Source organism: Alloyangia mangrovi, assembly GCF_002300555.2.
Taxonomy (GTDB): domain Bacteria; phylum Pseudomonadota; class Alphaproteobacteria; order Rhodobacterales; family Rhodobacteraceae; genus Salipiger; species Salipiger mangrovi.
Genome location: NZ_NTHN02000017.1, coordinates 1 through 94,388 on the forward strand (window position 1 = coordinate 1; position 94,388 = coordinate 94,388).

82 protein-coding genes and 8 pseudogenes are annotated in these 94,388 nt (G+C 64.1%); 58 read left to right on the top strand and 32 right to left on the bottom strand.

What is annotated here, in order from left to right; translation table 11 throughout:
* Positions 1 to 107 precede the first annotated feature (107 nt).
* Both CLG85_RS10930 and CLG85_RS10935 read right to left on the bottom strand, forming a co-directional pair.
* Positions 108 to 1,007, bottom strand: a complete 900-nt coding sequence (locus CLG85_RS10930; protein ID WP_260348879.1) for a LysR family transcriptional regulator — start codon at positions 1,005 to 1,007, stop codon at positions 108 to 110.
* A gap of 148 nt (positions 1,008 to 1,155) precedes the next feature.
* The gene (locus CLG85_RS10935; protein ID WP_095881286.1) at positions 1,156 to 3,648 is read right to left on the bottom strand and encodes a membrane-bound PQQ-dependent dehydrogenase, glucose/quinate/shikimate family; all 2,493 of its coding nucleotides are present in this window, start codon (positions 3,646 to 3,648) and stop codon (positions 1,156 to 1,158) included.
* 422 nt (positions 3,649 to 4,070) lie between these two features.
* Here CLG85_RS10935 and CLG85_RS10940 point away from each other — a divergent pair, with 422 nt between their 5' ends.
* The 4 genes from CLG85_RS10940 to CLG85_RS10955 all read left to right on the top strand — a co-directional run bounded on the left by CLG85_RS10940 (position 4,071) and on the right by CLG85_RS10955 (position 7,858).
* A complete protein-coding gene (locus tag CLG85_RS10940) occupies positions 4,071 to 5,300 on the top strand; it encodes an MFS transporter (RefSeq protein WP_095881287.1) in 1,230 nt (409 codons plus the stop codon).
* Positions 5,301 to 5,370: 70 nt separating this feature from the next.
* Positions 5,371 to 6,480, top strand: coding sequence for an oxidoreductase (locus CLG85_RS10945; protein WP_095881288.1), 1,110 nt, complete (start codon positions 5,371 to 5,373; stop codon positions 6,478 to 6,480).
* Between the two features lie 311 nt (positions 6,481 to 6,791).
* On the top strand, positions 6,792 to 7,196 hold the full coding sequence (locus tag CLG85_RS10950; protein WP_095881289.1) for a DoxX family protein: 405 nt from the start codon (positions 6,792 to 6,794) through the stop codon (positions 7,194 to 7,196).
* Between the two features lie 17 nt (positions 7,197 to 7,213).
* A complete protein-coding gene (locus tag CLG85_RS10955) occupies positions 7,214 to 7,858 on the top strand; it encodes a TetR/AcrR family transcriptional regulator (protein ID WP_095881290.1) in 645 nt (214 codons plus the stop codon).
* Between the two features lie 46 nt (positions 7,859 to 7,904).
* Here CLG85_RS10955 and CLG85_RS10960 read toward each other — a convergent pair whose 3' ends face one another.
* Positions 7,905 to 8,486 carry an NADPH-dependent F420 reductase gene (locus CLG85_RS10960; RefSeq protein ID WP_260348881.1) on the bottom strand — a complete coding sequence of 194 codons (582 nt, stop codon included), beginning with the start codon at positions 8,484 to 8,486 and terminating at the stop codon, positions 7,905 to 7,907.
* A gap of 150 nt (positions 8,487 to 8,636) precedes the next feature.
* Here CLG85_RS10960 and CLG85_RS10965 point away from each other — a divergent pair, with 150 nt between their 5' ends.
* Positions 8,637 to 9,536, top strand: a complete 900-nt coding sequence (locus CLG85_RS10965; RefSeq protein WP_095881291.1) for a LysR family transcriptional regulator — start codon at positions 8,637 to 8,639, stop codon at positions 9,534 to 9,536.
* A 504-nt stretch (positions 9,537 to 10,040) separates the two neighbouring features.
* On the opposite strand, the pseudogene CLG85_RS27725 reads toward CLG85_RS10965, so the two are convergent.
* Positions 10,041 to 10,127: pseudogene (locus tag CLG85_RS27725) on the bottom strand (hypothetical protein); the annotation flags it as partial.
* Between the two features lie 67 nt (positions 10,128 to 10,194).
* Positions 10,195 to 11,013 carry an IS21-like element helper ATPase IstB gene (istB, locus tag CLG85_RS10970; RefSeq protein ID WP_311734987.1) on the bottom strand — a complete coding sequence of 273 codons (819 nt, stop codon included), beginning with the start codon at positions 11,011 to 11,013 and terminating at the stop codon, positions 10,195 to 10,197.
* 614 nt (positions 11,014 to 11,627) lie between these two features.
* On the opposite strand from istB, the gene CLG85_RS10975 reads away from it, so the two are divergent.
* The 3 genes from CLG85_RS10975 to CLG85_RS10985 all read left to right on the top strand — a co-directional run bounded on the left by CLG85_RS10975 (position 11,628) and on the right by CLG85_RS10985 (position 16,687).
* The gene (locus tag CLG85_RS10975) at positions 11,628 to 12,566 is read left to right on the top strand and encodes a cucumopine synthase-related protein (protein WP_260348882.1); all 939 of its coding nucleotides are present in this window, start codon (positions 11,628 to 11,630) and stop codon (positions 12,564 to 12,566) included.
* Positions 12,567 to 12,641: 75 nt separating this feature from the next.
* Entirely contained in the window at positions 12,642 to 14,690 is a 2,049-nt protein-coding gene (locus CLG85_RS10980; protein ID WP_260348883.1) for a hydantoinase/oxoprolinase family protein, read from the top strand.
* 5 nt (positions 14,691 to 14,695) lie between these two features.
* Positions 14,696 to 16,687 (top strand): hydantoinase B/oxoprolinase family protein, encoded by a 1,992-nt coding sequence (locus CLG85_RS10985; protein ID WP_260348884.1) that lies wholly within the window; start codon positions 14,696 to 14,698, stop codon positions 16,685 to 16,687.
* A gap of 49 nt (positions 16,688 to 16,736) precedes the next feature.
* Here CLG85_RS10985 and CLG85_RS10990 read toward each other — a convergent pair whose 3' ends face one another.
* Positions 16,737 to 17,384 carry a phospholipase D-like domain-containing protein gene (locus CLG85_RS10990; protein WP_260348885.1) on the bottom strand — a complete coding sequence of 216 codons (648 nt, stop codon included), beginning with the start codon at positions 17,382 to 17,384 and terminating at the stop codon, positions 16,737 to 16,739.
* Between the two features lie 52 nt (positions 17,385 to 17,436).
* Positions 17,437 to 17,673, bottom strand: a pseudogene (locus tag CLG85_RS27730) (helix-turn-helix domain-containing protein); the annotation flags it as partial.
* A 234-nt stretch (positions 17,674 to 17,907) separates the two neighbouring features.
* Here CLG85_RS27730 and CLG85_RS10995 point away from each other — a divergent pair.
* The 6 genes from CLG85_RS10995 (at position 17,908) to CLG85_RS11020 (ending at position 23,625) form a co-directional block, all read left to right on the top strand.
* Complete coding sequence (locus CLG85_RS10995) at positions 17,908 to 18,903, top strand: TRAP transporter substrate-binding protein (RefSeq protein ID WP_095881232.1); 996 nt, start codon at positions 17,908 to 17,910, stop codon at positions 18,901 to 18,903.
* A 110-nt stretch (positions 18,904 to 19,013) separates the two neighbouring features.
* A complete protein-coding gene (locus tag CLG85_RS11000) occupies positions 19,014 to 19,499 on the top strand; it encodes a TRAP transporter small permease (RefSeq protein WP_095881233.1) in 486 nt (161 codons plus the stop codon).
* A 4-nt stretch (positions 19,500 to 19,503) separates the two neighbouring features.
* Positions 19,504 to 20,784 (top strand): TRAP transporter large permease, encoded by a 1,281-nt coding sequence (locus CLG85_RS11005; protein WP_260348886.1) that lies wholly within the window; start codon positions 19,504 to 19,506, stop codon positions 20,782 to 20,784.
* Between the two features lie 450 nt (positions 20,785 to 21,234).
* Positions 21,235 to 22,137: a 2-dehydro-3-deoxygalactonokinase gene (locus CLG85_RS11010; protein ID WP_095881234.1), complete on the top strand. Its 903-nt coding sequence runs from the start codon at positions 21,235 to 21,237 to the stop codon at positions 22,135 to 22,137.
* A 1-nt stretch (position 22,138) separates the two neighbouring features.
* Entirely contained in the window at positions 22,139 to 22,771 is a 633-nt protein-coding gene (locus CLG85_RS11015) for a 2-dehydro-3-deoxy-6-phosphogalactonate aldolase (protein ID WP_095881235.1), read from the top strand.
* Positions 22,768 to 23,625, top strand: coding sequence for an SMP-30/gluconolactonase/LRE family protein (locus CLG85_RS11020; RefSeq protein ID WP_260348888.1), 858 nt, complete (start codon positions 22,768 to 22,770; stop codon positions 23,623 to 23,625). Before CLG85_RS11015 ends, CLG85_RS11020 begins: the two co-directional genes overlap by 4 nt.
* 18 nt (positions 23,626 to 23,643) lie before the next feature.
* On the opposite strand, the gene CLG85_RS11025 is transcribed toward CLG85_RS11020, so the two are convergent.
* Positions 23,644 to 24,369 (bottom strand): FadR/GntR family transcriptional regulator, encoded by a 726-nt coding sequence (locus CLG85_RS11025; protein WP_095881237.1) that lies wholly within the window; start codon positions 24,367 to 24,369, stop codon positions 23,644 to 23,646.
* A 181-nt stretch (positions 24,370 to 24,550) separates the two neighbouring features.
* Between CLG85_RS11025 and CLG85_RS11030 the strand changes: the two genes are divergently transcribed.
* The 7 genes from CLG85_RS11030 to CLG85_RS11060 all read left to right on the top strand — a co-directional run bounded on the left by CLG85_RS11030 (position 24,551) and on the right by CLG85_RS11060 (position 32,629).
* Positions 24,551 to 25,516: a substrate-binding domain-containing protein gene (locus CLG85_RS11030; protein WP_095881238.1), complete on the top strand. Its 966-nt coding sequence runs from the start codon at positions 24,551 to 24,553 to the stop codon at positions 25,514 to 25,516.
* A 102-nt stretch (positions 25,517 to 25,618) separates the two neighbouring features.
* Positions 25,619 to 27,142 (top strand): sugar ABC transporter ATP-binding protein, encoded by a 1,524-nt coding sequence (locus tag CLG85_RS11035; RefSeq protein WP_095881239.1) that lies wholly within the window; start codon positions 25,619 to 25,621, stop codon positions 27,140 to 27,142.
* Between the two features lie 65 nt (positions 27,143 to 27,207).
* Entirely contained in the window at positions 27,208 to 28,158 is a 951-nt protein-coding gene (locus CLG85_RS11040; protein WP_217989707.1) for an ABC transporter permease, read from the top strand.
* A 1-nt stretch (position 28,159) separates the two neighbouring features.
* Positions 28,160 to 29,035: an aldose 1-epimerase gene (locus CLG85_RS11045; RefSeq protein ID WP_095881241.1), complete on the top strand. Its 876-nt coding sequence runs from the start codon at positions 28,160 to 28,162 to the stop codon at positions 29,033 to 29,035.
* A 9-nt stretch (positions 29,036 to 29,044) separates the two neighbouring features.
* Positions 29,045 to 30,688 (top strand): GMC family oxidoreductase, encoded by a 1,644-nt coding sequence (locus CLG85_RS11050; protein ID WP_095881242.1) that lies wholly within the window; start codon positions 29,045 to 29,047, stop codon positions 30,686 to 30,688.
* Positions 30,685 to 31,833 (top strand): galactonate dehydratase, encoded by a 1,149-nt coding sequence (gene dgoD / locus CLG85_RS11055; protein WP_095881243.1) that lies wholly within the window; start codon positions 30,685 to 30,687, stop codon positions 31,831 to 31,833. The genes CLG85_RS11050 and dgoD (CLG85_RS11055) overlap by 4 nt, the downstream gene beginning before the upstream one ends.
* A gap of 13 nt (positions 31,834 to 31,846) precedes the next feature.
* Positions 31,847 to 32,629, top strand: coding sequence for an SDR family oxidoreductase (locus CLG85_RS11060; RefSeq protein WP_095881244.1), 783 nt, complete (start codon positions 31,847 to 31,849; stop codon positions 32,627 to 32,629).
* 238 nt (positions 32,630 to 32,867) lie between these two features.
* Here the strand turns inward: CLG85_RS11060 and CLG85_RS11065 are convergent, their stop codons facing one another.
* The 9 genes and pseudogenes from CLG85_RS11065 to dcuC form a co-directional block, all read right to left on the bottom strand.
* Positions 32,868 to 33,620, bottom strand: a complete 753-nt coding sequence (locus tag CLG85_RS11065; RefSeq protein WP_141244461.1) for a FadR/GntR family transcriptional regulator — start codon at positions 33,618 to 33,620, stop codon at positions 32,868 to 32,870.
* A 7-nt stretch (positions 33,621 to 33,627) separates the two neighbouring features.
* Positions 33,628 to 34,617 (bottom strand): ABC transporter permease, encoded by a 990-nt coding sequence (locus CLG85_RS11070; protein WP_095881246.1) that lies wholly within the window; start codon positions 34,615 to 34,617, stop codon positions 33,628 to 33,630.
* Positions 34,614 to 35,660, bottom strand: coding sequence for a sugar ABC transporter ATP-binding protein (locus CLG85_RS11075; RefSeq protein ID WP_260348889.1), 1,047 nt, complete (start codon positions 35,658 to 35,660; stop codon positions 34,614 to 34,616). Before CLG85_RS11075 ends, CLG85_RS11070 begins: the two co-directional genes overlap by 4 nt.
* Positions 35,661 to 35,736: 76 nt before the next feature.
* Positions 35,737 to 36,153, bottom strand: a pseudogene (locus tag CLG85_RS11080) (ATP-binding cassette domain-containing protein); the annotation flags it as partial.
* Between the two features lie 59 nt (positions 36,154 to 36,212).
* Positions 36,213 to 37,181 (bottom strand): substrate-binding domain-containing protein, encoded by a 969-nt coding sequence (locus CLG85_RS11085; protein ID WP_095881248.1) that lies wholly within the window; start codon positions 37,179 to 37,181, stop codon positions 36,213 to 36,215.
* Between the two features lie 23 nt (positions 37,182 to 37,204).
* Positions 37,205 to 37,966 carry an SDR family oxidoreductase gene (locus tag CLG85_RS11090; RefSeq protein ID WP_095881249.1) on the bottom strand — a complete coding sequence of 254 codons (762 nt, stop codon included), beginning with the start codon at positions 37,964 to 37,966 and terminating at the stop codon, positions 37,205 to 37,207.
* A 5-nt stretch (positions 37,967 to 37,971) separates the two neighbouring features.
* Positions 37,972 to 39,141: a galactonate dehydratase gene (gene dgoD / locus CLG85_RS11095; RefSeq protein WP_095881250.1), complete on the bottom strand. Its 1,170-nt coding sequence runs from the start codon at positions 39,139 to 39,141 to the stop codon at positions 37,972 to 37,974.
* A gap of 802 nt (positions 39,142 to 39,943) precedes the next feature.
* Positions 39,944 to 41,080, bottom strand: coding sequence for a M20 family metallopeptidase (locus CLG85_RS11100; RefSeq protein WP_095881251.1), 1,137 nt, complete (start codon positions 41,078 to 41,080; stop codon positions 39,944 to 39,946).
* Positions 41,081 to 41,142: 62 nt separating this feature from the next.
* Complete coding sequence (gene dcuC / locus CLG85_RS11105; protein ID WP_095881252.1) at positions 41,143 to 42,513, bottom strand: C4-dicarboxylate transporter DcuC; 1,371 nt, start codon at positions 42,511 to 42,513, stop codon at positions 41,143 to 41,145.
* Positions 42,514 to 42,679: 166 nt separating this feature from the next.
* Here dcuC and CLG85_RS11110 point away from each other — a divergent pair, with 166 nt between their 5' ends.
* From CLG85_RS11110 to CLG85_RS11155, 10 genes and pseudogenes are all read left to right on the top strand, one after another.
* The gene (locus tag CLG85_RS11110; RefSeq protein WP_260348890.1) at positions 42,680 to 43,615 is read left to right on the top strand and encodes a LysR family transcriptional regulator; all 936 of its coding nucleotides are present in this window, start codon (positions 42,680 to 42,682) and stop codon (positions 43,613 to 43,615) included.
* Between the two features lie 108 nt (positions 43,616 to 43,723).
* Positions 43,724 to 43,831, top strand: coding sequence for a dihydroxy-acid dehydratase domain-containing protein (locus CLG85_RS11115; RefSeq protein ID WP_235865323.1), 108 nt, complete (start codon positions 43,724 to 43,726; stop codon positions 43,829 to 43,831).
* Positions 43,832 to 43,857: 26 nt separating this feature from the next.
* A complete protein-coding gene (locus tag CLG85_RS11120; protein ID WP_235865324.1) occupies positions 43,858 to 43,998 on the top strand; it encodes a hypothetical protein in 141 nt (46 codons plus the stop codon).
* 7 nt (positions 43,999 to 44,005) lie between these two features.
* Entirely contained in the window at positions 44,006 to 44,236 is a 231-nt protein-coding gene (locus tag CLG85_RS11125; RefSeq protein ID WP_141244462.1) for a Rossmann-fold NAD(P)-binding domain-containing protein, read from the top strand.
* Positions 44,237 to 44,248: 12 nt separating this feature from the next.
* Positions 44,249 to 44,389 carry a hypothetical protein gene (locus CLG85_RS11130; protein ID WP_176476501.1) on the top strand — a complete coding sequence of 47 codons (141 nt, stop codon included), beginning with the start codon at positions 44,249 to 44,251 and terminating at the stop codon, positions 44,387 to 44,389.
* Positions 44,343 to 44,921 (top strand): annotated as a pseudogene (locus CLG85_RS11135) (NAD(P)-dependent oxidoreductase). Before CLG85_RS11130 ends, CLG85_RS11135 begins: the two are co-directional and overlap by 47 nt.
* A gap of 472 nt (positions 44,922 to 45,393) precedes the next feature.
* Positions 45,394 to 46,365, top strand: a complete 972-nt coding sequence (locus tag CLG85_RS11140) for an ABC transporter permease (protein WP_260348906.1) — start codon at positions 45,394 to 45,396, stop codon at positions 46,363 to 46,365.
* Complete coding sequence (locus CLG85_RS11145) at positions 46,362 to 47,264, top strand: ABC transporter permease (protein WP_176476474.1); 903 nt, start codon at positions 46,362 to 46,364, stop codon at positions 47,262 to 47,264. Before CLG85_RS11140 ends, CLG85_RS11145 begins: the two co-directional genes overlap by 4 nt.
* A 5-nt stretch (positions 47,265 to 47,269) precedes the next feature.
* The gene (locus tag CLG85_RS11150) at positions 47,270 to 48,112 is read left to right on the top strand and encodes an ABC transporter ATP-binding protein (RefSeq protein ID WP_194138144.1); all 843 of its coding nucleotides are present in this window, start codon (positions 47,270 to 47,272) and stop codon (positions 48,110 to 48,112) included.
* Positions 48,109 to 48,855: an ABC transporter ATP-binding protein gene (locus CLG85_RS11155; RefSeq protein WP_260348891.1), complete on the top strand. Its 747-nt coding sequence runs from the start codon at positions 48,109 to 48,111 to the stop codon at positions 48,853 to 48,855. Before CLG85_RS11150 ends, CLG85_RS11155 begins: the two co-directional genes overlap by 4 nt.
* Positions 48,856 to 49,043: 188 nt before the next feature.
* On the opposite strand, the gene CLG85_RS11160 is transcribed toward CLG85_RS11155, so the two are convergent.
* Both CLG85_RS11160 and CLG85_RS11165 read right to left on the bottom strand, forming a co-directional pair.
* Positions 49,044 to 50,633, bottom strand: coding sequence for an ABC transporter substrate-binding protein (locus tag CLG85_RS11160; protein ID WP_095881463.1), 1,590 nt, complete (start codon positions 50,631 to 50,633; stop codon positions 49,044 to 49,046).
* Positions 50,634 to 50,670: 37 nt separating this feature from the next.
* Positions 50,671 to 51,819 carry a mandelate racemase family protein gene (locus CLG85_RS11165; protein ID WP_095881464.1) on the bottom strand — a complete coding sequence of 383 codons (1,149 nt, stop codon included), beginning with the start codon at positions 51,817 to 51,819 and terminating at the stop codon, positions 50,671 to 50,673.
* 213 nt (positions 51,820 to 52,032) lie between these two features.
* Between CLG85_RS11165 and CLG85_RS11170 the strand changes: the two genes are divergently transcribed.
* Positions 52,033 to 52,791 carry a FadR/GntR family transcriptional regulator gene (locus tag CLG85_RS11170; protein WP_095881465.1) on the top strand — a complete coding sequence of 253 codons (759 nt, stop codon included), beginning with the start codon at positions 52,033 to 52,035 and terminating at the stop codon, positions 52,789 to 52,791.
* A 77-nt stretch (positions 52,792 to 52,868) separates the two neighbouring features.
* Here the strand turns inward: CLG85_RS11170 and CLG85_RS11175 are convergent, their stop codons facing one another.
* The 6 genes and pseudogenes from CLG85_RS11175 to CLG85_RS11200 all read right to left on the bottom strand — a co-directional run bounded on the left by CLG85_RS11175 (position 52,869) and on the right by CLG85_RS11200 (position 58,376).
* Complete coding sequence (locus CLG85_RS11175) at positions 52,869 to 53,819, bottom strand: aconitase family protein (protein ID WP_260348893.1); 951 nt, start codon at positions 53,817 to 53,819, stop codon at positions 52,869 to 52,871.
* A gap of 601 nt (positions 53,820 to 54,420) precedes the next feature.
* Positions 54,421 to 54,801, bottom strand: a pseudogene (locus tag CLG85_RS27400) (3-isopropylmalate dehydratase small subunit); the annotation flags it as partial.
* Positions 54,798 to 55,511, bottom strand: coding sequence for an RraA family protein (locus tag CLG85_RS11185; protein ID WP_095881467.1), 714 nt, complete (start codon positions 55,509 to 55,511; stop codon positions 54,798 to 54,800). The pseudogene CLG85_RS27400 and the gene CLG85_RS11185, both read right to left, overlap by 4 nt.
* The gene (locus tag CLG85_RS11190; RefSeq protein ID WP_260348894.1) at positions 55,508 to 56,809 is read right to left on the bottom strand and encodes a TRAP transporter large permease; all 1,302 of its coding nucleotides are present in this window, start codon (positions 56,807 to 56,809) and stop codon (positions 55,508 to 55,510) included. Before CLG85_RS11190 ends, CLG85_RS11185 begins: the two co-directional genes overlap by 4 nt.
* A complete protein-coding gene (locus CLG85_RS11195) occupies positions 56,809 to 57,288 on the bottom strand; it encodes a TRAP transporter small permease (protein WP_095881470.1) in 480 nt (159 codons plus the stop codon). Before CLG85_RS11195 ends, CLG85_RS11190 begins: the two co-directional genes overlap by 1 nt.
* 113 nt (positions 57,289 to 57,401) lie before the next feature.
* The gene (locus tag CLG85_RS11200; RefSeq protein ID WP_095881471.1) at positions 57,402 to 58,376 is read right to left on the bottom strand and encodes a TRAP transporter substrate-binding protein; all 975 of its coding nucleotides are present in this window, start codon (positions 58,374 to 58,376) and stop codon (positions 57,402 to 57,404) included.
* Positions 58,377 to 58,489: 113 nt separating this feature from the next.
* Here CLG85_RS11200 and CLG85_RS11205 point away from each other — a divergent pair, with 113 nt between their 5' ends.
* On the top strand, positions 58,490 to 59,230 hold the full coding sequence (locus CLG85_RS11205) for an FCD domain-containing protein (protein WP_095881472.1): 741 nt from the start codon (positions 58,490 to 58,492) through the stop codon (positions 59,228 to 59,230).
* Positions 59,231 to 59,242: 12 nt separating this feature from the next.
* On the opposite strand, the gene CLG85_RS11210 is transcribed toward CLG85_RS11205, so the two are convergent.
* Complete coding sequence (locus CLG85_RS11210) at positions 59,243 to 59,698, bottom strand: Lrp/AsnC family transcriptional regulator (RefSeq protein ID WP_095881473.1); 456 nt, start codon at positions 59,696 to 59,698, stop codon at positions 59,243 to 59,245.
* Between the two features lie 170 nt (positions 59,699 to 59,868).
* On the opposite strand from CLG85_RS11210, the gene CLG85_RS11215 reads away from it, so the two are divergent.
* The 5 genes from CLG85_RS11215 to CLG85_RS11235 all read left to right on the top strand — a co-directional run bounded on the left by CLG85_RS11215 (position 59,869) and on the right by CLG85_RS11235 (position 67,492).
* Complete coding sequence (locus CLG85_RS11215) at positions 59,869 to 62,055, top strand: indolepyruvate ferredoxin oxidoreductase family protein (protein ID WP_260348895.1); 2,187 nt, start codon at positions 59,869 to 59,871, stop codon at positions 62,053 to 62,055.
* A 20-nt stretch (positions 62,056 to 62,075) separates the two neighbouring features.
* Positions 62,076 to 63,311 carry a DUF6537 domain-containing protein gene (locus CLG85_RS11220; protein ID WP_260348896.1) on the top strand — a complete coding sequence of 412 codons (1,236 nt, stop codon included), beginning with the start codon at positions 62,076 to 62,078 and terminating at the stop codon, positions 63,309 to 63,311.
* 12 nt (positions 63,312 to 63,323) lie between these two features.
* On the top strand, positions 63,324 to 64,487 hold the full coding sequence (locus CLG85_RS11225; RefSeq protein ID WP_260348897.1) for an isovaleryl-CoA dehydrogenase: 1,164 nt from the start codon (positions 63,324 to 63,326) through the stop codon (positions 64,485 to 64,487).
* Between the two features lie 346 nt (positions 64,488 to 64,833).
* The gene (locus tag CLG85_RS11230; RefSeq protein WP_260348898.1) at positions 64,834 to 65,901 is read left to right on the top strand and encodes an IS110 family RNA-guided transposase; all 1,068 of its coding nucleotides are present in this window, start codon (positions 64,834 to 64,836) and stop codon (positions 65,899 to 65,901) included.
* A gap of 478 nt (positions 65,902 to 66,379) precedes the next feature.
* A complete protein-coding gene (locus tag CLG85_RS11235; RefSeq protein ID WP_095882637.1) occupies positions 66,380 to 67,492 on the top strand; it encodes a zinc-binding dehydrogenase in 1,113 nt (370 codons plus the stop codon).
* 49 nt (positions 67,493 to 67,541) lie between these two features.
* On the opposite strand, the gene CLG85_RS11240 is transcribed toward CLG85_RS11235, so the two are convergent.
* Positions 67,542 to 68,222 carry a type 1 glutamine amidotransferase domain-containing protein gene (locus CLG85_RS11240; protein ID WP_095882636.1) on the bottom strand — a complete coding sequence of 227 codons (681 nt, stop codon included), beginning with the start codon at positions 68,220 to 68,222 and terminating at the stop codon, positions 67,542 to 67,544.
* A 132-nt stretch (positions 68,223 to 68,354) separates the two neighbouring features.
* Here CLG85_RS11240 and CLG85_RS11245 point away from each other — a divergent pair, with 132 nt between their 5' ends.
* Both CLG85_RS11245 and CLG85_RS11250 read left to right on the top strand, forming a co-directional pair.
* Positions 68,355 to 69,272, top strand: coding sequence for a LysR family transcriptional regulator (locus CLG85_RS11245; protein ID WP_095882635.1), 918 nt, complete (start codon positions 68,355 to 68,357; stop codon positions 69,270 to 69,272).
* Positions 69,273 to 69,390: 118 nt separating this feature from the next.
* Positions 69,391 to 70,163 (top strand): annotated as a pseudogene (locus CLG85_RS11250) (transposase).
* Between the two features lie 121 nt (positions 70,164 to 70,284).
* Here the strand turns inward: CLG85_RS11250 and CLG85_RS11255 are convergent.
* The 4 genes from CLG85_RS11255 to CLG85_RS11270 are packed head-to-tail and all read right to left on the bottom strand — an operon-like array spanning position 70,285 to position 74,055.
* Positions 70,285 to 71,064 (bottom strand): heme ABC transporter ATP-binding protein, encoded by a 780-nt coding sequence (locus CLG85_RS11255; RefSeq protein ID WP_095882634.1) that lies wholly within the window; start codon positions 71,062 to 71,064, stop codon positions 70,285 to 70,287.
* Positions 71,065 to 71,067: 3 nt separating this feature from the next.
* Positions 71,068 to 72,135 (bottom strand): FecCD family ABC transporter permease, encoded by a 1,068-nt coding sequence (locus CLG85_RS11260; protein ID WP_260348899.1) that lies wholly within the window; start codon positions 72,133 to 72,135, stop codon positions 71,068 to 71,070.
* A 1-nt stretch (position 72,136) separates the two neighbouring features.
* A complete protein-coding gene (locus CLG85_RS11265) occupies positions 72,137 to 73,003 on the bottom strand; it encodes a heme/hemin ABC transporter substrate-binding protein (RefSeq protein ID WP_095884470.1) in 867 nt (288 codons plus the stop codon).
* Complete coding sequence (locus CLG85_RS11270) at positions 73,000 to 74,055, bottom strand: hemin-degrading factor (protein WP_260348900.1); 1,056 nt, start codon at positions 74,053 to 74,055, stop codon at positions 73,000 to 73,002. The genes CLG85_RS11265 and CLG85_RS11270 overlap by 4 nt, the downstream gene beginning before the upstream one ends.
* A gap of 457 nt (positions 74,056 to 74,512) precedes the next feature.
* Between CLG85_RS11270 and CLG85_RS11275 the strand changes: the two genes are divergently transcribed.
* From CLG85_RS11275 to CLG85_RS11305, 7 genes are all read left to right on the top strand, one after another.
* Entirely contained in the window at positions 74,513 to 75,157 is a 645-nt protein-coding gene (locus tag CLG85_RS11275) for a TonB-dependent receptor plug domain-containing protein (RefSeq protein ID WP_260348901.1), read from the top strand.
* Positions 75,048 to 76,514 (top strand): TonB-dependent receptor domain-containing protein, encoded by a 1,467-nt coding sequence (locus CLG85_RS11280; protein WP_260348902.1) that lies wholly within the window; start codon positions 75,048 to 75,050, stop codon positions 76,512 to 76,514. Before CLG85_RS11275 ends, CLG85_RS11280 begins: the two co-directional genes overlap by 110 nt.
* Before the next feature lie 638 nt (positions 76,515 to 77,152).
* Entirely contained in the window at positions 77,153 to 78,307 is a 1,155-nt protein-coding gene (locus tag CLG85_RS11285) for an alpha-hydroxy acid oxidase (RefSeq protein WP_095880767.1), read from the top strand.
* A gap of 36 nt (positions 78,308 to 78,343) precedes the next feature.
* On the top strand, positions 78,344 to 78,493 hold the full coding sequence (locus tag CLG85_RS11290; protein WP_176476467.1) for a hypothetical protein: 150 nt from the start codon (positions 78,344 to 78,346) through the stop codon (positions 78,491 to 78,493).
* Between the two features lie 532 nt (positions 78,494 to 79,025).
* A complete protein-coding gene (locus tag CLG85_RS11295; RefSeq protein WP_260348903.1) occupies positions 79,026 to 79,997 on the top strand; it encodes an ABC transporter substrate-binding protein in 972 nt (323 codons plus the stop codon).
* 92 nt (positions 79,998 to 80,089) lie between these two features.
* Positions 80,090 to 81,121, top strand: a complete 1,032-nt coding sequence (locus tag CLG85_RS11300) for an ABC transporter permease (protein WP_095880765.1) — start codon at positions 80,090 to 80,092, stop codon at positions 81,119 to 81,121.
* Positions 81,122 to 81,132: 11 nt separating this feature from the next.
* Positions 81,133 to 82,185, top strand: coding sequence for an ATP-binding cassette domain-containing protein (locus CLG85_RS11305; RefSeq protein WP_095880764.1), 1,053 nt, complete (start codon positions 81,133 to 81,135; stop codon positions 82,183 to 82,185).
* A gap of 937 nt (positions 82,186 to 83,122) precedes the next feature.
* Here CLG85_RS11305 and CLG85_RS11310 read toward each other — a convergent pair.
* Positions 83,123 to 83,827 (bottom strand): FadR/GntR family transcriptional regulator, encoded by a 705-nt coding sequence (locus CLG85_RS11310; protein WP_095880763.1) that lies wholly within the window; start codon positions 83,825 to 83,827, stop codon positions 83,123 to 83,125.
* Positions 83,828 to 84,108: 281 nt separating this feature from the next.
* On the opposite strand from CLG85_RS11310, the gene CLG85_RS11315 reads away from it, so the two are divergent.
* The 11 genes and pseudogenes from CLG85_RS11315 to CLG85_RS11360 all read left to right on the top strand — a co-directional run bounded on the left by CLG85_RS11315 (position 84,109) and on the right by CLG85_RS11360 (position 94,309).
* Positions 84,109 to 84,576, top strand: coding sequence for a RidA family protein (locus tag CLG85_RS11315; RefSeq protein WP_095880762.1), 468 nt, complete (start codon positions 84,109 to 84,111; stop codon positions 84,574 to 84,576).
* A gap of 3 nt (positions 84,577 to 84,579) precedes the next feature.
* Positions 84,580 to 85,330, top strand: a pseudogene (locus CLG85_RS11320) (amino acid ABC transporter ATP-binding protein).
* Between the two features lie 13 nt (positions 85,331 to 85,343).
* On the top strand, positions 85,344 to 86,012 hold the full coding sequence (locus CLG85_RS11325; protein WP_095880760.1) for an amino acid ABC transporter permease: 669 nt from the start codon (positions 85,344 to 85,346) through the stop codon (positions 86,010 to 86,012).
* Positions 86,013 to 86,021: 9 nt separating this feature from the next.
* Positions 86,022 to 86,672, top strand: a complete 651-nt coding sequence (locus CLG85_RS11330) for an amino acid ABC transporter permease (RefSeq protein ID WP_095880759.1) — start codon at positions 86,022 to 86,024, stop codon at positions 86,670 to 86,672.
* A 50-nt stretch (positions 86,673 to 86,722) separates the two neighbouring features.
* A complete protein-coding gene (locus CLG85_RS11335) occupies positions 86,723 to 87,568 on the top strand; it encodes a transporter substrate-binding domain-containing protein (protein ID WP_095880758.1) in 846 nt (281 codons plus the stop codon).
* Positions 87,569 to 87,790: 222 nt separating this feature from the next.
* Positions 87,791 to 88,468 (top strand): annotated as a pseudogene (locus tag CLG85_RS27405) (hydantoinase/oxoprolinase N-terminal domain-containing protein); the annotation flags it as partial.
* 112 nt (positions 88,469 to 88,580) lie between these two features.
* A complete protein-coding gene (locus CLG85_RS27410; RefSeq protein WP_311734988.1) occupies positions 88,581 to 89,810 on the top strand; it encodes a hydantoinase/oxoprolinase family protein in 1,230 nt (409 codons plus the stop codon).
* 11 nt (positions 89,811 to 89,821) lie between these two features.
* Positions 89,822 to 91,444: a hydantoinase B/oxoprolinase family protein gene (locus CLG85_RS11345; protein WP_260348904.1), complete on the top strand. Its 1,623-nt coding sequence runs from the start codon at positions 89,822 to 89,824 to the stop codon at positions 91,442 to 91,444.
* Positions 91,445 to 91,576: 132 nt separating this feature from the next.
* Positions 91,577 to 92,278, top strand: coding sequence for a FadR/GntR family transcriptional regulator (locus tag CLG85_RS11350; RefSeq protein ID WP_176476660.1), 702 nt, complete (start codon positions 91,577 to 91,579; stop codon positions 92,276 to 92,278).
* A gap of 199 nt (positions 92,279 to 92,477) precedes the next feature.
* Complete coding sequence (locus CLG85_RS11355) at positions 92,478 to 93,032, top strand: TRAP transporter small permease (RefSeq protein ID WP_095883333.1); 555 nt, start codon at positions 92,478 to 92,480, stop codon at positions 93,030 to 93,032.
* Positions 93,029 to 94,309, top strand: a complete 1,281-nt coding sequence (locus tag CLG85_RS11360) for a TRAP transporter large permease subunit (RefSeq protein ID WP_095883334.1) — start codon at positions 93,029 to 93,031, stop codon at positions 94,307 to 94,309. Before CLG85_RS11355 ends, CLG85_RS11360 begins: the two co-directional genes overlap by 4 nt.
* Positions 94,310 to 94,388: the final 79 nt, after the last annotated feature.

A 94,388-nucleotide genomic window follows, 5' to 3' on the forward strand; every position in this document is an offset into this window, starting at 1 on the left:
ACCAAACCCTGAACAGAGCTAACCTATAAACGCGGACTTAAAGGGGAGCAGGTCACCCACGACACTATACCTAGGACGAAGCGTATGTACCAGTCATCGCTTTGAAATTACAGTTGAAGTGCGCGGCGTACTGAATCGCGGAAAAGATCGGCGGCGGGGTTCATCGTAGACGTACCACTCTGACTGGCCCAGTACATGCCCAAGCCCCAATTAGGCAACGGTGCGCCGCCAAGGTCTACATCCAGTGCCTTGATCGGCATGTCACGAATGAAAACTTCCGGGACCATAGCCAGCCCCAGTCCGCGTTCGACAAATTCCAGAAGCACGGCCACGTCCTCGACCTCGAAAGAGGATTTCCGCCGTATTCCGTGGCTCAGAAAAACCTGATCTACGAGTTTGCGCAGTTCCCATCGAACAGAGACATCGACAAACCGCTCTTGCAACAGGTCGCCTGCGGAGACGGCGCGCTTGTTTGCAAGTTCATGGTCTAGTGATGCGGCAACAACCAACTTGGCGTCGAGCAGGGGTTGCACGTCCAGACCGGGATGAGACACGCCGTAATGGGGCATAAACGCGACATCGACAGAACCGCGTTTCAATTCGGAGGTCAGGTCACCGGGCCGCGTCTCGCGGACATGAATCTCGACATCGGGATTCGCATAACTGAAATCTTGGAGGATACGAGGAAGATTTAGGAGGGATGCTAGGCTTTGTACCATCGAGACAACGATACGGCCGGAAACGCCGGTCTTTACCGCCGAGAGCGCGTGCCTTGCGGCCGTAAGTGCAGACAGGATGCGCCGGGCTTCTGGCAAGAAGACCTCACCAGCTGCGCTCAGTTCCACGCGGCGGGTATTGCGGATGAAAAGAGAGGTGCCCAGCTCTGTCTCAAGCGCTCTTATTGCGGTGGATAGGCCAGACTGGACAATGTTGCAGCGCTCAGCCGCACGTGAAAAGTGCTGCTCTTCAGCTGCGGCGACAAACATCTCGATCTGACGTATCTCCATGGCCACCCTGTTGGTATCCCTCAGAGAGATATATCCTTAGTTGACTAATCTTCACAGGGCATTCTTGCTGTAACGAAGTAAGACGAAAATCTGCTGCATCGCACTGCCCCCTGACGACAGAATCCTAGATGGGGGCAGTGCAACGATGTCACCTGGTCATATCAGAACGCACGACTTTCGGCCCGGTATAGCCCTCAGGTCGCAGACCCCAGGCGACATAGCCATCACCCGAAGTCGTACCCATCCCATCATGACCACCGACCTGCGCAACGATGAGCTGTTGCCCATTGATCTCGTAACTCATCGGGTTCGCGTTGACGCCCGCGTCGGTGCGATACTCCCAAACAAGTTCGCCTGACAGGCTGTCATAGGCGCGCAAGTAATTGTCCAGCGCAGCTCCGATGAACATCAGGCCGCCCGCGGTCGCGAGGGGGCCGCCATTCGAGGGCGTGCCGACGGTGACCGGGAGCCCCGTTTTGATGCCAAGCGGGCCTGAATCCGCGGCAGTTCCCATCGGGCGCCGCCACAGCACATCTTTGCTCTTCAGGTCTAGCGCGGCAACATACCCCCAAGGCGGCGCGATGCAGGGCATTTTAAGCGGCCCCATCCACGGTTGCTTCTTCGCACCGTAGGGCAGACCGATCTGCGGCATGAAGGGGGTCTTGTGGTCCCGATCATCAACCACGGATTTTGCGTCGGCGATGTCATCGCGTGGGATGAGATAGATCTGGTAGGGGATACGTTCGGAATTGATCAGCATCAGACCCCGGTCCGGATCGATCGCACCCCCACCCCAGTTCATGCCACCATGGTTGCCGGGAAAGCTGATGGAGCCGATGCCGACGGTTGGGGGCGTGAACAGTCCATCATAACGCATCTGGTGAAACTGGATGCGACAGAGCAACTGGTCGAAGGGCGAAATGCCCCAGGCGTCCGCTTCGGCAATCATCTCGATCTCGCCCTTGTTCGGCGCCCCGATTGTGTTCGGCATGTTGGGCGACATCGGCTGCTGCGCCGAAACGCGCTCTCCGGGAACACCGGGGACCGTGGGGGCATCGTACATCTCAACCGGCTCTAGGGGCTCGCCGGTTTCGCGGTCGAGGACGAAAATGGAGCCGGCCTTCGTCGCCTGGATTAGAGCTGGACGCATGCCATTTTCCGTTGGCCAGTCCACGAGGTTCATCGCTGGTCCTATGTCGAAGTCCCAAAGGTCATGATGGACGGTGCGGAAATGCCAGCGTTCCTCGCCAGTGCGTGCATCAAGCGCGACAACCGCGTCGGTGTATTCTTCATCCTTTTCGGAACGATTGCCGCCGTAGAAATCCCCCGAGGCATTGCCCGTTCCGACATAGACAAGGTTCAAGTCGGAATCGGCTGACATCGGTGACCATACATTGGGCGTCGCGTGCGTGAAATGCTCCCCCTCTGCCAGCGGTGCATTCGGCGTTTCACGACCAAGATCCCAAGCCCACTGAAGCTTTCCGGTAACCGCGTCGATGGCGCGCACCACGCCCGCAGGAGCACGGTAATCCTGACCGTCGACGACCATGTGACCAACCACCGCGACGCCGTCGACAATCGTGGGGGCGCTGGTCACAGAAATGAACCCGGGGACGTCCGTGTCGGTATTCTGTTTCAGGTCGTATGCGCCACCATCGGCCCAGTCCTCACAGAGCGCACCGGTTTGGGCATCAACGGCCAGCAGACGGCTGTCCATAGTGCCCCAGATGATGCGGCTCTGACATTGCGCCAGCTGTTGGGGCGCTTCGTAATAAGCAACTCCACGGCAAATCGTTACCCCGTTGGTAAACCCTGCCGCCTTGTCCACATGGGGGTCATAGTGCCACTTCTCCTCACCCGTGCTCGCGTTGATCGCAAAGACGGCGTGGCTGGGGCTGCACAGATACAGCGTGTCCCCCACTTTCAGCGGCGTATTTTCCGCAGCATAGCCATATCTGGCATCGGCTGGCCTCAGGTCTCCGGTGTGGAACTCCCAGAGCTTGACCATATCCCCGACATTTTCCGGCGTAATCTGCGAGGCTAGAGAGAATTTCTGGCTCAGGTTGGAGCCGCCATAAGCCGTCCAGTTGCTGGCGTCATGCGATGACGACACTCCAACCGCTCGATCCGGAGCGTTCCGACTGAAGATCGCGGTATCGCGTTCTTTCAGAACAGCATGGTCCGCGGTGTTTACGGCAGGATTGTCCAAGATGGGAACGATGATGCATGTCAGCATGACAATTGCCGGAACAAGCGTTGCGGCAAAATAGGGGCCGGCTTTGTGGAACGCGAAGACACGGCGGGACACCGGCCACAGGGCGGCCAGGACCACCCCCATTGCGACAAGCCAGTCAAAGCGCGGGATCAGTGCCCAGCCGTTCCATCCGGCTTCCATCAGTCCCCAGATCAGCGTCGCGACAGACAATCCGCAGAGAACCCATACCGACCAGACGCTTTTGCGGAAGATCAGGGCACCGATAAAGATCGCGGCGACAGAGGCGAAGAGGTAGTAGGCGCTGCCGCCGACCACCACTAGGCGCGCCCCGAGATAGAGCAGCGCCACTCCGGTGAGTATTGATAACACTGCATATGCTATGAGCAACGTTCCAACTCCGCGGAACGACCTATGATTTTCGCTCATCCTTTTACACTTTCTTCATGCCCGAAAGCCCCGACGGGTGGCTTTAGCGGGGCGAGAAGCGGGCTCGATTGATCTGAATTGGAGACCCTCCACCCAACCGGCCTCACGGAGGCTGCTATCGCCGCCCCACTCATTCAACAAACATGCATTATGGATCACGTTTATCTCACGCGGAGATATGTTGTGTCTTCGATCGCTCCGCCCCGAGGTCGGCTAAAAGCGCGGCTTCGCTCTCCCGGAACCGTTGGCACACCCGACACGAGATGCGCACAGATCGTCGGGCTGCCCCGTTGGCGAAGTCAGGACACTCAAGCGGGCGTCTGCAATTCATCTCTAGGAGAGATATGTAGCATCTAAGAAATTCACTTCATCCGATTTATGATTTGCGTCATCCCAGCGAGCCCAACCAAGGACTTGCTCAGATGACACAGACTCAAGACATGATGAAAATGTCACCCCCAAAAAACCACAAGGTGGCTGCAACGCGTGAAAGAGTTCTGCCTGCTCTGAGCGTGCTGCTCGTAGTGTTCGTCGCCATGAACCTCCGCCCCTTGCTCACCAGTGTCGCGCCGCTTGTGCCCGACATCAGCGCAGGCCTTTCCTTGTCCAACTTCTGGATGAGCGTCCTCGTTACCATCCCGGTAATTTGCCTCGGAATCTTCGGGCCGTTCGCGGCGGTTCTGAACCGCCGCATGGCGCTGGAGTCTGTCATTCTGACCGCACTTGCCACGGCCTTCGTCGGTGCAGCCCTGCGGTCCTTTGGCGTTGTTCCGCTCTACCTTGGAACCATCCTGATCGGCGGCAGCATGTCGATCCTGAGCGTGCTGACACCGGTCCTGATCCGACGCGACTTTCCCGAAAAGGTCGGCCTGATGATGGGCGTATTTGCCATGGTGCTCGGGCTCGGGGCCGCCGTCTCGACCGCCTCAGCGGTCCCTATCCGGAATGTCCTGGGCGGCTGGCAGCCGAGCTTGCTGGTATGGGTTCTGCCGATCATCCTTGCAGCTGTGATCGCGCTGGCGATGCTTCTCTTACGCGAAGGGGCCGAAAGCTCCCAGCCGACGCACAAAGCGGCAATCTTGCATGACCCAATATCCTGGCAGCTTGCCATCTTCTTCGCATTGATCGCGTCCTCGGCGTATGCGGTCATAAGCTGGGGGCCCAGCATGCTTGCTGATCGGGGCCTCGATCCCGAAACCAGCGGCTTCATCATGTCGCTCTTTTTCCTTGCGCAGATGCCGAGTGGATTCCTGACCCCGATCTTCGCCGGTCGCATGCGAGACCAGCGGCTGATCACTTCGGTCATGGTGCTGCTTTCGACACTCGGACTGATCGCATTCCTTTTCGCACCAACCTGGTCGCTGGCCGGTGTCGCAGTGATCGTGGGTATCGGACAGGGCGGAGGCTTTGCGCTTGCGCTGACGCTGATCGTCCTGCGTTCCGGAACGCAAAATGTCGCCGCGCGGCTTTCAGGCGTAGTGCAGAGCGTCGGTTATGTTGGGGGAGGCCTCATCGGCCCCTTCGCCGTTGGCGCGCTGCACGATATGTCAGGTGACTGGACGGTCGTATCCTGGTTCTTCGCGGCTCTCGGCCTGCTATCGCTGGCTTTCGGCTACGGGTGCAGTCGCAACCATCTGATTTCTGAAGGCTGATTTCTCACTCTTTTATGAAGAAAAAGGTCGCACATCAGATGCGACAGAACTCGACTCCAAAGGACACAGAATGTCAAAGCTGTTTACGCCATACACGCTCAAGGATGTCACCCTTCGCAACCGAATTGCCGTGGCGCCTATGTGCCAATATCGGGCAATCGAGGGTCACGTGACTGACTGGCACCTGGCTCACTACACCTCGCTTGCCCGTGGCGGGGCGGGGCTGGTGATCGTCGAAGCGACCGCGGTCTCGCCCGAGGGTCGCATTACTCCTGGCTGCACCGGCCTCTGGGAGGATGCGCAGATCGAAGGGCTGGCCCGCATTGCAGCCGCAATCCGGGATGCCGGGGCTGTGCCCGGCATTCAGATCGGTCATGCCGGACGCAAGGCTAGCGCCAATCTTCCATGGGAGGGCGACGATCACATTCTGGAAGGCGACCCGCGCGGATGGCAGACAATTGCGCCCTCCGCCCAGGCTTTCGGGGGCGCATTGTCGAAGGTCCCACATGAGATGGACCTGTCGGAGATCGTCCGCGTTCAAAGCAATTTTGCAGCCGCCGCGAGGCGGGCACGCGCTGCTGGTTTCGAGTGGCTAGAATTGCACTTCGCTCACGGATACCTCGCCTCCAGCTTTGCATCGGCCTATTCCAACCACCGGACAGATGCCTACGGCGGTGACGCGGAGGGTCGGTACCGGTTCTTGGTGGAGACCTTGGCAGCCGTCAGAGAGGAATGGCCGGAGCGCCTACCCCTCACCGCGCGCATGGGGCTGATGGAGTTCGACGGTCAGGACGAGGACCGCTGGGACGAGACAGTTGGCGCCGTTGAAAAGCTCAAGTCGGGCGGACTAGATCTAGTAAGCGCCAGCATGGCCTTCTCCGCACCCGTCGGCCGGGTGCCTTGGGGTCCGGCCTTCCTGATGCCAACGGCTGCGCGGCTGCGCGACGAAGCCGGGATCCCGGTCAGCTCGGCCTGGCTTCTGGATGCTCCGTCCGACGCGGAACGGGCCATTGCCGACGATCACATCGACATCGTGATGATGGCGCGCGCATTCTTGGCTAACCCGCACTACCCTTACCATTTGGCCTTGACTCTTGGTGCGACGCGCCCGGCCTGGACGCTCCCCGCGCCCTATGCCCATTGGTTGACCCGCTATAGGGCCAACAATGGCGGCCTTTGAACTGTAGACTGACGGTTCAGAGACCTACCCCTTGCCGGTAGTGATACCAGCAAGGGGTAGGTCAGCATGCTCTGCGTTTTAGGTGATCGGCACGGGCAAACACGGAGACGCTTCGGCTCTAACAGGCCTTTTTCCTTGCCACCTGAACCTCGGTAATCTCCGCGCGGGGCAGGGCTGTTCCGTAAGCTCGCGGCATGGCCGCTGAGGGACAGAACGTCAGGCGACACGCACGAGACTCCCAAAAATACCGTACTGGACAGTTTGAAAATTATATACCAGAACATCGAGTGCGATAAATCATCGAGAGCTTCATGGAACAGTTACTTCACACCGTCCTCACCCACCCACACGCGATCATCGTCATGAAGGTGATCCTCACCTCCTTCTTCTGGATGGCGGGGCTATTTGGGGTCTTCAACTTCAAGGTTATCGTCCAAGAGATGATCGACGCCAACCTTCCGCGGCCAGTGGCCTTCGCGGTCGCAACGATCGTGTGCCAGCTAGGGGGCGCAATGCTATTGATCACCGATTTTCGGGATCTTGCCTGGCTCGGCGCTGGCGCGCTTGGGGTCTTTACCTTGCTGTGTATTCCGATCGGCCACGCGTTCTGGAGATTTGACGGAGAGAAAGGCATGCATGAGTTTCAGGTGGCGCTGGAGCATTTTGCGATGGTGGGCGGGCTGATGATCGCGGCCGCAATTTCCATGATTTACTGAAGGCGGAGAGGGTGCCCATGGACCAGAAGAAACGTCGTCGAGGGCGCCCTAGGGATGCTTCGAAAAAGGCCGCCGTGCTTGAGGCGGCACGGCGGCTGCTTCTGACAAGCGGACCTGATGTGACTATCGACGAGATCGCAGCAGAAGCGGGCGTTTCCAAGAGTACGGTCTACGCAAATTTTGCCGGCAAGGAAGATCTGGTAGAGGCCGTGATCCGCCGCGAAGCCGAAGGGACCATCGCCGAAGCGGACTTCGCTTCGCTCGTCGATGAGATTGTTACAGCCGAAACGCTCGTTTCATTCGGGCTGAGGTATGCGGGCTTCGTTAACAATTTAGATCTTGTGGGCTGGGACCGGGTGATCGCCTCTCTTGAAGCTGAAGCGGCTCGCTCCGACCTGCCTGGCAGGTTCTTTGAGCTGGGGCCTGGACGCGCGCAGAGGCTGCTCGAAACACTTCTGGACAAGGCTCTGGCCGACGGATTGATCCAGACGACCGACACACGTCTTGCGGCGGACCAACTGACCGGTCTGTGGCTCGGTTTCGCCAATCTGGAGGTGAAGCTTGGGGTTCGCAAACCGCTTGCCGAAGCCGAGCTTCAGGTTCGGGTCAGGGCCGGAGTTGAGATTTTCCTGAACTATTACGGCCCCGGAGCCGTAATTTAGCCTGAAGTTGCCGCGGTACATTGCGTACCGCGGCAAACCGACAACGTCAGGCGGCGACCTCGGTCCAAGTCGGAGCGCGCGAGGTGCCCTTGCCAAGGCCGTACCCCATGCGGATGTTCAGCATGGCCAGCGGCTCCAGCAAACGGGCACCATCGAGACCGCCCACGCTCTCGGGTACGAAGCCTGCCTTCTCGACGAGTGCCGCGACGGCGGACAGGGCGTCATGGTCGTCACCTGCGAGGAAGACCGGCACAGTGGAGGTCGCGGCGCGGTCGGTTGCGAACAGTCCGGCGAAGATGGTGTTGAAGCCCTTGACCACCCTGGCGCCCGACGCGACCTTTTGGATCTCCTCGGCGGCCGAAGTCGTGTGCCCGATCTGCAGGCCCGAGAAGTCGGGCAGCACGGGGTTGGTTAGGTCCACGACGATCTTGCCGACAAGCTGGGGCAGGGCGGCCACGCTCAGCGCCGCGTCGTAGCCAAGGGCCAGAACGACGATGTCGGCGCCCTCGATGGCGGCCTCGACGCTGACGCCCTGCGCGCCCGAAAGCGTGGTCGCCAGCGCGGCGGCGTCGTCAGGGTTGCGGCTGGCCAGCAGGAGGGGGGGTCTGCCCGGACAGGCGCTGCGCAAGGCCTTTGCCCATGTTGCCGAGACCGATGATTGCCGTAGTCATGATGAACTCCCTTTCGATGCGGATCATGTTCTGACTGCAAGCTATCGTTGATCTCATATTACGTGTAGTGAGTGAATGCGCGTTTCTGAATTGCAGGAAAGTATCGAATGAGTGACATCCCCGAACTAGAGACCTTCGTTTGCGTTGCCCATGCCGGAAGCTTCGCAGCAGCGGCTCGCCGTCTGGGGTTGTCACCCGCTATGGTCGGCAGACGGGTTCAGTCACTAGAGGATCGCTATGGCGTGCGGCTTGTCGAACGCACCACGCGCTCGCTGCGGCTCACCGATCAGGGTCAGGAATTCCTCGCTCAAACCAAACGGATTCTCGACGGCGTCGAGGCTCTGGCCGATATTGGTCAGACGAAGGCGGCTCTGAAGGGCAGAGTGCGGATTTCGGCTCCGACCACGCTCGGCACCAAGAAGCTGGCCACAATTGTTGCCGGGCTGATCGAGACTGCGCCCATGTTGACGGTCGAGCTGTCGCTTAATGACCGGAAGGTTGATCTGATCAGCGAGGGCTACGATTGTGCTATTCGCGTGGGGAATCTCCAACCAAGTGGGCTTGTCGCGCGGCGGATTGGGACGTACCGCTTTGTCTGCTGTGCGTCCCCAGATTTCCTTTCGCGCAATACTGCCCCGACTACTCCAGCAGACCTGTCTGGGTTGCCCTGTATTCTCAATCTCAATCTGCAGCCACGAGATCAATGGCGCTTCTTGGACTCATCAGGTCAGCCAGTGATCGCCGAGGTTAAGGGGGCAATAGAACTCGACTATGACGAGGCGCAGAGGATGGCAGCACTTGCCGGAGCGGGTATAGTCCAAGTCCCGCTGCATCTGGTCGAGGAAGACATTTCTCGAGGCGCCCTGATTGAAGTTCTGGCTTCGTGGGGGCAGCCTCAACTGCCCATTCATGCTGTCTATCCTTCGCGGCGCTACGTTCCGCAGAGGGTCGCTGCCTTGGTAGATGCCATCAAAGAAGGTTTGAGAGAAGCCGTGCAAGCCGGATAAATTCAATAAAAAGGTCATTTCTGATGATGTTCCGGGTGGTTCATTAATCGCTTTGGTCAAGTGCTGATCGTATTGCTGGTCCTTCTGCGTGCCGGGCTCTTGGGTTCTCTTCGCGATCACCGCGATGGGCGCCGCATGTTTGCGTTCAGGGTCGGGCAGATCGAAGTGGTGTGCGCGGTCAATGCCGCTGTCCTGGGAGCGATCTTGCCCTCGCCGCGCGTCCCGGCTGGACGCATTCGGGAGTAGTGAAGTTAGCGTCATGGATCTGGCTTGTTCAGAGGACGGCATCCTCCCGGAAGGGTTTGCCGGTGCGCCAAATGGCGTGCAGCGTGACAGCCAGGTTCCTTGCCATCGCGACCTTTGCCTTCCGCGGTCCGGTGCGTTCTGCAATTGCCTTTGCCCAGTCGCGAAGGCGTCCGCCACCCAGCTTCCGGCAGTAGATCGCGTTTGCCGCCTCGAAAGGCACTTCCTGGTGAACGCATAGCCGCGCTTCGAGACGCGGCCGTTCCGGCTGATCTCGCCCGACTCATAACGGCGCGGCGTCAGGCCAAGATAGCCGGTTCGACCATTCGCCTTGTTCCCACTTGTCATGGGTTAGCATTCGCACTCTCCTGGGCTCGCCATGTGTCAAACGACATCAGGAACTGATCCCTCGGCGTCACGAAGAACTGCCCCCCTCCATTCTGGGCTGAACATTGGTTTTGTCTTGCCTCGGAGCGGCCTTCTGCAGAAGGCCGCTCCGCCGCTTTTCGCGTAGTCGGTAGCTCTCGCCGCGGATGGTGACCACGTGGCTGTGGTGCAGGATCCGATCGAGGATCGCGGTGGCAACCACGGAGTCGTCAAAGACGGTGCCCCATTCTCCCACCGCCCGGTTCGAGGTCACCAGCAAGGCGCCACGTTCATACCGGCGACTGACGAGCTGGAAGAACATGTGGGCGGCATCTGGCTCGAACGGGAGGTAGCCGAGCTCATCGACGATCAGCAGCTTCGGCTTGGGGTAATGGGTGAGCTTTTCTTCCAGTCGCCCCTCGGTGTGGGCCTTGGCCAGCGTCGCGACCAGCGTCGTCGCCGGCACGAACAGCACGGTGTAGCCTGCGACGATGGCCTCACGGCCGATGGCAACGGCCAGATGCGTCTTGCCGACACCGGGAGGCCCGAGAAGTAGCACCGCCTCGCCATTGGCGATGAAGCGCCCCGTGGCGAGGTCCCGGATCTGGCCGCGGTCGATGGAGGGCTGCGCGGCGAAGTCGAACCCGGCGAGATCGCGGTAGAACGGGAAGCGGGCCAGGCCGAAGCTCATCTCGATCCGGCGCTGGTCCTTGCGCGCGATCTCGCGTTCACACAGCATGGTCAGCGCCTCGCGGATCGTGAGCTCGCGGCGCCCGGCTTCGTCGAGCAAGCTGTCGAGCTGATCCCGTATGGCTGTCAGCTTCAGGCGCGTCAGCATCCGGTCCAGATGGTCGGGCAGATCGGGCAACCGCACGCCTTCAACGCAAGCATGGCCGACACTTCGTCCGGCGTCCGCATCTCGATCCTCCCCGACACCACCGTCGGTGAAAGACCATTCCTCAACTCGGTCATCTTGAAACCTCCTCTCCACAGGAGGGGGCAGTTCCTCATGTCGACAGGGGGTTAGTTTGCCGTGTCGCCTGAAACCATGGCTGCGCCCTCGGACGGCCCAACCGATAGAGGTCCTTTTCTCTTACTTATATCCGGTCTTAGCTTCCCGCGGTTTCGAGGCGCGCACCTCGCCGTACGCTGTAAGCGACAACCATCAGCATCGCACCGACAAACCTCCCTATGCCGACTCCCGTCTTCGTCGATGCGTGAGCGAGTGCGTAAGAGTTAGACAATTAGGAAGCCAGTTTGATTTCTTTCTTGGTGACGGGAACTTGCTTCAAGGGTTCGCTGACTACCCTAAGATCATTTAAGATGCGGATTTTAAGGTATAAAAACTATCGCTCTGCGAGCGGTTCTCTTCCCGCTCGTCACTGGTGCTTCCGGGCTTGTCTCAGATTGGTCCTTGACGCGACGACCACATAAGAGTTCAGAGTCTGACTAATAGTCAATGCCTGAATAAGGAAGTTTGCGATGGTCTTAGTTCTCTCCGAACTTTTAGAAGATCTGGACGCTCTGGCTCATGACGCTCAGCTTGCCGAGCCAGAGGGCCTGAAGAAGCTGCGCACCGGCAAGCTGGAGAGCAGGGCGGGTGGTGCGGGAAGCTACTTCACGACGCTGGACATCGCGCACGGGATGCTGCGCGACCTGGCGATGTACATCATCTACCCGACGCTGAAGCAGCACCGCGAGCGGATGCAGCCAGAGACGACCCGCGTCATGATCGACAGCATGTATCCGCAGCTGTTCAACTTCCTCGGCTACAGCGGCTTCGAGGATCTGAAGCGGGTCGGCGCCGGGGTCGTGGCCCTGGCCCCGCAGCTGGATGCCGGGCAACTGGACCAGCTGCTGACCGCGCTCCTGCGCTACGTGAACATGCTCTATTCCTGGGCCTATCACACCTTCCCCTGGGACCTGGGGGACCAGCTGCGCTACGAAGCCGGCGCGCCGGAAAAGGACCTGCCCCCCGTCCAGGACACGCTGACGCCGACCGAGACGCTGATCAAGCTGCGGTGGGAGCCGCTGGGGATCGAGGTCCGCGCCTTCCTGGCGACAGAGGGCAACTCCCGGCTCTGCCGGGAGCTGCTTGAGGCGATGCCCTTCCGCAGCCTGCAGACGCATGCCATGGTCGCCGGCCAGTCGCTGATGGCCTTCACGCCGCTGACCAGCTCGGCGCCGACCCCCTACAAGGAAGAGCTGCTGAAGGCCCCCGCGGGCCGCCTGCGCTTCAATGCCGGCACTGGGCAGAAGTTCATTGTCCAATACGGCCGCACGACAGAGAACATCATGGCCCCCGTCATCGGATCGGTGCTTGCGGAAGACGTGGCGAAGCTCGCCGCCGTCGGCGCTGCCGTCTGGGAGTCGACCTATCGCACCAAGGAAGAGATCTGGCTGACGGTCGAGCGGCTCTAAGGCCGCGCCCCTCTCCCGATCCCGTCCCAATTGACCCGCCGGCCACGCGTGCCGGAAGTGAAGGAAGAACTAGACATGCTCAGAGTTGGTATCGACATCGGTGGCACATTCACCGACTTCATCGCCTGGCGCCTGAAGGACGGCCGCAGCCAGTCCGTCAACCTCAAGGTTCCCTCGACCCCCGGCAACTATGCCGAAGGGTTCATCTCGGGCCTGGAACAGGTCCTGGCACAGTTCGGCGATGTCGCGGACGAGGATCTGATGATCGTCCACGGCACCACGATCAGCACCAACACGGTGATCGAACGCAAGGCGGACCCGATCGCGCTGCTGACCACCGAAGGCTTCCGCGACGTGCTGAACATCCAGCGCCTGCGCCTGCGCAAGCCCACCAACCTCTTTGAACAGCGCACCCCGCCGCTGGTCCCCCGCGAACTGGTCTTCGAGGTCGAGGAACGCACGCTCTTCGACGGCTCCATCCGCAAGCCGATTGACCCCGAGCAGGTCAAGGCCTGCGCCCGCGAGGCCCTGGCCCGCGGCGCTACCGGCTTTGCCATCGCGCTCTACCACAGCTACCGCAACGACGAACATGAACGCATCGCCCGCGAGGCCGTGCGCGAAGTGGCCGGCGATGTGGAAATCTCCATCTCCAGCGAGATCTGGCCCCAGGTCGGGGAATACGAACGCTCCATGGTCGCGGTGCTGAACGCCTTCGTGCAGCCCAAGATGGCGGGCTACCTGACCCAGATCGAAGGCTACCTGGCCGAGAACCTGCCCAAGGCCCGCCTCTTCATCACCCGCTCCAACGGCGGCGCCATGTCGACGGAGGAGGCACGGCGCTTCCCGGTGCACACGCTGCTGTCCGGCCCGGCCTCCGGCGTGACCGCGACCATCGACATGTCCAAGCGCCTGGGCAACATCGCCCAGTGCCTGACCTTCGACATGGGCGGCACCTCCACCGATGTTTCGCTGATCCGCAACAACCAGCAGATGACCTCCACCACCTCAGAGGTCGGCGATTTCCCCGTCTCCATGCCGGTGACGGATATCGAGGCCATCGGCGCGGGCGGCGGCTCCATCATCACCATGGACGGCCCCGTCCTGCGCGTCGGCCCGCAAAGCGCGGGCGCCCGTCCGGGGCCTGCGGCCTTCGGCCATGGCGGCACCCAGCCCGCCGTGTCGGACGCCTATGTCCTGTGCGGCATGATCGACCCCGAGAACTTCCTCGGCGGGCGGATGAAGCTGGACGCGGCGGCGGCTGAACGGGCGATTTCCCCGGTCGCGGAAGCCATGAACACCGACATCCGCACCAGCGCGGAGGCGGCGCTGAACGTTGCGACCTCCAACATGGTGGCGCGGGTGATGCCCTACCTTGCCCGCCACGGCGTCGACCCCGAGGATGTCACCCTGGTGACCTTCGGCGGCGCGGGCTCTCTGCATGGGCCCCTGCTGGCGCGCGAACTGGGCATCCGCAAGGTGGTCATCCCCACCACGCCGTCCGTCTTCTGCGCGTCCGGCGGCCTGGTGACCCGCCTGGTCAACGACGCCGTCATCACCGTGCATGGCATGGAACTGACGGCCCAGCTCCTGAAGGACGGCTTCGCCGAACTGCAGACGCGCTCCGCCGACTGGCTTGCCCAGCAGGTCGAGGCGGAACAGATCGTCGAGACGAACTATGACCGCTTCGTCGAGGCTCGCTATCGCGGCCAGTCCTTCCAGATCCTCATCCCGGTCGGCGATGCGGTGGCCGAAGGCGACATGGAGGCCCTGCGCGCGGCCTTCCACGCTGAGCACCAGCGGCTCTACAGCCACTCCGATCCGGAGGGCGAGGTCGAGGTGCTGCAGCTGCGCACCCGCGTCCTGGGTGCGCTTCCGGCCCCGGTGGCAGAGCCGATCGGCCGCGCGGCGGACGCGACGCAGGCCCTCACCGGCAGCCGCAACATCCGGCTGGAAGGCGGCGAACACCTGGCGCAGGTCTATGACCGCGCGCGCCTCAGCGCAGGGGCGATCCTGGCCGGCCCGGCCATCGTCGAACAGCATGACACGACCATTCTCGTTCCCATCGGCTTCTCCTGCACCGTGAACGCCGAAGGCGAACTCGAACTCGAACTTGAAAAGGAATAACGGCCATGGATCCCGTTCGCACCGCAGTCATGGGCAACCGCTTCAGCGCGATCGTCGAGGAAGCCTCGGCCATCGTGCACCGCACGGCCCACACGACCTTCGTCAAGCTGATCCAGGACTACCAATGTGCCCTGGCCACCCCCGAGGGTGAGATCTTCGCCTACCCGACCCAGTCGGGCGTCACCGTCTTCGTCGGCATGCCGCTTCACACCACGCTCGACCGCATCGGGCGCGAGAACTTCGAGGAAGGCGACATCTACATCATGAACGACCCGTTCTACACGGACGGCCTCGTGACCCACATGATGGATGTCACCATGCTCTACCCGGTGTTCCGCGATGGAGAGCTGATCGCCTTCGGCTGGTCCTTCGTGCATGCCTCCGACATCGGCGGCGCCGTGCCCGGCTCCATCTCTCCCGAGTTCAAGGAGTTCTACCAGGAAGGTCTCCGGGTGCGCCCGATCAAGCTGTTCCGCCGCGGGGAACTGAACCACGATGCGCGCAACATCTTCCTCGACAACAGCCGCATCCCCGACGAGATGTGGGGCGATTTCACCGCCATGATCTCAGGCATGCGCAGCATGGACCGGCGCCTGAACGAGCTGTGCGACCGCTACGGCACCAACACGGTGAAGCAGGGCATGCAGGACGTGATCGCCTTCGGCGAGGAGAAGTCCCGCGACATCATCCGAGAGCTCCCGGACGGAGAATTCACCTTCTCCGACTATGTCGAGGCGATCGAGGGTGATCAGCACATCCACCTGTGCACCACGATGCGCATCAAGGGCGATGAGTTGGAACTGGACTTCACCGGCACCGATCCGCAGGTGGCCGCGGCCTATAACTTCATCATCGGCGATCGCACCCACCCCTATGTCACGCAGGCCCTGACCTACTACCTGCTGACCAAGGACCCCAACATGCCGATGAACGCCGGCCTACTGCGGCCCATCACCACGGTCGCGCCGCGCGGCACGGTGGTGAATGCCGAACCGCCCGCGGCCATGGGATCGCGGGTTGCGGCCGGCACGCGCCTCTATGACACGCTGCTGGGCTGCCTTGACCAAGCGCTGAACGGCGGGCTGATGGGCGCGGGCGCCGGCATGGTCGGCATCATCGTCTGCACGGCGCGTGACCGGATCACCGGGCGCCGCCGGGTCAGCACGCTGAACCCGATCATGGGCGGCGGCGGCGGCCGCAACGGGGTCGACGGCATCGACGGTGCCGACGGGCGCTCGGGCGCGCTGCGCAACATCCCGACCGAGATCATCGAGGTCGAGACGATGATCCACATGCGCTCCTGCACGCTGGTGCCCGACACCCAGTCGCCGGGCATGCATCGCAGCGGCTCCTCCCTGCTGCTGGAGATGGAGAACACCGATCAGGAAGCCACCTTCACCGTGCGCGGCATGGATCGCTTCCGCTTCCGCCCCTGGGGCACGCGCGGCGGCAACCCCGGCCGCCCCTGCGAGGTCATCCTCAACCCCGGCACCGAGGACGAGCGTTCGATCGGCAAGATCAAGGTACTGATCATGAAGAAGGGCGAGGTGCTGCGCATTATCAGCCCCGCAGGCGGCGGCTTCGGCGATCCGCTTGAGCGCGATCCCGCCCGCGTCGCCGCCGACCTGCGCGCAGAGATGCTCAGCCCGGAAAGGGCCCGCGCGGATTACGGCGTGGTGCTGGATACGGAAGGCGCCGTCGACATGGACGCGACCCGGGCGCTGCGTGACGAACGCCGCGCCGCGGCTGCCGCGCCGCAGGGGCATTTCAACTTCGGCCCCGAGCGTGAAGCCTACAACGCCATCTGGCCGCAGGGCATGCGCGCGCTTCTGGCGACCGAGGTGCTTAAGGTGCCGAAATCGGCGCGCCGCAATGTCATGGATGCAGCCTATGCCAGCCTTGGCGCGCGAGGCTGCGCGGTGGACGAGGCGGCAATCCATGCCGCTTTGGACGCCGCCTGCGCTGCGCACGATGTGCCGCGAGCACGTGCGGCCTGAGCGAAGCGCCTCTGTCGATCGGCCCGAGAACCGGGACGCACCGGCGCGGTCAGTCCGCGCCGGTGCGCGCCTTGCTCGTCAGTTCGGCCTCGATGTATTCGCGGGTGCTTTCCGCCAGCGGCAGCAGCGCGTAGCGTTCGCGCAGCTTGTAGAGGGCCGGACCGAAATGCGCGTCGATGTCGGTCTTGAAGGCCGTCATGATCTCGGCAAGGTAGATCTCGTGGCGCAGCAGGATGTCAGCCAGGTAGACGAAACTGCTGTTCTCCGAGAAGGTCGCCGTAAAGTCCTCGGTGATGCAGGACAGACCGATGGTCTTGTCCACGGAGACCAGGATGAGATCTTTGCCCATGTCACAGGCGTTGCCTTCATGTGGCCAGAGCGTCACGTCGCCTTCGGCTAGTTCGGGCGGCTTTCCGTAGAAGATAAGGTAGCAGCGAACCCCGCGGGTGATCGCCACGTTCAGCCCTGCGATCAGCTTCGTAGACAGGCCAAGCGGCGCCTTGATGACTATCAGGTCCCGTGCCGCATCGAACATGCTCAGTATCCGCTCCTCGACGGTCTCTTCGCCGTTCAGCAATTCGACAAATTCCTTCGAGGGCCCTGGGCTGAGCGAGCGGAAGCTCTCGACGAGAGAGTCGCAGCGCGTCTTGGTGTTCTGCGCCATCTTGGAAAAGAACGTGTCGGCAGGGGTAGCCACGTAGCGCGCAGGCTTGCCTCCAACTTGTTGCGCCGCGTCTTTTTTTCACGAGGCCGCGCATCACATTGTATGTGTTGGCAACCGGGATATTGGCGGATTTCGCGATCTCGTAGGCGGTGGCAGCGTCGCGCATCTGCACCAACGCCAGATAGACGCTAGCCTCAAGGTCGGAAAAACCGACCGAAGCAAGATCTGCCAACACCTTATCCTTGCTCGTTTGTTCGCTCACTTGTGGCTCCTGCTCTGGTCTGATCGGAATCGCTCGGCACTTAGTTCGCTCGACAGTCACGACCGTCCCTCGACCATGCAACGCTGCCCGTATTTTAGGCGGCGCATGGCATCCTCACCGAGGAAGGGGACGAAACTTTGAAACTGACGCAAAATAGGCTTCACGATCTGACTAATACATGTGCTATGCACTCTCTGAACAATAAATCGCACCCGGTGAGGATGGCCAGAAGATTCCCAGCGGCCAACCGAGAACGGGCTTCAATCTTCCTTTGATCCCAACAGGAGACACTTTATGAACTTCCAACTCCCCAAGGCGGTAATTGCAGGCGCCTTCAGTGCCGTGATGGCGGTCAGTCCCGCAGCCTCAGAGACCTGGCGCATGGCGCTCGATGTTGGGCTCGAAAGCCCTGAAGGCCGCGGCATCCAGCGCTTCGTCGAACTGGTCGACGACTATTCCGATGGCGATCTCACCATCAAGCTGTTCCCCTACGAACAGCTCGGCTCTTCCGATGCCGTGGGCGAACAGCTGGCGGCTGGGCTGATCCAGATGCAGTCCGCCGGCCTGGTCCGGCTGGCGAAATGGGTGCCCGAGGTGGAGTACATCAACGCCCCCTACCTGTTCGAGGACCGCGAGCACTGGGTCCGCTTCATGCACAGCGATCTTGTGGGCGAATGGTTCCAGCGGGTCGAGGACCAGGCAGGCATCTCCGTCCTGGGTGATCCCACGACCTTCCTGCGCGGGCCCTACCGCGTGATCGTCTCCTCCAAGCCGGTCGAAAGCTTCGAGGACCTGCAGGGCCTGCGCCTGCGGATGCACTCGGACGACCTGGCTGTTGCCGCCTGGACGGCCCTGGGCGCCGACGTCCGCGTCATGCCCTGGAGCGACGTCTACCAGGGCCTGCAGCGATCGACCGTCGACGCGGTGAACTCGCCCATCGCCCTGGTCGAAAGCACCCGCTTCCAGGAGGTCGCGCCGCACGTGACCGAACAGGATGAATACTGGCAGAGCGTCGGCTTCATGGTGAACACCCGCGTCCTGGAGGGCCTCTCGCCCGAAACCCGCGACGCGCTGGAACGCGCCTATGCCGATGCCGCCGCCTATGGCACCGAGCAGGTCGAGGCCGCCGCAGCGGAATCGGTCGAGCGGATGAAGGCCGAAGGCGTGAACTTCTACGACATGGACCTCACGCCCTTCGTGGAGACCATGGCAACCTTCTATGACGCGCATTCCGGCGATCTGCCCGATGGCTTCTTCGCCGCCGTCGACGCGACCCGCACCGCGCAGTAAGCGCTGAGCCCTCACAAGACAGCGTTCGGCGGCGCGCCTCACGGGACGCCGCCGAACGCCGCAATTTCCCAAGAGCCGCTCCGCTCGTGACCTACCCCCCTGGAGACAACATGCACCGCATACAAACAAGGCTGTCGGCCGGTCTGGATAGACTGTCCCAGGTCTGCACCGTCCTGATTTGCATCGGCATCACCGTCATGGCCCTGCTCAACGGCGTCAATATCACCTGGCGGGGCCTCTTCGGGACCGACGTCGGAGCGGTTATTCCCTGGACCGTCGTCATCTTCGTCTGGACGGTCTTCCTGGGGTTCTTCCCGCTGACCCACCTGGGCCATGACGTCGTGCTGGAATACTTCCGCACGCGCATGCCCGAGGGTGTGGTGCGCGTTCTGGACGTGCTGGTGGACCTGCTGATCATCGCGGTCTGCGCCGTGATCCTGTGGCAGGCGCCGCGCGCCATCTCGATGCAGGTCGGGCCGATCCCGATGGTCGGGTTTGACCGCTACTGGATGTCCATCCCCCTGTTCCTCTCCTGCGCCCTGATCCTTGTCGACAAGGCCAATAACCTGACGGCACGCCGTCACCCGGAGGTCTGACCCAATGGCATGGATTCTCTTCGGCGGCTTCATCGCCCTCATGATCCTCGGCGTGCCCGCGATCTTCGCCCTGCTCGCCGCCACCCTGGCAGGCGTTCTCTGGGCGGGCTTCGGCGGCATGCTCTTCATCCTGCCCCAGCAGATCCTGGACGGGGTCGAAAGCGACACGCTGCTGGCGATCCCCTTCTTCATCCTGGCCGGCAACCTGATGAACATCACCGGCGTCAGCGATCGCATCTTTGCCTTCGCGGATACGCTGGTCGGTCGTTTCCGGGGCGGGCTGGCACAGGTCAACGTCCTGGCCTCGCTCATCTTCTCGGGCGCGTCGGGCTCTGCCCTGGCCGATATCTCTGGCATGGGCACGATCGAGATCAAGGCCATGCGCAAACGCGGCTACCCGGCGACCTTCGCGGCCGCCCTGACCGTGGCAACCTCGATGCTCGGCCCGATGCTGCCGCCCTCCATCGGCCTGATCGTCTATGCCTACCTGTCGGAAACCTCGGTTGCGCGCCTCTTCATGGCCACCCTGGTTCCCGGGGTCCTGCTGGCGGTCTTCCTGATGATCTACGTGGCCATCGTCTCGCGCCACAACAACTTCCCCAAGCAGGCTCCGGCCAAGCCGCGCGAAGTGGTCAATGCCGGCCTGCACGGCATCGGCGCACTGGTCACCCCCGCCATCATCCTGGGCGGCATCCTCACCGGCTGGGTCACCGCGACCGAGGCCGGCGTCCTGGCCAGCTTCTACGCGCTGTTCCTCGGGCTGGCCTACCGGACGCTGAACCTCAAGGGCCTCTACCGCGCCCTTGTCAGCACCGCCTTCTCCAGCGTCTTCATCCTGATGATCACCGGCGTATCGGCGCTTGTCGGCTGGCTGATCGCGATCGAGCAGCTGCCCCAGGCGGTCGCCGCATTCACCATGCAGTTCGTTGAGAACAAGGCCGCCTTCACCGTGGTCCTGGTCCTCTTCCTGCTCATCATCGGCTGCTTCATCGAAAGCGTCCCGGCCAAGATCATCCTGGTGCCGGTTCTGCTGCCGATCCTGGATCACTTCGCCATCGACCGGATCCAGTTCGGCGTGATGCTCACGCTGGCGCTCTCCATTGGTATCGCGACCCCACCCATGGGGGTCGGGCTATTCATTGCCTCGAAGATCTCCAACGTGCCGGTGGAACGCATCACGATCGCGGTCCTGCCGATGATGATCCCCCTGATCCTGCTGCTGTTCCTGCTCAGCTTCTTCCCGCAGCTTTCCCTCTTCCTCCCGAACCTTCTGCTCGGACAATGAGCTTCCCACGATTATTCCGCAGCACGGCGACGCCAATCCTAATGTCGCCGTGCACGCACTAGTATGGCCAGCCTAGCTGGACTCGACCTTCGAGCATGGTGGCTCGCCAGGCTAGATATCAGTACGTGGATTGCCCGCTTTCGTCTCTGGAGCTTGGATGGCGCACTATTGGCTGCGTCGAGGGAAAGGGCGGCAGAGAAAGCGCCGTCGGGCGTCACTTTTTCGCAATCGGGGAGACCACGAGTTTCAGGGTCCAGTATTGCTTGCGAACTATATCCACAGGTTCGCTTCGGCCGTCGCTCCGACTGCGTGCCTCGCACGAATGCGCACCGCGGGCGCACTTCGCCTAAAGTACAGATACGTTATAGATAGTATAAATAAAGAAAAAAATACTACAATAATGCGCGGCAATCGCGTATCGCGGTGTCAGACGATTGGGGAGAGTCTGACATGCACGAGACGTCTGCCGTGCGCGCGGTCCTTGCGGACTGGGGCACAAGCAAGCTGAGGATGTGGGCCTGGTCCGGGGGAACTGAGATATCCGCCCCTGTGACCGACCCGCGTGGGATGAAGTTCCTTGCGCCCGCCGACTACCCGCAGGTGCTCGCCGAGGGGCTCGAAAAGCTCTCGGTGCCGCCGGGTGTGCCAGTGCTGATCTGCGGCATGGCCGGGGCTGCCGGCGGTTGGCAGGAGGCTGGCTATCTCGAGGCGCCGCTCGGGCTCGCGGAGCTCGGGGCCGGTGCCTGCCGGGTCGATCTGCCAGAGCGGGACGTGCGGATCCTGCCCGGCGTCTCAACGCGGAGCCCTACGCCCGACGTGATGCGTGGCGAGGAAACGCAAATCCTCGGGCTGCGCGGCGGCGCGCAGACCCCGCTGGTCTGCCTGCCCGGCACCCATTCAAAGTGGGTGGCTCTGGACGAAGACAGGCTGACCGGCTTCACCACCTATATGACCGGCGAGCTCTTCGAGGTCGTCTCGCAGCACAGCATTCTGGCCAAGACGCTTGATGAGGCGTGGGATGCCTCCGATTTCCGCACTGCGGTGGACGAGGCGCTGGCCGATCCCGTGCGGGTCTGGCAGGCGTTCTTTGGGCTGCGCGCCTCGGTTGTTCTTGGGGCCGGACAAGCGGCCTCGTCGCGGGCGCGGCTTTCGGGGCTGTTGATCGGCGCCGAGTGTGCCGCGGCGCGGGCGCAACACGGGCCCGGCAAGATCACCCTGATCGCAGGCGGCGCGATGGCGCAAGCCTATGACACGGCCCTGCGGGCCGCAGGGTTCGACGTGCACCTCCGCGACGGCGAAGAGGTGACCCGCAATGGCCTGATCCGGGCCGCGCAAGACATCTGGAGAGACTGACATGAGCATGAGCCCCTGGCCCAGACTGACCCGCAACCTCGTTGCGATCCTGCGCGGTGTGCGCCCCGAAGAGGTTGAGCCCATCGTCGCGGCGCTGATCGAGGCCGGTTTCGAGGCGATTGAAATTCCGCTGAATTCCCCTGATCCTTTCGAGTCCATCGGTCGGGCTGCGCGGATGGCCCCCGAGGGGGTGCTGATCGGTGCCGGGACCGTGTTGACCGCCGCCGACGTGCGCCGCCTGTCAGAGGTTGGCGGGCGGCTGCTGGTCAGCCCCAACGTCGATGCCGAGGTGCTGGATGCGGCCGCCGAGCTGGGTCTTGTGTCGATGCCCGGCGTGCTGACGCCGACCGAGGCCTTTTTGGCGCTGCGCCACGGCGCGTCCGCGCTGAAATTCTTCCCGGCGGCGGTGATCGGCCCGTCGGGCATTGCGGCAATGCGCGCAGTGCTGCCGCCGCAGACCGTCATCGGCGCCGTCGGCGGGGTCGACGAGACCAGCTTCGAGGCCTATCGCACCGCTGGGGTCTCGGCCTTCGGGATGGGCTCGAGCCTCTACAAGCCGGGGATGAGCGCGGCGGATGTGGCCGAGCGCGCGCGGCGCACCGTCGCGGCCTACGATCAGGGGGCCGGGGCATGAGCGAAGCCGTCACCGCGCTGGATCATCCGCGCTGCGAACTGGGGGAGGGGCCGACCTACGATCCGCACACCGATACCGCCTGGTGGTTCGACATCACCGGGCGGGCGCTGCATGAATACAGTTTTTCCCAAGGGCTCTCGCGCGTACATGCGCTGCCCTTCGCCGCGTCGGCGTTGGCGCGGGTCGATGCACGGCGACAGGCGCTGTTCACCGAAACGGGGCTGGTGCTGCGCGATGTCGCCAGCGGCGCGCTCACCCCGCTGCAGGCCATCGAAGCGGACGATCCAGAGACCCGCAGCAACGATGCGCGGGTGCATCCGTGCGGCGCGATGTGGCTGGGTACGATGGGCTGGGATGCGCAGCCTGGTGCAGGCACAATATGGCACTACCGCGCCGGGGTGCTGACCCGGCTGTTCGATGGCATCACCATCACCAACGCGATCTGCTTTTCGCCCGATGGCGCGCTTGGCTATTTCGCCGATACCGCGAAGGGCACGATCTTCCGCGTCCCGCTCGACCGCGCAACCGGCCTGCCGACCGGGGCCCCGCAGATCTGGCGCGACCGTTTCGACGGTGGTCCCGATGGCGCGGTGGTGGACGCAGAGGGCTGCCTCTGGGTGGCGGTCTGGGGCAGCGCATCCGTGGTACGCTACAGCCCGGAAGGGGTGGATGTGGCGCGGATCGGATTGCCGGCGTCGCAGCCGAGCTGCCCGGCCTTCGTTGGGCCGAAGGCCGACCGCCTGCTGATTACCACAGCGGCGCTCGGCTTGGATCGGGGCGGCGAGGCCGACGGGCTGACCCACCTTGCGCCGCTTGCGGTACCCGGCCTTCAGGCGCCCGACCTGATCATCTGAAGCGGATCGCGAACCGGGTCAGGGCCGGGGGTGCACGGTTTCCATGTCGTGCCGCGCGTGCCCAAGCAGCGCCTGCATGGTGGCGCGCGCCTCCTCCGGCTTGCGCATGCGGATCGCCTCGAGCACCCGCCCGTGCATCGCCAATGCCTCCTCGAAGGATTGGCTGGCGCGATTGGTCTTGCGGAAACTGGCCAGCAGCGCGGCGCGGATGGCGATGCCGAACTGCGCGAAGACCCAGTTGCCGCTGGCCTCGATGATTGCCGTGTGAAAGCCGAGGTCGGCCTGACTCCACGCTTCTTCGTCGCGTCCGCCAGAGGTGCGCATGGCCTCGAAATGGCGGGTGATCTCCATCAGGGCGCGGTTGTCTGCGCTGGCGGCGGCTGCTGCGGCGGCGGCGGGTTCCAGCACTTCGCGCGCCTCGATCAACGCGTTGTAGAAGGCAAAATCGTCCGCATGGGCCAGCGCCGAGTCGAGAACCACGGGATCGAGCATGTTCCATTGTTCGCGCGGCATGACAGTGGTGCCAGCGCGGGGCCGGGAGCGGATCAGCCCCTGCGCCACCATGTGCTGCATGGTCTCGCGCAGGGTGGTGCGGCTGACCCCGAAGCGGGCCATGAGTTCGGCCTCGCTCGGCAGGGTGGAGCCTTCTGGAAGATCGCCCGACACCACCGCGTTGACGAATTCCCGCAGGCAATTCGACATCACGCGCCGGCCCTGACGGCCAGCGTCGGCCGAAAGGGTCATGAGGGATGTGCTGGCTGGCTTTGAACCTTCCACGGTCTTTGGCTCCTTCAACTTTTGGGTGCACCGCACTTTAGCGCGGCGCCTTTCGACTGTATACGACAAATGAGGTTAATAAATACTATTTACGGATGGGATACCTACTATTATATCCTGAGACGTGAGGATTCGTTGGGAGGAAACCATGAAATCACTTACCGCCGCGATGGTCGCGGCTTCGCTTGTCGTCGCGGCACCCGTGGCCGCGCAGGATGCGCTCAAGGTCGGTGCGATCTATATGGACGCGCAAGGCTTTTACGCCGGCGTTCGCAAGGGCATCCAAGACGCCGCAAGCGAGGCGCAGCGCGATCTCGAAATCATTGAAACCAATGCGCAGGGTGACGTCAGCAAGGAAAGCTCGTTCATCGACTCGCTGATCTCCGCCGGGGTCGAGGCGATCATCGTCTCGCCGGTTTCGGCAGATGGCTCGTTCCGGGCGATCCGCCGCGCGCATGACGCGGGCATCCCCGTGGTGTGCTACAACACCTGCCTGTCCGAGGCCGATCAGCAGGACTTCGTCTCGGCCTATGCCGTCGGCGATCCGTATGAGTTCGGCGCCAAGCTGGGCGATGCCGCCGCTGACTACTTCATCGAGGCCGGTATCGAAGAGCCCAAGATCGCGGTGCTGAACTGCGAGTTCGTCGAGGTCTGCATCACCCGCCGCGAAGGCTTTGAGGCGGCGCTTGGCGAAAAGGTGCCGGGCTACCAGATCGTGGCCAACCAAGAGGGCGCTATCCTCGACAACGCCGTGTCGGTCGCTTCGACCATGCTGTCGTCGCTGGATGATCTTGATGCGATCTTCGGCGAGGCGGGTGGCGCGACGCTGGGTGCGGCACGGGCGGTGCGCTCGCAGGGCCGGGTTGGCGACGTTGTCGTCTTCGGCGGCGACATGACCACCGAGATCGCCCGCGAGCTCGAAGATTTCGACGTCATCAAGGGCGTTGTCGACATCTCGGGGCAGGGCATGGGCCGGCTCGCCTTTGCCGAGGCCGTCAAGGCCATCGCCGGCGAGACCGATGGCGAGATCCAGGCCCCTGCCGAGATCGCCCTTTATGACACCTCGGAGGGCGGTGCGGCCTGGCTTCAGGCGCATCCCGACGGCATCCCCTGATCTTATGAGCTGCGGGGCCTGCCCCGCGCTGCCGGAGGAATTGGCAGGGGCGCCCCGCGCGGCCCTGCCGGGCGACCCACGCGGTCGCAGAGAGGAGAGCCCATGAAACACCCCATTCCCAAGGACCGTCCGGTCATCGCCAGGCTCGAGGGCTGCACCAAACGCTATCCCGGCGTTCTGGCGCTCGACAGCGCCGACTTCGAGTTGCGCGAAGGACAGGTCCGCGCGCTTCTGGGCAAGAACGGCGCGGGCAAGTCCACGCTGATCCGGCTGCTGACCGGCGCCGAAGAGCCCGACACCGGCACCGTCACCATCGATGACACACCGCTTTCTGCCAGCGGCGCACAACGGGCCGCCGAAGCCTATGGCCACGGCGTGCGGGTGGTCTATCAAGAGCTTAGCCTCGTGCCCGATATGTCTGTGGCCGAGAACCTTTTTCTTGGCCGCTGGCCCGGACGCGGCGGCATGATCGACATGACCGCGCTGCACCAAGAAGCACGGGAGGCGCTCGACAGCCTCGGGCTCGACATTGACCCGGACCAACCCGTCTCGAGCCTTTCTCCCGCCGAGCGCCAGTTGGTTGAGATCGCCCGCGTTTTGCCCGGCAAGCCGCGCATGGTCATCCTTGATGAGCCGACCTCGTCGCTGGCCGATGCCGAGGCGCGCAAGGTGCTGGCCGCGGTCGACCGTATCTCTGCCGCCGGGATCGCCGTGGTCTACGTGAGCCACCGGATGAACGAGATCCGCCAGATCGCCGACAGCGTCACCGTGATGCGCGACGGCCGGATCATCGAGACCGTCGACGTCGAGGGCGCCGACACACAGGAAATCGTCCGCCTGATGCTGGGGGCCAGCGGCAAAGAGCACGCCGCGGTGGTTCCGGCCCAGCCGGGCCCGGAAATCCTGCGCGTCGATGCGCTTTCGGTACACCCCAAGATCGCCGACGTCAGCTTCTCGTTGCGCGCTGGCCAGGTGCTGGGCATCGCCGGGCTGCTTGGCTCGGGCCGGACCGAGATCCTCGAGGCGATCATGGGCGTGCGTCCGGCCTCGGGCGGCAGCGTGAGCGTCGACGGCAAACCGATCTCCGGGCGCCATTTCCGCAAGATGAAGGGCCTTGGGTTCGGCTTCACCCCCGAAAGCCGCAAGGACGCCGGCATTGTGCCGCTGCTGGGGGTCGACGAGAACACCATCGCCACCGACTGGAGCAGCGTAACCCGCAGTGGTGTGCTGCAACCGGGGCTGATCGCCGAGGCGACGCGCCGGGTGATCGAGCGCCTGCACGTCAAGACTGCCCGTACTGACAGCGCCATCTCGACGCTTTCGGGGGGCAACCAGCAAAAGGTTGTCATTGGCCGCTGGGTGCACGCCGGCAGCCGGGTGCTGCTGCTCGACGAGCCGACGCGCGGCGTGGACGTCGAGGCCAAGGCGCAAATCTATCAGATCGTCCGCGAGCTCGCCGCCGAGGGCAAGGCGGTGCTTTTCGTCTCCTCCGAGATCGAGGAGCTGCCGCTGGTCTGCGACCGAGTTCTGGTGCTGCGCGAAGGGCGCATCGCCGAGGAAATGGCGGCCCCGGACATCCATCAGGACGCGATCTTCGCGGCCTGCCTGGCGTCCGACGCGGCCTGACTACCGGAGTTTCCAATATGACCGAAGCCACCACAAACCCGTCCGCAACCGGAGGCCGTTCCCCGATGTCCCGACTTGGCAAGCACATGAACGAGCTCAGCCTCTTTGCGGCGATCGTGCTTCTTTACATCATCTTCGGCCTGACCGCCGATGGGTTCCTGTCGTTCTACAACCAGACCAACATCCTGCGCGACGCGGCCACCATCGGTATCGCCGCATGGGCCGCGACGCTGATCATTATCGCCGGCGACATCGACGTTTCGACCGGTCCGATGGTCGCCTTCATCTCGGTGATCCTGGCCTATCTGATCCAATGGGGCGTGCCGACCGTCGGCGCCTTCGTGCTGGCGATCGTGCTCGGCGGACTGCTTGGCTCCATCGCCGGGGTGCTGCGGGCCTATTTCGACGTGCCGTCCTTCGTGGCGACGCTGGGTCTGTGGTCGGCACTGCGTGGGCTGTCGCTTTACTTCACCGATGCGCTGCCGGTGTCGATCGGCCGCAACGATATTGTCGACATGCTCGACCGTCCGATCTTTGGCCTGCCGCCGGCGGCGATCATTATGATCGTGCTCTTCGCCGTCTTCTGGTTCGTCAGCAAGCGCACCGCCTTTGGCCGCTCGGTTTTTGCGGTGGGTGGCAATGCGCAGGCGGCTTTCCTGTCGGGCATCAACGTGCGCCGCATCCGCGTCACGATTTTCGTGCTGGCGGGCATGATGGCGGCGATTTCGGGCATGCTGCTGCTCGCGCGTCTCGGGTCGGGCAACGCCACTGCCGCCTCGGGGCTCGAGTTCGATGTGATCGCGGCGGTGGTTGTCGGCGGCACCGCGCTTTCGGGCGGGCGGGGCTCGATGCTGGGCACGCTGCTCGGGGTGCTGGTCATCACGCTGATCGGCAACGGTCTGATCCTGCTCGGTATCAACGCTTTCATCCAGGAAGTGGTGCGCGGCATCATCATCGTCGCGGCGGTTCTTGCCAATATCTACGCGATCAAGCGCGGCGCGGCGAAGAAGGGCTGACATGACCATCATCTTGCTTTCCAACGGCGATCTGTCGGCACGGGTTTCCACCCGTGGCGGCAGCATCCTCCGGCTCGACCGGGGCGAGGTGCCGCTCCTGCGGCCTGCGGCGGACGACGCGGCGGCGATCGACAGCGGCTGCTACCCGCTCGTTCCCTTCGGCAACCGCATCCGCGGCAACGGCTTCGACTTCGATGGCCGTCGCTTCACGCTGACCCCGAACACCGAGTGGGACGCCCATTATCTGCACGGGGAGGGTTGGCTCTCGGAGTGGAGCGTAGAGCAGGCCAGCGGCGATGCGGTGGTTCTGGCGCACACCCATGACGGCAGCGCGCTGCCCTACAGCTATCGCGCCGAGCAGAAATTCGCGCTGCGCGACGGCGCCTTCGAGATGCAGCTCTCGGTAACAAACGCGGGCGCGCGCCCGATGCCCTTCGGCCTCGGCTGGCATCCCTATTTCCCGATGACCCCGCAGACCGTGCTGCAAACCCGGAGCGGCCCGATGTGGTCGGAAGAAGAGGGCTGGTTGCCCGGCGCGCCCGGCCCGGTGCCGGCGGATCTCGACTTTTCGCAGCCGGCGCCGCTGCCGCACCGCTGGGTGAACAACGGCTTTGAGAGCTGGTCCGGGCGGGCCGAAATTTGTTGGCCCGAGCGGGGCGCCGCGCTGGAGATCGCCGCCGATCCGCTGTTCGACGCGATGTTCCTGTTCGTGTCAGACACCAGTTTCGATCCAAGCTACAAGCGCGACTTCTTCGCGCTCGAGCCGATGAGCCACCTCGCCGACGGGCACAATATGCCCGACCTCGGCGGTCTGCGGGTGCTGGAGCCCGGCGAGACCCTGAGCGGCGGCGTGGTGCTGACCCCACGGAGCCTGTGAGGACCCGCTATGGCGAAGGCTTATGACTATATCATCGTCGGTGGTGGCTCCGCCGGTCTCGTGACGGCGGCAGGGCTTGTCGACGCCGGGGCCGAGGTGCTGCTGTTGGAACGCGGCGGCGCCCGCACCAATCCGATCATGCATTTCCCGGCGGGCTACATGAAGTTCCTCGCCAAGGACACCTACCTCGCGATGCATCAGACCGAGCCGCAGCCGCTGCTGGACGGGCGCGGGCCGATCGTGCCGCAGGGCAAGGTTCTGGGCGGCGGCAGCGCCGTCAACGCGATGGTCTATATGCGCGGCCAGCCGGGGGACTACGAGGATTGGAACGCGGCGCTGCGCGGTGCTGGCAACAGCGATCCAGGCTGGGGCTGGGACGCGCTGCTGCCGCATTACGTGGCGCAGGAGGACAACGACAGCCTCGGCGGCGCGGCGCATGGCACCTCGGGGCCGCTGAAGGTCTCGCATCTCGGTCACACCAGCGAGATGACCCGCGCCTACATGAAGACGCTGCAGGACATGGGCATTCCCTACACGCCCGATTTCAACGACGGCACGCTGCATGGTGTCGGCCTGATGCAGCATACTCTGGACTGGAAAACGCGGCGACGCTGCTCGGCAGATGACGCTTTCCTCAAACCGCGGCGAGGGGCGGCAAACCTGACGGTCATCACTGGCGCGCTGGTGGATAAGATCGTCTTCGAGGGCAGCCGAGCCGTCGGCGTCGCCTACCGCAGCGGCAGTGCGGCCCAGACCGCGCACGGGCGCGAGGTGCTTCTCGCCGCCGGGGCATATCAGACGCCTAAGCTGCTCATGCTGTCGGGTATCGGCGGCGAGGCAGCGCTGGAGCCACATGGCATCGCCACCCGCATCGCCCTGCCGGGCGTGGGCGAAAACCTGCAGGACCACTACGAATGTCCGGTCGTCGCCACCACCAACGGCGCCTATGGCTATTACGGTCAGGACCGCGGGCTGAAGATGCTCAAGGCAGGGATTCAGTACCTGCTGTTCAAATCCGGTCCGGTGACCACCACCGGTGTTGAGACCTGCGCCTTCCTCGATCCGCGCGGCGACAATGCGCGGCCAACGATCCAGATGTTCTGCGTGCCCACGGTCTACCTCGACCGCGACGTCATGGGCGCGGATCCGGGCCACGGCGTGACCATCAACTCACTGCTGCTGCGGCCCAAATCGCGGGGCCGGGTGCGGCTGCGCTCGGCTGATCCCGATGCCATGCCGGTGGTCGATACGCAGATCTTCGCCGAACAGGAAGACCTCGACCGCACCATCGAAGGGCTGCGTTTTGCCCGCACGATCCTTGACGCCACGCCGATGCGCGAGCTAATCGAGCGCGAGATTTTCCCCGGCGCGGATGTGACCTCGGACGAGGCCCTCGCGACGCATTGCCGACGCACGGTGAAAACCGGCTACCACCCGGTTGGCACCGCCCGCATGGGCCATGACGCCGACCCGATGGCCGTGCTCGATGCCGACCTGCGGGTGCGCGGCACCGAGGGGCTTCGGGTGATCGACGCCTCGCTCATGCCCAACATCGTGTCGGGCAACACAAATGCCGCGGTGATGGCCTCTGCCTCGCGCGCCGTCGAACGCATACTCGCAGCGCCCCAACGGCGGAAAACGGAACCAGCATGAAGATCACCGCTCTCAAGACCTTTATCGTGCCGCCGCGCTGGCTATTTCTGAAGATCGAGACAGACGAGGGTATCTGCGGCTGGGGCGAGCCGGTGGTGGAGGGCAAGGCCCACACCGTCGAGACCTGTGTGCACGAGATGGCCGACTACCTGATTGGCCGCGACCCGGCCTTCATCGAGGATCATTGGCAGGCGCTCTACCGCGGCGGCTTCTATCGCGGTGGCCCGATCCTGATGAGCGCCATCGCCGGCATCGATCAGGCGCTTTGGGACATCAAGGGCAAGGCGCTCGGTCAGCCGGTGCACCAGCTGATGGGCGGGCAGTGCCGCGACAGCATCAAGGTTTATTCGTGGATCGGCGGCGATCGCCCGGCGGATGTCGCGCAGAACGCCAGCGACGCGGTTGCTCGTGGCTTCACCGCGCTGAAAATGAACGGCGCCGAGGAAATGCAGATCGTCGACAGCTACGCCAAGGTTGACGAGATTGTCGCCAATGTCGCCGCCGTGCGCGAGGCGGTCGGCCCGCATGTGGGCATCGGCGTCGACTTTCATGGCAGGGTGCAGCGTCCGATGGCCAAGGTGCTGATCCGCGAGTTGGAACCCTTCCGGCTGATGTTCATCGAAGAGCCGCTGCTGTCGGATCAGCTTGAGAGCATCCCCGAGGTGGTCCGGGGGTCGTCAACCCCGATCGCGCTTGGCGAGCGGCTCTACTCGCGCTGGGATTTCAAGCGGGTGTTCGAGACCCGCTGCGTCGACATCATCCAGCCCGACGTCAGCCATGCCGGTGGCATCACCGAATGCCGCAAGATCGCGACGATGGCCGAGGCTTACGACGTGGCGTTGGCGCCGCATTGCCCGCTGGGGCCGATCGCATTGGCCGCCTGTCTGCAAATCGATGCGGTGAGCCACAATGCCTTCATTCAGGAACAGAGCCTCGGCATCCACTACAATTCGGGCAGCGACATCCTCGATTACCTCGTGGACCCGTCGGTGTTCCGATACCAGGACGGCAGCGTCGCGATCCCGCAGGGGCCGGGGCTGGGTGTGGACATCGACGAGGCCGCGGTGCAGCGTGCCGCCGAGACCGGCCATCGCTGGCGCAATCCTCTGTGGCGACACGCCGACGGCTCGGTCGCGGAATGGTAAGGAGGCCGGAACGATGACAGGCAGGCTCGACGGACGCAGGATCGCCATCACCGGCGCGGCGCAGGGCATCGGTGCGGCGATTGCCGACGCCTGCGCCCGCGAGGGGGCGTCGCTGTATCTTCTGGACCTCGATGCAGAAGGCGTCACGTCGGTCGCGGCGCGGTTGTCGACTGACTACCCTGCGGCGCGGTTCGCCGCAGCAGAGCTGGACATCTCGCGCGGTGCCGATGTGGCGCGGGTGTTTTCGCAAGGTGCGGCGGAGATCGGCAGCTTCGACGGGCTCATCAACAACGCCGGGGTGAATGTCTTCCACGACCCGCTGGAAACCAGTGAGGACGAGTGGCGACGCTGTTTCGGGATCAACCTTGAAGGCGCCTGGAACTCCTGCCGCGCAGTTCTGCCCGGGATGATCGAGGGCGGCGGCGGGGCGATCGTCAACATCGCCTCGACCCATGCCTTCACAATTATTCCGCAGACATTCCCCTACCCGGTGGCGAAACACGCGTTGCTTGGCATGACCAGGTCGCTCGGGCTGGAATACGCAGACAAGGGCGTGCGTGTGAACGCCATCGCGCCAGGCTATGTCGCGACCCAGAAGGTGATCGACTGGTGGAACGATGCTCCCGACCCCGAGGCAGCGCGAGCTGAAACGATGACGCTGCACCCGTCCGGCCGTATCGCCGAACCTTCGGAGATCGCCAGCGCGGCCGTGTTCATGGTGTCGGACGAATGCCCCTTCATGAATGCCACTTGCCTGACGATCGATGGTGGTCTGAGCGTGCGCCAGCATGGGTAACGACATATTATTTTGACGCCGACGACGGAGTGTTTTCTTGTGGTGACGGGATACTAAGGGAAGGGGCTGGTTGCGCAGCGTCTTACGAGTTGCATCCGCAGCACCCAGCAACGCGGCTGACTTTGCGGGGCAGGTCAGAGGAATGGGCATGGACCGCTGCTTCTGTCGCTGGATCGAGGACGAGACGTAGCATTTGGGACCACACTTCAATCACGTGCCATGTTCAATTGAGCCGCGCCTAACAGTTGGTCAGGGTTTCTGCATCGCTGGTCTGGGCGCGGGCGAGATCGCGCGCCGCTACATTGATCAGGTCGGACATCAGCTTTCGCGACTGATCGGCTTGGCGCATGCGGATCGCTTCCAATACAGCGCCGTGTTTTTCGAGCGTCGCGGAAAAGTTCTCCGAGGCTCGGGTCGTCATCCTGAAGCTCATGCGGAGGGCAGAACCTGTGACTGTGCCGAAGTTGGCGAAAATATCGTTCTTCGAGGCGATAAGGATCGCGACATGGAAAGCCTCATCGGCATCGACTTTTTCTTCGAGGTCACCGTCGACACTGGCGCACATCCGGTCGTAGGCCGCCTGTATTCGTCCGAGGTCGGTACCGTCTGCCCGGCGTGCCGCCATTTCGGCCGCGGCCGGCTCTATGACCTGCCGTGCCTCGGTCAGTGACCGGATGAAACCCACATCGGGCGGCAGGGATTCCCGCCAAGCAAGAATGTCGCTGTCTAAGTGGTTCCATTGTTCCTGAGGCAGAACGACGGTGCCGATCCGCGGTCGGCTCTCGATCAGCCCCTTGCCGGCAAGCATCCTGACGCTTTCGCGCAGGGCAGTGCGGCTGACATCCATCTCCAAGCCGAGTTCCGCTTCTGTGGGCAAGCGGCTGCCGGGCGCGAATTCGCCTGAAAGGATGCGACGGGCCAGCGTACTGGTTACGATTTCCCGCTGTCGCGGGGATCCGGGTCGCAGCGCTCTCTGTCGGATGTCAGCCATGTTCACCTTAGCTCTTGTTAAGGCGGTATTCTGCCAGGAAGACCGCGAGTATTAGAAGGGTGCCCTTGGCAAGCATTTGGTAGAAGGTCGGAACTGCCGTCAGAATCATACCGTTGTTCAGAACACCGATGATAGCGACGCCCAAGAGTGCCCCAATTACTGTCCCGCGACCGCCCTGCATGGCGCATCCGCCAAGGAAGGCCGCGGTGATCGCCTCGAGTTCGAGCCCGTCGGAACCTGAGATCGGTTGTCCGGAACCGGTCCGCGCGGCAAGAAGGATGCCACCGACGCCCGCCATGACACCGGATACCACGTAGATGGCCACCCTATAACGCGGAATGTTAAGGCCGGAAAGGCGCGCGACGATCGGATTGCCGCCAATGGCATAGTAGTTCCGTCCGACAATGCTTTTGTGCATGAAGATGTAAAAGCCGATGGCAACTGCGACGAGAATCCACAGCGGCACGGGCAGGCCGATGATCCGCCCCGTTCCAATCCAGCGGAAGGAGTCGTTGAATATCGAGATGGACTGGCCATCGGACAGGATGAAGGCAATGCCGCGGAAGATCGCCATGGTGCCGAGCGTTACAATCACAGCGTTGATGCGCCCATAGGTCACCAAAATCCCATTCATCAGGCCGGCCAGCGCGCCGATCATGACACCGGCTAGGATGCCCATTCCCGCAGCTTCGGTCGACTGAATGGTCATCGCGGTTGCCACCGTGGTCAGGCCAACAATCGAGCCGACTGAGATGTCCAGGCCGCCGGAGACGATGACGCCGGTCTGCGAAATCGCGAGTACCCCGAGGATGGCCACACCCATGCCGATGTTGAGCAGATTCCGAGTGGAGAAGAAAACGTCGCCGCGCAAGATTCCAAAGATCAGCAGTAGCCCGACCAGGGCGACCAGAAGGCTCAGGTTGTGGATGCCGATACGCTCGATCGTTCGGTGCATGGAGAATCCAGCCTTTTCGGAGGTTGCGGTCTGGGCGGTCATGCGCCGGCTCCTTCGTGTTGGAGGGCACCGTCAAAGGATTGCCCGTGGGGAATGGCCGCCTGCATAACGGCTTCCTCGGTTGCTTCACTGCGGTTAAAATGTGCCCGGACCCGTCCGTCGGACATGACGAGCACCCGGTCCGAGAGGCCCAGAAGTTCCGGCATCTCGGAAGAGATGACGATCACGCCGAGACCCTGTTCGTCGGTCAGTTTGCGGATCAGGTCATAAATCTCGGACTTGGCCCCTACGTCGATGCCGCGGGTCGGTTCGTCCAGAATCAGAACCTTGAGGTCGCACGCCAGCCAGCGCGTCAGGACAACTTTCTGCTGATTGCCCCCCGACAGCGAAGTGATCGGCGCGTCGAGCGATGCCGCCTTGAGGCGCATCTGGCTGGAGATGCCGGATATCAGGTTCAAGGCTTTGGATCGGCTGAAGAAGCCGCCGTTTGAGACCTTCTGAGGTACGCAGAGTACCGCGTTTTCGAGGATCGTCTGCATGAGCAGCAGCGCCTCGTCCTTGCGATCCTCCGGCGCGAAACCGATTCCAGCCGTGATCGCGGCTGCCGTATTGCCTGAAGGCAACTCGACGCCGTCGATCAAGACTGTTCCGGACGAGCGACGGTGAAAGCCGAAGATACCCTTGGCCACTTCGGATCGGCCGGCGCCGATCAGGCCGCCGATGCCCAAGACTTCCCCGCGGCGAAGCTCGAAGGACACGTCATGGACGTACTCTGTTGTCATGCCCTGAACCTTAAGCACGACATCGCCGGTGGCGGGATCGCGATGCGGGAACATCTCAGACAGCGGTCGGCCCACCATCATGCGGGTGATCTGCTGTTCCGTCACGCCCTCGGCCGGAAGGTCGTCGACCAAGGTGCCGTCGCGAAGGACCACCACGCGGTCGGCAAGCGCGATAATTTCCGGTAGACGGTGTGAGATATAAATGATGCCGACGCCATCTGCCTTCAGCCGCCGGATGATCTTGAAAAGGCGGCGCGTCTCCTCCTCGGTTAGCGAGGATGTGGGCTCGTCGAAGGCAATCATCCGCCCCCCCGGCTTGTACTGCGCGCATGATTTCGATCATCTGGCGCTGCGCCGGGCCGAGGCCGCTGCACAGCTGCCGCGGATGAAGCTCACTGGCCATGCCAAAGGTCTTCAGAAGCCTGGTCGTTTCGGTTAAGAGCGTCGACCAGTCGAGGAAGTACCGGCCACGGCGGGGCAAGGCACCGGCGAAAATGTTCTCTGCCACGGTGAGATCCGGTACGATCTCAGGTTCCTGGTGGATGACGCGGATCCCGGCGGCATGGGCCTCCTTCGGTTGGGAGAACCGCATTTCCTGCCCGTCAATGTAAATCCTGCCCCGTGTCGGAGCAAAGACACCTTCGAGCAGGCGCATCAGTGTTGATTTTCCTGCCCCGTTTTCGCCGACAAGCGCAAGGACTTGCCCAGCGTGAACGTCGATCGAGATATCTGTCAAGGCGCGGACCGGGCCGAAATGCTTGGTCAGCCCTTCCGTCCTGAGAAATGGCGTGGTCATTGTTTCCTCCCGTCCCTTTGGGTCGGGGCCGGCCAGTCATAACTGCCCGGCCGTGCAGTTCAGTTGCAGAGCTGCGCCTGGTAGCCGCCGAAGTTGTCCATCGTGATGAACTCGGGGTCCGAGAAGGTCTCTTTTGGCAGTTCGGTCCCGTCTTTGATGGCAGCGAGCAGGATGTTCACAGCATCGCGCCCATGGTTGGCGGAGTTGAGCCACATTGTGCCTTTGTAGGCCGACGCGCGACCATTCCCGAAGGCGTCGCAAGCGCGGCTCCCGTCGATCCCGATCCCGATGCCTGCGTCCGCCGGATAGCTGGAGTTCTCCATTGCGCGGGCGGCGCCCAATACGCCGTCGTCGTTGCAGGCGTAGAAGATCCAGTTCTCGTATTGGGGATTGGCCGTCAGGGTCGTGGTCATGACGTCGATCGCGTTGACCATGGTGTTGTCATAGGCCGCGCGGACGATCTGGTCCTCGGTTAGGTCGGAGTTCTCCAAAAGTGCCTTCTCCGCGCCACCGTTGCGCTGCATGCAGGTGTCGGCTTTGCGGTCCTCGATGGATACGATGCCGACGGAGCTTTTGTCCCAGCCCGCGGCCTTGTAGAAGTTGGCCAGTTCCGCTCCTACGCTTTCGCCAATGGCAAATGCGTTCAGGCCGACGTAGGGGACGGGATTACCGTTCTCGTCCTGGATGTCGTCATCGACGGCGACCAGCGGGATTCCCGCTTGCGCCGCGCGGGCCGCTACGACCGGTCCGAGGGCCCGATCAGGCACGACAATGGCGATACCATCGACTCCATCGCCGATCATGGTGTCGAGCGTGGTGATAGCCAGGTCAGCGTTGAACTGGACGTCTTGGCTGACGAATTCGGCACCGCCGGCCTTTGCGGCCTCACTTGCGCCCGCGACCTCGGCAACGAACCAGGGGTGGTCACCCATCTTGTTAATGTAGCCGATTTTCAAATCTTGAGCTTGTGCCGCAAGCGGCAGCAGCAGCGCACCAATGGCGCTTGCGGCAGATGTCAGTTTTTTCATGGTTTCTCCTCCCATTTACCAAGTCAGTCGTGATAGATCGCGGAGCGCCCTCCATCGATCACAATGGTCTCCGCATTGATGAAAGGCGCTTCGTCCGAGGCCAGGAAGACGGCGGTCATGGCCACTTCTTCCGGTTGCCCGATGCGCCGGGGCGGGTGCAGATCCTCAGCCTTGCGACGTTCCGCGACCGGGTCCTCGAAATCGTTCCAGTAGGCCTGTGCGATCTCCGTATCGATGTAGCCGGGCGCGATGGCGTTCACCCGGATTCCTTCGGCGGCGTATTCGACCCCTAGAGACCGGGTCAGCCCGATCAGCCCGTGCTTTGCAACCGGGTACGGGAAGGTGTGTGGAATGATCTTGAAGCCATGCGTGCTGGCGATATTGACGACTGCACCTTCGCGCCGGTCCCGCATGCCTGGAAGCACGGCCTCGATCATGGCCCAGCAGGCTTCCAAATCCAGTGCCATGCAGCGGGCCCATTCATTCCGCGGCATCTCGTGTGGGCGGTGGAAAACATTGGCCCCCGCATTGTTCACTAGAATATCGATACGGCCGAACTTTTCCATTGCAGCTGCGACAGTTGCGTCGATGTCGCCCTGGTTGGTGACATCGCAACGACAGAACAGGCCAGAGAACTCCTCGGCGGTCGCTCGTCCCGTCGCCTCGTTGATGTCCGCGACAATCACTTGGGCGCCTTCATTTGCGAAGGCACGAGCTATCGCAGCGCCAATGCCCTGGCCAGCACCGGTTACGAGAGCGATTTTGTCATGAAGGCGTCCGGGCATACGTCTCACCAATCCACGACGGTGCCGTCGGCGAGGACCGCGTTGCGCGTGTGAAGGACTTCTTGCCGGAAGGGATGATCGGCAATTTCCTTCTCATTGACCTCGAGGCCTAGACCCGGCTTATCCGGTCGATCCCAACGTCCGGGGATCTTGTCGATGGGCCATTCAACAACGCTGTCGTACCAAGGCACGGCGCCCACCATCTCTTCCTGAATGATATGGTTCGGGGTCGAGATGCCGAAGTGCAGCGCGGCGATCCCTGCGATCGGGCCAAGCGGGTTGTGGGGAGCCACGCCGATCCCGGCGGTTTCGCACATTGCCGCAATTTTCTTTGTTTCCCAGAGCCCGCCAGCATGCACGATATCAGGTTGGGCGATGTGGAAAGCGCCGGCTTTCAGCGCCGCATCGAACCCAGCGCGACCCACAATCCGCTCGCCTGCGGCGATCGTAATCGGAGAGGTCCTTGTGAGCTCCGCCAGTGCATCAAGGTTTTCCGGCGGCACCGGCTCTTCCGCGAAGAGGATCCGAGATGGCTCCAGAACCTTGAGGAATTCACGCGCTAGGGAGGCGGAGGCCGGTCTGCCGTGGAAGTCCACCATGATGTCAATGTCAGGGCCCACCGCGGAGCGCAGGGCATCCATGGATTCTCCGACTTGGTCGATAGCCCGGTTTGGGGCGATGTAGTGGGTGTAGGGGATCGATACGACTTTTACTGCGCTGTAGCCGGCCTGGACAACCGCACGTCCGCGTTCGGCCAGCTCGTCTGCACCGGTTTCGTATACCGAGCTCATGTTGCCCATGCCGAGGTGAGTGTAGGTCCTCAGGTGGTCACGTACCTGACCGCCAAGAAGGCGCCACACCGGTGTGTCGAGGGACTTCCCCAGGATGTCCCAAAGCGCGATTTCGATGCCGCTTATCGCGGACATGCCAATGACGCCCATCCGCCAGAAGCTGTGTCGCGTCATGATCTGGTAGCACTGCTCGATGTCGCGAGGGTCCTGCCCGACCAACAAGGGCTGGATGTCTTCTATGGCTCCGACGACGGCCCTTGTCTTCCATTCCAATGTCGCTTCGCCCCAGCCGATGAGGCCGGGTACGTCGGTTTCGACGCGAACGAATACCCAGTTGCGCATCTCGGCATTGCATACGACGGCCGAAATCTTGGTTATATGCACTACGAATCCTCCCTTATTGTAGTATAATTAATGACCGCAAAAATTTAATCAAGAGAGATGAAGCGCGCTCAGGCTCGGGATGAATTGCCGTGCTCAGCGTGGCTGGCAACGGTCCTGACCACGAGATTGCTGGGTCCGCGTCCCTTTGGGGCCTCGTCGGTCTGCGATACAGACTGACGAATCCGTCAGATTCGTGTGGACGGCGCAGCTTCCACCTTAAGATTATTTCGTAGACCCAGAAGAGATGCAGAAAGACGGCAATGCGGCGAGCCAGAGCAACCATCGCCCAGTCGCGCCGCGGCATCTGGCAACATGGGATGGCTATGTCCGGAGTGTATTGCTGCGCCGCCGGTTCAACGTGACCGTGGCCGCCTGGCACAAGGCAACCCTGAGGTTCTCATTTCCGACCTAGGCGATACCGCCTGTGACATTTCGCTCCTCAAATGGCTGTGAGAAGGTATCCGGCCACCCCAGGGCCCTAACCTCTTCGATGACCGGAAGTGCGATGATCGCGCAGGACGCCGTTCGGAGATCCCTTAGGTAGGTGGCGTCAATCATCAGGTTCTTCTTCTAGCCGTACTCAGCAGCCAGTTCCGCCATAGTCTTCGCGCAGAAGCGACTTTCATGTGACTCGATGTTGACAACCCGGTGTTGCGGCATGCGTTGCGCGCCAGCTTCACGAAGGGACTGAATTGGGTCTTCACGGGGATCTCCCTCGGGTGACCCGGGCCCCCGCCTTCGGGCGGGGGGTCACTTTTCATGGGACTTTCAAGCATTCTGCCCTAAGCCCTTGGTTGTCGGATCAGTTCTGGTTGGACTTCCCAACAACAGCCATAAGTAGGGCGAAACGCTCAGAGATACTGGCGATCTCAAGGTACTCGTCCCTGCTGTGCGCGGCGCCACCGACTGGTCCAACACCGTCGACGGTCGGAACTCCCAAGGCGGCCGTGAAGTTCCCGTCGGATCCTCCCCCGGTATGCTGCCATCCTATCTTCATCCCCAACCCGAGAGCAGCCTCGTCGAAAACTGTGGCGAGGTCTCGATTGGCTTCGGAGGCAGGCATGGGCGGGCGGGTCATTCCTCCGCTCACATCGACGGTCACACCTGCGGTAGAGGGGCTGGACTGCAACTCGTCGATCCGGCGACGAACCGCGTCTGCCTGCTCTTGCGTGGAGATCCGCACATCCAGCTCTGCTCGCGCCGCGTCGGCCACGGCATTCACCGAGGTTCCACCTTCAATGAGACCGACATTGAGATTCATGCCCTGAACGAAGTCGGTCAGCTTGTGCAACTCGAGGGTCCAATGGGCGAGTTCGTTGATCGCGCTGGCCCCGTTTTGCGGGTCGACCCCTGAATGGGCGGCCTTGCCGTTGAAGGTGAACGTATACCGGCATGATCCCTTACGGGCGATAACAAGATCGCCGTTGGATCGTGCGGGCTCGAGCACAAGGGCTCGGCGAGTGCGTCTGGCCAGGTCCTCGATCCAGCTGCGGGCATGACGCGAGCCGATCTCCTCGTGACTGTTCACGGCAACGCAGATCGAAGGCGGCACCTTTCCGGCGGTATGGTAGGCTCGCGCGAGGTAGAGCGCGAAGAGCGCCCCGGACTTCATGTCCATCACCCCGGGACCGTAGGCGCGCCCGTCCTTCGTCGAAAATGGGCGCTCGGCCGCTGTGCCCTTGGGGAAGACGGTGTCCGCATGCGCCAGAAGAAGGTAGTCGATCGTGTCGCCGCAGCCAGGGCTGAAGACCTCAAGGCAGGGCGCGAGATCGTCATGGACATGGACCTCGCGGCTGGACCAGCCGAGCTTGGCGAACTCCGCGGCGAAAAAACCGGAGATTTTGCAGACGCCCTCGCGATCATAGCTGCCGCTGTCGATGTTCACCAGGAATTCCAGGTCCGAGAGGTAGCTTGTCAGATCAAACCCGAAAGTGTTCATTGGGTGTCCCTTTCGTGAATTGGGGATACGCTGCCCCCGGGTATCGGGGGCAGCGCTGCTCGTCAGGTGAAGATCACTGCACTGAGCATCACGGCGACGATGCCGCCTGCGAGGGGGATGGCGCCGCGGCGCACGATCTCCATCGGGCTGCATTGCCCCGCGTCACTGACGGCGATGATCACACCTGCCACCGGGGACAGGGAGCGGCCCAGGCCCGCGATGAGCTGCATGGGCAGCAGCATCAGCACGGGCGATGCGCCCAGGCCGCCGGCAAGGGCCGGTGCCATGTGGCCGAAGGAGAAGAACGCCGCGTTGCCGGAACCGGTCACGATGGTGACGAGGATCACTAGGATGCACATCAGGACCGTCATCGCCGTGAGGCCGAAGCCAGCACCTTGAGCTAGATCGATCATGAAACCGACCATGCCGATGGTTGTCAGGCCTGCTGCGAAGACTTCGGCGCAGACAACGAGCGAGACAATGCGCGAGAACATGCCCCCCATGCCATCGAAGAAGGCCATGAAGTCCTTGGAGACCTGGCGCGGATCACCTTTGCGGAAGAACTCGCAGACCAAGCCAAGGAGCGCACCCATAAACATGGCGGTCACCACGCTGACGCTGATCCAGCTGATGAGCAGCTTGGAGAAGATCAGGATAAAGGTCAGCGGCACCAGCGGGAGCAGCGCGTAAAATGCGGGCACGTCGACCTTCTCGGCCGTGCTTGCATTGGCGTTTGCCTCTTGCTCCGCCACATGGCCCGCGCGCTTGTCGAAATACCGTGCGGTGAAATAGGTGAGGATAGCTATCACGGGGATCGTCACGAGGGCAGTTGGGACCTGATACTGGCTGAAGTAGATCGCCACATCGAGGTCAGCGGTCGTGGCCGCGAGGTTTGCGTTGGCGGAGCCAGGACCGAGGTCGAGCACCGAGGTCATGCCGATCATCGTCGCGGCTGCCGCAGGGCTCACGCCAAGCCGAACCAGGGTCGGGAAGAATGTGCCCAGCAGCAGCATCGCAAGACCCGAGGCGGAGGGAATGAAAATGTTGAGGACCTGTCCGACGACATAGCCCAAGGCGAGGACGAGATAGGGCGCCTTGAGCCGCCCCAGCGGACGGATCGCCATGTTCACCATCGCGTCGGTAGCGCCGATATGGTTCATGTACTTCGCGAAGCCGCCCGCTGACATGATGATCAGGCCAAGCCCTGCGATGCGGCCAGCGAGGTTGTCGCTGAAGTAGTCGAAGATATCGAGGAGCGAGAGGCCGGTAGACTCAGACTTTTTGTAGAGGATCGAAGTTTCCGGCTGCACGACCAGCGTCAAGGCGAGCAACAGCATACCCGCCAGAAGCAGGACTGTGTGAGCTTGAAATTTCTTGATGATGAGCCAAGCGGCCGCAAGCGTCACCGCCAGGCCAATGATGAACCCGAGCATATTTTCTTCCTGTCGTTGTGAATCCGACCCTGTTCGGCGGGCCTTGCGCAGCGCAACGGGAGTTGCGCGCTGTCCAGATTCTGTGGTCAGGAAGCCCTAGCAGACTATAAGTATGACATTTATGCATATCTGTTATGGTAGAATCGAATTATCTGATGGATGAGCTATGAACCTTCGCGCCTTGCACGCCTTCTCTGCGGTCATAAGTGAGGGCTCCGTGACCGGGGCAGCCAAAGCTATGAACCTGAGCCAGCCGGCTGTCAGTCGTCTGATTTCTGTTCTGGAAGCTGAGCTGAAATTGAAGCTGTTCCGAAGGGAGGGTCGTAGCCTGAGCCTGACAGATCATGGTCAGGAGTTTGCACGTGAGGCAGGTCGAATCTTGGCAGGAGTCCGCGAGCTCCCTGCGATTGCGGAAGAAATTCGGAACCGTCGGAGCAAGATCTTCAGGGTCGTCAGCATGCCGCGCACCTCGCTGTCCGTCGTCGCGCCAGCTATTGCGCGTTTCTCGGAGGCGCATCCTGACGTCAAGGTGTCGCTGGATGTGAGGTCGCGGCGCGAGCTCGAGAGCTGGATCGCGGGGCGAGAATACGACATGAGTTTCGGGAATGTCCCGATCAGCGTTGCAACGGCGACCAGCGTGCCGCTTGCGCGCGCGGCGCTTGAGGTTTTGATGCCGGTAGGACACCCCTTGGCAGCGAAGGGCGAGGTCACACTACAGGATCTGACCAGCTACGTGCTAATCCAGAACCACCCCGGTCAGATGCTGCGGCGGCAGACGGATGTGCTTTTTGATACTCAGGGCATTCGGATCGAACATGAAATACTTGCCACAACCTCAGGCATGGCGCAGCAACTTGTCGCCGAAGGAGCAGGACTGACGATCCTGGATAGGTTATCCACCTTCGCTACAGACGATCGCGTTGTGACTAGTAGGCCTCTGCTCCCACAAACTTGGGTCAAATTCGGTATCATCCGTCACCGCGATGACGAGCCAAATCCGTTGGTCGATCTTCTCACCGAATTCCTGAGAAACAGGATACGTGAGTGCGCGCAATTGTGCGCCGCCTCCGGCTCGATTGTCTCTATCGAGCGGGGGGGCTGAGGTTCCCAATAGCATGCCCTAAGGCGCGGAGACACGATGCGCAGATGTCTGTCGCAGCAGCCGGAGATGGTTTAGATGATGGAAAGGCCGAGCCCGTTTCCCTGAGCGGTGCTGCCTCCCGAGAGCTTCGTCGGCGGGCCACTGGCGCTGCTGAAGATCGACGACATCGTGCGGCTCGACCTGCCCAACCGCAGCCTCGACATGCTGGTCGACTAGGAAGAGATCGCCCGCCGCAAGGCCGCATGGACGCCGCCGGAGCCGCGCTTCGAACGGGCTGGGGCTACATATTCTCGCGCCACGTCACGCAGGCCGACAAGGGCTGCGACTTCGATTTCCTCGAGCGCTACTTTGGCCGCGCCGCGGGTGACCCCGACATTTTCTGAAGTGACCATGAACAGGCCCATGCTCTACATGCCCCGCGCCTTCGCCACCAGCGAGGGACGCCTCGACAGATACCAGCTCACCGGACCCGATCTGACCGGCCGCGACGGCGAGGTGCGGGCCATGGCCGTCGCTTGCACCGGCAAGGTCGATGCCAGGCTGATGGATCGCTTCCCCGCTCTGGAAATCACCGCGAAGTTCGGCCTCGGCTACCACAGCATCGACGTGGCCGCGGCGTAGGCGCGCGGGATCGTGGTGACCAACACGCCCGACGTGCTGACCGAAGAGGTTGCCGACTTTGCGCTCGGCCTGCTGATCGCCACGTCGCGGCAGCTGCCGCAGGCCGCTGCCTACCTGCGCGCCGGGCACTGCCCGCAAAGCCCTATCCGCTGACCTTCTCGCTGCGGGGTGGAGGATCGGCCCGCTCGGGCTCGGCCGGATCGGGCAGGCGATTGCCGAGAGGATCACCGCGATGAAGCTCGAGGTCGCCTATTGCACCCGCAGGCCGCGCGATCTGCCCACTTGCCCACTTGCCCACTAGCCCGATGCGCTGGCGCTTGCCGAGGTCTGCGACGCGCTGGTGGTGATCGTGCCGGGCGGCGCCGAGACCGCGGGCCTCATCGATGCAAAGGTGATCGAGGCGCTGGGGCCGCAGAGCATCCTGGTCAACGTCGTGCGCGGGTCCGTGGTGGATGAAGCCGCGCTCATCGCGGCGCTGTCGACGGGCAAACCCGGCGCGGCTGGGCTGGCTGTGTTCGAATACGAGCCGCAGGTGCCGCAGGCGCTGATCGAGCTGCAGAACAAGGTGTTGCTGCCGCATGTGGGCTCGGCAACCGAAGTCACCCGCCGGGCGATGGGCGACCGGGTTCTGGACAGCCTCGATGCCTGGTTCAGCGGCGGCAAGGTTCCGGATCAGGTCACCTGAGACGTCCGGGCACTGGAGGCGAAAGCGCTCGCATCGATGCTGTGGGCTCGTCTGCTTCGGGGGCAGGAAGGCGGCTCAGCGACCCTTCATCGCGCGCCAGACCGGGAAGAGCGGCACGTATTTCTCTTCGTCGACCTGCGGGTAGAGCCCGATGATCGGCTCGCCGCCTTGACCTGCTCAATCTCCTCGACGTGTGTCGTTCGCTCATGGTGCCATCCTCCCGTGAGTGAACCTAACGCGCGCGTCCGAACAGACTTTCGTAGATGCAGCTGAGCGCTGTCCTGCCGCAAAGCACCTCAGGCCCCTTTGTGTCAGGGGATAGAGTATCCTTGACAAGCGCCATCCTGTATAACAGGTTTGTCGCACATCATGAGGGCGCCGCGCGCCCCTGTGCCGGATCAGGGAGGAAGAGCTGGCATGACCTACGACACCCGCCGCCGATGGGCGGCGCTGGCCGGGCAGGGGGGGATCCATCCTCGTCACGCTTTTCGGCCTGCTCATCCTGACCTTCGTGATCGGTCGCATCATGCCCACCGATCCGGTCCGCGCCATCGTCGGCGAAGACGCGACCCGAGAGGTCTACGAGACCGTCTATCGTCAGCTCGGGCTCGACCGGCCGATGTGGGAGCAATTCTTCGTCTACCTGCGCGACGTGGCCAGCTTCGATTTCGGCACCTCGATCCGCACCGGCCAGCCGGTGCTTCAGGACATCGTGCACGTGCTGCCCGCGACCATCGAGCTGGCGACCTTTGCCATTCTCTTCGGCGCCGGGGTCGGCATCCCGCTCGGCGTGCTCGCGGCGGTCAAGAAGGACCGCTGGCAGGACCAGCTGATCCGCATCTTCAGCCTGATGGGCCACTCGATGCCGATCTTCTGGACCGGGATGATCGGGCTGCTGATCTTCTACGCCGCGCTCGGCTGGGTCGGCGGCTCGGGGAGGATGAGCCAGTTCTACATCGGCCTCGTGCCCGAGCGGACCAACTTCCTGCTGATCGACAGCGCGCTTGCCGGCGAATGGGAGGTGTTCCGCTCGGCGCTCAACCACATCGTGCTGCCCGCCTCGCTGCTCGGCTACTCGTCTTCGGCCTATATCACCCGGATGACCCGCAGCTTCATGCTCGACCAGCTCGGGCAGGAATATGTGACCACCGCGCGGGTCAAGGGTCTGAGCCGCCGCCAGACCGTCTGGCGCCATGCCTTCGGCAATATTCGCGTGCAGCTTGTCACCATCGTGGCGCTGGCCTACGGCGCGCTTCTGGAAGGCGCGGTGCTGATCGAGACGGTCTTCGCCTGGCCCGGCTTCGGTCAGTACCTGACTTCCAACCTGCTGATCGGCGACATGAACGCGGTGATGACCTGCGTTCTGATCGTGGGGGTGATCTTCATCGCGCTGAACATCCTGTCCGACCTGCTCTACCGCATCTTCGACCCGAGGACCCGATGACCATGTCCGAGACCACGCCCGCGGCCGAGACCCGCCGTCGGAGGCCGCAATCGCTGATCGCCGCCGGGAACATCCTCCGCTTCCTTGCCAAGACCCCCACTTCGGCCTTCGGGCTGCTGGTGCTGGCGGTGCTGATCCTGACTGCGCTCTTCGCGCCGCTCATTGCCACGCATGATCCCTACCTGCAGGATTTGACCAACACGCTGGCACCGCCGGACAGCGCGCATCTCTTCGGCACCGACGAGCTGGGGCGCGATATCTTCTCGCGGCTCGTGCACGGATCGCGCATCACCCTGACGATCATCTTCCTGGTGACCATCGTCGTCGGCCCGCTGGGGCTGCTGGTGGGGACCGTGGCGGGGTACTTCGGCGGCAAGACCGACGTGGCGCTGATGCGGGTCACCGACATCTTCCTGTCCTTCCCCTCGCTGATCCTGTCGCTGGCCTTCGTCGCGGCGCTGGGGCCGAGCCTCAACAACGCGATCATCGCCATCTCGCTCACCGCCTGGCCGCCGATCGCGCGCCTTGCGCGGGCCGAGACGATGACCTTCCGCAGCGCCGACTACATTGCGGCGGCTCGGCTGCAGGGCGCGAGCCCGGCGCGGATCATCTGGAAGAGCATCGTGCCGATGTGCCTGCCCTCGGTACTGATCCGGCTGACGCTGAACATGGCGACGGTGATCCTGACGGCGGCGGGGCTCGGGTTTCTCGGGCTCGGGGCGCAGCCGCCGATGCCGGAATGGGGCGCGATGATCGCCACGGGGCGGCGCTACATGATCGACAGCTGGTGGCTGGTCACCTTCCCCGGTCTCGCGATCCTGTCGGTCAGCCTTGCGTTCAACCTGCTCGGCGACGGGCTGCGCGATGCGCTCGACCCGAAACAGATGATGAAGAGGTGACGGCCATGACCAGCGATCCCATTCTCGATGTGCAGGGCCTGTCGCTGCGCTACCCCGGCGCGGCGGAGCCGGCGGTGCGCGGCGTCAGCTTCACCCTCGGGCGCGAGCGGCTCGGCATCGTCGGCGAGAGCGGCTCGGGCAAGTCCACCGTCGGCCGCGCGATCATGAAGCTGCTGCCCGACGCCGAGATGTCCGCCGAGCGGATGCGCTTCGAGGGGGTCGACCTGCTGCGTGCCTCCGAGGCGCAGATGCTGAAGCTGCGCGGCGCGCGCATGTCGATGATCCTGCAGGACCCCAAGTACTCGCTGAACCCGATCCGCCGCTGCGGCGATCAGGTGGCCGAGGCCTACCGCACGCACGTGCGCTGCTCGAAACGCGCGGCGCACGACAAGGCGGTGGCGATGCTGGCGGCGGTGCAGATCCGCGATCCCGAGCGGGTCTACGGGCTTTACCCGCACGAGGTCTCGGGCGGCATGGGCCAGCGCATCATGATCGCGATGATGCTGCTCACCGATCCAGACCTTGTCATCGCAGACGAGCCGACCTCGGCGCTCGACGTCACGGTGCGGCTGCAGGTGCTGAAGATCCTCGACGACCTGGTCAAGGAGCGCGGCATCGGGCTGATCATGATCAGCCACGATCTCAACCTCGTCCGCAACTTCTGCGACCGGGTGCTGATCATGTACGCGGGCCGGGTGGTCGAGACGCTGGACGCGCGCGACCTCGACCGCGCCACCCACCCCTACACGCGCGGCCTGCTGGCCGCGCAGCCGCGCATCGGCGGGCCGCGCGCGCCGCTGCCGGTGCTTCAGCGTGACCCGTCCTGGACCATGGAGGCCCCAGCATGAAACCGCTCCGCATAGAGAAGATGTCGATCCGCTTCGGGGCGGTGACGATCCTGCCCGAGGTGAGCTTCGAGGTGGCGCCGGGCGAGTGCTTCGGCCTGGTCGGCGAGAGCGGCTCGGGCAAGTCGACCGTCCTGCGCTGCGCCTCGATGCTGCTGGGCACATGGAGCGGTGATGCGAAGGTCGGGGACCGCTCGGTGCGCGAGATGGATCTCATGGAGCGCTGCCGCACATTGCAGATGGTGTTCCAGGACCCCTACGGCTCGCTGCACCCGCGCCACTCTGTGCGCACCACGCTGTCGGAGCCGCTGAAGATCCACCGCCTTGGCGACACCGAAGAGCGGCTGGCGCAGGCGATGCGCGACGTTGGCTTGCCGGTGGATTTCCTCGACCGCTACCCGCACCAGCTTTCGGGCGGGCAACGGCAGCGCGTGGCGATCGCCCGCGCGCTGATCCTCGAGCCCGAGGTTCTGCTGCTCGACGAGCCGACCTCGGCGCTCGACGTGTCGGTGCAGGCCGAGATCCTCAACCTGCTCGTCCGGCTGCGCGAGGAGAAGGGGTTTACCTGCGTGATGGTCAGCCACGATCTGGCGGTGATCGATCACATGTGCGAGCGCTTCGCGGTGATGAAGGCGGGGGATATCGTCGAGGTGCTGCCGCGCGAGGCGATCCTCGATGGCTCGGCCCGGCACCCCTACGCGCAGGAGTTGATCGCCGCGAGCCTGGCCTACGAGGGCGCGGCGTAAGGGTCATTCGGGACCGGGATGGCGACCCCTTCCTGCCGGGCGGCAGGGAGGGGTTTTCATGTGCGCCGGCAGGGGAGTGGGCGGCGCCGCCTGGCAGCAACGGCGCGCCGCGGTCCGGGCAAGCGCCAGTGCACATGAATAGGCGCACCCCGCGGGATGCGCCCTGTTGTCGTCCGCTGTGGCCGGGGTCAGCGCGACTTCACCACGTCCTCGAAGCGCGACACCCAGGGGTCGATCACCACCCCCGAGACATCGTTCTGGAAGGCCGCCGTCACCACCCGCTCCGAGAAGGGCTGGATCGAGGTCACCTTCTGGTCGATCAGCTCCTGGATCTCCTGGTACTGGGCGATCTGCGCGTCGGCGTCTCTCTCGACCAGCGCGCTCTCGATCAGCCCGTTCAGCTCGGCATCCTGGTAGGAGGTGCGCCAGCTCTGGTAGTTGGTCAGCCCCGCCTCCTGGCTGTTGTCGGGGTTGTACACCAGCGCGCGCAGGTTGCTGTCGGGGTGCGGCTGCTGGCCGCCGCCGCCGCGCCCGACCAGAAGCTCGAACTGCCGGTCGCGCATCGCGCCGTAGATCTGCCCGCCGTCGCCGGTGATGATCTCGGCCTTGATCCCCGCCTGCGCCAGCGTGCCCTGGATCGCCGTGGCGCTGTCGAGGAATTCCTGCGTCGAGATCACCCGCAGCGTGGTGTCGAACCCGTCGGGATATCCGGCCTCGGCCAGCAGCGCCTTGGCCTTCTCCACGTCCAGCGCGTAGCCCGGATCGGGCAGGGCGCCAAAGGCGGTGGAGTTGATAACCCGCTGCCGCTCGACCCCGAAGTAGGGCATGATCGCGCCGTTGATGCCCTTGTAGTCGATCAGGTAGCGCAGCGCCTCGCGCACCTTGGGATCGGCGAATTTCTCGTCCGCGACGGAGGCGGCGAGGTAATAGAACCCGGCGCTGGCCTCGGTCTCGACGGTGATCTTCTCGTCCGCCTCGAGCGCCCGCAGGTCGGACGCGGCAAGGCTGAAGCCGACGTCGATGTCACCCTGCTGCAGCCCGAGCCGCTGGCTCTGACTTTCCGGCAGGTGGCGCATCAGCACCCGCTTCATCGCCGGGGACTCGCCCCAGAAGCCGTCGTTGCGGGTCAGGATCACGTATTCATTGGCGCGCCATTGGCCCAGCGTGAAGGCCCCCGAGCCCGCGGAGTTGTTGGTCAGCCAGCCCTGGCCGTGATCGTCGCCGGCGTGCTCCTCGACCAGTTTGCTGTCGAGGATCGAGCCGATGCCGGCCTGCGAGATGTACATCAGGATCATCTTGGGGTCGCCCGGCTCGGGCATCACCATGCGGAAGGTGTGATCGTCCACCACCTGGAACTGCTCGTCGAGCCGCTCGGGGGTGAAGCCGCGCGAATTGAGCCCCGAGGATTGCGACTGGCCCAGGGTCATGACCCGGTCGAAGCTGTATTTCACGTCCGCCGCCGTCACCGGGTTGCCCGAAGCAAAGGTGGCATCCGGGCGCAGGTGGAAGGTGATGCTGAGGTTGTCCTCGCCGACCTCCCAGCTTTCCGCGAGACGCGGCATCAGCGCCTTGGTCTCGGGGTCGAGCTCGACCAGCGCGTCATAGACGTTGTTGAGCACCTGCACCGCCTCGCCGCCGGTGATGGCGGCGGGGTCCATGGTCAGCACGTTGGTCATGGTGAAGGCGACGATCAGCTGGTCGTCCGGCGTCTCGGCCAGCACCGGGCTCGCCCCCGCCAGCAGCGCCGAAAGCGCCACGCCCGTCAGGAAATGTCTCATAGGTTCTCCTCCCAAAGCTCTAGAGACCCGCGCCGGTTCAGCAGACGCGGTTGTTTTCGATGAGGTCGAAATTGATATCTTCGCCCAGACCGGGGCGGTCCGGGACATGGACGTAGCCGTCGCGGTCCATCGGGTCGGACAGCGTGTTGAGGTAGTCGAGCCCGTCGTCATACTCGAGGAACGGGTGCAGAAGCCCGCGCTCGTACCATTTGCAGTTCTTCGAGGCGGCGACGACATGCAGGTTCATCGCGGTATTGCCATGCACCTCGCACTCCATGCCGAAAGCCTCGGCCAGGTGCATCGTTTTCAGCGCCGGGGTGATGCCGCCGACGTCGTTGACCCCGGTGCGCAGGATGTCGCAGGCCCCCGAGGCGATCCACTCGGCGCGGTGCCAGTACTTGCCGGCGGCGCTCTCCGGGCCGACCACGGGAATGTCGAGGTTCTCGGTGAGCCAGCGGTAGGAGGACATGGACTGCTCGTCCATCGGCTCCTCGATCCAGGCAAAGCCCAGCTTTTCCAGCCCGCGGCCCAGTTCCAGCGCCTCGCTGCGCTTGTACCAGTGGAAGGCGTCGATCATCAGCGCGATGTCGGGGCCGACGGCCTCGCGCACGGCGGCGCAGGCCTTCAGATCCATCTTCACGTCGGGCGCCCAGCTGACCGGGGGCATCCAGGTGTGCAGCTTGATGCCCTTGTAGCCGCGCGCCACCAGTGTCTCGGCGAAGCGGCCGTAATCCTCGGGCGTGGCGAGCCCGCCCTCGATCTCGTCGCCGCACATGATCGAGCCATAGGCGAGCACCTTGTCGCGGTAGCCGCCGATCAGCTTGTAGACCGGCTGGTTCAGCGTACGACCCGCGAGGTCCCAGAGCGCGCAATCGATCACCGCGAGCGCCCTGTCGGTGAGCTGCGCCGCCGAGCCGCGCTGCCAATGCGCCAGATCCTGCCACAGCCGCTCGCGGTCGCGGTGGTCCTGCCCAATCAGCACCTTCTTGACGAACTTCTCGATCACATGCGGCCGCGCCACCTCGGGCGGGCAGAAGGAATGCCCCTCGACCCCATCCTCGCTGCGGATGCTGAGGATGGCCTGTTGCACCTCGTGCTCGGGGCCGGGGTGGGCGTGGCCCGCGCTGTCGGAATGGCGGCGGGTCTTGTGCCGGAACACGCGCACGGACACGTCGGTGATGATCACGGGTGGTCTCCTCCTCTCCGCGCTGCCACAAAGCCTCGCGGCAAATCTGTATAACAGGAACGTATGACACATCGCGACGCGCGGTCAACGAGTTTTGCGGTCTCTTTGCCTCGACTGCCGATGTCGCGTGGCGAAGTGGATTGTTTTCTCTGGTGTATACGGCCGAGAACCGGCTATCCTTCCTGTTGTACAGAAATCCGCAGGTGCAACGACATGACCGACGGGACCACGCTATTTTCGCCGACAGGCCAGGCGCCGGATGCTAACCCGGCGCGCACGCGGGCCGAGACGATCGCCGCAGGTTTGCGCCGTGAGATCGAGACCGGACGGTTTCGTCCCGGCGACCGCCTGCCGAGCGAATCCGAGCTTACCCGCACCCATTCGGTCAGCCGAACCGTGGTGCGCGAGGCGCTCAGCCTGCTGCGTTCGGAAGGTTTGGTCGAGGCCCGCAAGGGCTCGGGGGTCTTCGCGCTCGATCCGGCCCAGGCGCGGCGGGCGCAGCCCTTCGCCGATCTCGACATGGAGCGGCTTTCAGGGGTGATCGAACTCTTCGAGCTGCGCTCGGCCTTCGAGATCCGTGCCGCGGGGCTTGCCGCGACACGCCGCTCGGCGCAACAGATCGAGGCGATCCTCAGGGCCAATGCCGCGGTCTCGGTCGCCTTCGAGCAGGGCGGCAACACCCGCGAGGCGGATTTCGCCTTTCACTACGCGATTGCGCAGGCGACGCAGAACAAGCGGTTTCCAGAGTTCCTTGCGCTGATCCGTCCGGGCATCGTGCCGCGGGTCGAACTGGAGGCGGGCAAGGGCGGCACGCCGCGCGCCTACACGCCGAACCCCGATCTCGTGCAGGAGCACGCGCGCATCGTTGAAGCGATCATCGACGGCGCGCCCGAGGCGGCGGAGGCCGCGATGAAGGCGCACCTCGAGGGCAGCCTCGGTCGCTACCGCGGCCTATTGCGCGAAAACTCGTAGGACCGCCGAGGGCGCGTCGGGTAGTACATCAAGGCCGAGGCGACCATGACCCGCCAATGCGACGCCCACTGAAGATCTCAGGGAAGTGAGGCAATCAGCGCCTCAAAGGTCATGATCCGTCCGGCGATTGCGCTAGCAACCACGGTCGGTGGACTGGCAAGCCACGTCTTGCCCGGGCCGCCACGACCTGGAAAATTCCTGTTGATGGCCGAGATCGTGACCTGGTCGTCGCGACTTGAGACACCGGGCCCGCATTGACCACAGGCACCGCAAGACGGACCAAGCATCTCTGCTCCGATGGCCTCAAAGGCTTGCAGGTATCCTTGCTGAAGACAGTAGTCCCGAACCTGTACCGTTCCGCACTGGAGGTAGAGCTCGATCCCCGGTGCGACTTTCAGCCCGCGATCCGCGGCCCATCTGGCGACCTCGTAATACCTGTCGAAATCCTCGCGCTTGCCCGCCGTGCACGAGCCGCCATAGGCGATGTCGACTTTGATCGGCTCATCAAGTTCGTCAACCGGAACACCGTTGCCGGGATCGCCGGGGCGCGCCAGCATGGGGCCGATTGCCGAGCAGTCAAGCGTCACTTCCCCGGCGTAGGATGCGCCCTCGTCGGAGTGCATCCAATCCTCGAGAGCAAAGTCGAGCCCGCGGCGCTCCTTGAGGAAGCGAACGGTTTCGGCGTCCGGAGCGCAGAGGCCCGTCAGCCCGCCCAGCTCGGCAACCATGTTCGTCAGGGTGGCCCGCTCGTCGATCGACATCGCGTCGACAACGGGACCCGTGAAATCGAATATCCGGCCTAGACCGCCGCCCGAGCGGATCAGATCGGTAGACAGGAGCTTCAGTACGACATCCTTCGCCATGACGTCGGGTCGCAGAACGCCCTCAAGACGGACACGTAGGCTTTCTGCCATTGTCAGCCGGATGGCGCCCGTCATGAAGGCATTGGCCATGTCGGTTGTCCCAACGCCATAGGCAAAGCATCCGACCGCGCCGGAGTGGGGCGTATGGCTGTCCGTGCCAACCACGATCCCCCCCGGGCAGGGCGTAGGATTCCGCCATCATGGCGTGGGAAATGCCTTCAGACCCATCCTCGCCCAGCAGGTAACCGTGATCAGTCAGCCCGTATTCCTTGCCAAAGGCCCGGTGCGCCTCGCTCAACTCGCGGACCTGGGGCAGCAGCCCTAGCTTGAGGTGGGTCGGCGAGCGATGCGCGTATGACAGGTGATCTTCGAACAGGACGATGGTCTTCGGATCGAAAAGCGTGAGCGGTTGGCCGAAACGGTCATGCAGCATGTGCGCGGCCATGGCCGTGTAGTATTCATGGATGAAGCGATGGCCGGCGCGCACGAAGCCGCCCGTGCCGGGCGAAAGGTCCCAGTCTATCCCTTCGACATCGAGTGCGTGGCGGGCAACGATTTTCTGGGCCAGCGTCAAGGGACCGTCAGGCATCACGCCGCGCAGCTTGGCGCCCTTCAGCTTGTCCTGTCCATACGCCAGCAGCCCCCCGGCGCGCAGGATCGCCTGTGCCAGGGTGTCACGGCCTGCGACCAGCTCCTCCAGCGCAATATCCTCGTCCGCGCGGATACGCTCGATCAGACCGAAGTCGGTGGAGGTGAAGATCCCGAGGTTATCGCAGTTCTGCCGATAGATCCGTTCGAAGCTTTCAGCGATCACAAGCCGGATACCAGCTGATTTTTCCGCCAGAGGCGAATGTTCGCGCGAGGAGCCTTTCCCATAGCGCTTGCCTGCAACGATGACGGCAAATCCGCCGTCGGCAATGGCGTTCTCATAGATCGGCTTTTCGTCACCGATCATCGTCCCGGTGTGGGCATAGCGCGCCAGGCGGGCGTCGTAGTTCAGCAGGATCGGCAGGGGAGTGATCTCGTCGGTCGAGATATCCGACCGCAGGGGGCCTGCCTCCGCATGGCTCAGGTCCTGCCCCTGCAACTGCGCGGCGACGGCCCCGGGTTCGGTTCCCAGGAACAGAATGCGTCCATCGAATTTCATCGGCTCACCTCCGGATGTCGCAGCCAGACCATGTGTGACATGCGCTCCGCCCGGGCCTTGGCGCGGACTTCGGCGGACTGCGTGTTCGTGTTTGATTTAAGAATCTCTTCCTTGCGCGCCAGCTCTTCCGCCATCTCCAGCACGCGCGCGGCGGCATCGTTCGGAATGATCAGCACGCCATCGGCATCCATAAGGACCAGATCGCCGGGGGCAATCCTCACCCTGCCTCCTTCGGGGCCGGGCAGCGTGACGGATTGGCCCCATCCGGTGATCTGGAAGCGACGCGCGCCATTCGTGGGGATGACCCCTGCCGCGACCACGTTGAGGCCAATCTGTGCCAAGGCCGTTTTGTCGCGCACCATGCCGTCCGTCACCAGACCGATAACGCCTGCCGATTTCAGATCGAGTGCCAGCAACTCGCCTGTCACGCCGCCGCCCCGGAAGCCGGAGGTTGCGAAGACCAGAACCCCGCCAGGCTGCGCCAGCGTCGGCAGGTTGTAGAGCGGCAGTGTCGCGTCAGGGCCCGCCGCCGTGCGCGTCGCGACGGACCGCTCACCCGATACGCAGATTGCCAGCCCACAGGCGGGTTCGAAGGCACCAACGGGCCCGAGGGTGGGGTCGAGCGTCTGGCTGTGATACCCCGCTTCGTCCAGCACATCGCTGACCAGAGCCGTGCCCAGAGCCTTGAACCGTTCGAACATATTGGTCATGGCCGTTCTCCCAGCAGCAGGTCGGGCAAGCCGGTCGACAGCACCGGGAAGAACGTCAGCGCGGCAAGGACAACGAAAGCGACGAGCACGAAGGGCATCACGCCGCGGGTGCCTTCTCCGATGGAGATCTTGCCGATCGCACTTGCGACAGCCAGGACGATACCGATCGGGGGCGTCACTAGTCCGATGCAGAGGTTCACGGTGATGACGACACCGAAATGGATCGGGTCGATGCCCAGTTCCTGGCTGATCGGGAACAGGACTGGCAGCAGCATGACCTTCGCGGCATTCACCTCCATGACCATGCCGACGACCAGCAGCAGGACGTTGATGACGAGCAGGAACATCAGGGGCGACGTCACCCAGGACTGCATCCAGGCGCCGAAGGTTTCGGGCGCATGAACCCAGGCCAGCATCCAGGCGAAAAGCGATGCACCCGCGAGGATCAGCATGACGGCCGCCGTCAGGCGCGATGCTTCGGTCAGGGCGTTCCAGAAGACCTTCCAGGTCAGCTCGCGGTAGATCACCCCCGAAACGAACAGGGCATAGACCACCAGCACGACCGAAGCTTCGGTCACCGTGAACAGGGCCGACAGGATGCCGACGAGCAGCAGGACGGGCATTGCCAGCGCCGGCAGGGCGGCGACAAACTTATGCGCCAGCTCGCTCATCGGGGCCGGGGGAAAGACGGGGTAGGCATTGCGACGGGCAATCGCCCAGGCGGCAACCATCAGGGCAACCCCCCAGAGAAGCCCGGGCACGATGCCCGCGATAAACATCCGCAGCACCGATTGGTCCGTCAGGTAGGCATAGACGATCCAGGCGATGGAGGGCGGGATCAGGGGCGAGATCGGCGAAGAGGCGGCGGTGATGCCGACCGAATAGCGGGTCGGATAGCCAGACCTGTCCATGGCAGGGATGAAGGTGCCGCCAATCGCGGCGGTGTCTGCCACGGCCGATCCCGAAATGCCGCCGAACAGGATGGACGACAGGACGTTCGATATGGCGAGCCCCCCAGTGAAACGTCCGACCAGGGCGTTGGCAAAGTCGATCAGCCGGGCGGATATCCCGCCGCCTGACATCAGGGCGCCTGCAAACAGGAAGGCAGGGATGGCCATGAGGGAAAACTTGTCCATACCCGAAAATAGGCGCTGCGGCGCGATGACAGGGTTAGCGCCTCCGTGCGCGATGATCGCGAGCATCGAGCCGGCGATGATCGACACGGCGAGCGGTACCCCGATGAGAATGCAAAAGCCGATGCCGCCGATGAGGATGAGTGCGAGTTCAGCGAGTTCCATCAGCCTTCCTCCGACACGCGGCCAAGGCGGGACAGCACCAGAACGAGCGCGATGAGGGCGGCGCCGATGGGTATCGCCAGATAGGGAAGGGACATTTTCACCCCAAGCCCGGTCGAGGTTTGCCGGCCGCCGATCCCGACCAGGAGCCAGCCGTAATGTGCAAGCAGACCGCAGACCGTCAGAGTGATGGCATCCCGCAGCCAGCCAACGGCGATCCGTGCGCCCTTGGGCAAGACATCGACCACGACATCGATCGAGATATGCCGGTTCTTCTCGATCAGCGCGGCTGACCCGATCATGGTGATGGCGACAAGCAGAAAGCGGGCAAGCTCTTCGGCCCAGACCGTAGGCGCGCCGATCGCGAACCTTGCGACGACCTGCACTCCAATGGCGCCGAGCATGGCCAGCAGGAGGAGGTTGGCAACAAGACCCGCCCCTCCCGCGACAATGTGCGATAACCTGGCGAATTTCTGTTTCATATCCCGGCCCCCGAGCCGCTACGTATGTGTTCATTGTGCGCGACCACTGGATCGGCACCTTAACATAGGACATCCCGCTCGAGCGGTGCCGAGCGGGACTGAGTGCTCGTGGGTTAGTTGGCGGCCTGAATTTTCTTTACCCAGGGTTCCAACTCGGGGAATTTCTCTGCCATCGGTTCCAGTTTGGCGCGGAACTCAGACAAATCGGGACGGATGAACTCTGCGCCGAAGCCTTCGAGTTCTTTTTCGAGATCGGCGAGTTCAGCCTTCGCCTGCTCCGTACCCCATTCCATCGCGATTTTGGCCTGCTCGTTCACGATAGTCTGCTCTTCGTCCGAGAGCTGGTGGAATCGCGCATCATCGAACACGAAGGTATAGGCGCCATAGACGTGATCAGTCATAATGACGTAGTCCGCCGCCTCGTAGTATTTCGAGCGGATGTGGGCCGAGAGCGGGTTCTCCACGGCATCGATGATGCCGGACTGCAGGCCGGTATAGACTTCACCGGAAGACATCGGCGTCGGCGAAGCGCCCAGCGTTTCCCACGTCGCGCGGAACACGTCTATTCCCGGCACGCGGATCTTCAGACCAGCGAGGTCTTCGACCGAGTTGATCGGGCGGGTCGAAGCCATTTCCCGAGGTCCGCGCGAGCCGGCGCCGACAAGGCGCAGACCTGTCTTTTCGGCCAGGACATCGAACAGTTCCGCGCCGATCTCACCATTGTAGACCGTGTTGAAGTGGTCCTCGTCCCGGATCAGGTAGGGATAGCTTTCGATGGCGGCGAGCGGATCGTAGGAGTTCAGCGACGCGACCACTGTCATGACGATGTCGTTCGTGCCGATTGCGAGCGCTTCCAGCGTCTCGCGCACGGACCCGGTGGTGCCGGAGAGCGCCAGCTCGATCTCCAGGTCGCCGCCCGATGCTTCAGCTACGCCGTCCGCAAACTTTTGCGCGACCTGACCCCAGACTGTCTGGGGTGTCTCAACCGAGGCGAGCTGCAGGACGGTCTCCGAATGCGCCGGCAGCGCGACGCTCGAGAGCATCAAAGTTGCGCCAGCCAACGTGTGCTTCTTAAAGCAAATTGACATGTTATTTCCTCCCTTGGTCGCCGACTCCTCAACCGGCTGTCTACCTATTATACCAAATTACAGGTGGACACAACCGAGCATGAAAGTATCCTGCAGGGGAGGGAGACACGATAATGTTGAAAGCTGAACAGGTCCGCCGCAAGAAGCTCTACGAAAACGTCGTCGAGCAGATCGAGTCTGCCCTTGTTCGCGGTGATCTGAAACCGGGGGATTTTCTGCCGGCAGAGCGCGACCTGTGCGAGAGCTTCGGCGTAAGCAGGACGGCGGTGCGAGAGGCCCTCTTCGCGCTGCATCAAAGCGGATTGATAGATCTCGAGAATGGTCGCAGGGCCCGCGTCATTGAGCCAAGTGCCGAAAAGATGATTGACGATCTGGCTGGTCCGGCGCGGTTCGTCCTGTCCCGCCCGGACAGGCTTCGCCAGCTTCAAGAGGCGCGCATGATGTTCGAAGCGTTCCTTGCAAGGATCGCTGCGCGAGATGCGACGGATGAACAGATTGCGGCGATAAAGTCGGCCCTCGACGCCAATGAAGCCAGCATCGGCGACGATGAAGCCTTTGTCGAGACCAACATCACGTTCCATCTGGCCATCGCCAAGGTGTCGGGGAATGTGTTTCTCGATTCACTGCATAGCGCGGTCCAGAAGTGGCTCGAAGAGCATCGTCGCGTCGCGATCAAGAGGGCAGGGGCCGCAGAGCGCGCCTTCAAGCGGCACCTCGAGATATTCGAGGCAATCCAGGCCCATGACCCGGATGCCGCCGAAGAGGCGATGCGGGCCCACCTTCAGGAATCAATCGACGCCTATTGGGCCGTGCGTGACGAGAACCGCGAAAGCGAAGAGGCCCGAACCGCTTGAGCTGTATTGGTATCAGACCGGTATCACGCGGGTGTCCTTCACGCTTTTCAGCGTGAAGCTGGTGCTGATCGACTGGACATTCGGCAGTTCCACGATCGCGTTCTTGACCGTCTCCTCATAATTGCGAACGCTCTTGGCCACGACGTGCAGGACATAGTCGTGGTCACCGCTGAGCGAATAGCACTGCAAGATCTCAGGCACCCTCTGAACAGCGTCCTCGAAGGCCTGTAGCCGGTCGCGATTGTGGGCGGCGATCCGGACGAAGCAGAGAACCCGGATCTCATACCCGACCTTTTCCGGGTCGATGTAGTAGGCCTTTTCGCCGACCACGCCGTCTTCCTTCAGGCGTTGCAAGCGTCGCCAGGATGGCGAGTGGCTCAACCCGGTCGCATCGCCAAGCTCGCGCATGGTGATGTCAGGATTCGCCTGAATGCACCTCAGGATCCGTCGATCCGCTTCATCCAACATCCTGCCTCCTCCCCTGAGACATAGATCGCGGGATTCGCACCAACTTGGAACAAGAGAGCCAAAAGGGCGCCTCGCGCGCTACATTGTAACCTATCATACCATCATATAGCTTCAAGATAGCAACCGCGTGCCCGACGTTCCGTGTGACCATCCGTCTCCGGAGGTCCCCCATGTCCATCACACTCGACGACAAGTATACCGCTGAAACGGGTCATGTCTTTCTGACCGGCACTCAGGCCCTGGTCCGATTGCCGATGACGCAGATGCGCCGCGACAGGGCTGCCGGCCTCAACACCGGCGCCTTCATCTCGGGGTATCGCGGCTCCCCGCTCGGTGGTTTTGACCAGCAGCTGACGAGCGCGCGCAAACACCTCGCGAAACACGACGTGGTGTTCCAGCCCGGATTGAACGAGGACCTGGCCGCAACGGCCGTGTGGGGCAGCCAGCAGCTGCATCTGTCGCAGGGCGCCAGAAAGGACGGTCTGTTCGGTATCTGGTATGGCAAGGGGCCCGGCGTGGACCGTTCGGGCGACGTGCTGAAGCATGCCAACGCTGCCGGGACGGCCGCGCATGGCGGCGTTCTGGCGCTCGCGGGCGACGACCACACCTGCAAATCCTCGTCGATCCCCCACCAGTCCGATCATGCGTTCATGTCGGCGCTCATGCCGATGCTGTATCCGTCCTCGGTTCACGAATTCCTCGAGATGGGACTTCTTGGTGTGGCCATGTCCCGGTTCTCGGGCTGCTGGGTCGGCTTCAAGGTGATCTCGGAAACGGTGGAGACGACCACGGTCGTCGATCTGGCCCAAGAGGCGCGGCAGTTTGTTCTGCCAGAGGATTTTTCACTGCCTCCGGGCGGGCTGAACCTGCGATGGCCCGACACGCCGCTGGTTCAGGACGAACGCCTGCAAGAACACAAGGGTTTTGCCGCCATCGCCTTTGCCCGCGCGAACAAGGTCGATCAGGTCACCATCGAGGACCCGAACGCGCGGCTTGGGATCGTCGCCTCTGGCAAGGCCTACGAAGACGTCCGGCAGGCAATGGCCGAGCTGGGTCTGGGGCTCGACGAACTCCGGGCGATCGGTCTCAGGCTCTACAAGGTCCGCATGCCCTGGCCGCTGGAGCCGCAGGGGATCCGCGCGTTTTCCGAGGGGCTCGAAGAGGTCCTGATCGTCGAGGAACGGCGCGAGATCATCGAGAACCAGATCAAGCAGCAACTCTTCAACTGGCGGGCCGATGTCCGCCCGCGGATCGTCGGGAAGTTCGATGAACGCGACCGCCCTTTCCTGTCGCTCAGCCAGGGACTGACCGTTGGCCGGGTCGCCGATGCGCTGGCCGAACGCATCCTGAAGCTGGATCTGCCCGAAGGATTGGCCGCGCATATTCAGGCGCGTGCGCAGCAGCTGAAGTCTGCGGAGGGCAAGGTCGCAAGCCACACGCCCCCGGTGACCCGTCTGCCGCACTATTGCGCGGGCTGCCCGCACAATACGTCGACGCGCGTTCCCGAAGGGTCCAAGGCGATGGCGGGCATCGGGTGCCACTTCATGGCGCAGTGGATGGATCGCCGGACCGAGACGTTTACCCACATGGGCGCCGAGGGCGTGCCGTGGACGGCCATCGGGCGCTTCACGGATGAAAAGCACCGCTTCGTGAACCTGGGGGATGGCACCTATTTCCATTCCGGCCACCTTGCCGTGCGGCAGTCCGTCGCCGCCGGCGCGAACATCACCTACAAGATCCTCTATAATGACGCTGTGGCCATGACTGGCGGGCAGCCCGTCGATGGCACGCTCACACCGCAGCAGATCACGCATCAGATGCACCACGAAGGTGTCGCGCGCATCGTGCTGATGTCTGATCGCCCGGATGTCTACAAGGCGTCCGACCTGGCGCCGGGCACCGAGATCCGCCACCGGGATGAGATCGACGCCGTCATGCTGGACCTGCGCGAGGTGGCGGGCGTGACCGTCATCGTCTTCGAGCAGACCTGCGCCGCAGAGAAGCGGCGCCGTCGCAAGCGGGGCAAGATGGAAGACCCTGACATGCGGCTCTGGATCAATCCGGCCGTCTGCGAAGGCTGCGGCGACTGCTCGGAAAAGTCCAACTGCATCGCGGTCGAGCCGGAAGAGACCGAGATGGGCCGCAAGCGCCGCATCAACCAGTCGATGTGCAACAAGGATTATTCGTGCCTGAAAGGCTTCTGCCCTTCGTTCGTGACGGTGCGCGGGGGCAGCCTCAAGAAGCGCAGCGCGCAGGGGGGGGGCCGATGTGTCCGCTCTTTCCGAGCCGCAGGTGCCCGACATCGATCGCGCCTGGAACCTTGCCCTGACCGGCGTCGGGGGGGACCGGCGTTCTGACCATCGGGGCGATCCTGGGGATGGCTGCGCATATCGAGAGCCGGGTTCCGATGATCCTCGACATGGCAGGGCTGGCACAGAAAGGCGGCGCTGTGCTGAGCCATGTGCGCATTTCGCGCCGCGAGCGTCCCGCAACGGCGCCGCGGATCGCGGCCGGCACGGCCGATCTGCTGATCGGCGCGGACAGCGTTGTGGCGGCCTCCAAGGACAGCCTGCTGCTGTGCAGCCCCGAGCGGACCGACGCGCTGCTGAATACCAAGATCACCCCGGTGTCCGATTTCGTCCGTCTGCGCGACTTTGACTTCCAGGAGCCTGCCGTCGAACGGCTGGTCGAGAAAAACGTGCGCAACCGCGATCACTACCATGACTTCTCCGAGTTGGCAGCGCAGCTGACCGGCGATGAGATCGGCGCCAACATGATGATGCTGGGCTATGCGTGGCAGCAGGGGCTTGTCCCCGTCGGCCGTGAGGCGATTGCCCAGGCAATCGAGCTCAACGGTGTCGCAATCCCCTTCAACCTCGCGGCCTTCGATTGGGGGCGGCTGCTGGCGGATGACGCAGAGGCCGTTCTTGACAGGGTGGCCCCTGCCGAGGCGACCCGGAAGACCCAGGATGAGCTGAGCACGGAAGAGCTGATCGCGCAGCGTGCGGCGCATCTGACGGCCTATCAGAACGCGGCACTGGCCCGACGGTATACCGCGCGGCTGACGGCGCTCAGCACAGCCCTGCCGCCCGAGACGCTGCGGCAGGCGGCCATCTCTTATGCGCGGGTGCTGGCCTACAAGGACGAGTACGAGGTCGCGCGCCTCTACTCGGAACCGGCATTCAGGGAGGGGCTGGCGGCAACGTTCGACGGGGATTATCGCATCTCGTTCAACCTCGCCCCGCCGTTCCTGCCCGGCGAAGACGCCACGGGGCGACCCAGGAAGCGCGCGTTCGGCCCCTGGGTGCTGCCCGTCTTCCGTCTGCTGGCACGGCTCAAGGGCCTGCGCGGAACATGGGCCGATCCCTTCGGGCATGGCGCAGATCGCAGGATCGAACGCGCGCTGATCGACCTGCACGAGGCGGATCTGGACTTGGCGCAGCACCTTGGCGCGGAGGCCGAGCCTTCGCTGATGTCCGAGTTGCTTGCCCTGCCGCAGCAGGTGCGCGGCTACGGTCCGGTCAAGCAGGCCGCTTACGAAAAACAGACAGACAGACGGGATCAGATCCGCTCGGCACTGCTGAACGGCAAGAAGACCGCCACGGCGGCGTGAGGAGGAGACGACATGTTCACGGCATCAATGGCCTTTGGCTTGGGCGAGGATGTGAACGCTCTGCGCGACATGGTGCATCGCTGGTCGCAGGACCGGCTCAAGCCGATGGCGAAGGACATCGACGAGAAGAATGAATTCCCCGCCGAGCTTTGGGAGGAACTCGGCGCCCTCGGGCTTCTAGGGATCACGGTGCCCGAAGCTTATGGTGGCGCTGAAATGGGCTATCTCGCCCATGTCGTGGCCGTTGAGGAAATCGCGCGGGCCAGTGCATCCGTGTCGCTGTCTTACGGCGCGCATTCGAACCTCTGCGTGAACCAGATCAAGCTGAATGGCACGGAAGCGCAGAAGGAATGCTACCTGCCAAAGCTGATAAGCGGTGAACATGTCGGTGCGCTTGCAATGTCCGAAGCCGGTGCCGGTTCCGATGTGGTGGGTATGAAACTGCGCGCGCAACGGAAGGGCGATCATTTCGTTCTGAACGGCAACAAGTTCTGGATCACAAACGGCGGCGAAGCCGATACGCTTGTGGTCTACGCCAAGACCGATCCAGATGCAGGCTCGAAGGGCATTACGGCCTTCCTGATCGAGAAGACCATGGCCGGTTTTTCCCAATCGCCGCATTTCGACAAACTTGGGATGCGCGGTTCGAACACGGTCGAGCTGATCTTCGAAAACGTCGAAGTGCCCGCCGAGAACATCCTTGGCGAAGAAGGGAAGGGTGTGCGCGTTCTCATGTCGGGGCTCGACTATGAACGCGTCGTGCTGTCCGGCATCGGGCTTGGCATCATGGCCGCCTGCCTGGACGAAATCATGCCCTACATGGTCGAGCGCAAGCAGTTCGGCCAGAGCATCGGGGATTTCCAACTGATGCAGGGCAAGATTGCGGACATCTACACCAAGATGAATTCGGCGCGTGCCTACGTCTACGAGGTCGCCCGTGGCTGCGACCGGGGACAGGTAACCCGGCAGGATGCAGCAGCCTGCGTGCTCTATGCCTCTGAGGAGGCGATGACGGTTGCGCATCAGGCCGTGCAAGCCATGGGCGGCGCGGGCTTCATGAACGAAACGCCCGTCAGCAGAATCTTCCGTGACGCGAAGTTGATGGAAATCGGCGCCGGCACCTCCGAGATCCGCCGCATGCTGATCGGGCGCGAATTGATGGGGGCGATGCGCTGATGGCCGTGCTTCATTCGACCCTGTCACCCCTGTCCGAAACCTTCGCGGTCAACCAGGCCGCTCTGGCGCCGGTGCGCGATGCGGCCGGGCGGGCCGCGGCCGGCGGGGGCGCTAAGGCGCGCGAGCGTCGCGTCAGCCGCGGCCCGGTTGGCTGCGCGACCGGATCTCCGCACTGCCGGCCTTCACTCTATGAAAGTGCTGCGCGATGGTCGAACGGCCGACCGAGTGATGCTGCATCACAGCATTAGTTTCCCTGTTGAGCGGCAGGTAATTGGATGTGTCGGCTGCTTCCCCACCGTTGAGTTATCCTGAACCGGGATCAACCGCGCAACAAGGAGAAGCAGCCATGTGTGCAAAGAAGACAGGAAGGATCGAAGATCTCGCCGTCGTCGGGATCGACATCGGCAAGGATACGTTTCACTTGGTCGCGTTCGACCGGTCCGGCCAACTGGTCATGCGCAAGCAGATCAAGCGCTTTGACCTGAATGCCACGTTCGCAAAAATCCCTTGCTGCATCGTGGGAATGGAGGCTTGCCTCAGCGCCCATTTTGTCAGCCGAACGCTGCGGGGCATGGGGTTCGATCCGCGGATCATCCCGGCGATTTACGTAAAGCCTTTCAACAAGGGCCAAAAGAACGACTACAACGACGCCGAGGCCATCGCCGAGGCCGCGTTGCATCCAAACCTCCGGACCGTTTCAGAGAAAGACCAGGATCAGCTCGACCTTCAGGCTCTGCATGGGGTCCGGGCACGGCTGGTTTCGCGACGCACGGCCACCATCAACCAGCTCCGGGCCTTTCTCATCGAGCAGGGGATCACCGTCAGGTCGGGGCTGCGGGCGCTGAAGAATTCCTTCGAGACGATCCTCGAACAGCGACGGGATGAGATATCGCCACGGAAGCGCGGCATTCTAATCGGGCTCTATGGCGACTGGCTCTGGCTGGACAAACGGATCGAGGATGTCTCTAGCGAGATCGAAGAGATCAGCCGCACTGAGGAGAACTGCGCCAACATCATGACGATCCCAGGCATTGGCCCGATGATCTCGACGGCGATGGTCGCGTCCGTCGGCAAAGGTGAAGCCTTCGATCGAGGGCGCGATTTCGCGGCATGGGTGGGCCTGGTGCCCCGACAATTCAGCACAGGCGGCCGCACCATTCTCGGCAGGACCACTAAACGCGGCAGCCGCTATCTGAGGATGTTGTTTGTGCAGACGGCGAAAGTGATCATGATGCGCCCATACCGATGGTCTGACTTCAGCTTCGGCCCGTGGCTGACCGAGGCGGTCGCCCGTATGCCGCGAAACAAGGCGGCCATCGCGCTTGCCAACAAACTCGCTCGAACTGCCTGGAGCCTTCTGCGGCACGGCACCCGGTTCGACGCGCCAAAAGACCCGGCAATGGAAGCGATCTGACGCCTTCCAAGGTCACCAAGGAGTTAGCGATTGAGAGGACAGCATGGAACGGAGAAGATACGCCCCCAGAGTCTGACGGCCCAAATGGTCATCATGGACCTTGCCGGTAATGAGACCACGGCGCGTGCGTAACCCCATCAAGGCCACGGCCCGCGAGCCGATCAACAGGCCGGATACATATGAGCGATTTCCGAAATCGTGCCGAATTCTCGATTGCGAATAGCAGCCGACACATACAATTGGGCCGAGAGGCAAGGGGATATGTCCTTCTGCGGCTGACCTGTGACGGGTGCGTCGCCCTCTACACTGGCGGCTTTCAACAAGGTTTGCGCGATGAGCATGAGCAGTGCCTCAGGTCCGATCTGAGCCCACAACAGTCGTTTTGAGTGTGAGCCTTGTGCCGGATGCAGAATTTTTGGATGCGTCGGAATTGGCCCTAGCTCCACATCACCCGATGAAACGCGAAGGAGGCGCCTGCATGGCCACCACTGGAAAACAGCTGTTCACCACGCTCGAGGCCGACGGCACACTGACCGTCGCGCTTGAAGACGTTTCATTTGCCGACCCCACCCAAAACCAAGTGCTGGTGCGGATGGAAGCCGCGCCGATCAATCCCTCGGACCTTGCCATTCTCGTCGGCGGCGCCGACATGGAGAACGCGGATTACACGCCGGGCAAATTCGTGGCCCGGATGCCCGAGGCGGCAAATGCCGCATCGAAGGCCCGTCACGGTTTGAAATTGCCCGCTGGTAACGAAGGCGCAGGCACGGTGATCGCCGCTGGCGACAGTGACGCTGCGCAGGCGCTGGTGGGGCAGCGCGTCTCCTGCGTCCCGGGCAACGCCTACAGCCAGTATTGCCTCTCCGCCGCGGACATGTGCCTCCCGCTGGGCAAGCATTCCGCCGAAGAAGGCGCCAGCGCCTTCGTCAACCCGATGACCGCCCTCGGCTTTGTGGAGACTGCCAGGGCCGACGGACAGACCGCCATCTTGCACACTGTCGGGGCCTCGAACCTCGGCCAGATGCTGACGCGCATGTGCGCAGAGGATGGCATCCGGCTGGTGAACATCGTGCGAAAGAGCGATCAGGTGGAGCTGCTGAAGGGGCTTGGCTCCGAGCATGTGGTCAACTCTTCCGAAGACGATTTCATGGACAAGCTGACCGACGCAATTCGTGAGACAGGCGCCTTCTACGGCTTCGATCCCGTGGGGGGCGGCACGCTGGTCGATACCGCATTTCGGGCGATGGAGAGGGTCGCAAGGGAGCAGATGGCCGAGTATTCGCGCTACGGATCGAACCAGCCGAAACGCATGTTCATCTACGGCCGCCTCGACACCAGCCCTACCATCCTGACACCCAGCTACGGGTTCGGCTGGACCTTATCTGGCTGGCTTCTGTTCCCATTCCTGCAGTCGATTGGGCAGGAGACCATGGGCCGGATGCGTCAGCGCGTACGTGATAACCTCACCAGCACCTTTGCCAGCAGCTACAAATCTCGCGTCACGTTGGAGGAAATGCTGACCAAGGACGCCGTGCTGGACTACCGCGCCATGCGCACGGGCGAGAAATACCTCGTCACGCCCTGGGCCTGACCCGCAGGGCAGAAAGGCGCCGCCCGTCGCCGGGCAGCGCCACATGAGGTTACAGAAGCTCAAGGACCTTCTTCGCCGCCGCCTCCGACGAAGCCGGGTTCTGCCCGGTCACCAGCCGGCCATCGGCCACGGCATGAGGCTGCCAGTCGCCGACGCTCTCGAAGTCAGCCCCGAGTTCACGCAGCTTGGTTTCCAGCAGAAACGGCACCGCCTCCAACAGCCCCACGGCCTCTTCCTCGCTGTCCGTGAAGGCCGTGACCTTGCGGCCCTTCACGATGGGATCGCCATTCGCATCCACGACTTTGGCAAAGGCCGCCGGACCATGACAGACCGAGGCGACGACCTTGCCGCTATCCCAGGCCTTGCCAATGACCTTGGCTGCAAGCGCGCTTTCCGCGAGGTCGAACATCGCGCCGTGGCCGCCCGGTATGTAGAGCGCGTCGTAGGTTGTGACGTCCTCGTCCTCGAGGCGGCCGGGGTTGGACAGAAGCGCCGTTGCCTCCGCATCTGCGCGGAACCTCGTGACCGAGGCCGGGGCCTCCTCACCAGTCAGGTCGGAATTCGGGTCAATGGGAACAGGTTTTCCGCCAAGCGTCACCAACGTGACCTCGTGGCCCGCATCAAGGAAAGCGTAATACGGACTCGCCAACTCTTCGTACCAAACGCCGGTGGGGTTGCCGGTATCGCCAAGAACATCGGCCGCAGTGGACAGGATCAAAATATGTGCCATTTTCAGGCCTCCTTGCGTTGTCTCGGAACGTCCCGCGAGGGTCACTGCAGGAACGTCTCCGCACTGATATGGGACGAATTTGCAAATCGAGAAATTGATGCGCAGCATGTCAGATATCGGTAAGCTGGACACATGCCCCCAGACATATCTCTTCTTCGCGTCTTCCACGCCGTGATGGAAGAACGCAATGTCACGGCTGCGGCGCGACGCCTCGGCCAGTCGCAAAGCACTGTCAGCGCGGCGCTTGCGCGGCTGCGCGTCGCCTTGGGGGATGAGCTTTTCCTGCGTGCCAGATATGGCGTCGAGCCGACCGAGAAAGCGTTGCAGATCGCGCCGGACGTCGCGGCCGGGCTGGACCGGCTCGAACGGGCGTTCCGTGCCGCCGAGCCTTTCGACCCCGCTCAAAGCACGCGGCGCTTCCGGCTGTTGCTGGGTCCTTACGCGGAGGTCGTGCTCGCCCCGCTTCTGGCCGCCGCCTTCGCGCGTCACGCCCCAGAGGCCGAGCTCGAAATCGCCCCGATCGGCCCGGACCTGGATCCGCGCTCCCTTGCCGGGCAAAGCTTCGATCTCGCCATCGGACGGTTCTCCCCTCCACCGGAGGACCTGGTCGTCTCGGAACTTTTCAGTGACGGATTCCGCTGCATTGTAGCCCCCGAGGCTTTGGCAGACGGCGCGACCCTGGATCGCGACCTTTATGAGCGGCTTCCGCATGTGGTGGTGGCGCCGCCCGGAAGATGGCGCACCGGATTGCATAAACTAACCGCCGACACGGGCCTGCGCCGCAACACCGCGGTGATCGTCTCGCACTTCCTGACGGCAGCCCCGACAGTCGCCCGCGTCGGAGGCATCGCCACGGTCCCTGCGCGCATAGCGGCGATGATCGCCGAACCTTATGGTCTCCGAGACATGCCGGTCCCACTGAACCTGGGCACCTTCCCGACGCAGGTCGCTTGGCACCCACATAACCGGAGCGACGCACGCCACATCTGGCTGCGAGACCTTCTGAACAACATTGCACTTGGAGAAGTGGAGAGGGGCCGAGACACGTGAGACGTAGATGATGGGCGGCAATCTGCGCGCACTGGTCGACCAACGCTACACCACGGTTTTTTTCGCGCAAATGCGGCTACGGCTTCACTGCGCGAATCTAGTAGGATAGCTGGCGGTCATGACCAGACCGGCACAGACCAAATACCATACCACCAACCGGGATACCTACGAACAGGCGCTGAGGCGGCGCGGATCACTGACCGTCTGGCTCGATCTCTCGATGGAATGGAAAGCGACACCCTCCGGTCGTCGCGGCCGCCAACAGGCATACAGCGGTAAGGGGAACTCGATTCCCCGAAGAACGCGATCCAGGCATGTCTGACCATCAAGGTTCTGCTCGTCATGCCACTCCGGCAAACTACTGTTTCCGTGGTGAGCCTTCTGGAGCAGTCCGGAGTCGACTGGGCCGTACCGGATTTCAGCATCCTATTCCTGCGGCCGACGACCTTGGACGTGACCATCCCGTATCGCGGCCCCAAGGACGCGTTTCACCTGCTCGCCCAAATCCCGGTGAACGAGGACATCGCCATCATTACGGCGAACGGTGCCTACGACATACGCGCCTGGAATGATGCCATCGCGGACCGCGGAGCAGCAGCGCTCATTCAATTCCGCCGAAACGCTCGGCCTTGGAAGCCAGACACGGTAGGAACTCGTATACACAACGAGTTCCGGCAAGCTTCGAAGCACCTGGGCCGGGCGCTCTGGCGGAACTGGAGCGGGTATCACCGCCGCAGCAGGGTCGAAACGAAAATGAACTTCGGGAAGCTGCTCGGCCAGCGGCTGATGTCACGGGACTTTGACCGCCCGTTGGCAGAAGTCCAGATCCGCGCGGCGGTCCTCAACCGCTTCACGGCACTCGGCATCCCTATGGCCGTGGCCGCAGGATAAGTGTGCCCGGGAAAGGGGGATCGCGCGCGACAGCTGATTTATCCAACCGCGCCAATGGTTCGACCGGGCTTGGCGGCTATTAGTTTCGGGGTAGGGCGCCCTTAGCGCCGGTCAGTCAGGCTCAGCCGAGCCGTGCTGCATGCGGCAGCACATAGGGACCGCTGGGCGGCGGAGTGCTCACGCGGAGGCTGCACCCATAGGCGCGCGACAGCAGGTCATCGCGCAGCAGCACCTCTGGGCTGGCCTGTTCGAGCAGGCGCCCCTCGGCAAGGAGTGCGACGCTGTCGGCGAACATCGCGGTGAGGTTCAGATCATGCATGATCGCCACCACCCCGCCGCCGACGTCGGCAAAGTCCCGGGCGATCTGCATGACCTGCAGCTGATGTGCGATATCGAGGCTCGAGACCGGTTCGTCGAGGAACAGCCAACGGGCCTCGCTGCCTTCGACCGGTTCCCACACCTGACAGAGGACACGGGCCAGCTGAACGCGCTGCTGCTCGCCGCCGGACAGCTCTTGATAAGGACGGCTTGCGTAACCGCACAGACCGACCCGCGCCAGCGCGCGCGGCGTGAGATCGGCTGCGCTGCCGGGACCTTTGCGGATCTGCCCGAGCCGGACGACCTCGGCCACGGTGAACGGAAACGCCAGCGGGGTGAACTGCGCCAGTACCGCGCGGCGGGGCGCCAGACGCCAGGCAGGAATGCCCGAGAGCTCCTCGCCGGCCAGGGTGATGCGCCCCCGGTAGCCGAGATCGCCGGTAACGGCGCGCAGCAGCGTCGTCTTGCCCGAGCCGTTCGGCCCGACGATCGCCGTCAATTCTCCGGGAGCGGCTTGGAAGTTCACGCCGTCGAGGACCCGGCGACGGCCGAGGGTCACGGTGACATCAGTTGCGTCGAGCATGGCTCAGATCTCCAGGCTGCCGCGCCGGCGCAGCAGGATCCATAGGAAGAAGGGGCCTCCGATCACCGCGGTGACGATGCCGATGGGCAGCTCGCTCGGCGCGACAATGCTGCGGCTGACCACATCGGCGAGCAGCAACAGGCTCGCCCCCAGCAGGCCCGAGTTGACCAGCAGTGCGCGGTGGTCCGGCCCGGTGGCGAGGCGCAGCAGGTGCGGCACCACGATGCCGACGAAGCCGATGCCGCCCGAAATCGCCGTGGCCGCGCCGACCGCCGCCGCGACGACGACGATCGCGCCGGTCTTCAGGCGCTGCACGGGGATGCCGAGGTGATGCGCCGCCGCCTCGCCGAGCGCCAGCGCGTTGAGCCCGCGCGAAAGCGCCGGGGCCGCGAGCAGCGCGGCCAGCATCAGCGGCGCGGCGGCGAGGGTCTTGCTCCAAGATGCACCCGCGAGGGATCCGAGGCTCCAGAAGGTGAGATCCCGCAGTTGCTGGTCGTCGGCCATGTAGATGAGCAGCCCAGAGAAGGCCGCCGTCATCGCCGCCAGGGCGATGCCGCCAAGCAGCATCGTCGCCACCGAGGTGTGCCCGCCGCGGGTCGCGATCACGTAGAGCAGGCTGACCGACAGCCAGCTTCCCGCGAAGGCCAGCACCGGCACCAGCGCCGGGCCGAACAGCCCGGCCAGCCCCGCCGGCAGCAGCCCGCCGAGCACGATGGCCGAGATCGCGCCCAGCCCGGCCCCGGCGCTGACCCCGACCAGCCCGGGATCGGCCAGCGGGTTGCGGAAAAGCCCCTGCAGCACCGCGCCCGCCACCGCGAGCGAGGCGCCGACCATCATGCCGGTGAGCAGCCGCGGCAGGCGGATGTCCAACAGGATGATGCGGGTGCGTGCGTCGATCTCGCTGCCCGCCAGCAGGTCCGCCAGCGCGGCGGGCAGCGAGACGCCCGAGGCCCCGACCGCAAGGCTGGCATAGGCCGCGACCAGCAGCAGCGCGGCGAGAACCCAGCTCGTGCGGCGGGCTAGCCCGCGCCGGTCGCCGACGAGGTGGCCCTCCGGATGGATCGCCACCATCTCAGCCACCCGCGAGCGCGTGGGCAAGCTCTGTTGCCGCTTCGGCGGTGCGCGGCCCGAAGCCGAGCAGCTTCATCCCGTCCATGCGCAGCACCGCGCGGGTCTCGCCCGCCGGGGTCGAGGCGATCGCCGGATGCGAGAAGAGCGCCTCGTCGCTGACCGCCAGATCACCGCCCCGCGCCATCATCAGGATCACGTCGGGCGCGGCCTCGATGATGGCCTCGTCCGACAGCGGCTTGTACCCGTCGAACCCGGCGACGGCATTGACGCCGCCGGAGAGGCGGATGATTCCGTCGGCGGCGGTGTTCGCACCACCCGCCATGACGCGCCCGCCCTGCATCGACAGCACGAAGAGCACCCGGCGCGGCGGCGTGCCCGAGGTCTCCTCCCCCACGATCCTGCCCGCGTCGTCGAGGGCGGCCGCCACGTCCGAGGCGAGCTGCTCGCCCTTCTCGGGCACGCCCAACACCTCGGAGACACGGCGGATCTTGGTGAGCACGGCGGCCCGGTCGTAGCCCTCGGGGATCTCGACGAACTCGATGCTGGCCTCCTTCAGCAGCTCCACCGCCTCGGGCGGCCCGGCACCTTCCTCGGTCAGGACCAGCGTGGGGTTTACCGACAGCACACCTTCGGGCGAAAGCTGCCGGATGTAGCCGATGTCGGGCAGGGCGGCGACCTCGGTCGGGTAGGTCGACGTCGTGTCGCGGGCGACGAGCCGGTCTTCTTCGCCAAGGGCATAGACGATCTCGGTCACCGAGCCGCCGATCGAGACGATGCGCTGCGGCTCTTCGGCGCGCGAGGGCGCGGGCAGGAGCGGCAGGACGAGAAGCGCCGCCAGCGTCAGGCGGCGACAGGTGGCGAGCCTCACGACAGCACCTCGGCGGGCGCGGCCTCGGGCAGGGCGCTGGCGATCGCCTCGAACTCGGCGGCGCGGTCCTGAGGTTTGCGCACACCGAAGATCTGCAGGATGATCCGGCCCTCGGAGTCGAAGGCCTCGACCGAGACCGCCATGCCGCGCCGGGTCGGCTTGTGCACCTCCCAGACCTCGGCGACGTGGTCGTTGCGCAGGTGCATGTCGAAGCCGGGGTCGAGCACGTTGAGCCAGGGGCCCATCATCCTGATGTTGGTGACCGGGCCCGAATGGATCTGGATGCAGCCATTGTTGCCGACGAAGACCATCACCGGCACCTGTTTCGCCGAGAGCTCGGTGAAGAGCGCCTCGAGGCTCTGCGGCGCGACCGGGCGAACGTAGGGCGCGCCGGCGACGCGATAGGCGCCGAGGCGGTTCATCTTGAGCCGGCTGACCATTGTCAGGAACTGGTGGGTGTCGGTCAGCTTGTCCCAGTTCTCGCGCAATTCCCCGGCGCGGTCGGCGCGGGCGCGCGCGGGCTCGGGGGCCTCGCGCGGCTCGGTCCGCAGCGTGTCGTCCTGCATCTCGAGCGCGAGATCGGCGACGACACCGGCCCAGGCCTCGTGGTCCGAGCCGTCGCGAAGGTGGATCTTGTGCACCGCATCCCCGGCGGCATCGAACACCAGCAGCGCGCGGCGAAGACCCTTTTCGGTCTGCTGGTCGAGCGCGAAGCCGTGCACCCAGTGGCGCGGGAAGATCCGCAGGTCGATCTCTTCGTTGAGCACCATTGAGGCGTGCTCGCCGGAATGGTAATTGGCGTAGCGCCCGAGCTTCTCGTGCACGCAGGAGGGGGTGCGGGTCAGGGCGAGAACCTCGCCCAGCTTCTCGGCGGCGGCCATCAGCCGGTCGGGATTAGCGGTGGTGCGGGTGACGCCGTGACCCACGTGGGCGGCCATCAACTCCGCTTCGCTGATGCCAAGCTGCTCCGCGAGATCGCGCTCGCGCAGGGTGGATTTCTCGAGACGCGCGGCGCGGATGTCCTGCGCGGAAAGCGGCGGGGTTTGAGCCATAAGTCACTCCTGGCCATGTAGGGGGACGCGATGTCTGGCTTGCACCCGGCGGATGCATCGGCTGGAGCGGTAAAAGGTTTTCTATATCCGACTCATCTACTCAGGTAGTGGGGGCGGTGCAAGAGTTTCGTCTGCTCCCAGCCGGATGCCTCGGCCCAGTGCCTTGTAAGGATGCAAGTTTTCGCAATCTTTCGGGGCGGAACCCCTTGGTAGATAATTCCATACTAAAACACTTGACTTTCACCCAGTCCCGGGCTTAGCCCTTGCCGAGCGCCAGCTGAGCGTGTCCCGGAACCCCGGACGCCTGCGCAAGCGAACATCCCAGATCATGAACCCAAGGACGGTCGGCAAGGGCCCGCACCGTTCGATAACGAGTGCGCCGGCGCGCCGCCGCGACCGGGCCCTGCCTGCGTCTGCGGGCGTGGCTTCGCCGGCGAAGGGACAAGGACGACAGACGATGAGACTTGCAGCATTCCTCCGCGGCGCAACGGCGATCACGCTGGCGCTGGCGGCGACCGGGACAACCGCCGCGGCGCAGGAGGCGACCGACGCCGAGGCGACTTTCCTCGGGCGCATCGTCGTCGGCTATTCGGCCGACGGCACGCCGGTCTACGCGGGCGAGAACAGCTCGCATCTCGAAGGCAGCTCGGTGACCGCGCAGGGTGGCACCGCGACGGTCGATGACGTGCTGCGCCAGACCCCGGGCGTCTCGACCCGGCTCAACCCGGGGCAGCCGGGCGTCGCCGTGTCGATCCGCGGCCTGCAGGGACAGGGCCGGGTTGCGATGACCGTCGAGGGCGTGCCGCAGACCTTCCGCTTCAACGGGCACGCCTCCGAGGGCTACGCGAATTTCGAGCCGCTGTTCCTGCAGGGCATCGACATCACCCGAGGCGCGGTGGTGACCGCGGGCGGAAGCGGCTCGGCTGGCGCCGCGAACTTTCGGCTGCTCGAGGCCGAGGACATCGTCGACGGGCTGGGTGCCGGGGGGGCGGGTGAAGCTCAGCTACGGCGACAATGGCGACGACTTCGGGCGCATGGGCGCGGCGGCCTATGTCGGCGAGCGTGGCTCGATCGTCGGCGCCTATGCGCGCACCACGGCTGACGCCTTCGAGGACGGCGCGGGCAAAGAGGTGGCGAACACCGACAAGGACCGCGACAGCTACCTGCTGCGCGGTCGCTATGCGCTGACCGAGACGCAAAGCCTCGAGTTCCTGGCGACGCGGATGAACGCGGACTATGCCTCGAACTCCTACGAGCAGGAGATGACCACCGACCTCTACAAGCTGGGTTACAGCCTGAACTACAGCCCGGCGGTCAACCTGACGGCGAATGTCTACCGGGCGATCACCGACAACGAATATACCGGCTCAATCGACGGCACCGGCTCCTATGTCGGGCGGCAGATGCGGACCATCACCACCGGGCTCGACGTCACCAACGTCTCCGAGCTGGCGCTGGGAAGCTGGATGCTGACCTCGACCAACGGCTTCGAGTATTTCGAGGATGAACTGGGCGGGGCAGAGGGCGGCGCGAACCCGACCTTCGGCGAGGCGAAGACGCTGGGGATCTTCACCGAGAACATCTTTTCGAACGGCCCGTGGGAGATCACCGCGGCGTTGCGCTACAGCGACTACAGCCTGCACGGCAGGCTCGACAACGAGCTGGAGTCCGGCGACGTCGACATCGACGAAAACTCCCTCGATCCCAAGCTGACGCTGGCCTATCAGGTCAACGACTGGCTGCAGCCTTATATGTCCTACTCGCGCAGCACCCGTGCGCCCTCGCTGCAGGAGACGCTGCAGGAAAGCTTCCACGGCTACGGCTTCTTCAATCTCTACCTCGGGCCGAACCCCGACCTGCAGACCGAGACCACCGAAGGCGGCGAGATCGGCGTCAACATCGCGCGCAGCAACCTGATCAGCTCGGGCGACCGGCTGACCGCGCGGCTTGCCTACTTCAAGATGAACGTCGAGGATTACGTCGCCTACGTAATGGAGGACACCTACACCTCCGTCGGCCCGACGACGCTGGCCTACTATGACAACATCGACGGCACCACGGTCACACAGGGCTTCGAACTCGAGGCGGCCTACGAGTCCGAACTGTGGTCGGCGGCGCTGTCCTACACCAACTCGGACTCGACCCCGCCTTCGGGCTACGAGGGCTACGAGCTGCAACCGCCCGAGACCTTCTCGACCACGCTGGCGCGGCATTTCCTCGGTGGCGATCTGACCGTGGGGGCGACCTACAGCTACACCGCCGCGGGCGTCTCGATCGACAGCGAGGCGGAAAGCGATGCCTATGGGCTCTGGGATGTCTTCGCGAGCTACGAGGCAACCGACAACTTGCTGATCACCGGCAAGATCGCGAACCTCGGCGACGAGGAATACCTGCCCTACGCCGCCACCGCCAATGGACCCGGTCGCACCTACTACCTCGGGCTCCAGATGACCTTCTGAGCCAGTTCTTCTGGTATGGCGATCCCCTTGGTCGCGGTAGGGACGTCGCGACCAAGGGAAAGGATGACCACGAAGTGACCTCGCGCCCGATCTCTGGGAGCGAACAAGAGTCTGTCGCCGGGAGCGGGAAGCACGTCTCGGCGCGCGGTCAGGACACACTCGGCTGGCATGGAAGAAACGCCCCGCGGTCTCAAGGGCGGGTGCGGTCCAAATCCTCAGCGATCGGGATGAACCCTTGCACGTCTCCGGGCAGCAGCCAGAAGGCGCCGTTCGCCCAGTCGAGGCATGACGGTTTGCCGCGGTGGTGCCTGAAAACTTTCGCGATCATCACGCCGCAAAAATAGGGCGTCATGGCGATGAAAAAGCAGAGGTGGCCAGCCCGGGTTTTGTAAGAGTGCGAGGATCGAAGAAACGTCGGATCGCCGCTTCGCGCACAGCAGTGACGTAAGACGTATATACATCATTCGACCTTATCAGACGATGCAGGGCCGGTTTCGCACGCAAAAGGCCTTGGGTGCACGACGGTGCTACGTGCTGAAGCCAGCCAAGTGCCGCGTGGCACGAAAGGAAGCCGACCTCGATTTGCAGTTTTCACGCTTTCCGAACCCGCCTAGGTTCCGCTGCGATGGAGAAACCCGATGACCAAGCTGCTGAGCCTCAACGATTTTGAAACGCCGGCGCGGCGGCGCCTGCCGCGACCGCTTTTTGGCTATATCTCCGGTGGCACCGAGACGACCGCCGCCCGCGCCGACAATCACGCAGTGTTTTCGGAATACCGGCTGGTGCCCCGCGTGCTCCGTGGCGTCGAGGGTCGCAGCCTGATGCATCCCCTTTTCGGCCACGACTGGCAGGCGCCTTTCGGCATCGCGCCCATGGGGATTGTCGCCCTCATGGCGCGAGATGGAGACGTGGCCATGGCCCGGGCCGCGCAGGCCGAAGGCATTCCCTATGTTCTCAGTGGCTCGTCGCTGACCCCGCTCGAGCGTGTGCGCGAGGCCAATCCCGATGGCTGGTTCCAGGCCTATCTGCCGGGCGAGGATGACCGTATCCGCGCGCTGATCGAGAGGGTGCGCAAGGCGGGCCATGAGACGCTCGTGCTCACCGCCGATACCGCCGTTCTGGCCAACCGCGAGAACAACATCCGCTCGGGCTTTTCGACGCCTTTGCGGGTCACGCCGCGCCTGCTCTGGGATTTTGGTCTGCATCCCCGCTGGGTGTTCGGCACCTTCCTGCTTGGCCTGATGACCCACGGCATGCCGCATTTCGAGAATTCCTTCGCCGAGCGGGGCGCGCCGATCATCTCGCAAAGGGCGGCGCGCGACTTCGGGCGCAAGGACCACCTGAACTGGGAGCATGTCGCGCTGATCCGCGATCTCTGGAAGGGGAGGCTGGTGATCAAGGGATTGCTCTCGCCGCTCGATGTCGCCGAGGCGCGCAAGCTGGGCTGCGACGGCGTCATCCTGTCGAACCACGGCGGGCGGCAGCTGGACTACGCGATCAGCGGGGTGCGCGCTCTTACGGTGTCGCGTGAGGAAGCTGGCAGCATGGCATTGATGGTCGACGGCGGTATCCGGCGCGGGACCGACGTGGTCAAGGCGCTGGCGCTGGGGGCGGATTTCGTCTGGGTCGGGCGTCCGATGCTCTATGCGGCTGTTGCCGCTGGCGAGGCGGGCGTGACCAAGGCAATCGGCATCCTCAAGCGCGAGTTGCACCGCGACATCGGCCTGCTGGGGCTGATGTCGCCGGGCGAAGTGTCGGGTGCCGTGCTCGAGGCAGCGCAGTTGCCTTGCTGAGGGCCGCCGCAGCACGTAGCCGGCTCAGGTGTTGCGATGGACTCCGTGCTCTTCGGAGAGATTGGCAAGGACCTCGTGCAGCCGCGCAATGATTTCCGCGCGCGGCGAGACCACGCGCTCAACGATACCCATGCCCCGGTGTCGGCCAGCTACTTCATCGTCGGCGATGCGACTGGGTCATCGTGATCCCAGCGCATCTGGCCGAGGAAGTCGCGGCCGAGGTTCTGGAGTTGACCGTCTACGAGGACACCGTCGTCGATCAGGTGGAGGCTGGCGAGCCGATCATTGGGTTCACTCTGTGCTGGGCGATAACGAAGAGAAGTATGGCCCATTCTACGCGGTGTGGCGTCGGCAGAACGTGCACTTAGCGAGTTCGGCCCGGCAGTCCGCTCTACTCACATGAAGCACCCGCGGACCGGCTGCGGGCACTTTGTTATTACGCAGGCGCGATGCGCGGCTCCGGCGGGGCCTGGCCCCGGCATCCCCGGCATCGCTACGGATTGCTTCGATATGCAAATCATTCTCTAGATCGAAATCCTGTCATTTCCCCTATTGATTAGTCAAAATTGCGGGATTGCGGTTTTCTTTCGGCGGATTCCTGCTAAGTGTCCCCGCGATGACCGATCCGACCAGACATGAACACGCTTCGCTATGCGAATTATTTTCGCGCGACGCGCGCTCCCGGCGATTGGTCTTGCTTCCCCAAAAGGAGACTTCCATGAACAAGCTGCTCGCTGGCGCGGCCCTGTCGCTGCTCGCCGCTCCTGCCTTCGCCCAGGACGACACCTGCGGTGAGGTGTCCATCACGCAGATGAACTGGGCCTCGGCCTCCGTGGTGACCAATGTTGCCAGCTTCATCATGCAGCAGGGCTATGGCTGCGACGTCACCATCGTGCCGTCCGACACCGTGCCCGCGATCACCTCGGTCGCCGAGAACGGCACACCCGACATCGTTACCGAGCTCTGGACCAACGCCACCGGCCAGGTCTACGAGCGCCTGAAGGACGAAGGCCGCATCGTCGAGCTTGGCCCGGTGCTTGATCCGGGCGGTGTCGATGCCTGGTGGATCCCCGCCTATCTAGCCGAGGAGCACCCCGAGCTGAAGACCATCGACGGCGTGCTCGCGCATCCCGAATGGGTCGGCAACCGCTTCCACAACTGCCCCGAGGGCTGGGGCTGCCGCGTGTTCAACGACAACCTGCTGCCCGCCTTTGGTATCGAAGAGGCCGGCATCGAGATCTTCAACCATGGCTCGGGCGAGACCCTGGCGACCTCCATCGCCTCGGCCTTCGAGAACGAGGAGCCTTGGTTCGGCTATTACTGGGCCCCGACGGCGGTGATCGGCCGCTACGACATGGTACAGGTCGACATGGGCCCCTATGACGCCGCGGCGCACGAGGCTTCGCAGGACCAGGACGCGACCGACGTCGGCCGCACCTCCTTCCCGCCGGCCCCGGTGGCCACCGCCGTCACCACCGACTTCGAGGACGAGCACCCCGAGTTGGTCGCCTTCCTGTCGCAGATGACCTTCCCCAACGACGTCATGAACGCCACGCTCAGCTGGATGGATGAGAACGCCGCCTCGGGCGAGGAAGGCGCGGTCTATTTCCTCACCAACCACAAGGACATCTGGTCAGGCTGGCTAGACGAGCGCGCGACGCAGAACCTGTCGCAGCTCCTGCAGCAGTGATGCGGACTGGCGGGGCACGCCCCGCCGCGACATCGGCGGCCGTCCCCCATCCGCGGGGGCGGCCGTTCCTTCCCCGACAGAAAGGACGATAAATGCCTACCTACGACTGGCTCTTCGACAGTACGGGCCTGCGCGACTGGTGTGACGGCGAGGGCGGCAGTAGCGCGCCCATGTCGATGGCAGACCTGATGAGCCAGGCCGGCAACGCCCCCGACACCTCGGTTTGGCAGACGCCCTTCCCCTCGATGGACGCCCTGAACGACGCCTGCGCCAGCTTTCCGCAAGCCCGCGACCTGACCCGCGGGCTCGAGCGCGGATTTCTCGACATCAAGGATTCGCTTTCCGTGGTGCTCGATCCGCTGACGCAGCCGCTGTCCTGGGCGCTGGAAGCCGCGCTCTGGCTTTTCCAGACCACCCCCTGGTTCGTCATGATCCCGGTGCTGGCGCTGATCGTGGCGGTGATCAGCCGCTCGGCGCGGCTGACCGGGCTGATCCTGGCGGCCTTCGGCGGGCTAGCCTTCATCAACTACTATGACTATGCGATGCAGACGCTGGCGATCATTACGGTCTGCGCGCTGATCGCGGTGCTCTTCGGGGTGCCCGTCGGCATTGCCATGTCGCGCTCGGACCGGCTTGAGCGGATCATGATCCCGGTGCTCGACATGCTGCAGACCCTGCCGCCCTTCGTCTACCTGATCCCGCTGATCTTCCTGTTCTCGGTGACCGAGCCCAAGCTCTACGGTATCGCGGTCATCCTTTACGCCATCGTGCCGGTCGTGCGGCTGACCAATCTCGGGATCCGCATGGTCGACCCCGAGGTCATCGAGGCCGCCGACGCCTTCGGCATGACCCGGCGGCAGAAACTTTATGGCGTGCAGATCCCGCTGGCGCTGCCCAACATCATGGCCGGCGTGAACCAGACGATCATGATGAGCCTCGCCATGGTGGTGATCGCCTCGATGGTCTCAGCCCCCGGCCTCGGCGTGCTGGTGCTGCGCGGCATCCGCAACCTCGAACTGGGTGTCGGGCTGGTCGCCGGCTTCGGCATCGTGCTGCTGGCGGTGGTGCTCGACCGCTCCACCAAGGCCGCGCTGGCGCGCGTCAACGCCGTGCAGAAGGGATGAGGAGACCGGAGATGACCGACGCCAAGATTTCCATCCGCAACCTTTTCAAGATCTTCGGAGAGGCCCCGCAGGAAGCGCTGGCCCATGCCAAGGCCGGGATGCACAAAGCCGAGCTGCTCGAGGCGCACCGCCACGTGCTTGGCCTGCGCGACATCAACGTCGACATGCAGGAAGGGGAGATCACAGTGATCATGGGCCTTTCGGGCTCCGGCAAGTCGACGCTGATCCGTCACCTGAACCGGCTGATCGAGCCCACCGCCGGCGAGGTGGTGGTGAACGGCGAGAACATCCTCCATTACGGCGATGCCCGCCTGCGACGGCTGCGGCGCAGCAACATGTCCATGGTGTTCCAGAAGTTCGCCCTGCTGCCGCATCGCAGCGTGCTGGAAAACGTCGCCACGCCGATGATCGTGGAAGGCGCGAAGAAGAACGACTACGAGACCGAGGCGGCCAAATGGCTCGACCGGGTCGGGCTGCAGGGGCAAGGTGCGCAGTATCCGCACCAGCTCTCGGGCGGGATGCAGCAGCGCGTTGGCATCGCACGGGCGCTGACCTCGAATTCGGACATCATGCTGATGGACGAGGCGTTCTCGGCGCTCGACCCGCTGATCCGCACCGACATGCAGGACCTGCTACTGGAACTGCAGCGCGAGCTGCGCAAGACCATCGTCTTCATCACCCATGATCTCGACGAGGCGCTGAAGCTGGCCGATCACCTTGTCATCCTGAAGGACGGCGAGGTGGTGCAGCAGGGCGAGCCGCAGCACATCTTGATGCATCCGGGCGATCCCTACATCGTGGACTTCATCGCCGACATCAATCGCGCGCGGGTGCTGCGGGCGGGGACCGTGATGACCAAGACCACCGATCCCGTCCCGGTCGACAGTGAGGTGTCGGCCAACGCGACGCTGGAAGAGGTCATCACCCAGGGCGGCGGCAACGCCGACCTGACCTTCCGTGTGATGAACCGCGACCGGCAGGTCGGGGTGCTGTCGATGCGCGACGTGCTCGCCGCGCTCGTGGCGACCGAGGGCGTAAAAAGGACAGAGGCCCCCGCCGCCTGATCCGGGCTGCGATGACGGTCAAACAAGCAGATCGGGCCGCCAGGCACTGCGCGCCCGATCCGCGCAGTGCCCGCGCACCATGGCGCGTGGCCGCGGAACAGAGAGCGGCCTGCCACCTCCAACGACGCACTCGCCCTTATTCCGCAGAGGTTGGAGCGCAGCTGTCCCGCGACTGAATGCCCGAATGCAGCCGACCCTCGCTGTGAGATCGCGTCGAACCGGATGTTCAGCGCGCCGCGCAGCGGTGCCAGCTTCCCGACGGGCTGCTGCAATTCCCTGCCCGGAACCGCCGCACAGCGCCCAACTTCGGGCAGGAGGCAACGATCCGCAACGCGTCGATGCCGATCAGGTCGGCCTGGAGATCCACCCTCAGCTGTTTTCCGGAAATGCACTAGAGATTGATTTGCGCCAGGGGCCCGCGTCAGAACGTCCGGAATGATTGCGCTACATCCATTATATATACTTTGGCCTTATCCGAGCTGTCTTCAAATTTGGCAGGCTGGTCACTGGCTTTTGGTTCCTCGCGTCCGTGTCTTCGAGGCGGTCTTGCTGCCGCAAAGCCTTCGAGACCGTCCCCTTGCCGGGGTGCGCGCAAGGGGACAAGCCAATCGGGCGCACAGGTTTCGCGCAGCTGACGCTCGACTAATGTTCGCATCGCGCCTATGCAGCCACGTCACCCTCGCATCTGCAACCGGAAAAGCCGCCCTTGGCGGGCGAATACGGTGCCGCGATAACCCGATCTGCCGAATTGGACCGGCATCGCCAGACTCTGGCCATGCAACATCCCGACCCGGCGCGGCTTCGTGACACAGTCTTCCGGTTCCTCTAGCCTTCCACGCATGATGGGCTGCTCCCGCCAGCCGAAATCCTTCGAGATTTTGGAATTGACTGGCGGCCCTTTCAACGGCGCAGGCTCGGTTCCCGCCTCGCGCAGTGTTCAGGAGGCGTTGCCATGGGCGCGGTAGCGCTCGTGGCTGCGCGAGAGGTGGGCGGCCATCGCGCCGCGCGCCGCTTCGGGATCGGCGTTGCTGATCGCCTCGCAGATCTGCCGGTGCTCTGCCACGGACTGCTGAAGATAGTCGGACGTCACGAGGCTTGGGTAGGCCCGGCGCTGCAGCGCCGGCTTTGGCAGGAGCTTGGCGCTCATCAGTTCGAAGAACTCGATGAAGGCCGAATTGTTCGTCGCCCGCGCGATCGCGGAATGGAAGTCGAAATCCAGCTGATCGAGCGTGTCGTCCTCGTCGAGCCCGGTCTCGAACGCGTGGCAGCAACTCCAGATCGCTTCTTCCTGCGCCCAGCTGCGGCGCAATGCGGCAAGCCCGGCGGCATGCACCTCGAAGGCCATGCGAAGCTCCAGGAAGTCCATGAAGGCGCCGTCGTACCCGGCGAAGCTGCGCATCACCGCGGTTCCGGCCGCCTCGGGCCTTGGCTGGTCTCCGGCAACGAAGATGCCAACGCCGTGACGCATCTCAAGCTTGCCCTGGGCCTGCAGGATCGCGACCGCTTCTCGGACCACGGTGCGGCTGACCTGGAGCGTCTCGCCAATCTCCTTGAGGGTTCCGAGCTTGGTGCCCTCGACAAGATGGTTGTCGGCAAGATGCGCTTGCAGCGCGGCGATCGTCTGGGCGGTTCTGGTCTGCACGCAGCTGTCCTGTTCCGAAGGGGGGCGATAAGAGATAGTATCTCTATAGGCCAAAGAGATCTGCACTACAACCTCACTTGACGCTGAACTGCGTCCATCGCGACAGGAGTTTGCACAAATATTGGGCGAATATCGTCGAGTTCAGCGGACTCCGCGCCTCTTGAGGTCATATCTCATCGAATCTCTTGATATGAGATGTGATGACTCGTACGAGTGATTCCAGAAAAACGATATAACGAGCGACGAGATCTCATCTCGGCGCCGCAACCGGGAGAAATGCCATGTCTCGAACCGCCCGCCGCCTCAGCGAACTCGGCCTCGCGCTGCCAAGCCTCAAGGGACCGAGTGGCAGCTATGTCCCGTTCCGACGCAGCGGTGGGCTTGTCATCCTGTCCGGGCAGGTGCCCCGCGTCGACGGAAAAGACGCGTTCCAGGGGCGTCTCGGCGAGGACATGACCGTCGCGGAGGGGCAGGCCGCCGCCCGCGCCGCCGCGCTCAATCTCCTGGCCCAGCTCGCGACGGCGGTGGATGGCGATCTCGACCGGGTCGAGGCCTGTCTGCAACTGCGCGGTTTCGTGCGGGCCGTGCCGGACTTCGCCGATCATCCCGCGGTGGTCGACGGCGCCTCGGACCTGATCGTCGAGGTGCTCGGTGAGCGCGGACAGCACGCCCGGACGGCGCTCGGCGCGGGCAGCCTGCCGCGCGGATTTTCCGTCGAGCTCGACGCGATCTTCCAGGTGGCGGACTGAGCCATGGAGCAGTCTGCAGCCCCCGCCATTCGTCTTGAGCATGTCAGCAAGTGGTTCGGAAAGCTCAAGGTATTGCAGGACGTTGACCTGACGGTGAACCGGGGCGAGCATATCGTGCTGTGCGGCCCCTCCGGATCGGGGAAATCGACGCTGATCCGCTGCATCAACCGGCTCGAGGAAGTGCAGGAGGGGCGCATCCTTGTTGATGGAGTCGAGCTGCGCGGCGATGGCCGCAATGCCGAGGACATCCGCCGCCACGTCGGCATGGTCTTCCAGCAGTTCAACCTCTTCCCGCACATGACCGCGCTCGAGAATTGCATGCTGGCGCCCCGCCGCATCCACCGCATCGGCAAGGACGAGGCCCGCGCGCGCGCCATGGGTCATCTCGAGCGGGTGCACCTTGCCGACCATGCCCAGAAATACCCCGCACAGCTTTCAGGCGGCCAGCAACAGCGCGTGGCGATCGCCCGCGCCCTGTGCATGAACCCCGACATCCTGCTGTTCGACGAGCCGACCTCGGCACTTGATCCGGAGATGGTCAAGGAGGTGCTCGACACCATGGTCGAGCTTGCCGACGCGGGGATCACGATGATCTGCGTCACGCACGAGATGGGCTTTGCCCGCGCCGTGGCGCATCGGGTGATCTTCATGGACCGGGGCGAGATTCTCGAGAGCGCGCCGCCGGAGGAATTCTTCAGCGCCCCCCCGGCACGAACGCGCCCGGACCTTCCTCGGCCAGATCCTCAACCACTGAGAGGGGCATCGCCATGAGCTATCAGTTCGATTTCTCGCCGTTGCTGACCTACTGGCCCGAGCTTGCCGCCGGCATTGTCCAGACGTTGCGCATCTCCTGCATCGCAATGGTCGCGGGGCTGGTATTGGGGATTGCACTCACGGCGTTGCGGATGAGCCCCTCGCGGCCGCTGCGCTGGCTTGCGGTGAGCTACATCGAGCTTGTCCGCAACACGCCCTTTCTCGTGCAGATCTTCTTCATCTTCTTCGGCTTGCCGGCCCTCGGATTGCGCTTCGACGCGACCCAGGCCGCGGTGCTGGCGATGTCGCTCAACTGCTCGGCCTACGCGGCCGAGATCGTCCGGGGTGGCGTCCAGGCCGTGCCGAAAGGCCAGGTCGAGGCGGGCAGGGCGCTGGGTCTGGGCACCGCCGACATCTACCGCTTCATCGTGTTCCGCCCCGCGATCCGCGCGATCTATCCCTCGCTCTGCAGCCAGTTCGTGCTGCTGATGCTGAACTCGAGCCTGGTCGCGGCGATTTCGGCCGAAGAACTGACCTATGCGGCGCAGATGATCGACAACCGCACCTTCCGCAGCTTCGAGATCTTCGCGGTGGTCGGCCTGCTCTATCTGGCGCTGTCGCAATGTCTGTCGCTCGTGCTGGCCGCGATCGGCCGCGCCTATTTCAGCTACCCCAGCAAGTGAGGACAGATCATGATCCGTGAGTTTGGCTTTCCCGAACTGCTCTTCGTGCTCGAAGGCGCACGCTGGACGATCCTCCTGTCGGCCCTTGCCTTCGTCTGCGGCGGCGCGCTGGGGCTGGCCGTTGCCCTCGCAAGGACCGCGCGCAGCCGCGAGCTACGCTGGGGCGCGACCGTCTACATCCAGATCTTCCAGGGCACGCCGCTGCTGATCCAGCTGTTCTTCGTGTTCTTCGGCCTGCCGCTGCTGGGATTGCAGCTCAATGTCTGGTTGGCGGTGACCATCGGGTTGGCGCTGCACGCCAGCGGTTATCTTGGCGAGATCTGGCGTGGCGGCATCCAGGCGGTTCCCGCCGGCCAGGTCGAGGCGGCGCGGGCGCTGGGGCTGGGGTACCGATCGGTGATGATCGACGTGGTTCTGCCGCAGGCGCTGCGGATCAGCCTGCCTGCAACGGTCGGCTTCCTCGTCAACCTCGTGAAGGGCACCGCGCTGGCAGCGCTGCTCGGGCTGACCGAGGCGACCCGCGCAGGGCAGCTTATGTCCAACATCACCTTCGAGCCGCTGCGCGTCTACAGCGCCGTGGGGCTCGTCTACTTCGCCATCTGCCTGCCGCTCACGCTCTGGAGCGCGCGGCTGGAGCGGCGTCTTCTCCGGCGGGGCTGAGCGCCGGGGCCATCCCCAAGAAAACCAACCAACAGGAATGAGGTACTGAAATGACGACGTTCACTTCCTTCATGCGCCGCGCCGGTCTGGCACTGGCGGCCGGGGCCAGCTTCACGATGATGCAGGCGCAAGCTTCGGGTGCCGTCACCCCGGAAGAGATCGAGCAGAAGGGCACTGCCGTGATCGGCGTGCAGATGGACCAGTTCCCCTGGGGCTTCATCGATGCGCAGGGCGAAAATGACGGCTTCGACATCGAGATCGCCCGGATGATCGCCGAGGAGCTGGGGGTCGAGCCCAAATTCGTGCGCATCACCGGCCAGAACCGCATCCCGTCGCTGACCACTGGCATGGTCGATTTCCTCGTGCCGTCGATGACGGTGACGGAAGAGCGCGCCAAGGTCATCCAATACGTGCTGCCCTACAGCTCGAACGACATCACCGTTTGGGCGCGCGCGGATGCCGAGATCGCGGGCAATGACGATCTGGGTGGCTTCGCGATCGGCGTCAACCGCGGCAGCGCCTTCGAGCCGATCCTGCGGGCGGCAGCGCCCGAGAGCACCGAGATCAAGGGCTTCGACGATGATGCGACGACCGTGCAGGCGCTGCTGTCGGGCCAGGTCGATGCCATAGTCGGCTCGATCACCTACGGGCTGGTGATCGCCAGCGCGGGCCAGGGCGAGGCCTTCGAGCGCAAGTACAAGGTCGCTGACAACATCCAGGCGATGGCGGTGCGCAAGGGCGACCAGGAGATGCTCGACTGGCTGAACGATTTCGTCACCCGCCACGGCGAGGATGGCTCGCTCGACGCGCTCTACAAGAAGTGGATCGGCCTCGACCGGGCCGATCTGCCCACCGAGATGCCGGGCGTCGACTTCACCGGCAGCGCCGGGAACTGACCCGGCGCCCCGCGCGCGATCGCTTCCTCCCCGGCGCGCGGGGTCCCCTTCCTCGCCTCACCCTTTTGCAACCCCGGCATGTGCCGCCCGCGCCGGGCGGCACGAGGGACAGCGCATGCCGCGCGCCCGATCCGCCGCACCACCACAGGCAGACAGATGATACGCAATGGCAAGAAAATCCGGGTCGGCGTCGACATTGGCGGCACCTTCACCGATGTCGCGATGGAGGCCGGCTCGACGCTCCATTCCACCAAGGTCCTGACGGATTACAGCTATCCCGAAGCCGCCATCGTGAAGGGGATTTCCCTCGTGGCGGCTGAAGCCGGCGTCGCGCTGTCCGAGATCGACCTCATCATCCACGGCACCACTCTGGCGACCAATGCGCTGATCGAGCGCCGGGGCGCCAAGACGGCACTGATTACCACGCGCGGGTTCCGCGACGTGATCGAGATGCGCACCGAAAGTCGCTTCGAGCAATATGATCTCGATATCGTGCTGCCGCCGCCGCTGGTGCCGCGCAAGGACCGTTTCGTGCTCGACGAGCGGATCGGCGCGGATGGCGGCATCCTCAAGCCGCTTGATCCGGCAGACCTCGAGCTCCTCTGCGCCGAGATCGTCGAGGCGGGTTACGAGAGTGTGGCGGTCGGGCTCATCCATTCCTACGTGAACCCGCAGCACGAGCGTCAGGTGCGCGACTGCCTCGCGCGGCTGGCACCGGATCTCGCGGTGTCGATCTCTTCGGAGGTCTCGCCGCAGATGCGCGAGTTCCAGCGCTTCAACACCGTCTGCGCCAATGCCTTCGTCAAGCCGCTGATGGCAAGCTACCTCAACCGGCTGGTGACGCGGCTCAAGGAGGAGGGCACCGACTGCCCGGTGTTCATGATCCACTCGGGCGGGGGTATCATCAGCGTCGAGAGCGCGATCGAGTTCCCGGTCCGGCTGCTGGAATCCGGCCCGGCCGGGGGGGGCGATCTTCGCTGCCTCGATCGCGCAGAGCCACGGTGCCGAGCAGGTGGTCAGCTACGACATGGGCGGCACCACCGCCAAGATCTGTCTGATCGACCGTTACGTGCCGAAGACCGCGCGCGAATTCGAGGTGGCTCGCACCTGGCGCTTCAAGAAGGGCTCGGGCATGCCGATCTCGATCCCGGTGATCGAGATGGTCGAGATCGGCGCCGGGGGCGGTTCGATCGCCTCGGTGGACGGGCTGCGCCAGCTGCGCGTGGGGCCGCAGAGCGCCGGCTCCGAGCCGGGCCCGGCCTGTTACGGACGCGGCGGCGCGCGGCCGACGGTGACCGACGCCGATCTGCTGCTCGGGCGGCTCGACCCGCAGGGCTTCGCGGGCGGTACCATGACGCTCGACAGCGCCGCGGCGACCGCAGCCGTGGCCACTCATCTGGCGGAGCCGCTGGCGCTCGACGAGACCTCGGCGGCTTACGGACTTGCCGAGATGGTGGACGAGAACATGAGCAACGCCGCCCGGATGCACGCCGTCGAAAGCGGCAAGGACCTGGCGGAGCACATGATGATCGCCTTCGGCGGCGCAGCGCCGCTGCACGCCGCGCGGCTGTGCGAGAAGCTGGGGATCGGCGCACTGCTGATCCCGCCCGGCGCGGGGGTCGGCTCTGCCATCGGCTTCCTGCGCGCACCCTTCGGTTTCGAGTCGGTGCGCTCCGCCTATACCCGGCTCGACGCTTTCGACGCCGCGCAGGTCAACGGCATCCTGACCGAGCTGCGCGAGGAGGCCACCGCCTTCGTCCGACAGAGCGCGGGCGAGGGGCCGCTGCGGATCGAGTGCACCGCCTTCATGCGCTATGTCGGCCAGGGCTGGGAGGTGCCGGTCGAGATCGAGATCCGCGACTACCGGACAGGCGACGGCGACGCGCTGCGAGCGCTCTTCGACGAGGCTTACGCCCGGCTCTTCGGCCGGGTCATCGACGGGCTCGGGGTCGAGATCGTCAGCTGGTCGCTGCGCGCCGCCTCCGAGGTGCCGCCGCCGGCGACCAGCCCGCGCCAGCGGCCGGAGCGGGCCGCGGTCAGCACCGGCAGCCGCCGCATGTTCGACGCCCAATCGGGCCGCTTCGAGACCGCCGCCGTTGTCGAGCGCGCCGCGCTGAGGCCCGGCGACTTTGTCGCCGGCCCGGCGGTGATCACCGAGCGTGAGACCACAACCGTCGTCACCGCAAGCCGCATCGCCATCCAGCAGGCAGACGGCTGCCTGCTGCTGCAAGCAAAATCCTGAAGGAGGACCCGATGGGCAACTCTCTCTCCGACGTCCACATGCAGATTATGTGGAACCGGCTGATCTCGGTGGTCGAGGAGCAGGCGGTCACGCTGATCCGTACCGCCTTCTCGACCTCGGTGCGCGAATCCGGCGATCTCTCCGCCGGCGTGTTCAACCGCGAGGGCCTGATGATCGCGCAGGCGGTCACCGGCACGCCGGGCCACGTCAATGCCATGTCCGAGGCCGTCGGGCATTTCATCACCGACATCGGCCGCGAGAACATCTTCGAGGGCGACGTCTACATCACCAACGACCCTTGGAAGGGCACCGGCCACCTGCATGATTTCACCGTCGTCTCGCCAAGCTTCCGCGACGGCGTGCTGACCGGCTTCTTCGCCTGTACCGCGCATGTGGTCGACGTGGGCGGGCGCGGCTTCGGCCCCGATGCGAACGAGGTCTACGAAGAAGGCATCTTCGTGCCCATCATGAAGTTCGCCGACCGCGGCACCGTGAACCGCGACCTGGTGAACATCCTGCACAACAACGTGCGCGAAAGCGGGCAGGTCGTCGGCGATGTCTACTCGCTGGCCGCGTGCAACGAGATCGGCCACCGGCGGCTGATGGACATGATGGACGAGTTCCGCCTGTCCGATCTCGAGGGGCTTGCCGATTTCGTCTTTGCCCGTTCGCGCGATGCGACGCTCGCGGCGATCGCCGCCCTGCCGCAGGGGCGCTACGAGAATGTCATGCGGGTGGACGGCTACGGCGCGCCGATCGACATCGCGGTAGCGCTGGACGTCGCGCAGGATCACATCGGGATCGATTTCGCCGGCACCTCGGCACCCAGCCCCAAGGGCATCAACTGCCCGATGATCTATTCGGCCGCCTATGCCTGCTATGCGGTGAAATGCGCCATCGCGCCCGAGATCCCCAACAACCACGCCTCGCTCGAGCCCTTCCGGGTGACTGCACCGAAGGATTGCATCCTCAACGCGCAACGCCCCGCGCCGGTCTCGGTCCGGCACGTGCTGGGGCATCTCGTCCCGGACGCGGTGCTGGGTGCCGTGCACCGGATGCTGCCCGGACAGATCCCCGCGGAAGGGGCGGGGGCGCTGTGGAACCTGCACGTCTCGGTGCGTCCCCGCGGCGGCGCGGCTGCCGCTGCCCCGGACACACGCAGCGCCGAGGTGCTGCTGTTCAACAGCGGCGGCATGGGCGCGCGGCCGGGGCTTGACGGGCCGAGCACCACGGCCTTTCCGAGCGGCGTGCACTCCATGTCCATCGAGGCGACCGAGCATGTCGGGCCGGTGATCTTCTGGCGCAAGGAGTTGCGCGACGGATCGGGCGGGCGCGGGCGCCAACGCGGCGGGCTGGGACAGGTGGTCGAGATCTCGGCCAGCGCCGGGCATGAATTCCACTTCAACGCGATGTTCGACCGCGTGGCGCATGCACCGCGCGGCCGCGAAGGCGGGGAGGATGGGGCGCCGGGCGCAGTGCGGCTGGACGACGGCACCGAGCTTGCCGCCAAGGGCCGGCAGTTCGTGCCGCCGGAGCGGCGCTTGGTGCTGGAACTGCCGGGCGGCGGCGGCTACGGGCCGGTGGAAGACCGCAGCGCGGAGGCGCGCGAGGAAGACCGCCACTACGGCTACTGACCCCGCCTTCGGGGACCATGCTGGAGCGGGGGCGGTCGCGCCCGCTCCGGAGCGGCGGTTGCCGCCCGCCGTTCTGCCCTGTACATGGCGCCTCATCAGTTGTCTGATGACTGCGCAATACAGGGGAACTCCATGAGAAAACGCCGTGACAGCCTGGCCTCCGTCGTCGCCAAGGACCTAGCCGAGCGCATCGAGCGTGGCGACTACGCCGTGGGCGACAAGATCCCCATCGAGGCGCAGCTGTGCGAGATGTTCAACGTCAGCCGCACCGTAGTGCGCGAGGCCATCGCGACCCTGCGCTCCGAAGGGCTGGTGACATCGCGGCATGGCGTCGGCGTCTTCGTGGAAGAGCGGGCCAACCCGGCGCTCTCGATCACCAAGGAGGCGGCTGGCGAGCTTTCGGAAGTGCTCGAGTTGCTCGAACTCCGGCTTGGGGTCGAGGTCGAGGCGGCCGGGCTTGCCGCCCGGCGGGCCACCGAGGACGACCTGCGCGCGATCCGCGATGTCTTCGACAAGGCCTGCGATCTGGACGCTTTCGCCGAGCAGCCGCGTGAATTGGACTACGCCTTTCACCTGGCGATCGCACGGGCGAGCGGCAACGGCTGGATGGCCAAGTTCATGGATTTCATCGGGCCGGTGATCATCCCGCGCAGCCAGCTTCTGCACGCCTCGCAGCCCGAGATCACCCGCGACTACCTGCGCCAGATGGTCGACGAGCATCGCCGCATCCTCGATGCCATCGCGGCTGGAGACGCCGTCGCGGCACAGGAGGCGATGCGGATGCACCTGTCGACCTCGCTCGAGCGGTACCGGAAAAGGCTGGTTGAATCATAAGTCATCAGTTGACAGTCATCATACAACATCATACTCAAGACCGCAGAGAGGCCGCCGCGTCGATTCTGCGTGCGTGCTCCGGATTGACCTCGGGCTAGGGACCTCAAATCCCGGGCCCGGCCATCCCGAGCCAGATGCCTCTCTGCAACGAGAACGCTGAGCCGGCACCGACTGCGCTCACATTCAACCAGGGGGCTTTATGTCTTACCTAAGGGAAGTCTACCTGCGCGGTCTGCGCGGGGCGGTGGTCCTGTGCCTTGGCGGCATCCTGGCCATGGTCTTTCTCAACGTGGTGCTGCGCTACGTCTTCAACAGCGGCATCTTCCTGACCGAGGGCCTCTCCGGCCTGCTCTTCGTCTGGATGACCTTCGCGGGCGCGCTGCTCGTCCTCTATGACGGCGGGCACATCGGGGTCGATGCCCTGGTGCGGCGGGTTCCGGTCGCGGCGCAGCGCGGGCTGTTTCTGCTGGCGCACGCGGTGATGCTCTACGTCACCTACCAGATGCTGCTTGGCAGCTGGCACCAGATGTTCATCAACCTGAAGGTGATCTCGCCGGGCACCCGTCTGCCGGTGGCGCTGCTCTATGCTGCCGGCGTGTTCTTCGCGGCGATGAGCGGTCTTTTCCTGCTGCACCAGATCTTCCTGCTGCTGACCGGACGCCTGACGCAAAGCGCGCTGCTGCCCGGCGCCTCGGAAGAGGAGAGTGACGCAAAGCGCCACGTCGGCACCCTCGCGCAGGAGGGCCGGAAATGACCATCGGACTCTTCCTCGGAACCCTGCTCGCGGTGATCGGCATCGGCGCCCCCATCGCCTATGCGCTGATCGTGACCGGCGCGGCGCTGATGTGGCAGATGGGCCTCTTCGACGGGCAGATCATCGCGCAGAACCTGCTCAACGCGGTCGACAGCTTCCCCATGGTGGCGATCCCGCTCTTCATCCTTGCCGGCGAGGTGATGAACGCCGGCGGCCTGTCGCGCCGCATCGTCGACCTGGCGCGGGCGCTCGTCGGGCACCGCCGCGGCGGCCTCGGCTACGTGGCCATCTTCGCCGGGGTCTTGCTCTCCAGCCTCTCGGGCTCGGCGCTGGCGGATGCGGCCTCGCTCTCAGCACTGCTGCTGCCGATGATGGTGGCGGCGGGCCATGCCCGCGAACGCTCCGGCGGGCTGATCGCGGCCTCGGCGATCATCGGCCCGATCATCCCCCCGAGCATCGGCTTCATCGTTTTCGGCGTGGCAACGAACCTGTCGATCAGCAAGCTCTTCATGGCCGGCATCGCACCGGGGCTGCTGATCGGGCTTGCGCTCTGCGTCGCCTGGTTCTTCGTTTCGCGCCGCGATGACGTCGCGACCGCCCCCAAGGTCGGCGCGCGCGACCGGTTGCGCGCCTTCGGCCAGAGCCTCTGGGCACTGATGCTGCCGGTCATCATCATCGTCGGGCTGCGCTTCGGCGTGGTGACCCCGACCGAGGCCGCCGCCGTCGCCGCCGTCTACGCGCTCTTCGTGGCGTTGGTGGTCTACCGCGAGCTGAGCTGGCGCGATCTGCCGGAGCTGATGCTTGGCGCCGGCAAGACCGCGGCGGGCGTGATGTTCCTGGTCGCCGCCGCCGCGATCCCTGCCTGGATGATCTCGGTCGCCGACATTCCCGGCCAGCTGGTCGACCTGATCGCGCCTCTCATGGACAACCAGACGCTGCTGATCCTAGTGCTGATGCTGCTGATCCTGATGGTCGGAACGGCGATGGACCTGACCCCGACCATCCTTCTGCTCGGCCCGATCCTGGTGCCGGTGGTGATCGAAGCGGGGATCGATCCGATCTACTTCGGCGTGCTCTTCATGATCAACTGCTCGATCGGCTTGATCACGCCGCCGGTCGGCACGGTGCTCAACGTGGTCTGTGCCGTTGGCCGCCTCGACTACGAGGCGCTGGTGCGCGGCACGCTGCCGTTCTTCCTCGCGCAGGTGGCCGTGCTCTTCCTGCTGATCCTCTTCCCCGCGCTGGTGACCCAACCGTTGCAGTGGTTGCTGCACTGACATTCCACAGGAGCCCCAGAAGCTCCAGAAGCTCCAGAAGCTCCAGAAGCTCCAGAAGCTCCAGAAGCTCCAGAAGCTC

Excerpts from the sequence above, each read along its gene's own strand:
- CLG85_RS10930 (WP_260348879.1), bottom strand. The coding sequence starts at position 1,007 with ATGGAGATACGTCAGATCGAGATGTTTGTCGCCGCAGCTGAAGAGCAG.
- CLG85_RS10935 (WP_095881286.1), bottom strand. The coding sequence starts at position 3,648 with ATGAGCGAAAATCATAGGTCGTTCCGCGGAGTTGGAACGTTGCTCATA.
- CLG85_RS10940 (WP_095881287.1), top strand. The coding sequence starts at position 4,071 with ATGACACAGACTCAAGACATGATGAAAATGTCACCCCCAAAAAACCAC.
- CLG85_RS10945 (WP_095881288.1), top strand. The coding sequence starts at position 5,371 with ATGTCAAAGCTGTTTACGCCATACACGCTCAAGGATGTCACCCTTCGC.
- CLG85_RS10950 (WP_095881289.1), top strand. The coding sequence starts at position 6,792 with ATGGAACAGTTACTTCACACCGTCCTCACCCACCCACACGCGATCATC.
- CLG85_RS10955 (WP_095881290.1), top strand. The coding sequence starts at position 7,214 with ATGGACCAGAAGAAACGTCGTCGAGGGCGCCCTAGGGATGCTTCGAAA.
- CLG85_RS10965 (WP_095881291.1), top strand. The coding sequence starts at position 8,637 with ATGAGTGACATCCCCGAACTAGAGACCTTCGTTTGCGTTGCCCATGCC.
- CLG85_RS10975 (WP_260348882.1), top strand. The coding sequence starts at position 11,628 with ATGGTCTTAGTTCTCTCCGAACTTTTAGAAGATCTGGACGCTCTGGCT.
- CLG85_RS10980 (WP_260348883.1), top strand. The coding sequence starts at position 12,642 with ATGCTCAGAGTTGGTATCGACATCGGTGGCACATTCACCGACTTCATC.
- CLG85_RS10985 (WP_260348884.1), top strand. The coding sequence starts at position 14,696 with ATGGATCCCGTTCGCACCGCAGTCATGGGCAACCGCTTCAGCGCGATC.
- CLG85_RS10995 (WP_095881232.1), top strand. The coding sequence starts at position 17,908 with ATGAACTTCCAACTCCCCAAGGCGGTAATTGCAGGCGCCTTCAGTGCC.
- CLG85_RS11000 (WP_095881233.1), top strand. The coding sequence starts at position 19,014 with ATGCACCGCATACAAACAAGGCTGTCGGCCGGTCTGGATAGACTGTCC.
- CLG85_RS11005 (WP_260348886.1), top strand. The coding sequence starts at position 19,504 with ATGGCATGGATTCTCTTCGGCGGCTTCATCGCCCTCATGATCCTCGGC.
- CLG85_RS11010 (WP_095881234.1), top strand. The coding sequence starts at position 21,235 with ATGCACGAGACGTCTGCCGTGCGCGCGGTCCTTGCGGACTGGGGCACA.
- CLG85_RS11015 (WP_095881235.1), top strand. The coding sequence starts at position 22,139 with ATGAGCATGAGCCCCTGGCCCAGACTGACCCGCAACCTCGTTGCGATC.
- CLG85_RS11020 (WP_260348888.1), top strand. The coding sequence starts at position 22,768 with ATGAGCGAAGCCGTCACCGCGCTGGATCATCCGCGCTGCGAACTGGGG.
- CLG85_RS11025 (WP_095881237.1), bottom strand. The coding sequence starts at position 24,369 with ATGACCCTTTCGGCCGACGCTGGCCGTCAGGGCCGGCGCGTGATGTCG.
- CLG85_RS11030 (WP_095881238.1), top strand. The coding sequence starts at position 24,551 with ATGAAATCACTTACCGCCGCGATGGTCGCGGCTTCGCTTGTCGTCGCG.
- CLG85_RS11035 (WP_095881239.1), top strand. The coding sequence starts at position 25,619 with ATGAAACACCCCATTCCCAAGGACCGTCCGGTCATCGCCAGGCTCGAG.
- CLG85_RS11040 (WP_217989707.1), top strand. The coding sequence starts at position 27,208 with ATGTCCCGACTTGGCAAGCACATGAACGAGCTCAGCCTCTTTGCGGCG.
- CLG85_RS11045 (WP_095881241.1), top strand. The coding sequence starts at position 28,160 with ATGACCATCATCTTGCTTTCCAACGGCGATCTGTCGGCACGGGTTTCC.
- CLG85_RS11050 (WP_095881242.1), top strand. The coding sequence starts at position 29,045 with ATGGCGAAGGCTTATGACTATATCATCGTCGGTGGTGGCTCCGCCGGT.
- dgoD (WP_095881243.1), top strand. The coding sequence starts at position 30,685 with ATGAAGATCACCGCTCTCAAGACCTTTATCGTGCCGCCGCGCTGGCTA.
- CLG85_RS11060 (WP_095881244.1), top strand. The coding sequence starts at position 31,847 with ATGACAGGCAGGCTCGACGGACGCAGGATCGCCATCACCGGCGCGGCG.
- CLG85_RS11065 (WP_141244461.1), bottom strand. The coding sequence starts at position 33,620 with ATGGCTGACATCCGACAGAGAGCGCTGCGACCCGGATCCCCGCGACAG.
- CLG85_RS11070 (WP_095881246.1), bottom strand. The coding sequence starts at position 34,617 with ATGACCGCCCAGACCGCAACCTCCGAAAAGGCTGGATTCTCCATGCAC.
- CLG85_RS11075 (WP_260348889.1), bottom strand. The coding sequence starts at position 35,660 with ATGATTGCCTTCGACGAGCCCACATCCTCGCTAACCGAGGAGGAGACG.
- CLG85_RS11085 (WP_095881248.1), bottom strand. The coding sequence starts at position 37,181 with ATGAAAAAACTGACATCTGCCGCAAGCGCCATTGGTGCGCTGCTGCTG.
- CLG85_RS11090 (WP_095881249.1), bottom strand. The coding sequence starts at position 37,966 with ATGCCCGGACGCCTTCATGACAAAATCGCTCTCGTAACCGGTGCTGGC.
- CLG85_RS11100 (WP_095881251.1), bottom strand. The coding sequence starts at position 41,080 with ATGAACACTTTCGGGTTTGATCTGACAAGCTACCTCTCGGACCTGGAA.
- dcuC (WP_095881252.1), bottom strand. The coding sequence starts at position 42,513 with ATGCTCGGGTTCATCATTGGCCTGGCGGTGACGCTTGCGGCCGCTTGG.
- CLG85_RS11110 (WP_260348890.1), top strand. The coding sequence starts at position 42,680 with ATGAACCTTCGCGCCTTGCACGCCTTCTCTGCGGTCATAAGTGAGGGC.
- CLG85_RS11120 (WP_235865324.1), top strand. The coding sequence starts at position 43,858 with ATGGACGCCGCCGGAGCCGCGCTTCGAACGGGCTGGGGCTACATATTC.
- CLG85_RS11125 (WP_141244462.1), top strand. The coding sequence starts at position 44,006 with ATGAACAGGCCCATGCTCTACATGCCCCGCGCCTTCGCCACCAGCGAG.
- CLG85_RS11145 (WP_176476474.1), top strand. The coding sequence starts at position 46,362 with ATGACCATGTCCGAGACCACGCCCGCGGCCGAGACCCGCCGTCGGAGG.
- CLG85_RS11150 (WP_194138144.1), top strand. The coding sequence starts at position 47,270 with ATGACCAGCGATCCCATTCTCGATGTGCAGGGCCTGTCGCTGCGCTAC.
- CLG85_RS11155 (WP_260348891.1), top strand. The coding sequence starts at position 48,109 with ATGAAACCGCTCCGCATAGAGAAGATGTCGATCCGCTTCGGGGCGGTG.
- CLG85_RS11160 (WP_095881463.1), bottom strand. The coding sequence starts at position 50,633 with ATGAGACATTTCCTGACGGGCGTGGCGCTTTCGGCGCTGCTGGCGGGG.
- CLG85_RS11170 (WP_095881465.1), top strand. The coding sequence starts at position 52,033 with ATGACCGACGGGACCACGCTATTTTCGCCGACAGGCCAGGCGCCGGAT.
- CLG85_RS11185 (WP_095881467.1), bottom strand. The coding sequence starts at position 55,511 with ATGACCAATATGTTCGAACGGTTCAAGGCTCTGGGCACGGCTCTGGTC.
- CLG85_RS11190 (WP_260348894.1), bottom strand. The coding sequence starts at position 56,809 with ATGGAACTCGCTGAACTCGCACTCATCCTCATCGGCGGCATCGGCTTT.
- CLG85_RS11195 (WP_095881470.1), bottom strand. The coding sequence starts at position 57,288 with ATGAAACAGAAATTCGCCAGGTTATCGCACATTGTCGCGGGAGGGGCG.
- CLG85_RS11200 (WP_095881471.1), bottom strand. The coding sequence starts at position 58,376 with ATGTCAATTTGCTTTAAGAAGCACACGTTGGCTGGCGCAACTTTGATG.
- CLG85_RS11205 (WP_095881472.1), top strand. The coding sequence starts at position 58,490 with ATGTTGAAAGCTGAACAGGTCCGCCGCAAGAAGCTCTACGAAAACGTC.
- CLG85_RS11210 (WP_095881473.1), bottom strand. The coding sequence starts at position 59,698 with ATGTTGGATGAAGCGGATCGACGGATCCTGAGGTGCATTCAGGCGAAT.
- CLG85_RS11215 (WP_260348895.1), top strand. The coding sequence starts at position 59,869 with ATGTCCATCACACTCGACGACAAGTATACCGCTGAAACGGGTCATGTC.
- CLG85_RS11220 (WP_260348896.1), top strand. The coding sequence starts at position 62,076 with ATGGCTGCGCATATCGAGAGCCGGGTTCCGATGATCCTCGACATGGCA.
- CLG85_RS11225 (WP_260348897.1), top strand. The coding sequence starts at position 63,324 with ATGTTCACGGCATCAATGGCCTTTGGCTTGGGCGAGGATGTGAACGCT.
- CLG85_RS11230 (WP_260348898.1), top strand. The coding sequence starts at position 64,834 with ATGTGTGCAAAGAAGACAGGAAGGATCGAAGATCTCGCCGTCGTCGGG.
- CLG85_RS11235 (WP_095882637.1), top strand. The coding sequence starts at position 66,380 with ATGGCCACCACTGGAAAACAGCTGTTCACCACGCTCGAGGCCGACGGC.
- CLG85_RS11240 (WP_095882636.1), bottom strand. The coding sequence starts at position 68,222 with ATGGCACATATTTTGATCCTGTCCACTGCGGCCGATGTTCTTGGCGAT.
- CLG85_RS11245 (WP_095882635.1), top strand. The coding sequence starts at position 68,355 with ATGCCCCCAGACATATCTCTTCTTCGCGTCTTCCACGCCGTGATGGAA.
- CLG85_RS11255 (WP_095882634.1), bottom strand. The coding sequence starts at position 71,064 with ATGCTCGACGCAACTGATGTCACCGTGACCCTCGGCCGTCGCCGGGTC.
- CLG85_RS11260 (WP_260348899.1), bottom strand. The coding sequence starts at position 72,135 with ATGGTGGCGATCCATCCGGAGGGCCACCTCGTCGGCGACCGGCGCGGG.
- CLG85_RS11270 (WP_260348900.1), bottom strand. The coding sequence starts at position 74,055 with ATGGCTCAAACCCCGCCGCTTTCCGCGCAGGACATCCGCGCCGCGCGT.
- CLG85_RS11275 (WP_260348901.1), top strand. The coding sequence starts at position 74,513 with ATGAGACTTGCAGCATTCCTCCGCGGCGCAACGGCGATCACGCTGGCG.
- CLG85_RS11285 (WP_095880767.1), top strand. The coding sequence starts at position 77,153 with ATGACCAAGCTGCTGAGCCTCAACGATTTTGAAACGCCGGCGCGGCGG.
- CLG85_RS11290 (WP_176476467.1), top strand. The coding sequence starts at position 78,344 with ATGGACTCCGTGCTCTTCGGAGAGATTGGCAAGGACCTCGTGCAGCCG.
- CLG85_RS11295 (WP_260348903.1), top strand. The coding sequence starts at position 79,026 with ATGAACAAGCTGCTCGCTGGCGCGGCCCTGTCGCTGCTCGCCGCTCCT.
- CLG85_RS11300 (WP_095880765.1), top strand. The coding sequence starts at position 80,090 with ATGCCTACCTACGACTGGCTCTTCGACAGTACGGGCCTGCGCGACTGG.
- CLG85_RS11305 (WP_095880764.1), top strand. The coding sequence starts at position 81,133 with ATGACCGACGCCAAGATTTCCATCCGCAACCTTTTCAAGATCTTCGGA.
- CLG85_RS11315 (WP_095880762.1), top strand. The coding sequence starts at position 84,109 with ATGTCTCGAACCGCCCGCCGCCTCAGCGAACTCGGCCTCGCGCTGCCA.
- CLG85_RS11325 (WP_095880760.1), top strand. The coding sequence starts at position 85,344 with ATGAGCTATCAGTTCGATTTCTCGCCGTTGCTGACCTACTGGCCCGAG.
- CLG85_RS11330 (WP_095880759.1), top strand. The coding sequence starts at position 86,022 with ATGATCCGTGAGTTTGGCTTTCCCGAACTGCTCTTCGTGCTCGAAGGC.
- CLG85_RS11335 (WP_095880758.1), top strand. The coding sequence starts at position 86,723 with ATGACGACGTTCACTTCCTTCATGCGCCGCGCCGGTCTGGCACTGGCG.
- CLG85_RS11345 (WP_260348904.1), top strand. The coding sequence starts at position 89,822 with ATGGGCAACTCTCTCTCCGACGTCCACATGCAGATTATGTGGAACCGG.
- CLG85_RS11350 (WP_176476660.1), top strand. The coding sequence starts at position 91,577 with ATGAGAAAACGCCGTGACAGCCTGGCCTCCGTCGTCGCCAAGGACCTA.
- CLG85_RS11355 (WP_095883333.1), top strand. The coding sequence starts at position 92,478 with ATGTCTTACCTAAGGGAAGTCTACCTGCGCGGTCTGCGCGGGGCGGTG.
- CLG85_RS11360 (WP_095883334.1), top strand. The coding sequence starts at position 93,029 with ATGACCATCGGACTCTTCCTCGGAACCCTGCTCGCGGTGATCGGCATC.